The sequence below is a fragment of the Roseibium sp. Sym1 genome, from assembly GCF_027359675.1.
In the GTDB taxonomy this organism is placed as follows: Bacteria; Pseudomonadota; Alphaproteobacteria; order Rhizobiales; family Stappiaceae; genus Roseibium.
This window is the reverse complement of sequence record NZ_CP114786.1, coordinates 4,050,169-4,165,511: the sequence shown is the minus strand read 5'-3', so window position 1 is coordinate 4,165,511 and position 115,343 is coordinate 4,050,169. Positions and strand designations below refer to the sequence as shown.

Below are 115,343 nucleotides of genomic sequence, written 5' to 3'. Positions count from 1 at the left end.
ACGGGAACCGTCCGGATCGTGGCGGTGGAATACGCGATCGAATCGCTGCTCTGGCCGAAGCTCTCGCCTGTGCTCAAGGAACACCCGTCGGTCAATGTCGAGTTCGTCATGGACTATGGCTATACGGATCTTGCCGAGGCCCAGTGCGACGCCGGTGTCCGCTACGGCGACCAGGTAAGCGAGGGCATGATCACCATGCGGATCGGCCCGGAAGAACGGATGATCTGCGTCGGCGCGCCGGAATATTTCGAAGCCGCAGGCGCTCCGGAGACGCCGCAGGACCTGTCCGAACATCGCTGTATCAATTTGCGGCTGTCAACGCATGGCGCGCTCTATGCCTGGGAGTTCGAGGACAGCGACGGCAACGAGATCCGCGTCAAGGTTCAGGGGCAGGCCTGTTTCAACACGATCAACCCGGTTCTTCGCGCCGCCAGGGACGGCCACGGACTGGCACTGGTCCCGGAGCGACTGGCGCAGGACGATCTCGATGCGGGCACATTGCGGACCTGCCTCGATGAATACTGCCCCTCCTTTCCGGGCTTTCATCTCTACTACACCAGCCGCCAGCGCCCCTCGTCCGCGTTCCAGGTGGTTCTGGACGCCTTGCGCGAGCGTGGCTGAGCATTCATGAGAACTGATCATGAATGGGTTGAGCAACGCGGCTATTAAGCTTTGGGCGCAAGCCTCCAATTGTGTCGGTAGTATTTGCCTTCAGACCAGGAGACCGGAAATGAAGACGCTTGTTGCCGCCACCACCCTCGCCCTCCTCTCGACGGCCGCCGCCGCTCAAGATCTCTCCGCAACGCTTCCGGAGGCGGTCGGGCGTGTCGCGCCGGCACTTAAAGCCTATTCCAGGGACGACCTGTTCGGATCCGTCTGGGCCGGAAGCGAATTGTCCGGGCGGGACCGGGCTCTTGTGACATTCGCGGCCCTGATGACCCGTCATGAAACCGGGGCACTCGGAGCCCATGCCGAGCTTGCGCTTCAGGCAGGCCTCACGCCTGCGGAGATATCCGAAACCATCACCCATCTTGCCTTCTACACCGGCTGGGGCAACGCCACCGCGGCAGCGGAAGCAACCGCCCCCGTCTTCGAAGCGCACGGTGTATCCCCTGAGGACCTGCCTTCGGCCGACCCGGAGCTTCTTCCCCTGAACGAGGAAGCAGAGGCGGCCCGCGAAGCCTTCGTGAGCGGCACCTATGGAGACGTGAGCCGGGGTGTCGTCGACACCACCCGCGAACTGCTCTTTCTTGACCTGTGGCTGCGCCCCGGCCTGGCGCCCCGGGACCGCAGTCTCATCACGGTGGCGGCCCTGATCGCGGCGGGCCAGCCCGAGCAGATGACGTTTCACCTGAACAAGGCCATGGACAATGGCCTCAGCCGGGAGGAAGCCGGCGCGATGCTGTCCCTCCTGGCCTTTTACGCCGGATGGCCGCGCGTGTTCTCTGCTTTGCCGGTCGCCAAGGACGTGTTCGAGAAACGCGGCCAGTAACCATCCATCCGGCGGACGTTTGGCCCGCCGACCAGCTATCGGGATCAAGGCATGAAAATCGGTATTTTGGGATCCGGTCTCATGGGAAGCAGGCTCGGACGGCTCTGGGCCCACTGCGGACACGAGGTGACCTTTTCCTATTCCCGCAACCCCGCCAAGCTCGAAAAGCTCGCCAGGGATGCCGGCGCGAAGCATGGTTCGGTTGCCGACGCCGTCCGAAACGCGGACGCGTTGCTGCTGGCCGTCCACTGGTCGCGCATCGACGATGTGCTGGACCAGGCCGGCGATCTCGCCGGGGTGGTCATTCTCAATTGCTGCGTCCCGCTGGACCTCAGCAACACCAATCTCGTTGTCGGCACGACCACGTCCGGGGCCGAGCAACTGGCGGCAAGGCGCCCCGAGGCCCGGTGGGTTGCCTGCTTCAACACGATCCCGTCGGAAGCCTTCTTCCCGGTCCATGCCAGAATGGGCGACGCGCCTGCACCGCAAGTGCTGACCTATGGCAATGACGAAGGCGCGAAATCAGCCGCCAGGGAGCTCATCACCGCGATCGGGTTCGAGCCGCTGGAAGCCGGGCCGCTGCGCACGGCGCGGTTCGTCGAGCCCTTCGCCATGGTGACCGCCGAACTGGCCTACAACCAGCCGGGCGGGGCTGCGCTGACCTACCGATTTGAAAAACTGCACGAGTGACTGCCGGTCGCTCGTCAAGAAAGGGAGATTGTCATGAAGATCATTCGTTCCGGAACGGCGCCGTCCGGCAAGGGGCCGGAGGACTGGTTCACCGGCACGGTGCGCATCGACCCGCTGTTTCAGGCGGAAGACCCCGGCCGTACGAGCGGCGCTCATGTGACTTTCGAACCCGGTGCAAGGACGGCATGGCACACCCATCCGGCCGGTCAGACGCTGATCGTCACGTTCGGCCGCGGACGCGTCCAGCGTGAAGGCGGACCCGTCGAGGAGATCTCGCAAGGCGATATCGTCTGGTTCCCGGCGGGTGAAAAACACTGGCATGGCGCCTCGCCGGACACGGTCATGAGCCATATAGCCATTCAGGAAAGCATCGACGGCTCACCGGTCACCTGGTTGGAGAAGGTGTCGGACGAGGATTACGAAGGCTGACATTTTGATCGCGGATCAGGACACGCTCACCTCGCCGTCCCGACCTCAAAAAGAAAGGGCCCGCCGAGTGGCGGGCCCTTCCCTTCAAACCGTATTCGTCGCGGATTAGCGCGAATAGAATTCGATGACCAGGTTCGGTTCCATCTGCACCGGGTAGGGTACATCGGAGAAACCCGGGATGCGGCTGTAGGTGGCCGTCATCTTGTTGTGGTCGGCATCGACATAGTCCGGCACGTCGCGTTCTGCGGACTGGACAGCTTCCAGAACCAGGGCGAGCTGCTTGGACTTCTCGCGAACTTCGATCACGTCACCCGGACGCAACTGGTAGCTCGGGATGTTGACGCGCTTGCCGTTGACCTTGATGTGGCCGTGGTTGATGAACTGGCGGGCCGCAAACACGGTCGGAACGAACTTGGCGCGGTAGACAACCGCGTCCAGGCGACGCTCCAGCAGGCCGATCAGGTTTTCCGAGGTATCACCCTTCTGGCGGGACGCTTCGGCATAGACCTTGCGGAACTGCTTTTCGGAAATGTTGCCGTAGTAGCCTTTCAGCTTCTGCTTTGCGCGGAGCTGAACACCGAAGTCGGACAGCTTGCCCTTGCGGCGCTGGCCGTGCTGACCCGGGCCGTATTCACGCTTGTTGGCCGGGCTCTTCGGACGACCCCAGATGTTTTCACCCATCCGGCGATCGAGTTTGTACTTAACGCTATGGCGCTTCGACATATCGCGGTTTCCTTTGAATTCGCGTTGTTTTTTAAAAGGAAACGCGCCCTCCTTTATCGTCACAACCCGTTTTCACGGAAAGATCGGATCGACAGGGATCCAGCTAGACGGCGCCGGCCGGATGCCCACGGGTGCGTAGATCCGGGAGGCCTTTGCCCACCGGACCGCGCGGATGTACAGGCAGGGCCGGAGATTGTCAATGCCGGCACCGGATTGTTCGCCGGAAACCGCACAATTTTGCCGATTTTGTCGGACAACCCGGCGTTCTTAACGGATAAATCGGAATTTGACGTCATAATTGATGACGTAACGTACACAAAATGCGGAAAACAATGCATACATTTAGGAAATGTTAATTGCAGCTTTTCACTATGCAATCGCCGATACAACCTAGAGAAAAGTATCAGTACGGCAGCACCGTTGGGACCCATCACACATTTGGAAGTCAAGTCGCCGGACCCTGGCAATAGGATCGAGCATGTCAGCGAATAGTCAATCAGCCCTGCAGACCGACCCGGACAGCTCCGGTTTGCTCTGTCGTGCGCCGAAAGACGTCCTTGCAGCCCTCGACTATGCGCTCCAGCCGGTGGTCGACATCGGCACCGGTGTCGTCTACGGCTACGAGGCGCAGATCCGCAATTGCGACCTGGCCGGCGCCCCGACCGTGGATGACCTGATCGATGACGCCCATGCGGGCGGATACCTGCCGCAGCTGGAGGCACGCCTTGTCGCCAAGGCGCTGAAACGGTTCGCGAGCCTGAAGATCGCCCAGGGCACCAAACTCTATTTCAAGCTGGACGGCCGCGACCTCGGGCTGGAGGACGATCCGCGCATGCGTCTTGCGGACCTGGTGAGCGAAGCGGGCCTGCAGATCAATCAGGTATGCCTCGAATTCTCGGAACGGCACCAGCAGACCTTCACCGATGTCACGCACCATGCCGTCAACGACCTGCGCCAGATCGGCTTCCTGATCGCCCTTGACGATTTCGGTCGAGGCTCGTCGGAATTGCGGCTTCTGCACGACATGTCGCCCGACTACGTCAAGATCGACCGGTTCTTCCTGAACGGCATCGACACCGACGCCAGGCGCAAGCTGTTTGTGACCACCGTCGCCAACCTCGCCCACGTCCTGGGTGCGAGGGTCATTGCCGAGGGGGTCGAAACGGAACAGGAATTCAAGGCTTGCCGCGAGGCCGGCTGCGACCTGATCCAGGGTTATTTCGTCGCCAAACCCTTCCAGGAGGCCTCCGGGGCCAAGCTGTTCTACGATCACGTGCGCGCACCGGGTCTGGGCAGGAAACGCCGCGAGGAACAGGACAGGATCCGCAACGAACTGATCAAGCTGCCGACGATCAAGTTCGACGCCTCCATGAACCAGCTGCTCGACATGGTGGTCCACAACCAGGACGCCAGCGTTGTCCCGGTTCTGGACGACAATAACGAACCGCGCGGCCTGATCCACGAGCGCGACCTGAAAGCCTATCTCTATGCCGGCGGACCGGATGACGAGGACGCCAAGGCGGCGCTCGACTTCCCGCTGCGCTCCTTCGTGCGCGCCTGCCCGATCGCCGACATCGATTCGAACGCCGACATGCTGCTGGTGACCTTTGCCTCCTCGATCAATTCGGACGGCATCATCATCACGGAGAATTTCCGCTATGCGGGGTTCCTCTCGGCAACGTCGCTGCTGAAGATCATCCACGAGAAGCGCCTGCAGGAAGCCCAGGACCAGAATCCTCTGACACGGCTGCCCGGCAACGGCGCCATCGCGCGTTTCATCGCCGAATCGGCACGCAAAGGTGCCCATGACCGGCACCTGTGTTACCTCGATTTCGACAATTTCAAGCCGTTCAACGATACCTATGGCTACCGCCAGGGCGACCGGGCGATCATCCTGTTCGGCGAATTGCTGCAGCGTCACATTTCGGGATCAGGCACGTTTCACGGCCATATCGGCGGAGACGACTTCTTCGTCGGCTTCCAGAACACCGACCAGACCGATGTCGCCGCGCGCATGCTTGCCTTGAAACGTGCCTTCCGGCTCGATGTGGAGAGCTTCTACGAACCCGATCACCGGGAGCGCGGCTACATCGAGGCCCAGGACCGGTTCGGCACCACGCGGCAGTTCCCGCTGCTGCAATGTTCGATTTCGATTCTCAGCCTGCCCAAGGGAACGACGCTGCATCCCGACGCGCTGAACCACGAGATCATGGAACTGAAACGCGCCGCCAAACGCTCCGACGACGGCCTCGCGGTGAAGTGCCTGGCGGCCTGAGCACTTTCGAGCATTTCCAACGCCTTCAGGGATGCTCCTGCCCCCAACGATACCGGTCGTTAATTTGTCACTACAGCCTGGAACAGCCTAACATTCAGCGTCATCCTGAGGAGGACCGTCAGGTCCGTCTCGAAGGACGGGTCACTTGGTCCTGAACTCGCAGCAGACCCTTCGAAACGGGCCTTTGCCCCCTCCTCAGTGTCTGGCCCGAAAGTGATGGCCGGGGCGACTGTTTCACTCACATTTGTCATTCCCGCGAAAGCGGGAAATCAGGACTCCGTGAGGTTGGATCCGAATTTATAGCGGATTCATGAGGTTACTGGGTCCCCGCTTTCGCGGGGATGAGAACCGGGAAGCGACGGGTTCGTGCCAGGAACGATGAAAACTGCGTCCTAGGGTCAGGACTCATTAATTTGAACGAAATGGCGTAACAAACGGCGACGAGCTGCAAGGAAAAGCGCGAAAAGCGGGCTTCCTGCCCGGTTGAGCGGTTTGACGCAGCAGATCAATGCCGTTTTTGCGTCCCTCCGGGATAGGGTGAATTTGCCCGGCAACGTCGTTGCAAATCATTGGAAACCGGACGGTTTCCTTCAGCTTTGCGCCTCGTATCCGAACAAATTCATCCCTACCATTTCACTCAATTTAATGGGTCCTGACCCTAGATCACTTTCGAGCCAGTCTCTCAATATGACGCCGTGGGTGGGCGTTTCCGAAGAATTCCCAACCTTCAATCCAGCACCAGTCCGAACCCGGCCAGCAGCCGCACCAGTGCCGGATCTTGCGGGTTGGACGTGAACTCGGCCCGGTCCGGCGGGTGGTCCGACGGAACAGTGACAGCCTTGTCGCCAAGGACCCGCACCAATTGCCGGGCGATCGCCTCCGCCGGGTCGAGCCAGTCGACCGGCCAGGGCGCGATCTTGCGGAACCGGTTGGCCAGGAATGGATAATGGGTGCAGGCCAGGACGACAATGTCGGTCCGCCGGCCCTCCCGCTCCAGGAAGCAGTCGGAGATTTCAGCCAGCAGATCCGCGTCCGCGACGGCTTCGCCGCGCAGGTGACGCTCGGCGAGGTCCGCCAGTTTGTCGGAGCCGACAAGGCGCACGTGGCACTGGCCGGCGAAACTGTCGATCAGGCTCTTGGTATAGGCCCGCCGCACCGTGCCCGGCGTCGCCAGCACGGAGATCAGCCCGGAAGAAGTCCGTTCCGCCGCCGGCTTGATCGCCGGCACCGTGCCGACAAAGGACACCTGCGGATGGGCCTTGCGCAGGGCATCGCCCGCCAGGGTGAAGGCCGTGTTGCAGGCAATGACAACAGCCTTCGGCCTGTGCTCCCTGATCAGCTCTTCAAAAAGAACGAGGATCCGGTCGGTCAGCTCGGCTTCCGGCCAGCGGCCGATCGGAAAGGCGGCATCGTCGGCAACATAAAGGAAATGTTCGTAAGGCAGCAGGTAGCGCGCCTCGCGCAGGACCGTCAGCCCGCCGAGACCGGAATCGAAGAAAAGAACCGGTCCGCTATCCGCCATGCCTGCCATTCGCTTCTCCCACCAGGACTGACCAGGTCCAGCAACAATTTCAAGTCCGGCCACGGACAGTCCCGTCTCCGATCGGGAGAGGGTTAGGGTGAGGGATCAAACACTTCCGTATCCTTGAGAGGTTTGTCCCCTCACCCGGACCTGCGGTCCGACCTCTCCCCCAAGGGAGAGGTGACTTGAAACAGGCCTGAAATCCCCGGGCAATCCCGAAGATCAGTCTTCGCCGCCCTCGCCCTTGTCCTTGCGCGGACGGGTTTCGCGTTTTTCCAGCGACGCGACGACGCCGCGCAGGGCGCGCACTTCCTGGTCGGTCAGTTCCGCCTTCTGGAAGATGTTGCGCAGGGTGCGCACCATGTGAGGGCGCCGCTCCGGCGGGCGGAAGAAGGTCGCCTTGTCGAGCGCGCCTTCCAGATGCTCGAAGAAACGCAGCATGTCGTCCTTCTTGGCCGGCGGATGCGTTTCTTCCGACAGGATGAAGGGCAGCGCCCCTGACGTTGCCGTCTTGCGCCATTCATAGGCGCAGACCAGAACCGCCTGGGCGATGTTGAGCGATGCGAAGTCCGGATCCACCGGCAGGGTGACGATCTCGTCGGCCAGCGCCACTTCCTCGTTGTTGAGGCCCCAGCGCTCGCGGCCGAACAGGTACCCTGTTGCCGCGCCCTTTTCGCCGAGTTCGACGGACTTCTTCGCTGCCTCGTCCGGCCCGCGGACCGGCTTGGGCACCTCGCGCGAGCGCGCCGTGGTGGCGAACACGAATTGCAGGTCGGCGATCGCGGCCTCGACGCTGTCGAAGACCTGCACCTTGTCGATGACATGGTCGGCGCGGCTGGCGGCTGCGCGCGCCTTCTCGCTCGGCCAGCCGTCGCGCGGATTGACGATCCTGAGATCAACCAGACCGAAATTCGCCATCGCCCGCGCCGCAGTGCCGATGTTCTCGCCCAGCTGCGGCTCGCACAGGATCACCGCCGGCGGCCGGGCACTCACCGCCCGGGCTTCATCTCTGATATGTGCGTTCTTGCTCATGAGCCGGGGATGTAGCCGGTCTTTGCAGAAATGGGAAGCTGGTTCGACGGGAAATCCTGCGTGCGGACAGTGTATGACGCACCTTTCCAGGACCCGGGTGACAAGGTCGGCAAACCACCCCACACTGCACGCGTTTCTCGATCCTTCAGGGGTCCGCCATGCCGATGCCACAGACCTATTTTCATGCCTCGAAGGATTTTGACGCCTTCATTCAGGACGTGCGCGACACCTGCATGCTGCAGACCCGCCACCAGGCCTATCACACCCTGCGCGCCGTCCTGCACACCTTCCGCGCGCACCTGACCACCCGGCAGGCGCTGGAGTTCGCCAATATCCTGCCGGCGGTGACCCGCGCGATCTTCGTCGAGGACTGGACGGTGTCGGACAGCCCGCCGCCCTTTCCGGACCGGGCGGCACTGGTCAGGGAAGTGAAATCCATCCGCCGCGACCACAACATGGCCCCGGACAGCGCCATCGCGGATGTCGCGGCGGCACTGAGGCGGTCGTCGATCGATGAACGGGAACTGGACCGGGTGCTGGCCGGGTTGCCGGAGGGAGCAGTGGATTTTTGGGAGACCCTGACATGAGGCTGAACGGATATCGCGGGCAAGCCATCAGGTCACAGATCCGATGCGTTGACTGATCAGGTCTTGGGGTGAAAATGACTCTGAGGCAGCAGATCAGCCTGCACGAACCCACCTTCACCCGCGATGACTTTGCCTTTTGGAACCGTCAGGTTGCGCGCAAGGCCACGACCTTTCAGCAGGCCGCCTCTTAAATCCGGATCCGGCTCCTCATAGGATCCGCCCCCCTCCAGAGTGCAGCTGTCGACGGTGATGCCGCCGAGCAGCTGGCAGCCGTCGCCAAGGGTTGTTTCGCCAAAGACACCGGGATTGTTCAGATACCGCCCGGAATTTCCGATCCGGATCCGCGCTCCGGCGCGATTTGCCTTCGCGGTAAACCCGCCTTCGCCGAAGCAATTGCCGCTTCCGACCAGGATATCGCCAAGTGACGCCTCGAACAGACAGCCCGCATGGAGCGTGTTGTTGTCTGCAAACGTCAAATTGGCGGAACCGGACGTCTTGAGGGTCACGCCCGGATAAAGAATGTTGCCCTTGCCGAACGCCACTCCGGCCGACACAAGCGTCGAAAACGGGTCCAGCACATGGTTGCCGTCCAGCACCTCCATCATGGCTTCGACTGTCAGGAAGCCGCATGCCAGTCGCGCGGCGTCAATTTTTTGAAGGAGACTGTTCATGCTATGGGTGTGTCCAGGGTGAGAAAGCTGACCGAGCCGGTATCGTTCATATTCGTCAATCCGCTGGCAATGAAAACCTTTCTTGAATGAAATTTCCACCGAGAGCTAGGTGTGGACTCCAAAGAGGTTGTTCACTCTCATTGAAGATCTGAGACTGGTTGGTGACCAAACCTAATCAGCTTCAGGATCGATGGAATGAACAACCCACATCAGAATGCCCGGACGTGTTTTTTACAGTCGAGAACAAATCGTTTAGCGCTATCAGAACGGCGAGAAGGCGCCTTCGATTGCAGCTGCGTTGGGGATTTCCGTACGCACGGTCTACAAATGGCTGAAGCGGTTTCGCGAGCACGGTCCTTCCGGGCTGATCGCCCGCTCCAGCGCACCCAGGACCTGCTCCAATGCATATATATGGCTGGTTGGCGGAACCTGATCGTCCGACTGCGCCAATTGCGGCTGACGGCAGATGAGATCGGTGAAGTGCCATCGAGGACATCGCGCCGGCGCTGAGGCGGTCGTCGATCGACGAACGGGAACTGGACCGGGTGCTAAAGTGGCTGCCGGAGGGAGCGGTGGATTTCTGGAAGGTGAGTGGCTAAAAGATACTTTCATATCCTGTTCAACCAAATTTAGGTCCAAGTTGTTTTTCACATCACCGCCAGACGTCGTAGAAACATCCAGGACGACCGAAATACACTACTCCACAGGCAAGACACTTTATTATTTGGTGTTTGGGGCTCTTGCGACATGCTTCGCTGTTTTCTTGATAGTCGATTCATGGAAGGAGCACGGTGCCCATGTCGATCTTCTTTTCCCGGTGTTTTTTCTCTGCGTTTTCGGCAGCATGTTCATATTCCATCTGTTCAGGTTCACACGTCTGAACCGCCCACCTGTTGAAATCGGGCCGGATGGCATTTTCGACAAACGCTGTATGACAAAACCGGTGCCGTGGCAGCAAATGCGCCGGATCGTGAAACGAACGCGCTCGGTCAACAGAGGTCAATTGCATTACATCGTATTGTTTGTCGAAGAGGAAACTCTGCCCAAGCTGCGCGGCTCCCATCGGTGGTTTCGCCGCTACAGAAAGTTCCGGGGTCTCGGAGACGTCGCAATACTCGCGTCTAATCTGACCGGCTCCCATCGTAAGCTGATGCAGGTCACAAAAGCCTATGCGCGGGCATATGGCGCACCTGCAGCCGAAGAGTGGAGTTAGCCTCTGCAATGAGGCGCTGTGGCCAGGCCACCAACAGCAAATCGACGACCAGATTTGGTGCAAGATACTATGGATTTTGAGACAACACTTCAGATCAGACCGAAGCTTGGCCGCGCGTATTTCGGCGCTGCATTTTTCGCGTTCTGGCTCATCATGACACTGGTCGTGATGTATCCGTTGGTGACCCAAGAGAATCTCGGCTTGTTATTTCTGGTGTATGCAATCTTTGCCGTGACGGCTGGATGGGAACTCAGAAAGTGCATCAACAAGATCCTGTCGCCAGAAAAATATTCCCTCCGGATTGGTCCGGGAGGGCTTTTCCATTTCAGGTCTTCAAAGGAACCTCTTCCCTGGAACGAGGTGGGGGATATTTCCTCGTACAAGCTTTGGGGCAAAACAATGATCCGCATCCAGCGAACAAAAGCAGACACGCTCTCCGATCAAAATCAGAACAACCCGAAGGCCGAAAAATCAGCTCGCCTGGGACAGCCGAATGACTATCTTCTTGATCCGTCACTCCTCAAGTCCACGCCCGAAGATTTAATGCAAACCATCAGGACCCATGCGAAGGCCTGGAGAAACCAGATAGCTTCAATCTGACAGGCGTAATTGCCTTTTCCAGCCCGTTTGCTAGAACTCCCCCGAACACTCCGGCCTTCGCCTTCCGGAGGGCTTTCAATTGATTGCGTACAATTGTATACGCATGTCGGAATTTGTCCGGACCGGCGGAAATGCAGGGTCCGATCGACCACAGTTCAACCTCAGGAAATGGGACAGTCATGGCCGATATCATCTACACCAAGGTCGACGAGGCGCCGGAGCTGGCAAGCGCGTCGTTCCTGCCGATCATCCGCTCCTTCTCCAAGGCGGCGGGCCTTACCATCGGCACCAAGGACATCTCCCTGGCCGGACGTATCCTGGCGAATTTCCCGGAATACCTGACCGACGCCCAGAAGCAGTCCGACGACCTTGCCGTGCTCGGCGAGATGGTCAAGCAGCCCGACGCCAATGTGATCAAGCTGCCGAACATTTCCGCCTCGCAGCCGCAGCTGAACGCCGCCATCAAGGAACTGCAGGCCCAGGGCTATCAATTGCCCGACTATCCGTCCGATCCCGCCACCGACGAGGAAAAGACCGTCAAGGCGAAATACGACGCCATCAAGGGCTCGGCCGTGAACCCGGTGCTGCGCGAGGGCAATTCCGACCGCCGCGCGCCCAAGGCCGTCAAGGAATATGCCAGGAAGAACCCGCACCGCATGGGTGAATGGCTGCCCTCCTCCAAGACCCATGTCGCCACCATGGGCGAGAGCGACTTCTTCGCCAACGAAAAATCCGTGACCGTTGCCGCCGCTTCCGCCGGCACCGCGAAGATCGAGTTCGTCGGCAAGGACGGTGCGACCACCGTGCTGAAAGGCGACTGGCAGCTGGAAGACGGTGACGTCATCGACGGCACCTACATGAGCGTGCGCGCATTGGCGGATTTCCTGGAACAGGAAATCCAGGACGCCAAGAACCAGGGCGTCCTGTTCTCCCTGCACATGAAGGCCACCATGATGAAGGTCTCCGACCCGATCATCTTCGGTCATTGCGTCAAGGCGTTCCTGAAGGATGTCTTCGCCAAGCACGGCGCGACCTTCAAGGAGCTCGGCGTCAACCCGGATCTCGGCATCGGCGACCTGGAAGCCAAGGTCGCGACGCTGCCGGCCGACAAGGCCGCCGAAATCCAGGCCGACATCAAGGCCGCGCTCGACAACGGCCCGGCCATGTACATGGTGAACTCCGACAAGGGCATCACCAACCTGCATGTCTCCTCCGACGTCATCATCGACGCCTCCATGCCCGCCCTGATCCGCGCGGGCGGCAAGGGCTGGGGCCCGGACGGCAAGGAAGCCGACACCAAATGCGTGATCCCGGACAGCTCCTATGCCGGCGTCTATTCCGCGGTGATCGACCATTGCCGCGAGAACGGCGCACTTGACCCCGCCAAGATGGGCACAGTGCCGAATGTCGGCCTGATGGCCCAGAAGGCCGAGGAATACGGTTCCCACCCGCAGACCTTCAAGGCGCCTGCCGACGGCACCATCCGCGTCGTCGATGCCGCCGGCACCACCTTGATCGAGCACGAGGTCGAGGAGGGCGACATCTGGCGCGCCTGCCGCACCAAGGACGCGCCGATCCGCGACTGGGTCAAGCTCGGCGTCACCCGCTGCCGCCTGTCCGGCATGCCCGGCGTTTTCTGGCTGGACGAGACCCGCGCCCATGACGCGGAGCTGATCAGGAAGGTCAATGCCTACCTGCCGGACCACGACACGTCGGGCCTCGATCTGAAGATCATGGCACCGACCGAGGCCGCCCGGTACACCACCGAGCGTATCGCCCGCGGCGAGGACACCATCTCGATCACCGGCAACGTGCTGCGCGACTACCTGACCGATCTCTACCCGATCCTGGAAGTCGGCACCTCGGCCAAGATGCTGTCCATCGTGCCGCTGATGAATGGCGGCGGCCTGTTCGAGACCGGCGCCGGCGGCTCCGCCCCGAAGCACGTGCAGCAGCTGCAGGAGGAAAACTACCTGCGCTGGGATTCGCTCGGTGAATTCTGCGCCCTGGGTGCGTCGCTGGAGCACCTGGCCAACGTCAAGGGCAACGCCAAGGCGCAGGTGCTGGCCGACGCCCTCGACATCGCCATCGGCAAGCTGCTCGACAACGACAAGTCCCCGGCGCGTAAAGTCGGCGGCCTCGACAACCGCGGCAGCCATTTCTACATCGCGCTCTACTGGGCCGAGGCTCTCGCCGCCCAGGACCGGGACGCGGACCTGAAGGCGCATTTCACGCCGGTCGCCGAGGCACTCGCGGCAAACGAAGCGGCCATCGTCTCCGAACTGAACGGCGTTCAGGGCAGCCCGGCCGACACCGGCGGCTACTACCACGCCCCGCAGGACAAGGTCGACGCCGTCATGCGCCCGAGCGCCACGCTCAACGGCATCATCGGCTGATCGGTCGACCTATTCTGAAGACACAAAGGGCGGCTTTCGGGCCGCCCTTTTCTGTTGGTCCGTCTCCCGCGACCTCCGTCCCGGCCGGAAGGTGCGCAAGCCGGGGTGCCGTTATCCAAATCCGTCCTCAAAGGCGATCTTCCGCAGCCAGTCGGGGCGGTCGATCAGCGGATTGCGGTTGCCTTGCACCTTGGCGATCTCCGCATTTCGGTGCTTTTCGTAGCGCGACGGCGGTTCCGCCTCAGCCCAATCCAGCAGAAAGCCGACATTCGACTTCACCAGTTCTCTTTTCGAACCGGTTTTGATGTCGCCGACGATGCCCGGATAACGAAGCAGGAAATAGAGCGTGGCCCGTGCCACGGCCCCCTTGCCGGCTGTCGGTTCGAAGCGGCGACCGTCGCGCAAGCCACATTGCGGTCTTGCCGCCTCCTTGGTCGGATCCAGCAGCGCTTCGACCGGCGTCACTTCAGCCGCCCGAATGGCCGCCTCCTCTTCCGGTGTGAAGTCCGCGTACGGAATGTTGGACCTGAAGGAATTGCAGCCGCCCTCGCAGGTGAAAAGGTGATGAAGATCAGACTTTTGCGCCTTGGTTTCCGCCGCGCCGGCGAACCAGGATTGAGGCACCACATGTTCGCAGTTGAACGGCCCGCTCGCCTCGAGCGCATCCTCTTCGCGCGCGATCAATTCCTCCAGACTGCTGGAGCTGATGCTTTCGAGGATCGTTGCCCGCTCGACCGCCGCCTGGAACTCTCTGATTTCCGCGACGAACAGTTCTTCCGCCATGGTGTCGCCGGAATAAACCGATTTCAGCGACTGGTCCTCATGCCGGTCAATCCAGGGATAGAGCTGTTTGTGGCGCGCCTCCGAATAGCCGAACACCCTTGCATGCGTTCGTTGCAACAGGTCCCTCAGCGCGGCGTAGCGCTTGGATTTGGTAAGCCCATCATCCAGCCCTGCATAATAGGCGGCAGCCGCCGCCTGGTCTTTGGAGGCGTCGTAATAGTCGCCCCGCGGCTCGAACACGCTTTCCACTGCGGTGGATGCGCCCGAACCGGCATCCGCCGCATCGTCCGGCCGCTCGACCACCATCGCCGGCTGTGCCGGCACGGCCGCTGGAGCTTGTGAGGGAGCATGGCCCGGGACCGGACCAAAGCTGAGCTGGAAGGTCCACCGGGCGACGCCGTCCGCATCAACATTCGCATTGCCGGGAACCGGTGGAGCACCGCCTGCCGCGCCGCTCTCACGGGCACCCAGTTCGACATCGCGCCTGAACAGGTCCATCACGGGCGCAGGTTCGAAGGCCTCTTCGAAAAAGTCCCGGCGCGGACCGGGAAGCGCCAGACCATTGAGGTAGGAAACGATCCGGCTGATCCGCACGCCTTCATTGGCAATCCAGTTCACCGTGTCTGGATCGTCCAAGCCGCGCCTGTAGATTTTGCCGTCCTTGCGCAGCCAGTTGCCCATCCCATCCTTGTCCGGAACACCGGCGTGGTGAAGCGCGGCAAGCTGCCACTGGTCGTTGAGGGCCGGCGATCCGGACGAGCCTTGCATTGTGTCGGTTGCATAGATCAGAAAGTCGCCGTCCGTGCGTTCAACGGTGTTGCCGCGAAAGGCAATTTGCTGGCGCTCGCCCCGCGGGTGCTGAATGATGTTGATCGGTTCGCCGACCACCGCCTTGCCGCTGTCGGCGATCAGATGGATCCAGCCCCGGTCCTTGACCTGATCACCTTCCTGATTGACCGGCTGCACGGCGGTGATAGTGAAATCCAGCGGTTCGCTGGTGACGAAAAACAGGCCCGGGTCGAGCCGGAAACGAACCGGCGGCATCGGCTTGCCGTCGAGACCAAGCGCATAGTCGAACTCGATCAGGCTCGAGGCCGCGGTGGTTTCGGAGCCAAGAACATGGTTGTTGGTCATCATCAGCCGGGGCGAGATCATGAACCCGGTTCCATAGCCGCGCGTTGCACCGAGACTGTCCTTGATGACGATCCTGCCGACGGCACGGGCGGCGACCAGCCCCCGGCTGAAAAAGGCCACGGCCAGCAGTTCGCTTTGGCCGATGACGCGTTCCAGCGCAAACGTTTCGGCTTGTCGCCCTTCCCCTGATTTTTGGACAAGTTCGGCCGCCAGATCCGGCCGGCCGAGCTGGACCAGCCTGTTGACGTATCTGAGCAGCTCGTCGCCCTTGTCGCACGCTGAATCATGCGCAAAATAACGTGCCGAAGCTGCCTCCACGATGTCCGGGTTCAAAATATCTGCCATTGTCTGACCTCCCCGTTAAATGGTCATCTTGAAATTTGCTGTTTGATTTCAGCCGATAAGGCACCAAGGTCCGTAGCGGCGCGGCCGCCGCCGTCCGCGTCCTGCCCGCGGCCGGTCATCTGATCTTTGGACTGCTGGACATTGCGGAATGCGCCGATCCCGATTTTTAACGATCGGTGAGCGTCCTGGCTGGTCTGGAGAATGTCCGGAACCCCGCCATGGGGGACGATTGGGCAAACCAGGGTGAAGCCGTTGAAACGATCCACCCGAACAAGAGCAGCGCCTATCATTTGCGTCTCAATTCAACCGAACAAATTATCAAAAGTTGCAAAACAATCCAGGAAGGATACCAGATTGCACCCTTTTAAGAAAGCAGGGTTTCCCTGAAGACCGATGGGCTTCGTTGGCGTCCGGTCCCGTCGATCGACGGCATCTTGTAGCAGAACAAACATTCTGTTAAAAAATCAGAATGCCCCGTCCCAGAACCCACACGCCTGACACCCTTGCCCGAAAAGCCCTGCCGCTATTCTGGCAGGCCGGCTACCACGCCACCTCGATGGACGACCTGGTCAAGGCGACCGGGGTCAGCCGGCATGGGATCTATTCGGATTTCGGCGGCAAACACGCGCTGTTCCTGGCCTGTTTCGAGCGTTATCAGTCAGAAGTGGTCAGCCCGGCATTCACGCGGGTCGAACAGCCCGGCGCCCGCTTGAAAGAAGTTGCCGCCTATTTCGAGCAACAGATCGCACGCGCCGAAACAACCGGCCTGCCGGGTCCCGGTTGCCTTGTCGCCAATTCGGCCACCGAGGTCGCGCCTCACGACAGCGCGGTTCTGGACAAGGTCGAACAACACAACAACCGGCTGCGGTCCGGATTCCTCAATGCGCTTGAAAACAGCCGTGCCGGGACCTCGACTCTCGGTCCCGGCGACATCGCCCATCTCGCCGAGACCTTGCTGGTGTTTGCCACCGGGCTCTGGTCCCTCTCCCGCGTGACGTCCTCGGCGGACACGCTCCGCGCGGCCGTTGAAACCTTCCTCGCCACCCTGGAAAGACAGCTCAAATGACGCTCGACCACACCTGCGCAATGCCTGGTCTGTCCCTTCAGGCCCTGGGCCCCGCGCTCGGCTACAATTTCCTCTGGATCAATGCCTCGGAAGTGTTTCGGTACTTCGCCTTCGTCATGCCGATGATGCGCGAAGCCCTGCCCACCCTGCCCGATGTCGCGCCGATGACACTGCCGGTGTTTCTGATCTGGGGGCTCTGGGACACAGTGCTGATCCTGGCAGCGACCTTCCTCTCCTGGCTGATGCTGGAGCGGTTCGGCAATACGATTGGAGTGGCAATCGCCGCCGGAACCCTGATCTGGGCGACTGTCTTCGTGATCCTGTGGCTCGGGCTCTACAACATGAACCTGGCAACCGTGCCGGTGGTTCTGACCGCCCTACCACTCGCCTGGATCGAGATGGTGATTGCCGCCCTGATCGTGCGCTGGACGCACCTGAGGACCTCCTGACACAGGCACTGGTGCGGCGGGTTTGGAAGAACCCTTCCCTTCTGCCGCCGCGCTGCGCTCTACCCGGCCGGGGCGTAGCCGCCGCCGCGCCGCATCTGGCCCGGCGTCAGGTTGAACTGCCGCTTGAAGGCCCGGTTGAACGCGGCTTCCGAGCTGTAGCCGATGGTCTCGGCGATATCGATCAGCGGCAGATCTGTCTCGCGAAGATCGCGCCGCGCCTTCTCCATGCGCCAGTGGGTGACATAGGCCAGCGGCGTCATGCCGACGAGGTCGGTAAACCTCTCCGCGAAGACCGTACGTGACATGCCCGCCTCCCTGGCAAGCGCCTCCACGGTCCAGGGCTTTTCCGGGGCAAGATGGATCCGGGACATGCTGCGCCCGAGCTTCGGGTTGAGCACGGCCGCGAGGCAGCCTGCCCTGTCACCCTCCTGGTCGACAAAGGTCCGCACGACCTGGATGAAGATGATTTCGGTCAGCCGGTGGACGATCGCGTCGGACCCCGGCAGGGTCGCACGCACTTCGCTTGCCACGAAACGCATGACCGCTTCGAGCCAGTGGGCGTTCAGCGTCTGGGTGTTCGGCACATGGATAACATCCGGCAATGCCTCGAGGATCGGATGCACCGAGCCTTCCTCGAACTCGAAATGGCCACAGAACAGCTTGCAGCTCTGGTCCTGCTCCGGGCCGCCGAAATAGAGCGCCCCCTCGCCGCTATAGCCGCTCAATTCCAGCACGCGGTCGACCGAGGTCGCCTCCCGCCCGAGTTCGTCGCACAGGACATGCGCGGCGCCATGGGGAATGACCGCCAGATCGCCCGTCGAAAGAAAGACGGGTTTCTCGCGCCCTTCAACCATCAGCCAGCAGGAGCCGCGCATGGCCATGTGGAACCGGGCGACACGGCCGAAGGCCGGCACCTCGACCGCCCAGGGCGGGGAAAAGCTGGTGTGAAAATAGATCGAGCCACGCAGTTTCAGGGCGTCCAGGATCTGGCTCAGGGCATCGTGTTTCATGCTTTTCCGTCATTCAGGCTCTGAAAGGCCGATTGTCCGTCATTTCGCATACATGACAAGCCTCCCGGACGATCGGTCAATTTTCGGGGACTTTCGTGCATGGATCAAACGAAGTAGCCGAAACATCTTTCTGCTCGAGAGGCAATTGCCTCGCATCCCTGCCTTCAAGGAGTAGAAACATGACCCTGCGCTTCGTTACCAAGACCATGCATTCCTACCTGGACTATCCCGTCGCCCTCGGGCTGATCGTTCTGCCGGTGCTGCTCGGCCTCGGCCAGACCAATCCGATTGCCCTGTGGCTGTCCGTATGCACCGGCTTCGCCGCGTTGGTGCTGACGGTCCTGACCGATCATGACACCGGCCTTGTCCGCGTGCTGCCCTATTCCTTTCACCTTGGCGTGGATTTCCTGGTCGGCCTCACCTTCCTGGCCGCCCCGTTCGTGCTCGGCCTGTCCGGACTGGATTTCGCCTATTACCTCGCCAACGCGCTGGCCGTCCTGACCGTTGTCTCCCTTCAAAAGCCGACGGTGCGGGAAGCACAGGCGGCTTGAACGCGACCGGGGCGCCTCGTGCGTCTCCCCCAGCAGCGGACCTTTGAAACACCGGCCTTGGCCGGTGTTTCTTTTTGCGCGCCGGTCCGGACGATCGGCAAATTCAGGCGGGCTATCGCACATGGAGGCAGCGCCGGATCGGACGCAGAGTGATCTCGGCCGTTGGACAAACCATCGGCTTTCATTCCAGAAACACTGAGGAGCAATCCATATGAACCTGACCCGCACCCTCGTTGCCGCCGCTCTCCTGGCAACCACCGCCATGAGCGCCCCCGCCTTCGCGGCCGACGAATACAACACGTCCAGCGGCCTGACCGCAGCCGGGGCACCGCTCGGCCTGCACGGCATCGATCCGGTTGCTTTCGTGGACCTTGGCAACCGCGTCGACGGCTCCGCCCGGCACACCGCCGTCCATGACGGGGTCGCCTATTATTTTGCCTCGCAGGAGGCCATGGAAGCGTTCAGCGCAGACCCGGCGGCCTACCTACCCCAAAATGGCGGTTTCTGCACCTTCGGCGTCTCCGTCGGCAAGAAGTTCGACGGCGATCCGCAATATGCGGCCGTGATCGACGACAAGCTGTACCTGTTCCTGAACGAGGACATTTTCCGGGAGTTCCAGAAGGACGAAGCGGGCACCATCGCCAAGGCGGCGGCCAACTGGGACAAGATCCGCACAACGGCTGCGGAAAAACTCTGACCGGTCCGTCCAGCGACACCGGCACCCGGAGCCCGGCGGCCCGGTCAGGATATTCCGGGCTGAGCATCCCCCGGGACAAGATGAAAGTGGGCGGCCCGCCAGGCCGCCCATCTGCACTCAGTGCACTTGACAGCACACTGTTCTCCGGTCAGGAAGGCGCTTTACCGGACCGCTCTCCAAGACCGCAGGGACATTCATGGCGCGTATAATCAAGGCTGTTCTCTTCGACAAGGACGGCACCCTGCTCGACTTCGACGCCACCTGGACACCAGCCTACCGTTCGATGGCCCTGTTTGCCGCCGCTGGCGATCAGGAAAAGGCGAACGCGTTCCTGGCCCGAACCGGCATGGACCTGGCCACCGGCACATCGGCTGCCGGCTCACTGCTTGCCGCCGGAAATTCCGCCGAGATCGCCGAAGCGTGGATCGTCCTTGGCGCCGCCTTTGATCCGGTGACCCTGACGGCGGAACTTGACCGGACATTTGTCGGCCGGATGCACGACGCCGCCACCCTGCCCGGCATCCCCAATGCCATCGAGAGCCTTCATTCAAGCGGCTTCACCCTGGGTGTTGCCAGCAGCGACAGCGAAGCCGCCATCCGGGCGTTCCTGGCCGGTGCCGGCCTCGCCGACCGCATGGCCTTCGTCACCGGCTATGATACCGGCTATGGTCCCAAGCCGGAACCGGGCATGGTCCGCGCCTTTTGCGAGGCAACCGGCTTGCCGCCTTCAGAAATTTGCGTCATCGGCGACAACACCCATGATCTGGAAATGGCGCGGGCCGCCGGTGCCGGGCTCCGTGTTGGTGTCCTGACCGGCACCAGCGGACGGGCCGACCTGGAACCGCTTGCCGATGTCGTCCTGGACAGCGCTGCAGACCTGCCGGATTACCTCTCCTAGCACGGCCACGGCACTTGCCGGAGCAACCGGGACCGGGTGGTATCGCGGGCCGGTCCGGCACGATGTCCGGATCATCAAACAGTTCCGATGTTGTTGATCTCACTAAGACTTTCAAAAACCGGCACAAAGATCTGAAAATACATTCGTTTTTACCCAAGGCGCCCAAGTTCGTCATTCAAAAATCCAGAAACGAATTCGATTAAAATTTTCTATATTTAGGGTATTTGGGATTTATACTTGCGATAACAATAACCAAAGATAACCTGAATACTCGACAGGTGATATCGAGAGACTTCGCAATGCCCTTTACAAAATTGGGAACCCTTATCGCTGGTGTGGTGTTTTTCCTTGGCTGCATTCAGGTTGCCCTCGCGATAGGCGTCGCCGTCGGCGCCATCGTCGAACCTCGCCCCGGCCTGTTTCTGGGAAACATGACCAGGGAACAGGCGATCGACAGCGGCCTTCTCAAGATCATGGCTGCCGTGGCCTTTGGCATCATCACGGAAATCAGCCGTTCAGTCGAAAAGAAATAGCTGACCGCGGCCTCTAGAGCATGTCGCGATTATTTGGGTTCATTTGATGGCGCAAAACGGTTCACTCGGCAAGGCGCGTCGCGCAGCGCGATGCAATGCATCGGGCAAGTGGCGCAACGCTGACGATGGGCCGTTTCGCGCCACCCGGATAGGTGCGAAACTCTTGACGTTGGCCCTAGAATGGGCCGGACAATTTTGGCCACCTGCGTCGTTGGCTTGCCCTTGTGGTGGGCGGCACCACGGCGCGCAAACCGACTCGCCGGTGACCAAAATTGTCTCGGTCAAATGAACTCAAATAAACGCGACATGCTCTAGGCTGTGGTCGTTCCGGATATCGCCCGCAACGGGCATCAGGAGGCGGCTCTGCCGCTCTTTTCCGAAACGCGCTCGGCTTCTTCGAACACCATTTCTGAAAACGCGGCATAAGGCACGGCGGGGCTCCACAGGAACCCCTGCCCCAGGGTGCCGCCCCACATGTGAATGTACTCCATCTGCAACCTGGTCTCGACACCTTCCGAAACGGTGTTCATGTTGAGTTGCCGGGCCATCATCAGGATCAGCTCGACGATGGTGCGCCGGTCCTCGCTGTTGCCGATTTCCGTGATGAAGGAGCGGTCGATCTTGAGCGTGTCGAACGGCATGCTGGCCAGGCTGTGCAACGATGAATAGCCCGTACCGAAATCGTCGATCGCGAATTTCACGCCTTTGTTCTTGATCGGCATGATCTGGTCGAGCAGGTTCTGGGAGTAGTTGACAAGGCTGGATTCCGTCACTTCCAGCTCAAGCTTGTCCAGCGGAAATCCGCTGTCCTTCAGGATGCCCAGGGTACGGTCGCAAAAGTCGGACGACTGCAGCTGAGCCGGCGCGACATTGACCGCGACGGAAACGTCCGCCCCCCTGCCGGCGATGGCCTTCATGTCATTCAGCGCGGTCTCGAGAACAAATTCACCGATCGGCCCGATCATGCCGCTTTCTTCCGCGACCGGGATGAATTTGGACGGCGGCACCTGACCGAGTTCGTCATCGCTCCAGCGCAGCAACGCTTCGGAACCCGCGATCCTGCCCGAGGCAAGATCCACCTTGGGCTGGTAGTGCACCGAGAGGGAACGGCTGGCAAGCGCATCTTCAAGTCTGTGGCGTATCCGTTCGCGCTCGGTCATGCGTGCCCGAATCCGGTCGTTGTAGGTAACCGACCGGGCCCGTCCGCCGGCCTTGGCTTCATACATGGCCATATTGGCATTGCGCAGCACTTCCTCGGCGGTCTTGCCGTGGTCCGGCCATCTGGCGACACCGACACTGACCGTCACTGAAAGGGACAGGCTGCCGACGCGCAGCGCGCCACCAAGATGCTCGACGACGGCCTCGGAAAGGCGCTCAAGCGCATCCGGATCGGCCAGGCCGGGCAGCAGGACCACGAATTCGTCGCCGGAAAACCTGGCGGCACAGGGGGATCTCGAAGTCATCGGACCGGCCATTTGATCGACGAATTGGGCCAGCCGTCTGGAAATGCGCTTGAGCAATGCGTCCCCGGCGGCGTGGCCGTGCATGTCATTGATCAACTTGAAGCGGTCCAGGCCGATGTAAAGAACACCACCGCTACTGTCGGGACGCAGATCGATCATCGACAGGGCCACATTGTCCAGTTTTGCCCGGTTCGGCAGTCCCGTGATGCGGTCCGTATAGGCCAGATGCTCGATTTTCTGGATGTTTTGGCGCAGGTTGTTCACCATCTCCCGAAACGCGGTCTGCAGCTCTCCGACTTCGCCCGGGGCGTCGGACTTCATGTTGCAGTCCAGGTATCCGGCGGCAGCCTCGTTCGCCGCCTCCGTCACCCGGCTGACACCGGCGGTTGCCCGGTACATCAGCAGCGCGAGCACCGGAACGAAGGCGAGCAGCAACAGCCCGAACACGATGGTCACCTGGAAGATTTTTTCGCGCAGGATGCCGGCCATCTCATGCTTGGAGATGCGCACAAGCACGCTGCCGACGGCTTCACCGCCCCGAAAGGCGGGCAGCACGTATTCGATCGTCTCGGAGGTTTCCTTGCGTATCGAGCGGCCCTCCTGCGCCGCCACCAGTGCGTCCTCGTTGAAATCGACTTCGCTCGACGGCACTGCGGACGTGAAGTCGCTGGCAAATTCCCGGCCGAAGCGGCTGTAGACCTTGGCGGCGACGATGTACCGGTCTCCGGCGACGGCATTCAGGATGCGTTCGAGCTCTCCGTAGTTCTTGTTTTCAATGTCACGCGCCGCGGTATTTGTGATCAGGAGTGCATTGTCATGCGCAGTGCGCGCGAGCCGGTCACCGATCTTGCTCGTCTGTGCGTAATAATCGATTCCGATCAGGACCAGCGAGAATGCCAGCAGCCCGCAAACGCCAAAAAGCGTGGCACGCACGAAAACACGTCTCAAGATCTGGCGGGTCCAAAACCGAATGAATTGCAACACGAAGAACGCTCCAGCGGTTTCTTGTATACCGTCACCTAAGGCGCGGCGCTCGGTGCAAGTTTTGCCGCTCGCCCTCAACAAATACTAAACACAATAGTAGAACCATCCGCCTTTTCATGAAAACTACGAAAAAAGAAAGACACAAATCTGGAAATTGACAGTTTAAACGAGGACATAATTACGCAATATAGTTTAATTCGGCAAAAACGCCTCTCCCAACGCTTTACCGGACTGCTTTTTCATGCCCCACCCGTTGTCCGCCTGTCGAATCCGCCGGGGTCCGAACAGAAAGTGTCAGGAGCAGCGTGCCGAAATCTTCCAGCGGTCGCACCACGTATTTTTAACAGTGTTAGCCGGTTGGTAATGAATTTTGTATGTTGTTGGAGCATGACAACTTTAGATTGATTCAAGTATCTTGTAGCCAGATACTGCGCGCTGGTGCGATGGGGCAAACTCCGGGGTGTCGATGAACTCAACTCCTGCCAATTTGGTTGTTGGCGACAACGAACCGACCGGGGCCGGGAACGGCCAGGGGCCGGTACCGTTGTCGGGGAACGTGGAAGACATCAATCACGCGTCCGCCTCCAGCTTCCATGCGGCACTGACGGTTGCGGTTATCGGGTTTGACGATCCGGACGCCCTGGCGGCGCAGTTGTCGGAAGAGGAACTCGCCTTTCTCAACGGCAGGCTCGGTACGGCGTGCGCCATTGCCGCTTCGGAATTCGGCGGCAAACTTGTGATCCGCTCCAGCGGGCCGAAGGTTCTGGTATTCGGCGTACCGACGCTCCACGAGATGGACGCGGAACGCGCTGTGCTGGCGGCACAAAAGATCCTGCGAACCTTCGGGCGCGACGGGTACGACCAGCCGGTTCGGCTGCGCTGCGGCATCGCCAGCGGAGAAGGCAACGTTGTCGTGGAAGACGGCCCAAACATGGCACCGGTCTCGGTGACGGGCGCAGCGGTTGAGAACGCGATCCGGCTGGAACAGGAAGCGCCGCAAGGTGTGCTGCTGATCTCCCCGGAAGCCCATGCCCTGTTTCGAAGCGACTTCATGGCCAGGAAAGTGCAGCTGCGCGACGGAACGGAAACCGTCTTCGAGGTTTCGCCCGCGGTGCCGCCCACGGCCCGCAATGAAAGCGCTGACCGGGGCAAGGAGCCTGTTCCGCTCACCGGCCGGAGCAATGAACTGGGCACGCTGCAGATCTGCTGGGAAGGCGCCAAGTCCGGGATTTCACAATCCGTCATGCTTGTCGGCGAACCGGGTATCGGAAAATCCAGCCTGATACGCGCCTTTCAACAGACAGCGCGGACCGATCACCCCCTGATACTGAATTTCTTCGGATCCGTGCACCATCGGCGGACGCCCTTTTATCCGGTCGCACAGGGTCTCTACAAGTTTCTCGGTCTGAAAGGCTTCCAGAGCCCCATGCTGCTCAACACCGTGGTTGAGCAGTTGCTCGCGGACCTTGGACTGGACAGCCGCCGCGACAAGGCCAACCTGAGCGCGCTCCTGAAGGCGGGCGGCCTCGAAAGTCACCCGTCCCAGCCGGACGCGGATGTTGACGCCCCGAACGATACCCTCGTTGCCTGCATCCGGAAGCTCGCGGAAATTCATCCGGTCATCCTTGTCTACGAGGATGCCCACTGGATGGACATCAGCACTCTTGAATCGATTGCCCTACTCCACAAGTCGCTTGGCAGAAACAGGGTCATGACGCTCGTCAGCATGCGGCCAGGCAAGTGCGCAATTGACCTGACCGGCGCCGTCAAGCTGACCTGCCGGATCGGTCAGCTCCAGGAAAACCAGACCCGCAAGCTGGCGGCCCTGCTTCGGCCCGATGACATGAGCGACGCGTATTTCGAGCAGATCGTCAAACGGTCGGACGGCATTCCGCTGTTCCTGGAACAGCTGATGTTCAATGCCGCCGACTGCGGCCCGGGCGATACCGCCTCGGCCCGCGTGCCCGTTTCCCTGCGCGAGACCCTTGCGGCAAGGCTGTCGCACCTTGGCGAGGCGAAGGATCTGCTGCTGCAGGCAGCGGTCATCGGTCGCGAGTTCGATGCGGCACTTTTGAGGGACCTGTCAGGTCTCTCCGCGGACCGGCTGAAAAAACAGCTGACGGCCCTGCAGCGCGCCAATCTGATCTATCGCAAGGGCCCCTTTGAAGATGGCCTGTTCGAATTCAAGCACAGCCTCGTGCTGGAGCTGGCCTATCAGTCCATCGCCCCTCACAGGCGCAGCCGCTATCACCGGGAAATCGCTGTTGCCCTCACGGAAAACCCGGAGAGTTACCCACCCGTCGCCGCGGAAGTGATCGCACGCCATTTCGAGCGCGGCGGCAACACCGCGGCAGCCCTGAAATTCCTGGAAATTGCCGGTATGGACGCCGTCCGCGTCGCCGCCCACAGGGACGCCGGACGCTACTTCGGCAAGGCGCTTGAACTGGCACAGGAAATCAACGACACCAGGGACCGTGAGCTGGCCGTCAACCGCTTCCTGCTGCTGCTCGGACCGCAGCTGATCGCCAAGCACGGCTTTGCCTCGAAGGAAGTCCGCGAGGTCTATTCAAAGGCCCGCTCGCTGACCTCCATGGAAACAGGCTCGGCAGAAGTCCTGCAGATGCTCTGGGGCGTGTGGGGCGCCCACATGGTCAAGGCCGAGGTCGGCTTTGCCAAACAGCTCAGCGACGAGTTCCTACGCCACGCCATGGTGCGTCAGGACCCGATCGAGGTAACGGCAGGGCACTATATGGCTGGTGTCGGCGCCTTCTATATCGGCGCTCTGGAGGAAGCGGAACGCTCGATGCTGGCCGCCGTCGAGGCTTCACAGCTGGCCGATTTCGACGAGATGGTCACCCGGTACAGCCTGGACCTCGGCATTCTCGCCAGGTCCTACTTGAGCTGGTGTTACGCGCTAATGGACCGGCCCGACAGCCTTCGGGACAATTGCCTGTCCCTCGAAACCGCTTCCCTGCTCTCGGATCACGCGTTTTGCCGGGCCTTTTCCAGCTGTTTCATGGCGACCGCCTACAATTTCCTCGGTGACGGTCCGGAAGCGGAACGCCATGCCCTGACTGCCGCGGATCTCAGCCGGCGGGAAGGCTTCGCGCAACAGATGGCCCAGGCGGAAATCAACCTGGGACGCGCCCGAGCGGTCGCCGGTGACAAGTCCGGAATGCGCCTGATGGCCGCCGGCCTGAAGTCCTACCTGTCCACGGGCGCCGTTCTTGCGCGCCCCTATGCCGAGGCCTGGATTGCCGAGGCACGCCTTCACCGGAACACCCCGCAGGAAGCCCTGCGCGAGCTGATGTCGGTCCGCCGCTTCACGCTGCGCTCCGGTGAACGCTACTTCGATGCGGAACTGTTGCGCCTGTCCGCCCTGGCAACCAGGGCTGTGCACCCGCAAGCGCGGCACCGGGCCCGCACGCTTCTGGACAAATCGGAACGCATGGCCCTGCGGACCGGCAACTGGTTGCATCTGGCCAGAACCCGAAAAACCGCGATTGAAGGCGGCGGCAACTTCCCGCAATAGTCACGCTTTTTAAATCAATAGCTGTATAAATTGACAATACATCTACGGAATGACCCCTGTCCGCTGACGGCAGTCACCGGGCGGGTCTCTTTTCAGCACATTGGGTGGGGCAACATGACGAATGAAGCGCTTTCCGGGCGCGGTCTCCTGATCGCAGGCACGCCGGTCCGTGACACTGAAACCCTCAAGAAGAATCTGGTCGAGCTGGCCGGAAAAGACCGGGAAGACGTTGTTCACGGCCGGCTGGCCGATGAAATCATCGTCGCCTCGGCAGCTGCAAGCCTGCCGATTTCCTTCCCGTCGCTGCAGCATTTCTGGGAAAACCTGCTGTTCCGCCTCGGTGCCATCGCTTCCATGACGGCGCTGACTTCCGGTGTCTACGACTGCGACTATTACGACCCGGTCGCGGGTCCCGAGCCGCGGCTCGGCACGACCGGCGACAGCCGCGTCTCCAAATACTGGGAATTCATCACGCCCGGCGGCACGGACGCCGCCTGGCAGCAGGTCGCCGATACGGACAGTCTCGCGGCCATCACACCGGCGGAGGGTCACACGCTGCCTTTCCGCGGCGAATGCGCGGGAGCCTTTCAGCTGACGGTCTTCTGGGGGCTGTTGAACGGTCTTGGTGCGGACGGCTTCAGCAAGCTGGCGGCCGAATTCGGCACCATGCTGGTCGGTCCCTGGACCGACAACCCGGCCACGGACTTCATGGCGCAGAAAGCCTCGCTGCAGGATCCGCCGATTCCCGGCGACTACATGTATTTCAAGAACAAGGACGACTATCTCGAATGGGCGCCGGACGGCTTCTGGCAGGGTCTCAATGCCATGTACATGGGCAAGGACATGCTCGGCACACGGCATTATTCCGGCATGGGCGCCAGTTGGCTGAGCGAACAGAACCTGCGTGCCTCTCTGGTGAATGCCTATTACCACGACTGCTATCCGCACACGGTCAATTGCCCGCTGGCGGAAGTGCGGTTTACCATTCGAAGGCTCCTGCAGGTTCCCGACACCATCACGAAGGCTGCCATGCCGCTGCGCTCCGATCACCCGTCCAAGGGGACCGTCCCGACCACCACCAGCCTCAGGGCCCAGGGCTATCAGGCCCTCAGCCGGGACACCTACGAGAACCCGCGCACGACCGTCGAGGAATGCGCCGTCCTTTTCGGCATCACCGCGCTCGACCTGCATCAGCAGCAGAGCGCCGCCCTGGAAAACCCGGAAACGCGCTTCGACGCCCCCGGCGCCAGCATCGTGCTGAGCTATCACAATCCGGAAGACGATCGCCGCAATCCGCAAGCGGTTGTCCGGGTCATCGTCAAGCTGAAGCAGGGTTTCGCCGCGCAATAGGCACCCCGGTTCCAGGCAACGGGCTTTCCCGTGCGTGACGCAGCCCCTCTCCCGGCGGGAGAAATCCCCGGCGGCTTGTCGACCGGAGACGGCCGCCATTTCACCCACATCCCGAGGCGCGTTCACACGTGCCTCGAGGGACCTCCGGCTTGGCCCAAACCGGTGGCGATCCTTCGAAAGGACCTTCGGCTCAACTCCGGACGAATATCTTGGCTTTGGTCTCAATCGTGCCAAAAGCGGAACCGGCTCCACCTGGCGACAGTCAGGCAGAACAGTGCGGCCAGGACACCGATTGGATAGACCAGCGTCGCCTGTGCCGCCTGCCGGAACGAAGCTTCGCTCATGTCCGCCCCCAGCATTTGAAAGAAGATCTGCCCCTGGATGGCGATCCCAAAGGCCATGCCCACCTGCTGGAAGGCCTGCAGCACCCCTGACCCGGCACCGGCGTCAACGCCGCCAACCCGTGACAGAACCATCTGGAACAGCGCGGGAATGCCGGTGCCGACACCGAGTCCCAGGAGCAGGAAAGGCAGCAGCAAGGTCTCGGGCGCACGGTCCGACAGGACGACAAACCGGATCGCCACCAGGGCGCAAAGCACCATCAGCGTGCTCGCTACGATCCGTCCGGAAAACCAGCGGCTACCGAACCGTCCCGAATATGCCGACGCCACGATGACGCCGACAGGATGCGGCGCCAGGATCAGGCCGGCAAAGAGCGGCGTCAGTCCGAGCCCGGCCTGAAGGAAAACCGCCATCATGAAGAACACTCCGGCCATGGCGGAAAAAAAGGCTGCGACGAACAGCACGCCAGCCAGGAAGGCTTTGTCCCCCGTCAACGCGACAGGCAGCAATTGCGGCAGGCCCTGATTAGCGTTCCGGCGCTGGACCAGGTGAAACAGGACCGTCAGACCGGCGCTGAGGCCGATCAGTGCGAAGCACCAGACCGGCCAGCCGAACTGCCGCCCCTCGACCAGCGGGAACACCAGAGCCACTACCGCCAGCGCGAACAGGAAGGTTCCCGCCCAGTCCGGTTTCAGGCTGGTCTCGTTCCGAAGATCCGGCAGGAACCGCAGCGCACCGTATAACGAGACAAGACCGATCGGGAGATTGATCAGGAAGATCGGCCGCCAGCCGAGGCCGAAAAGATCCGCCCAGACCAGCACCCCGCCAACCAGGGGCCCGGCCACGGCCCCGAGCGCGCTGACGGACCCGAACAGGCCGATCGCCCTGCCTTTTTCCTCCTCCGCGAACACCACATGCACGATGGCAAGCACCTGGGGCACCATCATTGCCGCGCTCAGCCCCTGGGTCCCGCGGCTGGCGATCAGGGTTGTTGTGTCCGGCGCAAGACCACAGGCGAGAGAACTCACGGTGAAGCCGGCAACGCCCAGGCAGAACAGCCGGCCGCGGCCAAGAACATCGCCAAAGCGGCCGAAGGGGAGAAGGCCGGCGGCGAAGGTCAGCACATAGATGACCAGCACCCATTCCAGCTCGGTATCGCTGGCCCCGAGATCGGCCCTGATGACCGGCAGGGCCAGATTGACGACGGAAATGTCGAGAATGTTCATGAACATGGCGAGATAGAGCGCGGCAAGCGCCGTCCAACGGTTGCCGCCTTCCCGGGCAGCGCCGGCACGTGCGAGCGTCATTTCAAAATCTCCTGAGATCGCGAAACCTAATTTGTTACTTCTTAAGTTACGAATCTCGGCCGGTCAATCTCATGTGCCTTTATTTGTCACATAACAGTCAGGCCGCTATGATCGGGAAAAAGGGAATCAACCATGCGCACCGACAGCCGCCTGCCCCGCGTGCTTCACGTTCTTCTGCACCTGGAGCAGATCCGGGAGCCGGTCACCTCCGAGCAGATCGGCAGGATGCTGAACACCAACCCGTCCCTTGTCCGCCGCACCATGGCGGGCCTGAGGGAAGCCGGGTTCGTCGGCGCCACCAAGGGGCACGGCGGCGGCTGGGTGCTGGAAAGGCCGCTCAAGGAGATCACCCTGGCCGCCGTCTATGCGGCGCTCGGCGCACCGCAGCTCTTCGCCGTCGGCCCATCGGGCGACGCGCCGGACTGCCTGCTGGAACGGGCGGCAAACGCGGCAACATCAATGGCGCTGGAAGCCGCGCGAACCACGTTTCAAGCGGAATTGCAGAAAGTGACCGTAGCGGATCTGGTGGCACCGCACGCTCAGGAAATCCGGGAATACCAGGCGCATCAGCGCTCCGGCACTGGAACTGCCTCCTGACGGCAAAACGCTGTTGCCCGTCTGTCCCTGCCCGAAAGTTAAGACTGGATTTCCGTCAATCGTTTCCGTAACTTGTGCAAGTGTTTGAAATCGATCAATGTTTGCAGAATTCAATTTTCACGAGAGATGCCTCCTGCCATGAACCGGATCCTTTTTCCTGTCTCCCTCCTGCTTGTCTCCCTGTTGCTTGCCGCCGGTCTGCCCGCAAAGGCGGCCAGTTGGACAGCTGCTGAATTGCCCGCCTATTCGGATGACACCGAGTTTGTCGCGATCGGAAGCGACGGCCTGCTTTATGCCGTCACGTCCAATCCCAACGGCTACGTGTTCACTTCGCTTCTCGAAACCTACAAGTTCGAACCTTCGGGCGACGGCTTCACCGGCCGGATCCTGTCGGGAAAGCAGGTTTACTACCTGGGCAGCAGCTGCGACGCCGCCGGTGAGCGGGTCAAGGGATCATGGTCGGTGAACAACACCGGGCTTGCCTTTGCGATAGCCGATGCCGGGCGGCCGGTGTTGACCTTCAACCTTCTTTCAACCGGCCTGTCTCCAAGCCACAGCTGCTGAGAGCGGCTCCTCGCAACCGTCAAGCTCGAACGCCCCCGGGGAAATCCGATGAACGCAAAAACCGCCGTTGTCCTGCTGGCATCGATGATGATGGGTGGAGAAGCCGTCGCCGCTCCGCTTGAAGACTATTTTTCCAGCCTGAACACCTGCTACGGCCGCAGCTACTCCAGCGACCACCTCCAACAGCACCATGGTCAACAGGTGATCGACATGGCCGTCAGTCATTTTCCGCAAAAACAGGAACTGCTGGGAATGGACAGCCCGTTCCAGCCCTATCCCGACACTCCGCGCATGGTGCTGCGCCTTGATGTCTGGCTGCGGGGACAGGACAGGTCCTGGCAGGAGCACGCAATCTGCGAGCCTCACGGAGACAGTCTGTCCTGCGCCATCGAATGCGACGGCGGAACATTCGAGATCGAGGCACGCGATCAGGACCGGCTGCTGGTCAAGCTGCGCAGCGATCTTTATTTTACCCAGTGCGATGCCGGTGATGCCATGCTCAGCCGGACCGCGGAAGACCGGTCCTTTCTGTTGTCTCCCCTGCCGCGGTCCCATTGCTCACCGGAGTGACCCCGTAGCCTAAGGTCGAACGGCGACAGGCAACGCATGCTCGGTCACCCCTTGCCTCACCGCGACTGATTGTATACAAGCGCACACAATAGAAATCCGGTACAACTCGGTGCCGAGAGATTTCCTCCGCCTGATTCCGTTTCCTAAAGACCGCGAGGCCGCGTTTCCATGGCAAAGATCAAAGTCGACAATCCCGTTGTTGAACTCGACGGCGACGAGATGACCCGCATCATCTGGGCCTTTATCAAGGACAAGCTGATCCATCCCTATCTCGATATCGATCTGCTCTACTACGATCTGTCGATCCAGAAGCGCGACGAGACCGATGACCAGATCACGGTGGATGCGGCGAACGCCATCAAGGAACACGGTGTCGGCATCAAGTGCGCCACCATCACGCCGGACGAGGCCCGCGTCGAGGAATTCGGCCTCAAGCGCATGTACCGTTCGCCCAACGGCACCATCCGCAACATCCTCGGCGGCGTGATCTTCCGCGAGCCGATCATCATGCAGAACGTGCCGCGCCTCGTGCCCGGCTGGACCCAGCCGATCATCGTCGGCCGCCATGCCTTCGGCGACCAGTACCGCGCCACCGATTTCCGTTTTCCGGGCAAGGGCAAGCTGACCATCACCTTCACCGGCGAAGACGGCGATGTCATCGAGAAGGAAGTCTATGACGCGCCGTCGGCGGGCGTTGCCATGGCCATGTACAATCTCGACGACTCGATCCGCGACTTCGCCCGGGCCTCGATGAACTATGCCCTTCAGCGCAAGGTGCCCTGTTATCTGTCCACCAAGAACACGATCCTGAAAGCCTATGACGGCCGTTTCAAGGACCTCTTCCAGGAAATCTACGAGGCGGAATTCAAGGAAAAATTCGCTGATGCCGGCATCTGGTACGAGCACCGGCTGATCGACGACATGGTCGCCAGCGCACTGAAATGGTCCGGCGGCTATGTCTGGGCCTGCAAGAACTACGACGGCGACGTCCAGTCCGACACGGTGGCCCAGGGCTTCGGCTCGCTCGGCCTGATGACCTCCGTCCTGATGACGCCGGACGGCAAGACCGTCGAGGCCGAAGCCGCGCATGGCACGGTTACCCGCCACTACCGCCAGCACCAGGCCGGCGAGAGCACCTCGACCAACTCCATCGCCTCGATCTTCGCCTGGACCCGCGGCCTGGCCCACAGGGCCAAGCTCGACGGCAACGACAAGCTGGCAAGATTCGCCAAGACACTGGAGAATGTCTGCGTCCGGACCGTCGAATCCGGCTACATGACCAAGGATCTAGCCCTCCTCGTCGGCCCCGACCAGGCCTGGCTGACCACGACCGGCTTTCTCGACAAGATCGACGAGAACCTCCAGAAAGCCATGGCGGATCTGTAAAGACAGCGCCCCGGGGACACCCCGGGGCGTCTTTTCCCGAAGGGCCATGTCGCAGGAGGCGTGTCCCCGCGGACGTGCCCGATTGTCACCCTCCGTTCACCGCGTTACGCTCATGTCCGCCGGACCTGGAGGAGTGCGCGCGTGCTGACGATCCGCGACTTGAAAACACCCCTGATCGGTCCGGTCGACCTCGACATCGCACCAGGCACCTGCTGCACCATTTCCGGCCCGTCCGGTGCGGGAAAGTCCCTGTTCCTGCGCGCGATTGCCGACCTCGACGAGAGCACCGGTCAGGTGACGCTGGACGGCCTGTCCCGTGACAGCCTGTCCGCTCCCGACTGGCGCCGGAAAGTGGCCTACGTGCCCGCGGAAAGCGGCTGGTGGGCCGATCGGGTCGAGGATCATTTCGACAAGAGGGACGGCCTTGCCGAACGCCTGGCCGCGGTCGGCCTGGGCGACGCGCTTCCCTGGGAAATTTCCCGCCTGTCGACCGGTGAGCGCCAGCGCCTTGCCCTTGTCCGCGCCCTGGAGAACGAGCCCGAGGTGCTGCTTCTCGATGAACCGACCTCGGCACTCGACCCGCCTTCCGTCGCCCAGGTGGAAGATCTCCTGAGGGAAAGGCTCCAGACCGGATGCGCCGTCCTGCTGGTCACCCATGACCCGGACCAGCCGAAGCGTCTCGGCGCACGTGAATTCGAAATGACGTCCGGCAAGCTGTCGGCCCGCGCCCCTTGGGAGGCCGCACCGTGACCGGTTATCTTGCCTTGTCCTACTGGGACCTGGTGGCCGCCTCGGTGTTCCTGGTCCTGAACGCGGTGTTTTCGATCGTTCTCGATCTGGGCCTGACCCGCACCCTGATCGTCTCCGCCCTGCGCATGACGGTGCAACTGATCCTCGTAGGCCTTTTCCTGAAGGCGATATTCATTGCCGGATCCGTTTTCTGGACCCTTCTGGCCGCGGCGGTGATGCTCGGCTTTGCCGGACGCGAGATCTGGGCCCGGCAGGACCGCCGGCTCTCCGGGCTCTGGGGGCCGGGCCTCGGCGCCGCCGCCATGCTGGTGGCCGGCACGCTGGTCACGGTCTATGCGCTCGGCGGGCTGATCCGGCCGGACCCGGTCTGGCTGCCGCAATATGCGCTGCCGCTGTTCGGCATGGTGCTCGGCAACACCATGACCGGGGTCAGCCTGGGGCTCGACACCCTGCACACGGCCCTGGTCCGTGGACGGGTCGCCGTCGAGGCGCAACTGCTGCTCGGCAAGACCCGCTGGGAGGCGACACGTCCATTCGTTCGTCAGGCGCTCCGTTCCGGCTTCACGCCGATCATCAACGCCATGGCGGCAACCGGCGTGGTCTCGTTGCCCGGCATGATGACCGGGCAGATCCTCAGCGGTGTCGACCCGAGGGAAGCGGTCAAGTACCAGCTCCTGATCATGTTCCTGCTTGGAGGCGCCACAGGCCTGGGTGTCCTGGGCGCAACCTTTGGCAGCGTCTGGCGGCTGACCGACACCCGTCACCGCCTTCGACTGGACCGATTGACCGGAGGATCTTCATGATCGAACTTTTTGGTGCCGACTATTCCGTCTATGTCCGCTCCGCGCGCCTTGCGCTGGCGGAAAAGGGGATCGATTACACGCTCGTTCCCATCGATGTCTTTGCCCCCGGCGGTCCACCGGCCGATTACCTGCAGCTTCAGCCTTTCGGCAAGATCCCGGCCATGAAGCGTGGTGATGTCACGCTTTACGAGACCGTGGCGATCCTGCGTTACGTCGACGAGGCCTTCGAGGGGCCGCCGCTGCAGCCGGACGATCCGCTTGGCCGCGCCCGCATGACACAGTTCCTCTCGATCCTCGACACACATGCCTACCGGACACTGGTCTGGGAGATCTATGTGGAACGAGTCGTGAAGACCCGTGACGGCGGCGCCGCCGACGAGGTCGCCATCGCCTCGGCCATGGGTCCGGCGCGCACGGTTCTGGCGGCGCTGGAGGCGCTGGTGGCGGACGGCCCTTTCCTCCTCGGCGACCGTCCGTCCCTTGCCGACTGCCATGCAGCACCGATGCTGGCGCTGCTCGGAAAGGCCGAGGAAGGCAGGCTGCTGCTGAAGGGCGCGCCGAACCTGTCGGCTTGGCTGGAAGCCTTCGGGCGACGGACGGCCTTCAAGGCGACGGAACCGGCGGCCTGATGACACCGGTCATGCGTGAATTCGCTGCGAACGGGCGCGGTACTGCGAAGGGGCCATTCCGGTCCAGCGCCGGAACGCCCGGGAAAAATGCGCGCCGTCGCTGTAGCCCAGCTGAAGCGCAATATCGGTCAGGCTGCGATTGCCTGACCGGAGCAGAACCATCGCCCGGTCCTTGATCAGGCCGTCGAGAACGGTCGAGAAACTGCAGCTTTCCGCGTCCAGCGCCCTTTGCAGGGAACGGCGGCTCATAGACAGTTTGCGGGCGACCCAGTCGATTTTCGGATGCCCTTCCAGAAGCGCGATGGACGACAGCATCGCCACCTCTTCCCGCAAGCCGAAGTCGGGCGCGATCGGCGGCTCCGACCCGAAATCGGGACGCTCCTTCATCCGTCCGGTCGCCGCAAGCAGCCCCACATCGAATTCGACCGCAGATGCCCGCGCGCCGTGCCGGACCGGTGCGCGGAAGATCTTCTCCAGCTCCGCGGCCTGCGCCGCGCCGACGCAGGTCGAGCGGATCAGCGACGGCGACCAGCCGCTGCCTGCGAAATGGCGCACGCCGTCGATCAGGTAGCTGACACCCAGGAGTTCATTTTGAAACCTGCCGTCGCGCCCGGGATCCAGGAACTCGATGGACCAGCGCGCCTTCGTTCCCGATATCCGGAAGCGCAACACTGTCTCGGTCTGAAGGAAACGATTGAGACCGCGGGCGGAACGGTCGATCGCGCCCGCCAGCGTCGGTGCACTGCTCACCCAGGCACCGAAGGCGCTCAACTTGTTCATGCTCACGAGCTGCCCGAGCGCTGCGCCGAAGTACGGGTCGCCGATGTCGCGCCCCGCTTCGCTCAGCACCTTGAACTGCTCGCTCAAGGGAAGCGGAAGGTCGGGATTGTCCAGAAGAGCAAGAGGCAGGTCGACACGGCGGAATATCCGCCCGATCGAGCCGCCGCGCGCCTCGACGAAATCCGTGATCGGTCCAAGAGCGCTCGCACGCGTGTAACCGGCCATTGTTCAACCTCCCCGATGCCGAGCATGGCACCAAATGGCAAGAATTCAAAGGCGGGATGTGCCAACACGGACCGGCGAAACATATCGGTTGTCTTCGCGATGGGAGGTAATCATGACAGACAGGAAAATCACGCGCCGCGAAGGTCTCGCCGGCGTCGGCACCGCGGCTGCGGCGGTGGCAGTCGGCGGCAGCGCGGCGTCGGCGGCAGTCCCTGCGGCGGGCTCGTTCGACCAGTCGAATATCACCTGGAACAGTCTGGAGGGCATCGACCACGTCTGGTACCACGTGCTCCGGGTCGATCCGGACGCAAAAGTGGTCGACCTTCTTCTGAAGTTCGCGGCCAACCAGCGCATCGTGCTACACCGGCACCACGCGGACTACAGCACCTTCATTATTCAGGGTGAACTGCGGCTCTACGACGAGGAAGGCGCCCTGACCGAAATCCGCCCGACGGCGAGTTTCGTGGAAAAGCCGGCCGGCGGAGCCCCCCACACGGAGGGCGGCGGCGACGTCGACTGCATCGCCTGGTTCAGCAATCGCGGCACTGACGGGATGATCTACGAAATCCTGGGCCCGAACCACGAGACGCTCGCCACCCTCGGCCTGCCGGAATTCAAGGCGCTGTGGGAAGCACAGGTGACACCGGTCCAGCCGATCGTGCCGGGCTGATCGGGATTTCGTCCATCTGAGGCCGATCCCGGCCCGAAGCCGGGACGGCTAGAGCAACGGCCGGCGGCAAGTTCCCTATTTCGCCAGGGCGAAGTCGAGTGCGGCTCGCGCATGCAGCACCGTGGTGTCGAAGACGGGCATATCGAAATCGTCCGCCGCCACCAGGAGGCCGATTTCCGTGCAGCCGAAGATGACGCCGTCGGCGCCTTTTTCTGCCTCGGTCTGCACCACGTCCAGAAAGGTCTGCTTGCTGTCGGCCCAGGTCTCTCCGCGGCAGAGCTCCTCGTAGATGATGCGATGCACCTCGTCCCGGTCGTCGGATCCGGGTATGCGCACCTCGATACCGTGCCGGTCGCGCAGGTGCCCCTTGTAGAAATCCTGCTCCATGGTGTACGCGGTGGCGAGCAGCAGCGGCGCATTGCAGCCCGCTTCCCGGATCGCCGGCCCGGTTGCATCGCCAATGTGAAGAAGCGGGATTCCGACGGCGGCCTCAACCTCGCCTGCCATCTTGTGCATGGTGTTGGTGCAGATGACCAGACATTCCGCCCCGCCCCGTTCAAGGTTTCGCGCCGCCACGACCATCATCTCCGTCGCCCCGTCCCAGTCGCCGGTCGCCTGCGCGGCCTCGATCTCGGCAAAATCGAATGACCAGATCAGGCATCTGGCCGAGTGCAGTCCGCCTAGGCGTTCACGCGCCATGCGGTTGAGATGCCGATAATAGACGGCGGTGCTTTCCCAGCTCATTCCGCCAAGCAGCCCGATCGCTTTCATGCTAGCCTTCCTCCCGCCTGAGGTCCGCCCGATGCGGGCGGTAGATGAGGACTTTCCATGCTTGAATCACTTTCTCAAAAACGGCCTTTTTCATCGATAATCCAGACCGTTAAGACGCTTTTCTTAAGCGCAGTCCTGCTTACCGCCGCGAGTATCGGTGCCTTTGCCCAAAGCGTCCACGAGCCGGCCCGCGGCACGGCGGAGCGCTCCGATATCCTCAACACGGTCCGTCCCATGGTGGAAGCACGTCTCGGACCGCCGGTCGAATTCGTCGTGAACTGGATGCGCTCCGGCAGCGGCTGGGCCTTCGTCCAGCTGAGCCCGCAGCGCCCTGGCGGCGGCGCCATCGATCTCTACCGGACCACCTACGCCAACCAGGCCGAATACATGGACGGGATCATCACCTTCGCGCTGCTGCGATATCAATATGACCGCTGGAACCTGATCGACTTCGCCGTCGGGCCGACGGACGTGTTCTGGCAGGGCGACCCGCTCTATGCGCAGTTGCCACCCGGCCTGACCCCCTACTGAGCGGGAGGCAATCGCATTTGACCAAGTTCTGTCCGCAGTCGCCAAGTTTACCTCTCCGACAGGGAGAGGGAGCCATGCCCTGCCAAATGCGATTGCCCTGCTACTGAGCGGGAGACGTCTGCTTGTCTGAAGACCCGACAGATCAGCCTTTGCCCGGCGTGTCGTCGTCCGGCGCGCCTTCGTCAGATTTGGCTTCATCCGGCTTCTCGTCCTTCGCGGCGACCGGATCGTCGTCCTCGAACAGTTTCGGCTCCTGCTCCATCTCGTCTATGGAAGCAAACACGCCGGCCTGCTCGAGTTCTTCCTCGGCAAGCTCGCCAAGGACTTTCTTGCCGGCGAGTGCGCGCTCCCTGGCCTCGGCCATGATTTTCTTGGCCAAGCTCTCGTCCCGGCGCATCAGCTGCTGCAGCGCTTCGACCTCCAGGACGAGCAGCTGGCAATCGCTGTAGGCTGTCACTTTCGCTGTCCGCCGGGTCTGGTTGATCAGGGCGAGTTCGCCGAAAAAACTGCCTTCGCCCAGATAGACGGTGTCATGGGGGAGCTTGATTTCCACTTCTCCGGTGGAGATGAAATACATTCGGTCGGCGACATCGCCCTGGTCGGCAATGATCCCGCCCTTCTTGACACTTTGCGCCTGGAGCAACTTGGAAACTTCGGCGATTTCCGTCGCCGTCAGGTCCTCAAACAGGGGCACACGTGCCACCATGGACCAGGTCACCACGAAATCCCTGCTGTGAATCTCGCGGGCAAATGCCGACGCGATGATGCCGACCGGCAGCGCGATCAGGCCATAGCCCATCAGCATCACGAAGCTGCCGACCATCTTGCCCAGATTGCTGACCGGCACGACATCGCCGTAGCCGACCGTGGTGACAGTTGTGATCGCCCAGTAGATGCCGTGCAGGATGCTGCGGAACTTTTCCGGCTGGTCATCGTTTTCAATCAGGTACATGAGTGTCGCCGATAGCAGGATTACCCCGGCAATGATCATGGTCGAACCAAGCAACGCCTTGCGTTCACCGGCCACGGCCGAGATCAATGAACGTAGCGCCGGCGAATAGCGCGCCAGCTTCAGGAACCGCATCAACCGCAGGATGACGACGATCGTGACAGCCTGGTTGGGAAGAAACAGGACGAACAGCAGCGGCAGCGCGCCGATGAGATCGATGATCGCGTCCGGATGAAACGCGTAGCGCAGGCGCGCACCGATGGGGCCATATCTGCGCAGGGGCGGGTGCAGGTCGGCCACATAGAGCCGAAGCACATATTCGATCAGGAAGACAAACCCGCTGCCGAGCTGGACCAGGCGCAGGTGGGTGCCCAGGAAATCACGCACCTCCGGCACGGTTTCCAGAACGGCCAGCACAATGTTTATCAGGATCAGCACCACCAGAGCCTGCCGCACCGCGCGTGCGACCAGTTTGCGCTTGCCCGTATCCTCCAGCACCTCGTAAAGCGCCCGTTTCAAGGTCTCTTCGTGCACGGCGCTCCCCGTTTCGCGTCAAACTCCTGATTTCAATGAATAACCGAAGAACGCCGGGTGACAAAGCCCGCAGACGTCTCGTGCGCGCATCGGCGCATTCCTGCGGCTGTCGGGTCGCGGCATCGTGATTTGGCCCCAGCGCAATACGCCCCATTTAAATGGAGTAGCCACCGAAAGCATGGAGGAAACCATGACGATCGACACCAACAAGGTCCGGGCCGCAGAAACCACCCCGCATCATGTCGTGCTCAAGATGCTGGTCGTTTCGACCGTTCTGGCCGCCGCCGTCCTGGCAATCTCGGCCGCGCTGATCTGAGCGGGGCCGTCCGTTTGAAGCTCGGCCGGGCGGGTCATGCCGGCGCCACACTTCCGGCAGATACAGTCAGGATTGTTCCAGTCTGATTCTGCCGATGGATTTTCATGGCCCGTAAACTAGCCCTTGTGCTGGTGTTGGCCGGCCTCGCCCTTTATGCCGCCAATGCCTCCTGGCTTGCTGCTTCCCCGGAAACCGGCCGGCCGACGCTCATTGCGCATCGCGGCGTGCACCAGACCTATGACCGCAAGGACATCGGGCGCGACACCTGCACCGCGACACGCATAGCCACACCTTCCCACGCCTACCTTGAAAACACGGAGGCATCGATGGAGGCGGCCTTTGCCGCCGGCGCAGCCATTGTCGAACTCGACATTCACCCGACCACCGACGGACACTTTGCGGTCTTTCACGACTGGACGCTGGATTGCCGGACCAATGGCACCGGTGTGACCCGGGACCATGACCTGACCGAGCTGCAGACGCTCGACATCGGCTATGGCTACACCGCCGATGGCGGCAGGACCCATCCGTTCCGGGGCAAGGACGGGGTCCGTATGCCGGCGCTTTCCGAGGTCCTGGACCGGTTCCCGGACGGACTTTTCCTCGTCAATTTCAAGAGCCGGGATGCAAGCGAAGCCGACCGGCTTCACACCCTCCTGCTGCAGCATCCAGAATGGAAAGAGCGTATCTGGGGGGTTTATGGCGGCGCCTCCCCGACGCAGCGTTTTGTCGAACTGACACCGGGCGTGCGGGGCTTCACAAAGGAAGACACCAAGTCCTGTCTGCTCGGCTATATCGTGCTCGGCTGGTCCGGCCATGTACCGGCGTCCTGCCGCAACAGGCAGATCCTGGTCCCGGTCAACTACGCGGTGTGGCTGTGGGGCTGGCCCAACCGCTTTCTTCAGCGCATGGAGGAAAACGGCGCGGAAATCGTCCTGAGCGGCCCGCCGAAGGGAACCGCCGGCATCGACACGCTCGAGCAACTGGCCAAAGTCCCGGAAGGTTTTGGCGGTTACATCTGGACCAACCGGATCGAGGTCATCGGTCCGGCTCTCGGAAAGAGAAAATGACAAGGGGCGGTCCCATGGAACCGCCCTCTTCACATTTCCTCAGCCGCTTCGATGGTGGTCAGAGTGCCGCCAGATGACCTTCAATGGCCGCAATGGCGCCGTCGGCCCGGGAACCGTCCGGACCGCCGGCCTGCGCCATGTCCGGCCGGCCGCCACCGCCGCGCCCGCCAAGCGCCTCGGAGCCGATCCGTACCAGGTCGACCGCGCTGACCTTTTCGGTGAGGTCCTTGGTCACGGCGGTGACGATGGCGGCCTTGCCGTCCTCCGCCACGCTGATCAGCACCACCACGCCGGAACCGAGCTGCGTCTTGGCCTCGTCGGCCATGCCCTTCAGATCCTTCGGGTTGATTCCCTCGACTGTGCGCGCCATCACCTTGAAGCTGCCGGCTTCCCTGACCGGTGCGCCTTCGCCGGCGCCACCGCCCATGGCGAGCTTCTTCTTAGCGTCGGCAAGTTCCTTTTCCAGCTTGCGGCGTTCCTCCACCAGCTGGGCAACCCGGGCAGGCACGTCGTCCGCACCGGTCTTCAGGATGCCTGCAACCTCGCGCATGCGCTTGTCCTGCGCATCCAGGTAGGTGCGTGCCTCCGCCCCGGTCAGCGCCTCGATCCGGCGCACGCCTGCAGCGACCGCCCCTTCGTTGACCAGGGTCACCAGGCCGATATCGCCGGTGCGCCGGACATGGGTGCCGCCGCAAAGCTCGAGCGAATAGGGTTTGCCTTCCTTGGATCCGTGAAGGGCGGTGCCCATGGAGACCACGCGAACCTCCTCGCCGTATTTCTCGCCGAACAGCGCCATCGCGCCGGCCTCGATGGCATCATCCACCGCCATCAGGCGGGTATCGACCGGCGCGTTCTGCAGCACGATCTCGTTGGCAAAGGTCTCGACCGTCGCCAGTTCCTCGTCGCTGACAGGTTTCGGGTGCGAGAAGTCGAAGCGCAGGCGCTCGGGCGTCACCAGCGAGCCCTTCTGCGCCACGTGGGTGCCGAGCACCTCGCGCAGCGCCTCGTGCACCAGGTGGGTCGCTGAGTGGTTCGCGCGGATCGATGTCCGCCGGCCGTGATCGACCTTCAGTTCCAGCGCGAGGCCCGGCGCAAGCGTGCCCTCTTCCACGGTGACGGAATGCACGAACAGGCCGTCGGCCTTTTTCTGTGTGTTGGTGACAAGCGCCTTCACGCCATTGGCCAGCATCAGCCCGGTGTCGCCGACCTGGCCGCCGCTTTCGCCGTAGAAAGGCGTCTGGTTGAGCACCACGAAGCCGCTCTGGCCCGCGGTCAGCTCGGTCACTTCCTTGTCGTCCGAGGCAAGGCCCGCGACCACGCCTTCCGCCGTTTCGGTTTCGTAGCCGAGGAAATCGGTGGCGCCGTGTTTTTCCTTTAAGGCGAACCAGACGGTCTCGGTGGCCGCACCGCCGGACCCGGACCAGGCGGCACGGGCCTCGGCCTTCTGCCGCTCCATGGCGGCATCGAAACCGTCCGTATCGACGGAAATGTCGCGGGCGCGCAGGGCGTCCTGGGTCAGGTCCAGCGGAAAGCCGTAGGTGTCGTAGAGCTTGAAGGCGGTCTCGCCGTCCAGCTGGCCGCCGGCGGCAAGGTCTTCCGTGGCGCTGTCGAGCAGGCCAAGGCCGCGTTCCAGCGTCTTGCGGAAACGGGTTTCCTCAAGTTTCAGCGTTTCGGTGATCAGGTCTTCGGCGCGGCCAAGCTCCGGATAGGCGCGGCCCATCTCGCGCACCAGCGCCGGCACCAGCTTGTGCATCAGCGGTTCGGCGGCGCCGAGCAGGTGGGCGTGGCGCATGCCGCGGCGCATGATCCGGCGCAGCACGTATCCCCTGCCCTCGTTGGACGGCAGCACGCCGTCGGCGATCAGGAAGCTGGTGGAGCGCAGGTGATCGGCGATCACGCGGTGGCTGCCAAGCGCATCGCCTTCCGCGTCGACGCCCGTGGCGTTTTCGGAGGCGGCGATCAGCGCCTTGAAGAGATCGATGTCGTAGTTGTTGTGCACGCCCTGCATGACGGCGGCGATGCGCTCGATGCCCATGCCCGTGTCGATCGACGGCCGCGGCAGGTCGAGCCGCGCTTCCGGCGTCTGCTCGTATTGCATGAAAACCAGGTTCCAGATCTCGATGAACCGGTCACCGTCCTCTTCCGGCGTTCCCGGAGGTCCGCCCCAGATGTGCTCGCCGTGATCGTAGAAGATCTCCGAACACGGCCCGCAGGGGCCGGTGTCGCCCATCGACCAGAAATTGTCCGAGGTCGGGATGCGGATGATCCTGTCCTCGCTGAGCCCGGCGATCTTCTTCCACAGATCGAAGGCCTGGTCGTCCTCGGCATAGACCGTCACCAGCAGCTTGTCCTTCGGCAGGCCGAACTCGCCGGTGACGAGGTTCCAGGCAAGCTCGATCGCCCGGTCCTTGAAATAGTCGCCGAAGGAAAAGTTGCCGAGCATCTCGAAGAACGTGTGGTGGCGGGCGGTGTAGCCGACATTGTCGAGGTCGTTGTGCTTGCCGCCTGCGCGCACGCATTTCTGCGAAGTCACCGCGCGCGAATAATCGCGCTTTTCCAGCCCGGTGAAGACGTTCTTGAACTGGTTCATGCCCGCATTCGCGAACATCAGCGTCGGATCGTTGCGTGGCACCAGCGGTCCGGATTCGACCACTTCGTGTCCGTTCTTATTGAAATAGTCCAGGAAGGCGGAGCGGATTTCATTTACGCCGGTCATTCGGGTCTCGCATCGGTCCGTAGCCCGTCTCGGCGGGCCGGTTGAAAGTCTTTAAAAGGCCGCGCACGACATCGTCGGTCCCGGCCGGAACAGCCTTTTAACTTTGACCTCCAACCCTGTCCAGCGGTTGCACGCTGTCACCCGTGCCGAATTCCGCGGAATTGCCGGTCGGGGCGGGCCAACGTGTCCCCATACGCAGAAGCCTTCTCCCGCGAACGGAAGAAGGCTTCAGGGAAGGCCGGACAAGTGTCCGGAGCCGCAAGGGTCTGGAATGACCCGGTCTTATTCGTCCGCGTCCTGGGAATCGCCCTCCGGATCGATGATTGCCTCCGCGATCAGGCCGGCGTTCTGGCGGATCGCCAGTTCGATCTCGTCGGCGATTTCCGGATTGTCTTTCAGGAACTGCTTGGAATTCTCGCGCCCCTGGCCGAGGCGCTGGCTGTTATAGGAGAACCAGGCGCCGGATTTCTCGACAATGTTGCCCTTGACCCCGAGGTCGATCAGCTCGCCGGTCTTGGACACCCCTTCGCCGTAGATGATGTCGAACTCGACCTGACGGAACGGCGGTGCAAGCTTGTTCTTGACCACCTTGACGCGGGTCTGGTTGCCGACGACCTCGTCCCGGTCCTTGATCGCACCGATGCGGCGGATGTCGAGGCGGACGGAGGCATAGAACTTGAGGGCGTTGCCGCCGGTCGTGGTTTCCGGCGAGCCGAACATCACACCGATCTTCATGCGGATCTGGTTGATGAAGATCACCATGCATTTCGACTTGGAAATCGACGCGGTCAGCTTGCGCAGTGCCTGGCTCATCAGGCGGGCCTGCATGCCCGGCAGGCTGTCGCCCATCTCGCCTTCCAGCTCGGCCTTCGGCGTCAGGGCGGCAACGGAATCGATCACCAGCACGTCGATGGCGCCGGACCGCACCAGCGTGTCGGCGATTTCCAGAGCCTGTTCCCCGGCGTCGGGCTGGGAGATCAGGAGGTCGTCGATATTGACCCCGAGCTTGCGGGCGTAAATCGGGTCGAGCGCGTGTTCGGCATCGACAAAGGCACAGATACCGCCCTCTTTCTGGGCCTCGGCAACCGTGTGCAGCGCAAGCGTCGTCTTGCCAGACGATTCCGGCCCGTAGATCTCGACGATGCGGCCGCGCGGCAACCCGCCGATGCCCAGGGCGATATCCAGACCGAGCGATCCGGTCGAGACGGATTGAACCTCGACGGCCTGGCCCTGGCCCATCTTCATGATGGAGCCCTTGCCGAAGGCGCGTTCGATTTGGCTGAGCGCTGCATCAAGCGCTTTTGTCTTGTCCATCTGGCTGCTTTCTACGAGACGAAGGGTACTTTGCGACATGCTCACGCTCCTTATTCCACGATGGACGCGCTGTTTCAATGCAGGCTTTTGTACACTTTTTGTTCTCATTTTTCAAGTCGCCAAAACCGATTGGTATTCAAATGGAAATGCGCGTTTGTTTCCAATATGTTCTCATGAACGCGCCTTAAAACTGACCTAGCGTCAACACGAAACGGAACATGTCGTGATTCTGTGGCGCGCAACTTCGTTTGGCGAATCGTGCGACTTCAGTTGGCACCCACGTTCTTCATCAAATTATGCTTGTTCATTCTCGCCTCGTACTCAAGCGACTTCATCGCGTCTCCCACCAAGTGGGCTGGATTTGCAAACGCCTTTCTCATGCTGGAGATATGGGTGTCCCTCAATTTTGCTTCGGTTAACTCTTGGTCTTTTGTCACCGCAACCAAGACCTCGCCCATAGAAAATTGGTGAGCTTCTGCTTGCGCCGCTGAAAAAGCTGAAAACGCCTTTTTTCTTGTCTCTTCGGTCGATGTAACGACCACAGCGCATGCCTCATAGTTCTCAGGAATATTCGGATCTCCACTGCTGTCCCAACCACGATCTCGTGCGACTTCAATGGAAAACAGTTCCGATCCCATCGCAGAATCAACTGCACTTGGCGAGCAGTCATGGCCAAGTAGGAGTGTTTCGTCCTTTAGATAAAGGTTGAGTAAGTATGTTGCTGCTAGTGCAGAAAACATATTTCGCAGGCAGCCCGATGAGAGATATTTTTGACGATCGTGTTTTAGGTTTTGATAAGCGTTGTTCCAGGCGAACGTCTGCCCAGATTTGCCTGTGCGGGGCGTATCCTTAAGAAAGGGGTACAATACTTTTTGTGACTGAAAGCAACTGTAGTGGCTGATGTACACGACCTTTTTGTCCAGGTGCCAATTGCTTCGAAGCGCCTTTAATAGATCGTCGAAGCGCAAATGATCCACGTCACTCTTTTCAACCTCTTGCGACACCACCCCAGAAGTTTTCGAGACGTACAATTCTTTGACAATCGCCTCTAATTCCACACCGCATCGAATTACGATATCGGCTATCGTGGATGAATAAACTTCGAGTTGATCGTCGCAGACATGGATGTCCTCAGTGAGCCTTACTGCGCGGCTTTCGAGTTGCTTATACACCGGCCAAAATACATTTAATTCAATCATGACGGCGCCTTCCGACCAATTCCTGTATGGTCCATCTCATCTGGGTTGCAGGGTGATTTGCCCGGCCGGACGGCCACATACCTTGCATCTCAAACACCGAATTATCCGCGCCTCTAAACGGGGTTTAAACAGCCCCTCAAGCCGCCTTGTAAAGGCTCTCAATTTCAGCCGAACGCATCAAGTTATTGATGAGTGCAATACTTCTGGATCGTTTTCCCAAACATGGTGTTTCTCAAGATATGCAAATTCGCTTCTAATGGCCTTGTAGACACCATCCAAATCTCGAGCATGCACCGGAGCCCTGAGTGTGTCGGTGATCTCTAACAAAGATTGCAACACCCCAGGACCACCCATGGTGGATAGATATATCGAACAACCACCCTCAATCCAGGCACCCAAAAACGAAGCTAAGTCCTCGCGCTCCAAATCCCGAGCTTCCCTAAATGCTTTGATGTGAACAGTGATTTTTGTTCCTGCTTCGATGTCAAGGAGGAAACCGCACTGATTTGGCCGCCATATGTCTGGCAAATGCTCCCAAACCTTCCATCCACATTCATAGCCGCGGCAAGGCGCTGGTCTTGCATCATAGACCGTGCATCCACTATCTCGGTCACAATGAGGACAAATCACTCCCGTGGGTTTGACCAACTCCGGCGTCCGAATGCGCGTTATCTCGCAGCAAACCGTGCAATCACCGCACTCTCTCCCCGGAACTGTTCTGGCCATCAGTTTGTTTTCCGCTAGGAATATTGATCGGCTTACATTCGAGATTATCTGCGTTGGGGTTGTCAACTTAAGTGGTCCCGGAAAACTGGACAGTCGGCTAAGGTGTATCCCAAACCTTTGAAGGGATACGAGAATGGCGAAGCGCCGGAAATTTACGGACCAGTTTAAGGCGAAGGTGGCGCTGGAAGCGCTGCGTGGCGACAAGACGATCCAGGAGATCGCGGCGAAGCACCAGGTGCATCCGAACCAGGTCAGCACGTGGAAACGCCAAGCCGTCGAGGGGATGGCTGATGTGTTTGCCCGTGGCGGCAAGCCAGAGGGGCCGACCGAAGCCGAGATCAAGGAACTACACGCCAAGATCGGAAGGCTGGCGGTCGAGAACGATTTTTTGTCCGAAGGGCTGAAGCGGTGAGCCCCGAGAAGAAACGCGCGATGATCAAACGGGACCACCCGCAGCTCAGTATCAGCCAGCAATGCAAGCTGGTGCGGCTCAGCCGATCCGCGTTGTACTACGCGCCGGTCGGGATCGACGCGGACACGTTGGCGATGATGAAAGAGATCGACCGGGTGTTCACCAAGTATCCGTTCTTCGGCAGCCGCCAGATCGTAGCCTATCTGCGCCGGGAGGGCGTTGTCATAGGCCGTCATCGCGTCAGGCGATTGATGGCGCGGATGGGGCTGGAGGCAATCTACAAACGTCCCAGAACCAGTCAGCCGCACCCGCGGCATCCGGTCTTCCCGTATTTGCTTCGCGGCATGCAGATCGACCGTCCGAACCAGGTCTGGTGCGCCGACATCACCTTCGCGCCGGTCAGGAATGGCTTCCTGTATCTCGTGGCTATCATGGATTGGGCGTCGCGCAAGGTCCTGAGCTGGCGGCTATCGAATACGATGCACGCCGACTTCTGCGTCGATGCCCTGAACGAAGCCATCGCCAAATATGGCCCGCCGGAGATCATGAACACAGATCAAGGATCTCAGTTTACGGGATCGGCCTGGATCACGACGCTGACCGAGGCAGGCGTGCGCATCTCAATGGATGGGCGTGGCCGCTATCTGGACAACATTTTTATCGAACGGCTGTGGCGGAGCCTGAAGCAGGAGGCGATCTATCTCGAAGAGATCACTGACGGCTTCCAAGCCCGAAGGGTCGTCAAAAACTGGATGGCATTCTACAACACCAAGCGGCCCCATTCCTCCCTTGAACGCAGAACGCCAAGGGAGGCATACTGGCTCGGTCTGGATCAGAAATTGGCGGCATGAAAACCAACCAGGATACACCTTAGATCAGCCGCTTAGCTATCCGAAAAGGTGGGACCACTTCACAGTTTGAATGATGGGGAGCATCCGTGTATCACGAAAGTACGAAGGCATAGTAATGCCAAATGGAGCGAACGTTCATAAATGATGCGCGTTGCTTTTCCTATTTGACGGCAAACAATTGAGCACACAACCTTAAGTCTTTCCCTAGTATTCTAATGCGTGTGATCAGAACTTTTTACTGAGATTTATTCTTTTCTTTCTCCGACAATTTCCTTTTTGATCATACCAATCACGTTTGGCGGTTGGTCGTCGTCGGAATTGACTCCCGGCATCGGCCTAAACAGCGCAGTCAATATGGTTGCCCGGTCCTCGTCGTCGCTAGCGGCTCCCTCTGAGACGAGATGGACAAATGTACGAGCCATCACCTTTCGCTGATTGGCATCGTGTGCCAACATCAAATTTTGGTTCAGATACCGGCTGACAAGACGCAAAATCCACGCATATCCCAACACGGGGGTTGTAATGACAACCAAGCGACCAAAAGGAATTGTCTCGCTGGTGGGCAGAAAGTCTTCAATCGTCATTTTCAACTGTTCGAAATGCGTGAAGCCATAGTAGAGGGGCCCAAAGATCAGCGCTGCAAAGACGATTGCAGAAAACCAAAACGACAAAGTATGCACGAGGGCTTTGTTACTCCACATCGAGAACGTTTCACCCAGCACACGTTCGGTTCGTAGCGCGTCTACTTTGTTTATTATCCGCGCCTCGAAGTCCGCTTCAATGTGGTCCAAAAATTCACTCTCTTTTTGCTCCAAATGTTTGACAATCTCTGTCCTCTTCTCGTCAGCCGATTTCGCGATACTGGCTGCATGCTCGTTTGCCCTTTTCGCGAGTTCATTTTCACTGTCTACACGGTTCTTGCTTGTCACCCTGTCGATCTGAGTAATTGCATCGGTGACAGTCCGTTGTAAGGTAGTCGAAATGGTATTGTCTTCGCTGTGCATCAGCGCTGCATTCTGCAGGCTCAGAGAGGCGTATAGATTTGCAATTGAAGCAACAGCGCTAGGGTGAATACCCAGACGAATTTGAGACGTTTCGTTTATAACCTCGCCAGTGGTTTCGAAAATAATTGCAGCTATTGCAAGTATCGATGCTGCCTGTTCGTTGCCAAAACGATTTTGAAATTCTTGGACGGTCGATGCACCGAACCCGACCGGATAGTAGAAATCATTTCTGCTCCGCTTAATTCCAGAGCCCGAATTGATTTGGCGCAGCATTTGAATCGTGAGTCGATCAGCTCCTTGAGGCAACAACGTGTTCACCATGTCAACGGCCATACTCAAGGCTTGATCTTGTTTGTCGCCATCCTTGGTATCAAGTTCAGCTCTGGCTTGTTCGAAGCGTTTTATCCAGTATGTCGCTTGCCGGTAAAAGGGATCGTACGGCATTTCGGGCGGCGCCTTGATGTCGGCAATATCCATCATGTTACTGAATTTCCAACTTGGCTTTGCTGTTGCTAATGAAGCAGCTTGCCTTATTGGGGATCGGGGCGCAACGAGAGGAATTAAACAGTTCAATTACTTTCCCACGTCGCGGAGAACGCGCCTGCTTTATTCAATTGAGACCCTTTTGACCAACGTCGTCACCATCCGGGACAGCCTCGCATTACCTGCATTGTGGAAAGCTCTAATCGCACCAGTCAGCTTCATATTCGGGCGTCCAGCGCCTTGCCAATCCTTCGCTGATCAGCAACGCCCCAGTGCTCTGGCCATCTTGCAGAATGCCCCCACACACGCGGCCGGAGGCTTTCGGTGTTATCGGTTGACTTGGACCTGAAGACTTGCACGCCTGGTGTCGCCAGCGCCTCAGCCATTCGTGCCTTGGCCTTGCGAGCGAGTTCCAGCTCCTGCAGGCATTGGTTCGACCAGATCTCCGGAGTGTCGTAACCTGACACAAACGGCGCTCCATCCCCCATATCTCGCATACTCACGCCGTCACAGCCGTTGCTGTCGCCGTCGACTGCAATGAGGGAGCTGCAGCTTAGAAGTTCTCCAAGATTACCGAATATTTTAGCCAAAACGGTCTCTTCAGAAACATATTCTATTTCGTCGCTTTGTTCGATCTCGCTCTGATCTGTTCTCTAAGAGATAAGCCTCTGCGTGATTTTCTTCGAAAGACAACACCTAGACATATCCCCACAAAAACACAGCTGAAGAAAATAATAATTTGGATGAAATCTAACAACGTAAGAATTTGCGACTTATCTTCCAACGTAGTCAGATAAGAGAAAATGTTCGCTACAACTGATGGCGAAACAGCAACAGCTCCGCCGATTGCGATCAGTAGCATTTCAATGACAAGCTCCGATTTGGATTCACAAAGCATGTCTAGTTCTTCGTCGGAAATACTGTGGCGCAAAATTAAGTCAGGTTGCGTGGTTACTATGACCGGATCCGTGTGCCCTTTAGTGTTTATGTTGATCGAAGTCTGACTGGACATCTCACTTAGCCTTCTCCGGCTCCTGAGAAGCTTCGGCCGCTTGTTGAATCTCGTTCACTAGGCCAATGGGCTTTGCCATGAACTGTCGCGTATACGCACAGTTGGAGCATAAAATAAACACCATAGGATAAGACGGACCGCCAAGTATCATTTTGCCACCTGAGAACGCCATTCCGTTCAAGAGGTGGTCACCAACGACCCAGTTATTCTCTCCACATACTGGACAGATGTGGTTCTTTCCCTTCTGGTTCAGCCAAGTGATGACTCTTTCTTTATCTTGTGAACTAAGCTTTTTTGTCTTGCCATTCATCTCGCGCCACGCCTGTTTTGATCGGAAACACTGCCAACTTTGCTTCTCAACCCGCTGGAAGGGATAGGCTCCATTCCCAGCCCCCCATTTTCAGTTCACACCTTACCTATCGGAAGTTGAATGGGCAAACAGTCATAAATGGCAGAAATCTACCGCTTTCTTCGAGGAGGGAACTCATTGGGAATACCTTGAAGCAGTTCCCTCCTTGAAAGCCTCCGTTGATTGAAATCTAAAGGTTATTTCATACCGCACGCCATCCGCCGCACCGCGATCCGCCCCGTTTCCGCCAAATGAACTTGCGCACCAATTCCCGCCCTGCCCCACGGGTCACCGTACAAAACCAGCTGAATTCCGCCAAATTTCACCAGATCCCGCCTAATCTCGGTTTTCCCCGCCTCCGCCATCCGTACTTGCGCGTTACAATTCTGTGGCGCGCAACTTCGTTTGGCGAATCGTGCGACTTCAGTTGGCACCCAGATCGAGGGAGAACGAAAGCCCCTATCGGCCCGAACCGGCCATTCACGTGATGTGCGCTGAATGACTGGTTTGAGCCCATTCTTCCGGATGCCGCAAGCTGTTCAAATTGGCGCGATCCTCGATAAGCTTACATCGCCGCTTGAGCATATGCGTCCAAAATGATCTTCACCGGCATTAGCGCTGCTATGGTCACTAATTAAACGCTTGATCTCAGGACAAGCTGCGATGATTTGTTATCTCATTTTTTTGGATGGGTAGGCTGTTGTGGGCAACTCGATTTAAAAAGCTTGCTGTGCCGCACTCCGTTTGGCCATTGAACATCTTGGATAACAATGAGGGATAATTTAGGAATCGGATTTTCGTCCTCTTTGCCAGCACGTTATTTGGTACGCACTTTCTGAAATTCGCAGTGTCACGCAAGAGACTTGGGATCCGGAACAAGGGACCGGAGGCGACACCTCCGGTCTCATTGCTGGTTGTGACGAGATGTCTTACGCTTTCCACCAGCGTTCCATGAACCGATTCCCGTCGAGATCCCAGTTCGAGGCGAAATTGCCGGAGTGCCCGATGCTGTCGTTCATGGCGAACACATAGGCTGCAAAAAGCGGGATGATGACGCCCCCCTCGTCCTGCAGGATAGCCTGCATTTCGTAATACATCTCGCGACGCCTGTTTTCGTCAAGCTCGGCCCGGGCCTGCACGAGAAGCGTATCGAACCGCTCGTTTTTCCAGAAGGAGTCGTTCCAGGCGGCGGTCGACTCGTACATGGTTGAAAACGTCATGTCTTCGACAGGACGGCCGCCAAAGTAGGACACACACCAGGGTTTCTTCATCCAGACATCCGACCAGTAGCCGTCATTGGGTTCGCGCACGACATTGATGTCGATCCCGCACTTGCCGGCCGAGGCCTGGAACAGTACAGCCGTGTCGATTGCGCCGGCGAAGGCCGTTTCCGAGGAAGACAGACTGACGCTGAGCGAATCGAGCCCTGCCTCTTTCAGATAGAACCGGGCCTTGTCGGGGTCGTATTCGGTCTGAGACAGGTCCGAATTATAGAACCGCTGATGGCTTCCGATTGGAATGTCGTTGCCGATCGCGCCATATCCGAACAGGATCTTGTCAAGCAACTCCTGCCTGTTGATGGCGTGTTTCAAGGCACGCCGTACATTGACGTCATTAAAGGGGGCCGTATCGCAACGCATCGGCATCGTGTAGTGCTGGGTTCCGGTGACCGAGTGAATGTTGACGCCAGCCTTGCGCCCCAGCAACGCTGCGGTCTTGAGATCGATCCGATCGATGACATCGACATTCCCGGCCACAAGGGCCGTGGTGCGGGCATTCGGGTCGATGAGCGAAATCTGCTGAACCGTGTCAAAAAAACCGACATCGTCCGACCAGTGGTTCCGGTGCCGTGACAGCTCGGAAGACCGGCCCGGTTCGTAGTGATCGACCTTGTATGCCCCGCAGCCGATCAACGATTTCCAGTCCAAATTGCCGTCGTCGTCCTGCATGACCGGCATGTGGTAATCGGTCACGATGAACGGGAAGTCGGCATTGCCGGAGTTCAGCGTCACCACTACGGTCCTGTCCCCGTCCGCCCGGATGTCTGTCACGGCCGTCATCAAGGGTTTTGCTGCCGATGTCGAATCCTCTCTGCGATGGTGGTTGAGCGAGGTCACAACGTCATGGGCGGTCACTGTTCGCCCATTGTGGAATTCCGCCTCTCGGATCTTGAAGGTCCATTGTGCGGCATCGGGCGTGCTTTCCCAGGACTCCGCCAGATCCGGTTGAACCGTTCCGTTGGCATCGACCTTCGTCAGATAACCGTTGTAGCCGTAGGTCATCGCAGTCTGGAAGCCGTTCTCGAAATGGCCGGGGTCGGTGGAATCCGAGGTGGAGCCATGCCCGTGCCCGACATTGAGATGGCCGCCATGCTTCGGTGTCGCGGCTTGCGCCCGCTCGGCCAGAGAGGTTGCCATCGTTACGGTCAATCCGGCGGACAGGGCTCCACTCATGAAAGTGCGTCGGTCGATCCGGCCGGTGCTCAGCATGGTCGTCAGTCTGGAAATGGGTTTGTCTGGCATTGTCGCCTCCCTTGCTTGATCCTAATAGGTACGCCGTCGTCCCCTACGTTCGGCGTTTTGCTGTCATGCGTGTCACAACCTGCCTGATCGGGCTGTGTCCCTGAAAAAATCGTGGCACGGTCCGGACAGTACGTAAATTTCGCACACTTTCGCGAGATGACGCGAAAAGAGCATAAAGTCGCTCACACATGATCCCGCTCAATCCTCTCCGTCCAGTGGTTATCGACGATCAGCGCGTCCCCCTCCCAGGCGCGCAGCCTGGCCTCGATGACAAAAGCCCCGGCATCGGCATGCAGGGAGGTTTCGGTTTTTGAACAGACCGACCAGTCGCCGCGGCTCAGGCCGTAATGCCACTCGGTTCGTCCCCAAGAGGCGCTCAGGTCCTGCAGAGATACGCCATAGGTCTCGTATCCCTGGGTGTGGATGGTGAGATCGTTCGCCAAGAGGCGGGAGATACCCGCGTCCATGGCAATTTGCATCTGAACCTCTCCCAAAGCCGCGTCCTCAACGATGCGGACATATGTTTCGGGCGCCTCGATCTGTTCTGTGGCCAGGGGTGATCCGGCAACCGGTTCATCGAAGGGCGCGAGCTGGGTATCCAGCTTCGAGGATTGGCGCAGCGGCAGCTCCAGCGCGCTGCCCTCAGTATGAATGGAGATCGTCACCGGCTCGGGCGCCGGCCAAATCATCGGAAAATAGCTGCTGGACAATGCCAGCCGCAATCGATGGCCGGCTGGAAGGGATTGGGCGACGTGTTTCATCGGGATCACCACCTGATAGATCCGCCCAGGCTCAACCGTCTTTGGCGTTTCGTGCCCCTCTTGATGGGTGAGGTTCAGCACTCCGAAAGACAGACGCGTGGCGCTGCCGTCAGGATGAACGTCAACAATCCTGGCAGCGATCTGGGCCACCGGCTTGTTCACACTCAGCCGCAGGTGCACATTCGCGTCCCCGGCAAACTCCAGTCCTTCTTCGGGCACCGCCATTTCAAAGCACAAGCTGCCCGCATCGTCGCGGCGCTGATCCACCGGCGCGTCGCCCGGCCTGCCGTAGCCACACCACTTGCCTGACGCCATGCCCACATCCGCCGGGCTTCGATGCGTCAAAACCGCATCTTCGGCACGCGGGGTCATGCTCAACCCGCCTTCCGGTGTCAGGTAAACCCGGGTGCGGGTGATGTGCGGCGACGGCCAGGACGGTTCCGCAATCCACCGCCCTGGGCGCATCGCATAATGGCCTTGCGGCGGGACGCTGTCCTGCATGAAAAGCCGCAGCATCGGCTCGTCCATGATCCCGGTGTCATGCCCCTTCAGCCAGTGATCCCACCAGCGTAGCTCCTCCTGCAAGAAACCGATGGCCGGGCCCGGCTCTCCCAGATGCGGATAGCGATGCGCCCAAGGGCCAACCAGCCCCTTTTTCGGCCCTTGCAAGTGCTCTATCAGCCGGAAGACCGACCGGCAGTATCCGTCCGCCCAGCCGGAAACCGCGTAAACCGGCACCTGGACCTTCGCCCAGTCTTCGCATATCGAGCCATGTTTCCAGAAGCTGTCGCGGCGCTGATGCTCAAGCCAGTTCTTCAACCACAATCCGCTGCCATCGAGCCGTTCGAGCCACATTTCGCGCCATTTATTGCCGACATTGGCCGGATCCGGCGGCAGCGTGTTGCGGCCGAACATGATCGAGGCCCAGCTGAGTTGTTCACCCAACAGGCAGCCTCCCATGTAGTGAACGTCGTCGGCGTAGCGGTCGTCGGTCGAACACAGCGTGATTACCGCCTTCAGCGCGGGCGGTTGCAGGGCTGCGATCTGCAGTCCGTTGAACCCACCCCAAGAAATGCCGATTACGCCAACATTGCCGTCGCACCAGGGCTGTTCGGCAATCCATGCGATGGCATCGCAGCCGTCCTGCAACTCCTGCGGCAGATACTCATCCACCAACAGCCCCTCGGAATCTCCTGCACCGCGCAGATCAAGCCGGATCACCGCATATCCGTGCTCTGCCAGGTAGGGCTGCATCGATGCATCGCGCGCCGCAGTGAAATCGTTCTTGCGGTAGGGCAGGTATTCCAGGATGGCGGGCACCGGTGCCTGTTCCGCGCCTTCGGGCATCCAGATGCGCGCAGCAAGGCGGCAGCCATCGGGCATGGCGATCTCGATATGGTGGATTTCCCTGACCCGGTGAGGGAATGCCCGCATGTGTTTCATGCTGTCTCCATTGCACAGATATGATCCCGCACGCGTCGCGCGGGCAGGGTCTGAGCCTAACGTTCGTTCATCACGACACAACTTCGCTCGATTTCGCGACTTGACGCGAAAATGACTTCAACTTACGTTTCATCATGTCCGACGAGTTGCGAACAAACCTAGCCCTTTTGTGCGGCTATCATTCGTCGATTGCGGAGGTCTGCCGCAGGCTCCAGATCAACCGACAGCAATTCAACAAATACCTGGCTGGCGCTTCCCACCCCTCACGCCACAACATGCGCCGGATCTGCGATTTCTTCGGTGTGTCCGAGTCTGAATTGCTCATGGAGCCGCAGCAATTCGAAAACATAGTATCGCTCAAACGAAAACCGATGGAGCAGGAAGAACTCAAGAAACCCCTGCGCCATCTCGATAGGCTCTATCAGCGTAGCCAGGGGCTCGACAAATACGTCGGTTATTATTTCCGCTACTTCTATTCCTTCAGCAATCCGGGGCAGGTGATCCGGTCGCTGGTGTCCATTTACAAGGAAGACGAGCGCTTTTACTGGAAAAACATCGAACTGCTGCGCGACCAGGAAACCGGCCGGTCGCGTGGCATGCATAAATACGATGGCGCGATATTCTACCTTGCCGACCGGATCTACATTCTGGAATACGAGTCGCTCGAAGTGAACTCTATCACGCAGGCAACGCTCTATCCCAGCCACCGCAACCGGCTCGACATTCTGGTCGGTATTCAGACCGGCGGCCCGACCCGGCGCGGCCGAAAGCCCGGCGCCTCCAAGGTGGCGCTGGAATTCCTGGGCCGGGACATCAATGTCCGTCAGGCGATGAAGCGCATTGGGCTGTACAGTGCCCGGAGCGGTCACATTCGCAGTGAACTACTCTCGTTGATCGAGAACACAATCAGCGACGGTGCATCGGTTTTGGACGTCGAAGAACCCTGACATGGAATTGCCCATCGAATGCAGGGAGATAGTTCGCATACATGATGGGCTCCGCGCCAAAACGGAGGAACCTCGGGTCTCAGGTCAGGCGCGCTTCAAGTCACCGGGCGTGCTTCGAGGCTGGCTTCAAAGCCTTCAAACCACGCATTCTCACCACCGATTGTTTGAGCGCCGCAGACCGTTGCCAAAGGCACCAACAGGGCACCAACGAAACAACCAAGACGCGAAAAATCGATTGTGCCCCCGGCCGCATTTCGTCTAGAGATAGCAGCTCTTGAGGAAACCGGCTGGGGAGCCAACACCATGAAAATTCGCAATTTGCTGTGCGCCGCACTGGCGTTCGGCCTGGCCGGCTGCGCCACTGCCACGCGTGGCACCAATGAAACCGTGATGGTCTATGCCTCGCCCGAGGGGGCGCAGATCGCCACGTCGATCGGCCTGACCTGCAACACGTCGCCATGCTCGCTCCAGGTCTCCCGCAAGCAGGAGTTTTCGGTCACCGTCTCCAAGGACGGCTACAAGACCCAGACCATACACGTGGGCACCAAGGTCGCTCCGGGCGGTGTCGCCGGCATGGCGGGCAATGTCCTGATCGGCGGCGTCATTGGCGTCGGTGTCGACAGCGTCTCCGGCGCCACCCTTGACCACTACCCGAACCCGGTCCTGGTCGAGCTGATCCCGGACAACCCGTCCAACCCAAAAACACCCAAGGGCGATCTTTCCGAAATCAAGGAACAGCTTGCCGCCAAACAGCGCGCCCAGGAAGAGGCAGCGATGCGGAAAACGGGCGGCGTGTGATCCGCCATCCGTCCTAGCACGTTCCGCTTTGACAGTGTCATCCGCCCGCCCGAACCGGTTGCCGCCCTCCCGCTTATCTGCTAGCCCGCCTGTCAGACATGTCAGCGTCCGCAAGATCCCGCCTCCGGGAGCCCACGGACCGCCAGAGAGAGCCCTGTTCCGGACGTGACCACTTCACCCGCCTGCCCGGTCGTCGCTGTCGGCGCGATCCATCATGACACCATCGCCCATGCGCGCGAGCCGATCCGGCCGGAAACCTCGACCCCGGCCCGGCTCAGTGCCAGGCCCGGCGGGGTTGCAACCAACCTGGCGCGTGCCCTGGTGCGCCTCGGCGTGCCGACACGGCTGGTCGGCGCCCTCGGTGATGACGGCGCGGCACAGGCACTGACGGGTCAGTTGGAGGGCGAAGGCATTCGCCTCGCGGTCAGGACCCGGCCGGGCTTCGTCACCGGGCAGTATCTCGCCCTGCACGGGCCGAGCGGCGCCCTGACGGCGGCCTGTGTCGACGACCGTGTCCTCGCCGAAGCGCCGCCGGATCTCTTCGACGGCATTATCGACGAGCTCCTGGGCACCCTGCCGAAGGAAACGATCTGGTTCGTCGATGCCAATCTGCCGGAGGCGATGCTGGTCCGGCTGGGCGCGCGTCTGGGATCGCACCGCCTGATCGCCAATGCGGTGTCCGATGCCAAGGCACCGCGCCTGAAGCCGTTGCTGGGTGACCTTGAATGCCTGATGCTGAACCGCGGCGAAGCCGCCGCGCTGACCGCACTTGACCGTGAGACCGCCCCGGAAGCTCTCGCCTCGGCACTGGCGCAGACCGGTTTGCGCCGCTTCGTGCTGACCAGCGGCGCGGCCGATATTCTGGTTCTGGACGACGGGACAATCAGCCGCTTCACGCCGCAGGTCACCCGGATCGTCGATGTGACCGGTGCCGGCGACGCGCTCATGGCGGCGACAATCGCAGCCCTTGCGCGCGGCACCACTCTGGGCGACGCGGTGCCCTATGGTCTTGCCGCCGCCGCCCTGACTCTCGCCAGCACGGGCGCCCTGGCAGAGGATCTCAGTTGGGACGCCCTGCAATCTTTTTGACCATCCGGACAAATTCCGGCCTTGGCGCCCGAAAGCCCGGCGCCTATAAGACCGGCAGGACAGACCCGGCCGGAAACGCCGGAATTTGAGAATAAGAAAGGCCCGCGCCGTGACCGCCACTGCCTCCTCCGCAGCTCTTGAGGACCTGATCGTCTACAGCGACGAGGTCCGGGACGCCCTTCAAACCGGCAAGCCGCTGGTCGCGCTGGAATCGACCATCATCACCCACGGCATGCCGTTTCCGAAAAATGTCGAGACCGCCCGCCAGGTGGAAGACGACATCCGCGCCGAGGGTGCCGTTCCCGCGACCATCGCCCTGATGGACGGCAAGATCATGATCGGGCTGTCCGATGCCGATCTCGACCGTCTTGCCCGGGCGAAAGACGTGATGAAATGCTCGCGCGCCGACCTCACCTTCGCGCTCGCCACCGGCCGCTATGGCGCGACCACCGTCGCGGCCACCATGATGGCCGCCCACGCGGCGGGCCTGAAGGTGTTCGCCACCGGCGGCATCGGCGGCGTGCACAAGGGTGCGGAGCGGAGCTTCGACATCTCCGCCGATCTCGATGAACTCGGCCGCACGCCGGTCTGCGTCGTCTCCGCCGGCGCCAAGGCCTTGCTCGACATCCCGAAGACCCTGGAAGTGCTGGAAACCAGGGGCGTGCCGGTGATTGCCTTCGGCACGGACGAACTGCCGGCCTTCTGGTCGCGTGAGAGCGGTCTCGCAGCGCCCTATTCCCTGAACACGGCGGCAGAGATCGGTGCGCTTCTGAAGATGCGCGAGAACTTCGCTGATCATGGCGGCGTGCTGATCGCCAATCCGGTGCCGGAAGCCGACGAAATTCCGCGCGGCGAAATGACCGGCTTCATCGATGCGGCCATCGCGCAGGCCGAAAAGGACGGCATCCGCGGCAAGGAAGTCACGCCTTACGTGCTCGGCGCCATCCTGGACCTGACCGGCGGCCGCAGCCTCGACACCAACATTGCCCTGGTGCGCAACAACGCGCGGCTGGCGGCGAGGATTTCCGCCGCGCTTGGCTGACGGGCTTCACGAGGCCGGCGCGAATTCGGCCCCCTTCCCTGCTCCCAGGGCCGTGACCAGCTTGTCCACGTCCTTGATGTGCAGGTCGCGCTGAGGGAACGGAATCTCCACGCCTGCCTTGCCGAGTTCGTTGTAGACGGTGAACATGAGATCCGACTGGGTCGTCAGGATGTTGTTGACGTCCTTCAGGTAACAGCGCAGCTCGAAATTGAGCGCGCTGTCGCCCAGTCCCGTGAACAGGACAAAGGGCGCGGGGTAGCGGGCGATGGTGTAATGCCCGCGGGCCGCGTCCAGAAGGATCGCCTTGACCTTGTCCAGGTCGCTGCCATAGGCGACCCGCACCGGCAGCATCAGCCGCCCCTGCTTGTTGCTCAGGGTCATGTTGCGAACGGTGCCGGCAATCAGGTCCGAATTCGGAATGATGACGTCATGACGGTCGAAGGTTTCGATCCGGGTCGACCGGACCGAGATCTTGCGCACATAGCCCGACTGGCCGGACACCTCGATCCAGTCCCCTTCCTTGATCGGCCGTTCGATCAGCAGGATGATCCCGGACACGAAATTCGACACGATGGTCTGCAGGCCGAAGCCGATGCCGACCGACAGCGCCCCGGCGACCACCGCCAGGCTGGAAAGGTTGAGACCGGCCGTGGACACCGCGACCAGCGACGCCAGGGTCAGGCCGACATAGCCCGTTCCGGTGGCGATCGCATTCTGGGCCCCCTTGTCCATGCGCGTCTGCGGCAGCACGGTGTTTTTCAGGAGGTTCTGCAGCCACCTGGTGAGCACGACGCCGATCCCGAACACCGCCACCAGGACAATGAAGCTGTCGAGGGACAGCTGGATATCGCCGAGTTGCACGCCCTCCGTGAAGAGACGCCAGACCTCGACGATGTCCGTTCCGCGCGCACCCCAGGTCAGTGCAATCAGCGGCGCAAAGATCAGCGTCAGGACGACGATCAGACCCATCGAGAGAAAGACCGGCGGCGCGTCATCCTCACGCCGCATCGCCGTTTTCACGATGACCAGGACAAAGTGATAGAGCATGAAGCCGATGCCAAGCTGTGCCGCCGTCATGATCACCGGAATGATGGCGGCGCGGGCCAGTTGCACATAGCCGACCAGAGTCACGCAGACCGCCAGTATCGCCGAGGCCTTCATCAACAGCGACAGGAACAGAAGGAACCCCGATTCCTGAGGTTTGACATAGGCTTCTTCTATCTCCTCGTCATCTTCCTGGGCCGGTTCCGCCACCTGGTGCACCGCGTCTTCCTCGCTGGAGCGTATGACGCCGGCCAGCAGCCACAAAAGCACCGCGGCCAGCAGCAGGGGTGGCGCGGACAGCGCCGAGACGGTGGCCTCGCTTAAGGTGTTGTCCCGTTGCAGCGCCTCCAGGGCGATCTCGAGCGTCAGGAAGATGCCAAGTCCCTGGCACAGGCGCAATCCGCGCCGGGCGTCGCGCTCGTCCAGGTCAAGCAGGCGCCAGCGGCTCTGACCGGGCGCGAAAAGCGTATGACCGATCCAGTTGGCGATGATCAGGAAGAGCGCCATCGCGGGTATCGCCAGGGTCGCTGTGCGCGCGGAATTCGGATAGATGCCCAGGACGGGAAAGGCGGAGATCAGGATCACCGCCCCAATGGTCGGCAGGACGATGAAGCTGGCATTGTAGGTCAGTCCCAGGAGCAGCGCCTTGATACCGGTGGCCGGCCGGTTGCAGTAGAGTTTCAGCGCCCTGGAGACCGGATGCTGCAGGACCGTCAGGAACAACAACCCGAAGACCGCAAGACCAATGGCGAGCGGCACTGTCTCGTTCAGCTTCTTGGAGATACTCGGACGGGCCAGCTCGCTGGCGACATCACGTTCGAATCTCTTCACATAATCGGAGATCTCCCGGATGCCGGCGGACCATGTCGACGGAAACAGCGGTGAGGGATAGCGCAACAGCAGCGTGTCGAATTTCCGGGACCGCAGCTGCCTGTCCACCTGCCGGATGAAGAACTCGGCCTGGCCGAGCTGCTCGTTGGCCTGGCGCACGGGAGCGTTTGCCTCGGCCAGCGCGTTTGTCAGCTCCTTGCGTCTTGCCGCGATCTCCTCCGCCTCGACCTGTCCTTCGGGCGGCGGCGGCCCGAGGCTTTCCAGCTGCGCCTCCAGGGCGCTTGCGCGAATGTCTCCCCGGTTGACGATCGCCGCGTTGCGGTCACGCACCGCCACCAGCTGGGTGCGAAGCTGCTCCAGTGTGTTGGCAGACACGACCCGGTCCTGGAGGGCCGTGGTGGTCCGCTCGAACAGATCGGTCGACCCGGCGGGTGCCGCCGGTGGCCCCGCATCTTCACCCTGCGCCTGCAAGGGGCCGCATGTCAGCAGGAGCAGCATGATGGCACCCCTGAGCACCTGCCAGAACACCGTTGTGAAAGGAAACATGAATGCCAGCCAGTTCGTGATCAGTCGCAACGTTGTCCGGTGTCCCCGACAGGCCGAAATTTGGGAGACACTCAAGCAACGGACTCGCCATCAGGCTAGCCGTCTTTTCCGGGAAGAGCAAAACCGGCAGGATGCCGCCTGTTCACCGGCCGGCAGGGGCTGTCGCGCGGCCTGACGGATATTGCAGGCGATCGAAATGACACTGTCGCAAAAGCATCCTATTGATTTTCCGCAACAGGCTCGGATGTCTGTCCGGCCCCGGGCCGAAATCGGCGCCAAGCCGTTGACAGAGCGGCGTAAGCCTGCCCTAACATGCCCCTATAAGAGATTTACAGGACGATGCGGCACACTTGCTGATTGAACGCCGCCGTCTTTCGAGGAGGTCAGGACATGACAGACGCGCCAGCTTCACAAACACCCGAAAATGCAACGGCGCCGGCCGGCGGTTTCTCCCCGCTCCAGTATCTCGATCGGGCCCTGTCGACGCTGCGCGACATCGGCATCACGCCGGAGAGCGAGGCGGACGCCCCGATCAACGCACTTCTGGAACAGATCTCCGATCTCTCCCCCGACAAGGTCCTGATCATTTCGCGCACGCTCGCCCAGGCATCCAATTTCAACGAGGTTGTCCGCACCCAGGTTCGGCAGATGGACATCGGCGAGCGCTACGAGGAAATCACCGAGGCCTTCAACACCATCCGCGACGACGCCAAGGCCCTGGTCGACCAGCTGGCCGACGGCAGGATCTCCTTCACCGAGAACCTTTCCAACAAATGGCGCGACATGCGCCGCGGCACCATTTCGGACCGTTTCGACGACATCCGCGGCACCTACAAGGATGTTGCCAGGGCCACCAAGGACCAGATCGAGCGCGAACAGACCATCCTCGAAGCCTATCGCGACTTCCGCGGCGCGCTGAAGCAGGCCGAGGTGACCGCGCTCGAGATCCTGAACATGGCCACCGAGAAACTCGGCGCGTCCAAGGCGGCCCTTGAAGCGGCCTCCGGCGAGGTCGAAGCCTATGCCGGCGACGACCCGGCACAGAAAGCCCGGCTCGAGCTGGCCCGCGATGAAAAGCTGCGCGAGATGCAGGATGAGGACAAGCGCTACCAGATCGCCAAGGACCTCTCCGACAACCTGACGGTCGGCTACAACACGTCGGAAGTGATCATGGCGCGCCTTGTACAGACCACCAATGCCAAGGAACGGGTCTACGCCCAGTCGGTCAGCTTCTTCTCGACCAACGAATCCGTTCTGACGGCGCTCAACGCGTCCTTCACCGGTCTGCAGGGCCTGCATGAATCCACCGAAACGCTGAACGCCATGAAGGACGGCATCAACAAGAGCCTGGAGACGCTGGCGGAGATCGGCGACACGGTCCAGCAGGAGGCCCTGAAGGCCGGGTACGGCCCGACGGTCGCGGCCGCTTCGGTCAAGAAGCTGGTCGACAGCGTCGTGAACTTTCAGGTCCATTCCCGCGAGATCATCAACGAGATGCGCGAGATGTCGACCAAGAATTCCGAGGAAATCCGCAACGCGGTCGAGGACGGCAAGCGCCGGCTCGCCAAGCTGACCGCACAGGGGCAGGCCCTCTAAGCCGCCCCGCTGGAGAAGACACCCGTAGATGGCAAGCAAATCCGACGCCAGTCTCGATGACCTGATGATGGCCATGGACGTGGTCGACACGTTGCGTCACGAAGAGGGGCAGGTCGCCCGGGAGCTGAAATCCGACGCCCGCGACGCCGCCATGATCGAGCGGTTGCGCCAGGTCTATGCCTCTCAGGGGATCGACGTGCCGGATCACATCCTCAAGGCCGGCGTCGAGGATCTGAAACGGGACCGCTTCGTTTATGCGCCGCCATCTTCGGGCTTCCAGCGCACCTTGGCGATGATCTACATCTCCCGGGGCACCTGGTCGAAATGGCTTGCCGCGGTGGCCGCCGTGCTGATCGTCTGCGCTGCCGCGTGGTTCTTCCTCATCAAGTTGCCGGCCGATCGGGCAGAGGCCGAGCTTCTGGCCCGCCTGCAGGCCCTGCCGGACACTTACTCGGAGCTGGTCGGGCGGATCGGGTCGCTGTCGGATGATGCCGATATCGGGGCCAAGGCGCAAAGCCTGGCAGAGGACGGCCGCCTGGCACTCGCGGACGGCCGCAACGACGCCGCGTTCAAGGCCGAAACGGACCTGCGCAGGCTGACCGGTCAACTTCAGGAAGTCTTCGAGGTTCGGATCATCTCGCGAGAAGGCGTCCCGACCGGCGTCGAACGCATTCCCGAGGCCAACACCAGCACCCAGAATTACTACATTTTGGTCGAAGCCATCGACCCGGACGGAAATGTTCTGGAACGGGAAATCCTCTCGGAGGAAAGCAGTCAGGCGGAACGGGTCGACAAGTGGGGACAGCGGGTCTCCGAGACCATCTACAACGCGGTCCGGCAGGACAAGATGGAAGACGGCATCGTCCAGAAGGGCGTGCTCGGCCAGAAGCGGCGCGGCGAGCTCGACATCAAGTGGCGCAGCGGTGTCCAGGACGGAGCGATCACGAAATGGTAGGCAGCGGTAACCGTTCATTCGCGCTGGAGGAACCCGCATGCTGACCGGGCGCCAGACCTTGGGCACCATCGAGCAGTCGCTTGCCGACCTGCGCCGCGAGGAAGCCGAGCTGAGCAAACGCATCGAGCGCTCGACCCGTGCGCTGACCGACCTTCAGGAGCGGCAAAGCGAAGCCTACCGGGACCTTGCCCGTTTCCGGCTGGACACCGACAGCGCGGGCACGCTCAACACGCGCCTCGACAGCGCCGCCCGGGAAGCGCGCCGGCTGTTGGACAAGCGCAACGCGGATTTCAAGGTTCTGACCGATCAGCTGCGCCAGTGCGAAAGCGAGCGCGCCCAGCTGCAGAAAAAGCGCGCCGGGCTCGACGACACCCGCGACGCCGCGGAAAACCAGATGGACGAGCTGATGGAGGCCGTCGACAGCCGTCTGGAAGACGACGAGGCCTACCAGGCCCAGCGTCACCGGACCGAGGCGGCCCTGGCCACCGCGGAAGCCGCCGCCACCAAGGCCGCCACCTCCGAGCAGGACCGCCTCGAGAAGGGCAAGGCCTACGACGCCGACCCGCTGTTTGTCTATCTCTGGCAATGCGGTTACGGCACGCCCGATTACAAGCGCCGCGGCCTGGTGCGTTCGCTCGACCGCTGGGTCGCTGGGCTGATCCGTTTTGACGACGCCCGTGCGAACTACGCCATGCTGACCAGCATCCCCGAACGCATGGCCAGGCACGCGCAGCATTGCGCGGAGGTCGCCCAGGAAGAACAGGCCAAGCTGGCCGAGTTCAGCCGGAACGCGATGACCGATGCCGCCGGATCCGACCTGGTCGGCACGATCGAGGACCTGAGCGGCGACATCGACCAGATCGACAGTGACCTCGACAAGCTCGACCGGCGGATCGAGACCCTGTCCGGCGCGCTCACGGAGTTTGCCAGCGGCGAGGACACGGACTTTCAGAAAGCCGAAGAGCACCTGTCGGTCTCCCTGCAGGCGGACGACCTCAACGACCTGTGGCGGGCCGCCCTCGATACCCCCTCGCCCGACGACGAAAAGATCGTGCAGAGGATCGAGGACCTGAGCGAACGGGTCGAACAGATCACCCGTGAAATCCGTCAGGACAGGGAATTGCAGCGCGATATCAGCCGCCGCCGCGCGGAACTGGCCGATGTCATCAAGCGGTTCCGCTCCAGGGGCTACGGCAGCTGGGAATCCACGTTTTCCGACGACAGGCTGACCACGGTCCTGCTTGGCGAACTGGTCAAGGGCGCGATCACCGGCGCCGAATACTGGTCCCGTGCCGAGCGGGCGCACAAGCGCCGCAAGCCGCGCGGGCGCCAGGTCGCCTTTCCGGGCGGATCCGGGTTGCCGAAATCCATGGGCGGGTTCGGCGGTTCGCGCGGCAACAAGACCTTCGGCGGCGGCGGGTTCAAGAGCGGCGGCAGCTTCGGCGGCGGCGGGTTCAAGACCGGCGACAGTTTTTAAAACCTGTGGCGGAAGTTGTTGAGCATCCAAGTTCCGACACAAGGCTTCGTTAGGGGTGTTGTGTCAGTCTTTTGCCGGAAAAATGCCGCGGCACCGAGACCGCCTGTTGTTATTTGACTGCAAGCCAGATTAGAACGTGCCCTTTAAGTGACCATTGAGAACCCGGAACAGCCGATGCGACGTCTTCTTTTCATCAGCCTGAGCGCCCTTGCCCTCGCCGCCTGCCAGTCCGGCTCGTCGCAACGCTCTTCCGTCAGCGACCAGCCGCAGCTCAGCGTTCCGGCCGGTGCCCAGTCGGTCAAAATCGCCGCGGATCCAACGGCCGTGCGCGCGGCGCTGACATCCAGCGCCCAGGAACGCGGCACCGTGGTGCTGCAGGACCAGCCCAACATGGTGGTTCTGGAGCGGCCGATGCTCGGCGAGAACCCGGCACTCGATTCCGAGTTCGGCCCCTCCGACAACGGCCAGCGCGTGATCCGCATCCGCGTGCGCTTCACCGGCACACCCTGCGAGACCCTCGCTGTCCAGGACCTTGCGGTCATCAACAATGTCCGCACGGCGCTCGAGCAGAGCTTCGTTCTGCCGGGCAACCCGAACACCATGCAGAGCCTGCAGGGTCTCAAATCCCGCGCCGAACAGAACAGCTCCTGCCCGCCGATAACATCCTGACCGCGTTTTGCCTGCCACCGGCACGATCTTTCTGGCGTCGTCAACGCAGTTGTTGACTATGGTCTGAGGCATGACCGGGAACCGGTCATGCCTTTGCCATGCCGGGTCCCGGGATGGTTTACGGCGGTGGAAGACCTCCCTCGCCCCTGAGCGCGGCACGATCGCGGATTGTCAGGCCGGCAGGGCTTCCGGGGCGAACTGTTTCAGGAAGTCCGCGCTCGGTGGGATCGGCTTGATGACATCGATCAGGACGCCGTCCGGATCCCGCGTGATGAAGTGACGCTGACCGAAGGCCTCGTCGCGCAGCTCCTGCAGGATCGGCAGGCCGTTGGCCCTGGCCGCTTCGAAGACCGCGTCGACATCCTCGACCTCGAAATTGAGCAGCAGCCCGCCGGCTCCCCTGCCACGGCCCGCTTCCGGAATGGTCTCGTGGTTCCGGTCGAGCACTGCCAGGTTGACCTTGTCATCCTCCCCGGACTGCAAGTGCATGTACCAGTCGGCTTCGAACACCACCTTGAAGCGGAAATTGTCCTGGTAGAACCGGGCCGTCCCGGCGACATCTGAAGTCATCAGGACCGGGTAATATTGTGTGCATTTCATCGCTCATCTCCTGCTTAAGGGTCTTCCAGCGCGTGCCAAGGCTTTCCAACCCCGGGATAAAGACATACAGTCTGCATGTAAGTTCCAATTAACATACAGGCTGCATGTATGCAAGATACAGAACCCGCTTCCCCTGCCCCGGCCCCGCGCAGGACCCAGGCAGAACGGCGCGCGGAAACCCGCAAGGCGCTCCTCAACGCCGCGCGAGACCTGATCGTCGACAAGGGGTATGCGGAAACTGCGACGCCGGAAATCGTCAAGGCAGCCGATGTCACGCGCGGTGCGCTCTATCACCACTTCGCCGACAAGGCGGACCTGATGCGGGCGCTGGTGCGCCGGGAATCCGAAGCTGTTGCGGCGGATATCGACGCCGGGACAAACACCGGTCAGACGCCATTGGACGCATTCATGGCCGGCGCCAGCGCCTATTTCACGGCGATGTCCGTGCCAGGCCGCGCGAAGATCATGCTGCTGGAGGGCCCGACCGTTCTGGGCCTTGCCGAAATGGCGGAGATCGACCGGGACACCGGCGGCGCCACGCTTCTGGAAGGCCTGCGCCACGCCGCCAGCCACGGCGCCTTGAAGGACATTCCCCTTGAACCGCTCGCCGACTTGCTTTCCTCAGCCTTCGACCGGGCGGCGCTGGCCATCGCCAACGGCGAAGACCGTACGGCCTATGAGACGGCGACCCGGAAGCTGCTCGCCGGCATCCTGAAGGACTAATACCAACCGCAATTAATAGGAACCGATCTGATGTCGTTGTTCCGGTTTGCCGGCAAGGCGCGTTGCGCAGGACGGCCTGGTTGGCCGTTCAAGCGGCGCAACGCCGTCCGGCGGGCCGGAACAGGCCACCGAAGGCCGCGTTTGGAGGCTGTTCTGCCGCGTCGCAGATTTTGGACGATACCCCGATCGCCCTGCAATCTGCTCCTTACCGAACAGTCTCCAAACGCGGTCAGATGGGTTCCTATTAATTGCGGTTGGTATAAAGCTGTCGCGATCCTTCAAGACAGGCGGTGGGCCGGCGTTTACAAGACCTGCGGATCAACACCCAGGAGCCAACCGTGATATTCAGATATACGATTCTCTACGTCGACGACGTCGCCGCCGCACTTGCCTTCTACGAGCGCGCCCTCGGACTGGAACGCCTGTTCCTGCATGAGAGCGGCGACTATGGCGAACTGGCAACCGGCGAGACCAAGCTGGCTTTTTCCTCCAAGACGCTGATGAAACAGCTCGGCAAGACGCCCGGTACGGCGGACCCGGCAAAACCGGTCTTCGAACTCGCTTTCGAGACGGACGACGTGCCCGCGGCCTTGAAGAAGGCTGTCGAGGCCGGCGCAACACTGGTCCAGGACGTGCGCGAGGAACCCTGGGGCCAGACGACCTCCTATGTCCGCGATCCGTTCGGTTATCTGGTCGAGATCTGTTCGCCGGTCCAGTTGCCCAGCGCGGGCTGACACAACAGCACCAACAGATCCGGGAGAACCTTCAGCTCGGCGGGCGTCCGCCCGAACCAGCGCCGGAACTCCCGGGTCATGTGCGCCTGATCGCTGAAACCACAGAGAAACGCGATCTCGCCCAGCGGCAGTCCCGACGTCAGAAGCCCGGCCGCCCGCCGGACCCGCGCCAGAAGCCGCCAATAGTCCGGGGCCGGCAGTCCCAGCGCCTTGACCTGCCGCTGCAGCGTGCGCCGCGACACCCCGAGCTCCGCCGCGACGCTCTCGACGCTTGCCCCGGGAGCGACCAGCGCCAGGATGATCTCGTCCGCCGCCTTCCCTGCCGCCTTCCCTGCCGCCTTTCCCGACGCCAGTTCGTTGCCAAGCACTTCCTCCGCACGGCCGCAGTCCCGCCGAAGCTCTGCCAGCACGCCTTGTCCAACCACTGCCCCGGGACGGAGCCGGAACCCGGTGATCTCCGTCCCCGCAGCCAGCTCCGCCACCCGCGGCCGCAAATCCAGTTCCGTCAGAATGATCTTTTCCGCCCCTCCCTTTTCACGGACGATCAACACGTCCCGGCAGCCGTCCGGAAACACAGGCGCACGTTCGGCGGTGTCGGTGCGGTGGTGCCAGGTCTGGAAGGCAGTGGCATGAAACATGGGGACAGGGTTTGGAGACAAGGACCCGGAGAGCTGAAAAGGACGGCGGAACGGCTCGCTTCGACTGGAATATCGACGACGGATCGCGCGCAAGCAGTGTCCCACGCACGTGCTTATCGCGCAATCAGGATGGCAATGCCGCTACACCATGTCGTCCGGGAAGCTGAGCTTCAGCACCATGTCATTGTAGTCGAAGTCGGAGTCTTCCGCCGCTGACAGGTCTTCGAACCCGAATGTGTTCGCGCCGTATGTCCGGATGTATTCGTATCCGCCCTCGTGCGCGTCCCCGATGAAAAACACGTTGCCCGACTGGGTGAACAGGACCGGCGCATAGTAGCCGTCTTCCCCGTCAACCACCCATGTGTCCGAGAAGTCAAACGTTCCGCCGCCACCCTCGAGCAGATAGCCGCCGTCGACTTCGTCCCTCAGAGCCTGACGGAATTCTTCCGTATTGCCGTATTCCACGCCGCCGACGCTCGACGGGTCGCCGGTTTCCGGATCCAGCAGGACCCGCACAAAACCGATTTGGTTTATGTTCCCCGCGCTGCCTGCCAGATTGAGCGAAACTTCGGTCCCGTGCTCCAGGAAGACGAACTCCTCATTGTAGCTGCGCTGCGCGGAAGCAAGCTTTTGCTCGAAAGTCAGATCGTTATCGACCACGGCCTGTATCTGTATGTCGCCAACTTGCAGAATTGTGTTTCCGTCAGACGAAAGATCTTGAACGGTCGGGGTCATATCGATCCTGCCATTTCCGGACAAAACCGCGAAGCACAAGACTTGATCGGCCTCCAGATACACTGTCTGATTTCCGAGCAGGATGAGACTCAGGTCATCTGCATGAACGGAGGACAGCGCCCCACGAATGGATTGTTCAAACGTGATTTCGGGGCCGTCAAAGCCCTCCCGAGACACGTAGTAGCCCTCAAGGTCCCTGACGAAGAGCAGAATGGTATCACCGTCTCTTGTGCCCGCCGCCTGTTGAACGTCGAAAGAGATCCAGCTGCCAAGGTTCTCAGGGTCGGATCCGCCGACCAAACCGGACAACCCCAGGCACGAACCGCCTTCCACAAATTCAAGCATGCCTTCCTGGAGTTGGACATCGACCGTCAGGGTTCCACTGGCCTTGCCTGCCTTCTCCAGGTCGCCGGTGGACGCATCCTTTATGTATTCGGTCATGGTGACCGTATACGTTCCGTCGCTCAGGTCCAATACGGGCGTTTCCCATTGTCCGTCGATGTCAGCCTGGGTATTGGTGAACCTGTGAATGGTGGAACCGTTCCACTTGACCTCGACAACGGCATAATTGAGGCCCTGGATCTTGTTGGTCTCTTCCTTCAGCCAGGTACTGTAATCCGTCGCGTCAACGTTCAAGCCGGTCCAGCCAAACACAACGCTTCCAAACGAGGTCGTGACCGTGTTGGTGTTCAATTGTGTCTGCCCGTCGAGCGCCTCAAAGACCGCCCCATCGCCCAATCGGCCAGCAACGGGTGCAGACGGTGATGTCTGGAACGTATTGTCGGGATTGTAAGTCAACAGGGAAGGATCGATCGCCGAAGTTGTTCCATGCAGGAGATTTACCGAGAAAGTTGGAACGGTTTCCCCGGAGAGGTCAGCCGCGGCGATCTGTGCCAAGCCGTCGATCTGGACGTTCATGGCATCGGTTTTCGGATTTTCGAACTGCAGCCCGGATCCCCTGTCGTCCATCCTGGCGTAGAGGTTGAAGGTCTTTTGAACGTCCCCTTTGCCAACCACAATCTGGTACCAATAGTCGCCGGCGTTTGAATAAGGCAGACCGGTGATTGTCATGCTGCCCGGGACCGGACCGGCGGCAGCCGGTGCGTTCGCAACAAACCCGTCCGCCCCCTTGACGATCGTCCAGTTGCCCCAGAAATTGTCTCCGGTCGTCTTGAACTCTATCAGCGTGTCGGGCGCATCAAAGTCCTTGGTGGACTTGACCTTCAGCGCCACATAAGGACTTGTTTCTCCCGGTTCGTTCGCCAGCATCATGCTGGTGTTGAAGAAGTTGAGCGTGATATTGTTTGCGCCCGTTGTGTCGGCTTTCTCGTAACCTGTCCCCCCAATGGGCGTCAGATAATTGTTCACCTCCGGCTGAACATAGCCGGTGGGCGTCTCGCTATCGTCGAAAATGGTCAGGTCAATTTCAGAGACATTCCAGGTACCGCCGGATTGCGCGCTGTTGCTTACGGAAATCAACGGATCCCCGTTGTCGAAGTGCTGCATCACATTGTCGGAATAGCCGAAGCCGTAGGAATTGGAGTTCTTGAAGAGAATCTCCGCATACGGATCTCCGGAATGCGCAGCCGCGGTTTTCAGATGCTCACCGAAGGCATAGGTCGGATCCCAATTATACGTCTTGTTCAGATCTATCCCCTCCGTGACGGAAGGGTTCAACGACGCACCCGAGTTGCCGAAATAACCTGCGGAGAATCCCGTCACCAGTTGGGTCAGCACCGCACCCCACTGATTGTTTTCACCCGAGTTCATGGTCCAGTCTGAATGAACGTCGTGGTCCAGAATCTGGTAGGGCGTGGCGTCCGTTTTCGACGTATAGACGCCGACATTGCCCAGGGTGGAATAGATACTGTTCTGCAGATCTTCAGACGTGATCTTTATATAGCCTTTGATCTGGCTGGAACTGGTCGGCGACAGCCAGAAATAGTCGCCATCGTCTGACGCCACGCCCTCCAGCGTGTAGGCGAAGTACCCCGCCTGGTGATAAACGCCGTTGGCATCCGCAGCTCCGTTGAAGAAGCCGTCGAGTATGATCTCGTTTGGCGCGACGTCCAAAAGGCTCTCGACATAGGCCTCCCAGTCGGACGCATTGAAGGGCTGAGGGGATGCGGGCGCATCAGGATCCTGGTAGATCGCCAGCGTCTCGGCCGGAGACAAGGCCGACATGTTCTCACCTGCCAGGGCGCCTTCGGCATATGTGTAAACGGTCTGGCTGCCCGCGTCGCCGATACCGTCGAACTGTGTGAACAGGTCCGAGCCGGAGAGACTGTAGCCACGGGAGTTTTCTCCGTCGGAATACTTCACCGTGAGACCCATGGGCAAACCGAACCCGTTCACGGAAGTGAGATTGCCCGCATCCGCCGGGTTGTTGCTGAGGGTGACCTCGAAACTGTCGAGCCGAAACCCGTATTTTTGCCCGTTGAACCAGTTCAGCTGGGATTGTTCGGTAATGACGTCGGGTATGTAATTGGCGCCCCCCATGCCAGAGTCGTCGGCACTTTGAATGAGAAAATACACTTTGCCGCCGACAAGATCATTCGGCAGGCTTATCGCTTCTGGTGCCGCTTCGGTCGCATCCAGAATGGAAACAAATGTGGGCGTGGCGATCCCCTCGCCATATGCAATGGCCCAGGCCTGAACCGTGGTTTCACCGGAAAGCTTCGTATGCAGAGTGTCGGAGAGTGAGACATTCAGCGTGGTCGTAGTCATGCCTGCCTTCCCTGAAGGAGGTCCTTGTAGAGCTTTCCCGGGCGGTTGGGTTGCTGAGCTTTCCCGACGGTAGCGATGAAGTTGCGGTCGTCTGGAAGACGCGTTTTGCCTCGGTCGTGACCTCACACGGACTGTGGTTTCGAGACCATATTCAAGATGAATCGCCTGGTCGCGGCAATGGGCTGCGCGAACAAACTCACCAGAATTTTCAGTATTTTATTCTTGATGGTAAAAGATTTTCATCCCGATCCGATAGGTTTCGAACCATAAATCAAGATAAACCTCGACAATAATTACAAGCAGAAATTTATCAGGAGGTGACCCGCCTCGGGCATCTGTTGTTCCAGGCCGGTGGCCGCCAGCCCCACGCGACGGCAGGTACGGGCGAAAGCGCGGGGCGCAAAGCCGGGCGCGCCGCCTCCGCCCTTTTCATCACATCAAGAGCGATTTTTGAAGCCTGAACGTGTTGACTTGACGTTACTTACATCGTTTGATTGCAGAGACCATATTGCCAAGACATTGAATCAATTTGGCTTTATGGCGCACCCAGTGCACAGGGGAAGGATTCACCCATGACACTTTCTTTAAGGAATTTGGCCACGGCCGTGGCCATATGCGCCGCTGGAACGCTTGCCATGGCGGCGCCCCAGGTCCAGGCACAATCGGCAGACAAACCCAACATTCTGGTCATTTGGGGCGATGATATCGGCCAGTCCAACGTCTCCGCCTACACGATGGGCCTGATGGGCTACCGGACCCCGAATATCGACCGTGTCGCCAATGAAGGCATGATCTTTACCGACTATTACGGCGAGCAGTCCTGCACCGCCGGCCGCTCGTCCTACATCATGGGCCAGAGCGTGTTCCGCACCGGCCTGTCCAAGGTGGGGCTTCCGGGCGCCGACCTCGGCATGCAGGAGGAGGACCCGACCATTGCCGGCCTGCTGAAGGCGGAAGGTTATGTCACGGGCCAGTTCGGCAAGAACCACCTTGGCGACAAGGACGAGCACCTGCCGACCAACCACGGCTTCGACGAATTCTTCGGCAATCTCTATCACCTGAACGCCGAGGAAGAGCCGGAAAACGAGGACTATCCGGGCGATATGGAACTCGCTGACGGACGGACTTTCCGCGAGACCTTCGGACCGCGCGGTGTCCTGAAGTCGTCCGCGGACGGCAATATCGAGGACACCGGTCCGCTGACCAGGAAGCGCATGGAAACGGTGGACGACGAAACCGTCGCCGCTGCCATCGACTTCATCAAGCGTGCCGACGAGCAGGGCCAGCCCTTCTACGTGTGGTGGAACGGCACCCGCATGCATTTCCGCACCCATGTCAGCGACGACATGCGTCAGCGGGCCGACGACATTGCGGGGCATCATCTCGACGAATACCAGGCCGGCATGATTCAGCACGACCTGCATGTCGGCCAGTTGCTGGACCTGCTGGACGAGCTCGGGATCGCCGACAACACCATCGTGCACTATTCCACCGACAACGGCCCGCATATGAACACCTGGCCGGACGCCGGGATGACCCCGTTCTGGAGCGAAAAGAACACCAACTGGGAAGGCGCCTGGCGGGTTCCCTCGATGGTGCGCTGGCCCGGCGTGATCGAACCCGGATCCGTTTCCAACGAGGTCATGCACCACATGGACTGGCTGCCAACCTATCTGGCGGCGGCGGGCAAGCCCAACATCAAGGAAGATCTCAAGCAGGGCGGTGTCCAGGCCATCGGCCGCGAATACAAGGTCCATCTGGACGGCTACAACTTCCTGCCCTTCTTCAAGGGAGAAGAGGAGCACGGTCCGCGTCACGAAATCTTCTATTTCTCCGATGACGGCGACCTGACGGCGCTGCGTTACGACGAATGGAAACTGGTGTTCCTGGAGCAAGAGAAATGGGCAACCTTCCGGACCTGGATGCAGCCCTTCACGGAGCTGCGCGTTCCGCTGATCTTCAACCTGCGCCGGGACCCGTACGAGCGTTCCTACAGGACCTCCAACACATATTATGACTGGATGCTGGACAGGGCCTACATGCTCGTTCCGGCGCAGCAATATGTGGGCAACTTCCTGGCAACCTTCCAGGAATTCCCGCCGCGCCAGAAAGCCGCCAGTTTCTCGCTGGAACAGGTCATGGACAAGCTGACTGTGCCGGGCGGAGCCCAGTAGTAAAACCTTGAAAACAGGGGCGGCTTGTGCCGCCCCTCTCCCTTTACCGGCCGGCCACCATGCGCCAAGCTCCGGTCTTCACCAATCCGGGTTCCGCCGGGAGGCTTTCATGCCAAACCTCAACGTTGTTCGTTCGATCGCACTGGCCACTGCCGCCATGTCTTCCTTCGGAACTGCGGCCCAGGAAAATCCCGACAAACCGAGGCTCGTGCTGCAGATTACCGTTGACCAGTTGCGCGGCGACCTGATCCTCAGAAACGCCGGCCACTTCGGCGATGGCGGGTTCCGGTATCTGCTGGACAACGGCCTCTATTTCACCGACGCCCACCACCGACACGCCAACACCGAGACCATCGTCGGCCACACCACGCTCGCGACCGGCACGGACCCGGCCGTGCACGGCATGGTCGCCAATGTCTGGTTCGACCGGAAGACCGGACATCCGAACTACAATGTCCAGGACGGCAATTTCCCTCTTCTGGCGCGCTCGGGGATCGACCAGTCGACCGAAATTGATCCGACGCAGCGTGCCGCCACGACCGACGGCCGCTCCCCGAATGCGATCCTGTCGTCGACCCTGTCCGACGAAATGGCAATCGGCATTCCCGGCAAGCCGAAGATCTTCGGTGTCTCGGTCAAGGACCGTGGCGCCATTTCCATGGCGGGGCACGCCGGCACGGCCTACTGGTTCTCCAAGAGCGAGGGCCGGTTCGTCACCTCGGCCTATTACATGGAACGCTATCCGGACTGGGTGGACGCCTGGAACGATAACGGCAATGTGCAAGCCTACGCGGACACGGACTGGACGCTGGCGGATGCCAGGGAGAGCTATCGGTTCGGCGATGCGGACGACATGGAATGGGAAACCGATTTTCCCGGCTTCGGCAGGGCGTTTCCGCATCCCTTTGGCCCCGGTGACGGGAAATACTACACCACGCTTCTCACGCTCAGCCCGGCGGGCGACGAACTGACGGCCGGCTTTGCCAAAAGCCTGATCGACAATGAGGACATCGGTACCGACGAAGCGACCGATTACCTTGCGGTCAGCTTCTCGTCGACGGACTATGTCGGCCACATATTCGGCCCCTCCAGCCTGGAGGCCGAAGACAATCTGCGCCGGCTTGACCGCACGCTTGCGGATCTGCTTGCGCATGTCGACAGGGAAATCGGTCTCGACACGACACTTGTCGTTCTGTCCGCCGACCATGGCGCCGCGGAAGTCCCCGGATATCTTCAATCTCTCGGCATACCCGCCGGCTATTTCGATTTCGACGACATCGACAAGAAGGCAGCCGCCGAAGTTCTCAGGAGCAAATTTGGCGCCGCGCAGGAACTGATCGAGAATTTCTCCCAGCCTTATGTCTATCTGAACGAGACCTACCTGGAACAGAACGATCTCGGCAAGGACGAGGTTGCCCGGACCCTTGCGGTGGAACTCCAGAAGATGCCGGGCATTGCCCAGGCGGTCTCCAGTGAAGACCTGAGAGCCGGAGCAGTTGCGGAAACCGACATCAGCGGCGCCATCCTGGCCAACTTTCATCCCGAAAGGTCAGGCGACGTCTATGTCGTTTTCGAACCGCATCACTTCGTTGGAGACATGGACGGGTTGCAGGTCGCCTCTCACCACGGCTCGCCCTGGAGCTACGACACCTATGTGCCGATGATCTTTGCCGGTCCCGGCATCAAGCCCGCAAGGGTCGGGCGGCGGGTGGAAACGGTCGACCTTGCCCCGACCCTGGCCGCCTATCTGGGGATCAAGCCCCCCAGCGGAGCACGCGGCTTGGTGCTGCCTGAAATTCTACCCTGACAGCCTGCCTCCTCGAAGGAATGGACCGCAATGCCGGAAGCGCGAACGCAGATACAAGACCTGAAAGCCAGGATGCAGCAGGCCATTATCGGGCAGGAAGACGTGATCGACCGGCTGATCATCGGACTGCTCGCCAATGGCAACCTGCTGGTGGAAGGCCTGCCGGGGCTTGCAAAGACGCGGGCGATCAAGGCGCTGGCGAGAAACCTGGAAGCCGATTTCAGCCGCATCCAGTTCACGCCGGACCTGCTGCCCTCCGACGTCACCGGTACGGATGTCTATTACCAGGCGGGCGACCGGTCCGAGTTCCGCTTCGAGGCCGGACCGATCTTCGCCAATATCGTGCTGGCCGACGAGATCAACCGCGCCCCGGCCAAGGTTCAGGCCGCGCTGCTGGAAGCCATGGAAGAACGCCAGGTCACGGTCGGCGGCAAGACCCACAGGATGGAACCGCTGTTCATGGTCATGGCGACCCAGAACCCGGTGGAGCAGGAAGGCACCTATCCGCTGCCGGAAGCCCAGATGGACCGGTTCCTGATGCATGTGCTGATCACCTATCCGCCGGTCGAAGACGAGGTCGAGGTCATTCGTCTTGTGCGCGGTGAGGAAATCGCCGCGATGACCGAAACCGGAGCGGCCGCGGGGTCTTCATCCGAAAGCGGAGGACCGATCCCGCAAGAGGCGGTCTTTGCCGCACGGCGGGAGATCGGCGCCATCCATGTTTCCGAGGCAATGGAACGTTACATGGCGGACCTGGTCAACGCGACCCGGTTCCCCGAGAGCTACGGCGACGACCTGAAGCGCTGGATCGAGATCGGTGCCTCGCCCCGCGCCTCGCTGGCGCTGGACAAGTGCGGGCGCACCCATGCCTGGCTCGCTGGACGCGACTATGTCGACCCCGAGGACATCCGCGCCATCGTCGCCGACGTTCTGCGCCACCGGCTCGCCCTGACCTTCGAGGCCCAGGGCGAAGGCATCGGGCCTGACAGGGTTGTCACGGAACTGACCGCCCAGGTGGCACTGCCCTAGGGAGACAGATCCATGCGCGACAGGGCCGCACGCACCCGTACCGGACTGACCGCCCCGGCACCGCCCGGAGCCGGCACCGATCCGCGCGTCCATGTCGACCTTGCCCATCTCCTGTCGCTGGAAGGCCGCGCCCGCGCCCTGACCTTCCTGCCGCGCCAGCCGGCCCGCAGCGTCCTGAACGGCCGGCATGCCTCCCGTCTCCGGGGGCGCGGGCTGAATTTCGAGGAATTGCGCGATTACCTGCCGTCGGACGACATCCGCACGATCGACTGGAAGGTGACGGCCCGCACCGGCACGCCCCATGTCCGTGTGTTCACGGAAGAACGCGACCGGCCGGCCCTCATCGTCGTCGACCAGCGCATGTCGATGTTTTTCGGCTCGCGCCACAACATGAAATCGGTGACCGCCGCGGAAAGCGCCGCGCTGGCCGCCTTCCGCATCTTCGACCAGGGTGACCGGGTCGGCGGCATCGTCTTCGGCGACCGGACCATTGCCGAGATCCGTCCCAGGCGCAGCCGCACCGCGCTCAATTCCTTCCTGACCGCCCTCGCCGACGCCAACGGCCTGCTGCACGCCGACGCGCCTCCGGTTGAGCCGATGCCGCTCAACCAGGTTCTGCAGGCGGTCTCCCGGATCGCCCGGCGCGACCATCTGATCCTCGTCTTCAGCGATTTCGACGAGATCGACGCCACCACACACCGGCACATCGCCGGCCTGTCACGCCATAACGACCTGGTGCTCGCCCTGGTGTCCGATCCCTATACGGATGCCCTGCCCAGGGGCATGCGCATTGTCGTCTCCGACGGCAGCCTGCAGGCCGAGATCGACACGGGCGACAGCGCGGTCCACCGCCGCCTGCACGAAATGGCGACAGGCCGTCTGGCAGAAATCCTCGACTGGCAGCGCCAATACGGTTTTCCGGTCCTGCCCCTGTCGGCGGGCGACGACAGTGTCGGCCAGATGACCCGCCTTCTGGGCGGGCCGGGACGGCGCCGATGAGTGAAAAGCCACCGGAACACGCCACCCTGGTCGAACTCCTGAACCGGTTGACCGAGCCCATCGACCCACCGCCGATATCGATGATGCCGCAGACCTGGGGCTGGGCTGCCTTGGGCGGACTGCTCCTGCTGGCGCTGCTCTCCCTCGCGATCCGGGCCTACAGGCATCACCGGGCCAACGCCTACCGCAGGGAAGCCCTGGCCAAGCTCAAGGCCGCCTCGAACGATCCCGCCCGGATCGCGCTGATCCTGCGCCGGGCGGCGCTTGCCGCCTACCCGCGCCGCGATGTTGCCGGCCTGACCGGCCAGTCCTGGCTGGCCTTCCTGAACCGCACCGGACGCGGTGTCCTGTTCGAGGGCGCACCCGGCCGCCTGCTGCTGAAGGCCCCCTACCGGGCCGCCCAGCGGGTGCCGGAGCTGGAGAAGCTCGCCGAACGCTGGATCCGCTCGCACCGGCGGGAGGACCGGACATGATCGGCCTGGCCTTCCCCTGGGCTCTGCTGGCCTTGCCGCTGCCGCTTTTGGTCTTCTGGGTGTTGCCGCCGCACCGCCAGCAGGTGCCCGCCTTGCGGTTCCCGTTTTTCCGCCGCATCGCCGCCACCGCAGGCAGCACGCCCGGTCCCGGATCGGTCGTGCTGTCGCGCACGCGCCTGCAACTGATCGTGGCAGCACTGGCCTGGTGCCTGCTTTGCCTGGCCATGGCCCGTCCGGAACGCATCGGCGCCGCGGTCGAGGTCAGCCGCTCCGCCCGCGACGTCGTGCTGGCGATCGACATCTCCGGCTCCATGGACACGCGGGATTTCAGGACGCCCGACGGCGCTCCCAAGCAACGCCTTGCCGCTGTCCGCGACGTTGTCGACGGCTTCGTTGCCGGGCGCGACGGTGACCGCATGGCCCTGATCGTGTTCGGCACCAGGGCCTATGTGCAGTCGCCCCTGACCGAGGATCTCGACACCATCCTGACCCTGCTCGGCCAGACGGAAGTCGGCATGGCCGGGCCGCATACGGCGCTCGGTGATGCCATCGGCCTCGCCATTCGCACCTTCGAAGTCAGCGACATCGACCAGCGGCTGCTCATCCTCCTGTCCGACGGCGCCGATACCGGCAGCCGCATGAGCCCGGTCAACGCGGCCGAAATCGCCGCCGGCAAGGGCATAGAGATCTATACGGTCGGCGTCGGCGACCCCGAGGGCAGCGGAGAGAACCGGGTCGATATCGACACGCTGAAGGCCGTGGCAGGGCGCACGAACGGTGAATATTTCTTCGCCGCAGACGAGGCGGGTCTGGCCGATGTCTATGACCGGATCGACGCGCTGGCCCCGCGCGAGACCCAGACGCTGTCCTTCCGGCCGAAGACGAGCCTGGCCCATGTCCCGCTCGGCGCCGCCGCCCTCGTCGGCCTGTTCGGTCTTGCGGGCGTTGCCCTGTCGGCGCGGCGGCGCAGGAGGGTGGCGGCGTGAACGACATCGGTTTCATCCTTTCCGAATTGCACTTCTTGCGCCCGTCCTGGCTGTTGCTGCTACCGCTGGTCTTCCTGGTGTGGTTCGTGGTCCGGCGGCGCGCCACCCGGCCCGGGCCGGAGGTCGCCGGCATTGCCCCGCATCTGCGCGACGCCCTGACGGTCGGCACCGGCAAGCGCCGGCGCCTGCTGCCGATCGACGGCGTCGCGCTCGGCCTTGTCTGCGCGGTGCTGGGAACCGCCGGCCCGACATGGTCCCGCCAGCCGGACCCCTTTGTCGCCCAGACGGTTCCACTGGTGGCCGTTCTCAAGGTGACCCCGTCGATGACGGCCAATGATGTCGCGCCGACGCGGCTGGAGCGTGCCAAGCAGAAGATCACCGATCTTCTGGCATTGCGCGCCGGAGCAAGGACGGCACTGGTCGCCTATGCCGGCAGCGCCCACGCGGTGGTGCCGATGACAAGCGACCCGAGCGTGATGCAGCCTTACCTGGAGGGCCTCGCCCCGGATGTCATGCCCATCGAGGGCGACAACGCGACCGCAGCCTTCGACAGGGCGGCCGGCATCCTGTCAGCCGCGGCGACGCCCGGAGCCATCCTGTTCGTTGCCGACGGCATCGACACCGCCGATGTGACCGGTCTCGACCAGGCATCGCGGACAGGGACGGCGCTCGGCATTCTGGCAATGCTTCCGGAAGGCGCAAGCGACCGGGGAATTGACGCGGTCGAGGCGGTGAAGGTCCGGGTGACGGCAGACGACAGCGACCTGCGCACCCTGGACCGGTCCCTGAACGCGGATTACCGGCGCGCGCTCAACGAAACCGGTACCCAGCCGTGGGACGACCGCAGCTGGATGTTCGCCTGGCCCGCCGCACTGCTGACCCTGATCTGGTTCCGCCGCGGCTGGACCATGCGCTGGTCGTGGCTGCTGGTGGCCGGGGGGCTGTTCGCGGGCGCCCCGGCGCCTGCCCAGGCCGGCATCGCGGACTGGTTCCTGACACCGGACCAGCAGGGCCGGATCGCCTACGACAACAAGAACTTCGCAAGGGCCGCGGAGCTGTTCACCGACCCGATGTGGAAAGGCCGTGCGCAGTACCGGGCAGGCCAGTACGAGGCCGCGGCGCAGACCTATGACCGCCTCGACACGCCGGAGGCCGCCTTTGCAAAGGGCATGGCCCTGATGCGCAGCCGTGCCTACCGCGACAGCATCGCCACGTTCGAGGAGACCCTCGCTCTTGATCCGGATTTTCCGGGCGCAGCCGGCAACCTGGCAACCGCACGGCAGATCCTCGATTATATCGAGACCGAGCGGGAGCAGTCCGACACCGGCGAAGACAGGGGCATCGGCGCCGATGACGTGGTCTATGACAACGAGGCCGAACGTGGCGAGGAAACCCGGATCAGCGAGGACGCGGATGGCGGCCTTCTGACCGCCGACCAGTGGATGCAGTTCGTCGACACGCGCACGGGCGATTTCCTGCGCCAGCGCTTCGCGATCGAGGCGGCCCAACAATGACCCGCTGCCTGAAATTGGCGTTCCTGGCTCTGGCGGTGCTGCTGACCTCGGCAGCCGCGATGGCGCAAACCGCTCCGGTGGTCGATGTCGAGTTCAACGAAACAAGCACCGTCCCCGGGCAGTTCCTGACCCTGCGGATCACCGTTCTGGTGCCGACCTGGATGCCCCAGCCGGTCGTCTTTCCCCCGCTCGATGCCCCCAATGTGCGCGTGCGGCTTCCGGACCGGTCGACCTCGCCGACAAGCCGGCGGATCGACGGCGCCGAATGGTCCGGCGTCACCCGGCGTTACCTGGTCTCGCCGATGGCGCCCGGACGTTTCGCCCTGCCGGAAGACCGCGTTACCGTGACCTATGCCGATCCAGACAAGCCGTCGGAACCCGTCAGGACCACCGTCGCGCTGCCCGCGCTTCAGGTCGAGGGCATCGTTCCGCCGGGCGCGGAAGGGCTCTCGCCTTTTATTGCCGCGACCGGCCTGTCCCTGGAGCAGGAGCTTTCCGGTACAACGACCGGGCTGACCCCGGGAGACAGCCTGAAACGCACGGTGACGGCGACGGTCAGCGGCACATCGCCGATGATGCTGCCACAGCTGATGGCATCGCCGAAGATCGAGGGTTTTGCCGTCTACGCCGATGAACCGGTCCTGGAAGAAAAGGACGACCGGGGCCTTCTCACCGGAACCCGGCGCGAGGTCCTCACGCTGATGGCGGAAGGCAATGGCGGCGGTGAACTGCCCGCCATCGAAATCAGCTGGTACAATCTCAAGACCAAAGCCGTTGAAACCGCGTCCCTCGAGCCGGTGGCTGTTTCCGCCACCGGCGCCCCCGCATCGGCAGCAGACCTGCTGACGGGCCGGAACGCACGCGTGTTGCTGATGGCCGGGGTCTTCATCGCGGTGCTGGCGTTTCTTCTCTGGTGGAGCGTTCCCGCCCTTCGGCGTATCCTGCGCACCCGGAAGGAGCACCGCCGGGCCGGCAAGGCCTTTGCCCACAAGACCGCGCTGAAGGCGATTGCCGCCCATGACTATTCAGCCACTGTTGCCGCGCTGCAGGTCTGGGCGGAACGACCGCCTGAAACCGCTCAAGCCGACCGGCAGGCCATCCGGGCCGCCCTCGTCCCGATCAGCGCCAGGCGCTATGGCGGCGCAACCGACGAAGGCGAGGCACGGGACTGGCAGACACTGGCAGAGACCCTGCGCCGGGCAGACCGTCACCGAGCGGCCTCTTCGCCTTCAAGGTCCGCACACCTGCCGGCGCTCAATCCGTAACCGGTTCGCGTGCCAGTTCCGGATGCCCGTAGGCTTGCGGATAGGGCATCGGCCGGAACGGTCCGAGCGGCACCACCCTGTTCCAAGAACGGCCGAAATAGCCCTGGCGGCAATGCACCAGCGAATTGCTGGAGGCGACGCCCGGCAGGGCATGCACCCGGCAGAGCCAGCGCCACAGATGCGGATAGTCGAGGATCTTCGCCCCGTTCAGCTTCATGCGCAGGTAATAGACCGGATCGTGCCGGTAGAGCGTCGGAAACAGCCTGAGATCCGCTTCCGTGAAACGCTCCCCGGTCAGGTACGGTCGGCCGTCGGCAAGCCTTGTTTCCAGCGTCTCGAGCATGTCGAAATAGGCCTCGAAGGCCGCCGCATGGACCGCCTGGTCGGAGGAAAATCCGGCCTTGTAGGCGCCGTTGTTGATCGCCTGGTAGATCGCCTCGTTGAGGCTGTCGATCTCATCGCGCAAGATCTTGTCGGGCGGATAGAGATCGATCCACTCGCCCGGGTCAATGGTGCTGCCGAGCGCCTGTGCATGGGCGTTCAGCATGCGGAGGATCTCCGCGCTCTCGTTGCTGACGATCCTGTTCTGGGTCTTGTCATAGAGCACCGGCACGGATTTTTCGTCCGAACCTTCAGCCGCGTAGATGTCGCGCACCAGCCGGTGGCCCCTGCCGGTCCCGGTTTCGGCCGTGCATTCCGGCAACGGCGCCCCGGTCAGGCTGGCAATCTTGTCCGGTGCGAACTGCCAGAAATTCGGGCCTTCCGGATCGTCCTCGTCCGTGCGCCCCGGAAAGGCGATGTCCAGCGTGACCGTATCCTGGAGCCCCAGAATGTTGCGCGCCAGCGTCACCCGGTGGCACCAGGGGCAGTTCAGCGCGACGAAGAGATGATAGCGCCCGGGCTCGGGCGGAAATTCCGGGTCGCCGAGGACGGCGCGGAAACCGCTGACGCCGCGCACGAATTCACCTCGTGCGCGGCGCCCCTCGGCATCGCCCTGGTTTTCCTCGGTGGATGTGTCCGGCGTCCTGTCGGCCATGTCGGCTCCTATCCGCGCAGGCGGTGGTGGAGGATGATCGGCACGGCGAGGTCTTCCTCGTCGCCGAGATGCCGGTCCAGCAGCTTCTCGATCGTCTCGGCGACCGGCTGCAGCCGGCCGGCTTCCTCACGCGCCTGCGCCTCGTCCAGCTGAACCAGCTTGATCGCACGGTTGGCGGTCCCGGAAAAGCCGTGCAGCACGCCATCGAGCACCGCATGGTCCTGTTCCAGGATCCCCAGCCCGGCGTCGAAACGCGGATCGGCGGCGGAGAGTTCCGGAAAATAGCTCCGGTCTTCCCAGTGGTGATGGCCATGCAGGTTGCCCACCAGCACGTTGCCAAGCCAGGACAGGCGTTCGGCGAAGTCGTCCGGGTCCAGTTTCCGGTCCAGGTAGTCTTCGGTGTCGCCCCGGACCAAATCGGCCAGCCGGCGGAACGAGCGGTGCGCCCCCAGCCAGTTGCGGGTCTTTTCATGAAAGCCCGGATGGTCTTCCCAGCTGTCCCGCGGATAGTCGTCCAAGAGGAGACGCATCTCCGCGGGCATGGCTTCGGTTCGAATGTCCAGATCTGCAAGCATGTCGTCTCCTTGTGTCTTCAGGGGTTTGCGGAAGCCCGGATCGGGCCTGCCCTGAAGATGGGGTGTTCAAGGAGACGGAATAAGGCGGCGACAAGCGACCGCACTGTTCAATATTTTCGAACGCTCAGCAGCCGGAACCGGCATCCTTTCGTCACTTCAACGTCACGGCATGCGCAGTCGCAACTGGGCAGGATCGTTTTCTACCCGCGCCCGACAAACGGCATTTTCGTCGCCATCACCGTGAGCGTCAGCACGTTGGCATCGAGCGGCAGGGAGGCCATGTAGACGACCGCGTCGGCGACATGGGCCGGATCGATGGTCGGTTCCACCGCCGTCTCGCCATTGGCCTGCGGCACCCCCTTGCCCATCTTGGCGGTCATGTCGCTGGCGGCATTGCCGATGTCGATCTGGCCGCAGGCAATGTCATGGGGCCGCCCGTCCAGCGCGGTCGACTTGGTCAGGCCCGTGATGGCGTGCTTGGTGGCGGTATAGGGCGCGGAAAAAGGCCGCGGCGTTGTCGCCGAGATCGAGCCGTTGTTGACGATCCGCCCGCCTTTCGGTTCCTGTGCCTTCATCAGCCGGAAAGCTTCCTGCGTACACAGGAACGCCCCGGTGAGGTTCGCGGCCACGACCGCGCTCCACTCGTCATAGGTGATCTCCTCCAGTGGCACCGGCGAATTGGAGATCCCGGCATTGTTGACCAGAAGATCCAGCCTCCCGAACCTTTCGGAGATCTCGGCAAACAGCGCCTTCACCGACGCCGGATCGCCGACATCGGCGGAAATGCCTGTGACCTCACCGCCGGTCTCGGCGGATATCGCCGCCGCGGCCTCGTCCAGCACCGCCTGCCGCCGCCCGCTGACGACCACCCGCCAGCCCGCGCGGCTCAAACCTGTTGCCACCGCCTTGCCGACCCCGGTGCCGCCGCCGGTCACCAGCGCGATCCTGCCCGTCACGTCAAACGCTTCACTCATCAATCTCTCCCACTTCGAAAACCGCCGATCGGAGTTTTTTTTGCCCAAGCCCTGGCCCAGGTTCCCGTGTCACCCCGGGCAAGCGAGGCGCAGACCCGGGGCCTACTCGCAAGGCCGCCTGCCAAAGCCGGCATAGCAACCGCTAGGGCCGCAGACCATTCCATGTCTCCGAACACCTGTAAGCTATGTCTCCGGTCTGAACACTCGCCCGGGGTGACGCCTGTATTTGTAGCGTACCTGCACCGAAGACGGCTAAGCTTCCCTCCGGGGTGTCTTATCGCCGTAACCCGGTGCCCCTCACCCCTCGTCTTCCAGGTGAATGCGGATCCCTCACCCCTCGTCTTCCAGGTGAATGCGGATGATGTCGTCGAAGCTGGTTTCCGCTTCAAAGCCCAGCTCGACCGCCCGCCTCGCGTCGAAATTCCGCGGCCAGCCCTCGACGATCTTCTGGATCACCGGGTCCGGCTCGCGCCGGATCAGCTTGACGGCCGCCTCTCCGCCGACGCGCCTGAGCGCCTCGATTTCCTCGCCCACCGTGGCCGACAGGCCCGGCATGGTCAGGCTCCGGCGCGGGCCGATCCGGGCCGTCTCCATCCGGGCGGCCCGCACGAAAAAGCCGACGGCGGCGCGCGGGCTGGCGAACCAGTGGCGCACGCTCTCGGCCACGAGCAGCACGGCCTCCTCGCCCTTCAGGGGCTCGCGCAGGATGTTGGAAAAGAACCCGGACGCCGCCTTGTTCGGCGCGCCCGGGCGGATGCAGATCGTCGGCAGGCGCAGGCCGATGCCGTCGAAGATCCCCTTGCGGGTGTAATCGGCCAGAAGCAGCTCGGTGATCGCCTTCTGCGTGCCGTAGCTCGTCAGCGGCGCGGTCAGGAAATCATCGTCGATCCGGTCCGGAAACGGCTCGCCGAACACCGCCAGCGACGAGGCGAACACCACGCGCGGACAATAGGGCTCGCGCATCGCCTCCCGCCGGATCGCCTCGAAGAGGTTGCGCGATCCGTCCAGATTGACCGCATAGCCCTTTTCGAAATCCGCCTCGGCCTCGCCGGAGACCACCGCTGCAAGGTGAAAGATCAGGTCCGGACGCCCCTTGACCAGCTCCTCCGCCGTGCCGTCCGCTGCCAGATCCACGGTCATCCGCCGCGCCACCAGCCCCTCCGGCACGGCGGGCGCCACCGCATCGGCCAGTGTCAGCTCGCTGACCTCGAAGCCGAACACCTCCGGCTCATTGGCCAGCCGCTGCAGCAGCTTGCGCCCGACCATGCCGGCGGCACCGATGACAAGGATATGCATGAGAGGCCTCCCGGGGCGAAATGAACTGGCGGGTATCTGTTATCGGGAGAGACTTGCGGAGAATGACGAAGAGGGCAAGGGCGGAAGATCGGCAAGGTGCCAGGTTGGTGGAAACGGAGACTCTGTGACCTGGTCGAAGGTTCGTTTGCGATCTCGTTCGATTGTTGCAAGGAGACTGGAAAAACGGCTGCTTTGTGCCGCCAAGTCGTCCGTTCCCTGAAATTCGGCCCGATCTTCTAAGCCGCCGTTCGTTGCGCGGCGTGCAAAGGTCTACAGAGGGCGAGAGCGGACTTTCGTTTCATTTTGAACGAATGGCCAGAATGGGCCGACTGCTGACAGTCTCTTCATGTATGGCGATAATTGCATACCAGACAGGCAACGATTGGTGGATATCAAAATCATGACCAAGGCATAACTGCCGTTCCTTACACGAAAGGCGGATCAATTCTCGTTGAAAGTCAATAAGTTCTGGCACGCGTCGATGGCACAACCTTGTCCGGCGACCGGCGCGCCAATCTCGCGTAGAAGCTTGAGCCGCATTGCCCTTGCAAAATCCGTGAAGTCTTGAGCAGTTATCACGAATGCACCGGGCCCGCCAATGAGATGTCGCCGGAAATGCCCCGTAACGTTGGGTGGATCTTCCTCAATGGCCAGCCCATTTATGACGATGCCATTGGCGACCATTCTGTCGCGCGCTTTCTCAAGCAGTGGCACGTCATCGGCGAGACCGTTGCCCGAGACGTCGATTACCTGCCGTACTGCCGGTATCGGGGCTAATTTGAGCATCTCCCCTGCAAATTCAACACCTGCATGTATCATCGTGTTGCCGCCCCCGAGCCGGCGCGGCATTGTCGTGACGTTTTCAGCCAGTGCATCGATGTCATCTTTTTCTCGAAGGTGCGTCCACTCAAGAGCTACCGCCTGATGCCGGATGCTTGCCCACTGCACGATAGCGAGGTTGACCCCACCGGGCGCTCGGATGATGGCCGACTGCACGTCCGGGTCACGAAGAGCAACAACAATTCCGGTTCGCTGCAGGCCGAATTCCTGATCATTGACACTGGCTGAAGCATCGACAGCCAGCACCAGGTTCAAATGAGCGTTTTGCTGGGCCAAGGCTCGAGGTCCCATCGCGAAGAGGATAAGCCCCACAACAAGCAACACACTTGCCGAAATACGGAACAAGACAACTTCCGACACACCTGATCGGCCAAGCCAAGCCAACCGAAGACGACACATGATGTACTCCGACAAACACTGTTGCGCGGAAATCCGTTCAGTTGATCAAGGGAGCAGATCCCGCATCTGGTCCTAATTCCAAGGCATCCATGTGATGAAGCAGAGCCTGACATTTCAACCCACAATACGGTGAAGGGCGCAAGACGTACGGCACATGTCAAAGGAGTTTGCATCTCGGTCGCTTGTTCGCTTCGCTACGAAAGACCGGTTTGGAAAGCTGATTGGGAGACACGGAACGGCCAGCTTGGGGACGCGTAGCTGTCGTTGAATCAATAGGTGTTGAACGGCAGCTTAGGGTCGGAAACGGCTTTAGCCGCGCCAACCCCGAATGTCTGCTTCGATCGCCTGGTGCCTCCAAGGGGGCGATCTTCTGCTGCCCGGGGCCTGCCGGTCCACTCGTCGCAAAAGATCATTTCTGGCGGAACTTCGATCTTCAGCTGATCCGCTGCAAAAACGTCTTCTCACCCGCTGTGCGCCAACGTCCCCGCTCGCACCCTGACATCCTCACTCAACCGCCCCTCCCCATCCGTCAGCACCAGAGGCTCGAACTCGCCTGCGAAGCGTGCGTCCATCCGCATCACCGGCCGGTAGGCCGCGCTGAGGCCGTCCGTCATCGCGCAGAAGGTCCGCCGGGGTTCCGCCCAGGTCTGGCGCATCTGGCGGTAGGAGCCGAGGCGGAGGCCGCCGCCGTATCGGACCAGCGGACCGATCAGGCTGATCAGGGACTGGGAGACATCGAAGGCGGCCCGGCGGGACCAGGCGTGGCGGACGGCATGGCGGGTCAGCTCCAGCTTGCGGCCGCGGAACTGCAGCAGCTTCTTCAGATACGGCACGACGGTCTCGACAGGCTCCTTCGGCCATTCGACCAGTTTCTGGCCGTCGAGATCGGCGAGTTTCAGGTTTGGCATCAGCCGGCCGGCCTTCGCCGCCGCATCGAAATGCGGCGTGCCGAGGATCGGGATGGTCAGCGACAGGAGCGCCGGCAACGGCGTCTCGGGGCTCGCCAGCAGCGCCTCGATCTGGTCATCGACTTCGGCGACTGTCTGCTGGCCGAAATCGACCATCATGCCGTAGTCGAACAGGATGCCGTGCTCGGCGCAGAACCGGGCCAGCGTCCTCGGGTCGGACGCAAGACTGTGGCGCTTGTTGTAGCTGCGCAGAACCTCCGGATCGAGGGATTCCACGCCCGAGAACAGCGCCTTGCAGCCATTGGCGGCGGCCTTTGCCAGGTTGTCCGGGCTCTTGAAAAAGTCGCCGGTGACCAGCGCGCCCCAGCCCATGAAATCCCCCCGGCGCCAGCGCTCCCCCAGAAGCTCGGTGCGGCGCTCGAAATCGGCGCGGCTGTTGCCGTAGAAATTGTTGTCCAGCACCATCAGCATCTGGAAGCGCTTCTGTGCGTCGAGCTGGCGGGCGATCTCTTCGGAACTGTAGGCCTGGTAAGCCCGGCCTTCGCCGGTCAGCGAACAGAAGGCGCAGGCGAAATTGCAGTTTCTTGTCGTCTCGACAAAGCCGAGCCCGAAGGACCAGCCCGCCAGATCGAAGCGTGGCGCCGGGTCGGCGGAGACAAGGTCCTGGCCGAGGGTTTCCTCGATCAGATCGTCCAGACTTTCGACATCGCCGGAGAGCACGTGATCGAAGATCTCCGTGCAGAGCTCCGGCAGCGCCCGGGCAATCGGCCCGCCGATCGCCACCGCGACGTTCCCGTTGGCGTTGCGGAAATAGGCGGCGAGCTGACGGGCCCTGTCGAAGGCTGCCGTCAGGCCGGTCAGGATCACCAGGTCCGGCCAGGCGAAGGTTTTCGGCGTCAGCAGCGCGCCGTGAAAACACTCGTCATGGATCTTCAGATCGACCCGTTCGCCGTCGAGCCGCCCGGCAAGATAATAGGGAGCCATCGCCCGCGGAATGAACAGCTTCATCGGCGCCGCCGACCGCCACGGATCGACATAGGCATTGACGATCATCACGCGCGGGCGGCGGGAGGCGGTCACGGAGCGGATCTCCTCAAAATCGCCTTTTCTCCATTGCGTGTAAAAGTCCCATTCGCGGCACAGCTAAGCTCCCTCTCCCCCTGGGAGAGGGTTGGGGTGAGGGAACAAACGTCGACGAGATATGCGATGGTCAGCCCCCTCACCCGGCGCGGTCGCGCCGACCTCTCCCAAGGGGAGAGGTAACCGGATGGCCAAGGCCCAAGAAATCGAACGAAGGACGTCCGCCAAACTCCCTTAAGAGATGCTATATTTTCCAGCGCCGCCACGCGCACGTATTTCACACGCTTTTTCCGTCTGCCCCCCTGCTCCCATCTCTCCCCGCTCATACCTGGTCCAGCCCCGCAAAGATCCCGAGAACGAAGATCGCGTAGACGCCGATGATGGCGTGGGAGAGGATCGGGGTCACGACGCTGCCGGAGCGCATGAACAGCCAGCCCCACAGCAGAGACGGCGCGATCACCGCAAGCGACACGACCGGGTTGAGGTGGGCGTGGAGAACCGCAAACAGCAGGGTCGACACGATGTTGGCGGTCCAACCGGCCGGGCCGATCACCCCGGTCAGGAAACTCTGCAAGGGCGCCTGGATGGCGCAGCGGATGGCGAATTGCTGGAACAGGACCGAGACGAGATAGATCGACAGCGCGATCAGGAAGAGCCCGGGCTCCGTGACCTTTGAGCCGTCGTCGAGCACCAGGAAACTGTACAGCGGTGGCTGTACCTCGCCGGTGGCAATCAACAGAGCCTTGCCGGCGGTCATGAGCACGCAGACACCGAGGGACCAGACAACCGCCTCGATCACGTCGCGCCACCTGGGGCGCAGGTTCAGCTTGAACATCCGCGTCGCCGGTGCCGCCCAGCGGTCGAGGAAGAACGCGATCACCACCAGGGTCAAGAGCGCGATCACAGGGCCGAGATCGTAGAAATGGGCGCGGGCCAGCTTCTGGATCGGCTCCAGCAGCAGGGTGAAGACACTGAAGATGGTCAGGATGCCGACGATGAAACGGCCGGTGGCGGCACGCTCGCTCTCGCGTTCGGCGGTGCGTTTCAGAAGCTCGACCCGCTCGCTTTCATCGGCGAGCATCACCAGGACGCCGATCCGCTCATTCGAATCCTTCCGGTGCAGCAGAACGGCACGCACGCTCAGGTGAAGCGTCTTCGGCCCATGGGTCAGGCTGATGGCAGCGACATGTTCGGCGTCCGGGTTGCGAACCGCCTCCAGCACGCAATCGACGAAATCGTCGGTTCCCTCCAGCGGCAGGAACACTTCGGCCACCGTCCTGCCGACAACATCCGGGGCCTTGAGGCCGAAAATCGTCTCGGCGCCCGGATTGAAGGACGTGATGCCACCCTGCGGATCGATGGTCAGAATGCCGTCCCGCGACGAGGCGACAATATCCTCGGTCATCGCTGCCGGCAGGGATGGGGTCGGTACGGGGTCAGTCACCTTCAGTCCGGAGCCTGGGCCGCGACGGCGGAGCCGTCCTATGATCTTCGAGGATTCGCATCGATCCCACGATAAGTCAGGGACCTGAAGGCGTCCAGAGACGCCCGCTCAGCCACCGGGGATCAGCGTCGCGGCGATGGATTTGGCCATCTGCCGCGCAACCAGCCCTTCAGCCACGGCAAGCGCCACCGCTCCCGGAATATGCGCTCGTGAATTTGTCCTGTTCGGCGTCGAACGGGCACAGGACAGCAAGGGGTCGCTTCACCTTCATGCCCTGGAGAAGGCCTCTGGCCAAACGGCCTGACCGAACAATTTACAGCGTCTGAACCATTGTGTTCTTTCAAGACCTGCCAGGTTCCATGCTCTCAAGGCGAACCAAAAGGAATAGATTTTGGATAGCGCCTGCATTTGCTGCACTCGACTACGTAACGCACCAGTCTAGTCGACTGGAACACCTCGGAAATGAAAGTTATCGCACTGCCGGCACCTCTCCTGATATGGTGAAACACGATTTGAGAAGAATCATTTTTGAAAGATCGAAGAGGCTTTTGATCGTGAGAATTTTTTATGCCTTTGCAACGGCAGCCGCCCTCATTGCAACCGCCACACCGGTCTCCGCGGCTGACAAGGCCCCCTGGACAAGGGCGCAAGTCCGCGAAGTGCCCTATCCCAAATATGGTTTGGAAGTCGGGTCGGGCTGGAATTCGTTCCTGGGCCAGCGCGTGCCCGCCACGTGTGTGGACATAATGGAAATCGCAGTCCCCAAAAGTGAGTTTTCCATAGATTACGACTTCATCCAGGACACCTATACCTATGCGAAGTCCTACAGTCATTCCGGCGGCGGAAAGTTCAAGGGCTTCGGCTTCAAAGCCAGTGTTTCGGCCTCCGGCACAAGCCAAACGCGGGTGAACAGGGACTTCCTGTCCGCTCTTTTCCGGGCCGAGTTCGATTTCGGAAGCACGCAGGCAGTCCCTGTGCAAAGGCTCGTGCCGACAGTGGCCTACAGCGCGGCGCCGAAACCAATTCACGACGCCACGAGGTTTGGCCGTGCCATCCGGCTCACGCCGGAGGCAAGGGAGATGATTGAAAACGGGGCGATCGGGAAATTTCTGCAAACCTGCGGCGACGCCTTTGTCTTGGCCGTGCACCGCGGTGTGCGGGTCAATGTCCTGGCCACGTTCAACGGCACGTCGCAATCCGAAAAACAGACTTTCGCCGCGAGCGTATCGGCCAGTGGTTTCGGCGGTGCGGCCAATTTTTCGACAAGCGGCGAAACCGATGCCGCGGCCTCCAACAAGACCGCCAAGTTTCAGGTAAACCAGGAGGGTGGCTTCGCTCCGCTCGTAACCGCCCGGGAGATCAAGCCCGGCTTCGATCTTGCCGGTGCGTTGCAGGTCGAAAAGCTGCTGGAGGGCCAGAGCTCCTTTTCCGCGTCAATCCTGCCCTATGCCAATCTGATCGATGTAGCGGGCCGTACGGAAGCAATCGAACAGCTTACCTTGTTCGACCGTCTGGACGAACAACGGGCCCTTTTCTATTACCTGAGTGACCTGGAGGCCATCCTCGCCGAAATCGACCGCGCCGAGACGCTCAATCTTGACGAGACTGACCGGATTTACGCGCCCTTGCACATCCAGTCCATGAAGCCTGAACGGACCGTGGCGCGGTCCCGGTTTCAGGTGTTTCGGCTCCTGCGGGTGCTGGGTGGGTCCATAGATGCATGCTACGCCGAAAGCGGCGAATGCAATCCACGCCTGATCAAGGTGCCCGAACTGGAGCAAACCATCATCAGGGAGCACCTGGACGGCTCGATTTTGTGGCTCACCCGGCAACGCGACATGATCCAGAAGCGCATCGAGGAGCGGGAGGCCTCCTTGCGGCAGTTCCAGACACTGACAAGCCGAAGTGGCGCCAACACGCTGATGGAGGATTTGTGGAACGGGGCCACGACGAGTGACATTCTCTCCAAACACGGTGGCGAATTTGCACTCTCCTTCGAAAATAACACCCTGTCGGCCCATCTAGAGGGTCTGAAAGCGAATGATCCCGCCAGGTCCCTGATCTCGGCCGGCGGCATTCCCGGGCGCTTGGCCGTAGAGCTGCCACGCGTCTGGAGCCCGGGCGCAAATGGCGTGGACACTTCAGGGTTGCCGCTTTTTCAAGACCGGCCCGATGTGGAAAACGAAATACGCGAATTGCTGGCAAAACAGCTCGAGGAGCTGCGTGCAGCCATTGATGCGGCGCGGGAAGATCTGGCCAGCCTGAAGGCGGAAGCACAGTTCGCGCTACGGGATATCGAGACCTATTTTGCGCCGCTCGTGGACCGCCGCCCGGTCGCCGATGGCAATTGCGCACTGCCCGGCCACGGCAGTTCCGGGGCGAGCACCCCCGGGTTCGCCAGGGAAATGCCTCTGACCAGCGATTTGGAGGAAATCAACCGAATCGTCGAGGTGTTCGAAGCGGCAGAACCGTGCTCGGAGATCTCGATCGGCCGATGGGTCGGTGTTCTCTACAACCTCGCTTCCACAACGCCGTTGACCCAGGAACAGCTCGACCTCGCCACGCTCAGCGGGTCTGAGGAATGGGGCACATCGGACGACAATGACAAGCCGGAGGCACTCGCAAGACGACGAGAGCTGCTGACGGACCACATCCGGTGGAAAACCTATGCTGAACGGCTTTACCCGTTCCGTGAGAGTCTGTGCCAAACCTCCATCGCCGAAAGTTATTGTGTGAACAATGACAAGTTGTGGGAGATCGCGGCCGGCGTGCCACTGACGTTGCAGGAGGCCTGGCTGAAGGCCCCCGCCGAGGTAAAGCCCGCCATTGTCAGGAAACCGGCACGGACCCCGGTCATGAGCAGCGGTTGTCCGGTCGAGATCGGCCCCGGCAAATACGTTCCGGCAGCCTGCCCATGAATCTATTCCGTTTTCTGGGCGCCGTGCTTGCGGCCGTCAGCCTGAGTGCCGGGCCCGCCGACGCCTGGGACCGGTTTTCGAAACCGAAAAAGCCCTGGTACATGGAGACGCGCCACACGTGCACCGAGCACATCAACATGTCAGGCGGGAATGATTCACTTTTTTGGGAGAGGCAGGACATCCTGCCTTCCAGGAAAGAAAAAGAGCTCGAGATCAAACGTGGCTTTGCCTGGACGACGACGCTTCTCGGGCAGGTTCCGGTAACATATTTCCAAATTCCCCCGGCAGGCTTGCAGGCGATAGCGGCCAGTGGCCAGGACACATTCGTGGCAGACGATGTTCCCATGACGCCGCTCTTGAAGAAGGAAGTGGAGACCCGCGCGAGGCTGCAGAAACAGGGCCTCATTGACACCAAAAACAATCTGGTTGCCCTCGGCTTCCTGAGCGGCACAGGGATCCTGAACCTTGCGGGTCTCCCCGCAGCCGCCTCCTATTTTGCATTTTCGGCCAAGACCTACAAATTCATCTCGATCGGCACAAACGCAATCAGGTTGAATCAGCAAGCGCTGAACAGACCACGTATGGCGTACGTTGATCTCGACAACCTCGATCCGCGCCGTTTGGCGGAGTTTTTCTATGGTGACGCCACGCTTCAGCGCACCTATTCGATCGTTGCAGACGCCGACAATCCGGCAAACCACTGGATCTTGGTACAGATCAACATTCGTGCAGCCAATGTGACGGGAACACCCGTACTGATCGCCTTCAGGACCTGCCTTTATCCGATCAAGCCAACGGGATCCTGAAGTCTCGCGTCAAATACCATGTGTGACCCGCAGCGCCTTCAATCCGAACCCCTTGTGCAGTGTCGATATCGGGACATTCAAGTTGCGAGACCGGATCGCTGAAGGCAGGGCAATCGCATTTGGCAGAGCATGGCTCCCTCTCCCTGTGGGAGAGGGGTGGGGTGAGGGAACAAACGCCTGCGACCTGCAGAAAAGTATGCCCCCTCACCCGGACCTTCGGTCCGACCTCTCCCAGTGGGAGAGGTAATTTCGGCGACTGCGGACAGGTCGCTAGTCAATTGCGATTGCCTCCCTGAAGGATTGACGAGCGGAATTTGCCACTGTTTTTGGCAATTTTCGACGACAGGCGGATAATGCCACAAGGCGTTGTCAGCCTGATCATTGACGGAAGTCGCCTGCAACTCCGCCGGCAGCCCGTCTTCTCCCGAACCGGTTTCAAAGAGACCTGCGGCCCTCAGCCGCCCGGGATCAGCGTCGCGGCGATGGATTTGGCCATCTGCGCGGCCTCCGGCATGCCCCTGACATGGGCCGTCGAAATGGCGCCTTCCTTCAGGAGCGCCAGCTTTTCCGCCAGGTCATGGGGATCATCCGCACCGGCCTCTGCGCACAGGCCCTCGAGATGCTCCACGATGCGCTGCTTGTGTGCGGCGGCTGTCTGGTGGGCCGGGTGCTGCTGTGCACCGAACTCGCTGGCGGCGTTGATGAAGGCGCAGCCGTTGAAACCGAGCGGCTTGAAGGCCTCTCCGTTGAACCAGCTTTCCAGCGCGTCGAACATGGCCAGCAGCTTTGCGCGCGCGCCCGGGCCGGCCTTGTCCATCTCGGCGACCAGCCAGGCACGGAACTGCTCGTCCCTGCGCTCCAGCACCGCCAGGATCAGGTCGTCCTTGGAGGGAAAGTGCTTGTAGAGGGTCATCTTGGCAACGCCCGCCTCGGCCAGGATCTTGTCGATGCCCGTGGCGTTGAAGCCCCCCTTGTAGAAAAGCCGGAGGGCCGTGTCGATGAGATCGTCCCGACGTGACTTCAAGTTTCTCACTCCATTGGTCAGACAGTTCTGTCTAGTTCGGCATCGATTTAGCAACAGTTTCAAGGGTTTTCAAGTTCACGAATTGCTGATCGGTGCCTCTGGTTGACAAATAGACAGACCTGTCTGTATATATCCCTCGACGACGCAATCACGTCCGGCCTCGTCAGCCACGATCCCAAAGGAGACACGACATGCCCCGCATTCACCTGCCCGGTTCCATCGAAGCCGCCCCCACCGCTTCCCGGCCGCTGCTGGAAGGTGTCAACAAGATGCTCGGTTCGGTTCCGAACCTGTTCCGCCTCACCGCAAACAGCCCCGTGGCGCTCGAAGGTTATCTCGGCCTGAACGGCGCTCTTTCGAAGGGCAGCCTCTCGCCGCAGACCCGCGAGCGCATTGCCCTGGCGGTCGCAGAAATCAATGGCTGCGACTACTGCCTGTCCGCCCATGCCTACCTGGCGAAGAACCTGGCCAAGCTCGACGACGCCGAGATCAACGCCAACCGGAGCGGTTCCTCTTCCGACCCGAAGGCGGATGCCGCCGTCCGCTTTGCCGTCAAGCTGGTCAACGAACGCGGCCGCGTTGCCGCCGCCGACGTCGCCGAGGTCAAGATGGCCGGCTACAGCGAGGCCGAGGTCGTCGAAATCGTCGCCCATGTCGCGCTCAACACGCTCACCAACTACCTCAACGAGGCGTTCGAGACGCCGATCGACTTCCCGGTCGTCAGCGCAAACGCCGCCTGAGCCGGCCAGGGCGCCGCGGAAGGGCAAGCCCCGCCCCTTCCGCGGCCCGACAGACACCCAACAAGGAATTGCCCCATGACCCGCCCGCCCCTTCCTCCCTTTGACGCCGACACGGCCGCCGAAAAGGTTCGCAAGGCCGAAGATGCCTGGAACACCCGGACGCCGGAGAAGGTCGCATTGGCCTACACGCCCGACAGCCGCTGGCGGAACCGTTCGGATTTCCTCACTGGACGCGAGGAGATCGTCGCCTTCCTGACCGCCAAGTGGAGCCGCGAACAGGACTACCGCCTGATCAAGGAACTCTGGGCCTTTCGCGACAACCGGATCGCCGTGCGCTTCGCCTATGAATGGCGCGACGCCGACGGTGCCTGGTTCCGCTCCTACGGCAACGAGAACTGGGAATTCTCAGAGGACGGACTGATGCGCCTGCGCATCGCCTCAATCAATGACCTGCCCATGAAGGCGGAAGACCGGCTGTTCCACTGGCCGTCCGGTCCCCGCCCCCTCAACCACCCCGGCCTCTCCGACCTCGGTCTGTAAGGCCCGCCGGCGTCACCGTGCGGCCCGCACGGTGACCTCCCGGCCCCTATCAAGAACAGGACCCTCGACATGCAAACCGATCAGATCATCCCTCAAGGCACCGGCCCGGCCGACATCGCGGCCCTGCTCGCGATCGAGACGTATATGGACAAGCCCGCGCACAGCCCGGCCGCTCCGGACGCCTTCGGCAATGCCCTCTCGATCGTGGCGCATGACCTGAAGGGTCCCCTTGCCAATCTGGCACTCCTTGTCGAGGATATCTCGCGCAGCGCCGGGGACACCGGTGAACGCCGCATCGCCCGCAAGGCCGAGAGCGCCGACCGGATCATCGACCAGATGTCCCGGATGCTCAGCGCGGTGCTGGAACGGGCCCGCAACGGTCGCGACCCGCTGTCGGGCACCATGGCACCGGTCAACCTGGTCGAGGTTCTCCAGCTCGCCTTTGCCGTCAACCAACCCGCCGCACGGCGAAAATCCATCGCCTTTCGCTGCCTCGCCATCGATCCGATGCTGGTACATGGCGACGCGGAGCTGCTGTTCGAGGCCTTCGACAACCTGATCGGCAATGCCGTCCGCCATTCACCGGAGGGCGGCACGATCACCTGCGAAACCGGTCCCGCACACGATGACTGCGTCGAGGTGCGGATCGGCGATGAGGGCCCCGGCTTCAAGGCGGCGGACCTGCTGAGGGCCTTTCGCCCCTTCGTTGGCCTGTCCGCAAGTTCCACCGCCGGCCAGGGCTCCAGCGGCCTGGGACTGTGGATCACCCGCCTGATTGCCGAACGGCACGGCGGGCACATCTCGGCCCAAAACCGGACAGACGGTGGCGGCGCCGAGATGACGCTGCGTCTTCCGGCCGCCCGGCCCGGCGCCGCGTAGCGCTGGCCACTTTGGCAGAACACGGCTCCCTCTCCCGGCGGGAGAGGTTAATTTGGCGACCGCGGACAGGATGTTGGTCAAATGCGACTGCCCTGCCCGCAAGGCGGAGAGGCGCGCAAGTGGTCCGGTCCGGAATCTCATTGGAGACCTTCCGTAGACCGGACTGCAGTGTGGCAACGCACTTCGGCAGTCCCCGCGCCGCCAAAATTCTCCAAACCGGTGAAGCGTGACCTGCGTCACTTCCCCAACGGAAGATCGCGCTAAAGTGCAAGAGCATTTTTTGCGCGACCTGTGGTTTTACCACAAGGCCCAACAGCAGGCTTTGCCATGACCAGCGAAAACTTCAGTCTCGACGACCATCCACGGCTTCAAAGCGCCGCCCTGAACGCTCCCCCCATGCGCTGGGGTGAACGCGGGCTGGCCGTCGCGATGGTTCAAAAAGCCTATGAGGCGGCGGGCTTCGCGATGCCCGGCTCCATCCGGACCGACGGCTCAGCGGACGGGATCTTCGGCAAGGAGACCTATTCGGTCACCCGCCACTTTCAGGTGGAGCAAAAGCTTTCCGTGGACGGCATTGCCGGCCGGGAAACGCTGACCGCCCTTGTGAACGCTGTCGGCGGCACCGCACCGGTGTCGCCCAAGCCGAACGGCCCCGACAACCCGGTCAAGCCCACGCCGCATACGCCCAGTGGACCTCCCGTCTTCCCCAAGGGCCCGAAACCCGGCCCCAAGCCCTCCCCGAAGCCTTCAAAGCATCCCCATTTCGCCGAGGAGCGGATCGCGAGCGGCTTCGACAACACCGTGGTGCCACCCTGGCAGATGGTGCCGACCGCCTTCCACCCGATGAGCTCGGGCGGCGGCGGCGCGATCGTCAAGCTGTTCCACGGCGAGGGGCTTACCGTGACCAGCGACAACAATCTCATAAAGGTCCATGAAATTCCGAAGAGCTTTCAGGACGGCAGCCGCCATTTCCGCCTCACCAGCGACGTCGACGGCGCGCGCGCCATCATCTCGGCGCGCAGCAGCACGCATACGCTCGCCCGCATGGAAGCGGAAGCGAGCAAGCCCTATGTGCTGACGGTCGATTTCTACATGGTCAGCGACACTGTTCGCAAAACCAAGCGCCCCATCAGCGGACTGCGCCAGCTCGTGAAGGACACCAGCCAGCTTCTCGCCCAGCAGTGCAACATCCACCTCGAAAAGCAGCACGTCTATACGGAAAAGGTGAACGCCGATCTCGGCGAGGTCATCCTCGTTCAGGACATGCAGAAACGGGTCGAGACGCAGGACGTCTACCTGATCTACCAGGGCTGCAAGCACACGGCCGATCTCAGTGTCTTCTGTGTCTGGGAATACGAAATGAACGCGGAGAACGCCAAGAAGGGTGACGTTCACGTCGGCCTTCATTCCGGCAATGGCCGCATCATCATGGAGGACGACGAAGCCACCAGCAAGGTCGGCAAGTGGACGCTCATGCACGAAGCCGGCCACGCACTGAATCTTTTTCACCAGGATGGAACGATCATGGCCGATATCGGCCAGACCATGACATCGTATCTGCGCAAGACCCAAATCCATGACATGTGGAAAAAGGCCAGGGAAATAGCCAAGGGCGGATGACTGACACAGCGAATTTTCAACCTCGTGAACGGGAAAGGCTATGTAATCCCATGCACTCGCCAGGCAAGATCCGGCTGAAAACCGCGGTGTGCAACGCGCCCCCGATCAAGCGGGGGGAACGGGGCCCCGGCGTCGTCCTGCTGCAGGAAGCCTATGTTTCGCTCGGCTACGCGATGCCGGTATCGACCGGGCCCGGCGGCACCCTGGACGGCATTTTCGGCAAGGAGACCGACGCGGTCACGCGGCACTATCAGTCACGGAACGATCTTGCGGTCGATGGCGATGCCGGCGAGAAGACGATCACATGCCTCGATACCGAACTCGGCGGCACGCTGCTCGGCGATCCCTCCCCCAGGCCGGTCAATCCGCCCAATCCGCACAGTCCGCCCAACCCGAACGGCCCGCACCCGAACGGCCCAACGCCAGTAACCCCGGGAACCGACCCCAAACGTGTGGTCCCGGTCCATCCCTTTCCGACGCCGCCCCAACCTGCGCCGCCCCAACCCGCGCCACCAAAGAAGGACCCGCGGCAGCCGCGCTTCTTGGCCGGCAAGGCGCTCAACGGCTTTGACGACAGGGGCGAATTGCCCTGGCAGATGGTGCCGGCCAACGGAAACCGCATCGTTCAGCTCATCGGCGGTGAGGACCTCACCGTGACCGCCCTCGATCCCAATGTCACCGTGACGGAGATCCGGCCGCGCGCGATCACCAGAAGCCGCCTGTTTCTGCTCTCCGGCCTGCACGGGTTCACCGGCCTCGAGGACCGGCGGATCGTCGCGCGCAACGGCAACGGCCAGATCCTCGCCCAGCTTGGCGTCGACATCCTCCGCAGTTTCTCCGTCAAGGTGACCTTCCACCTCGTGAAGGACGAGCATGGCGGCTCGGTCCGCTCGAAGACGGACGTCAAAACCAGCCTGGAAACGGCGAACCGCATTCTCTTCGGCCACGCCAACATCCATCTCCACGCCCATGACATCCGCCGCGTCGACCACATCTTCGGCAAGGCGGTCAACTATATCGAGGCGGACGAGAAGAAGGACGGCGAGGTCGACGAGTGGGATTACCTCAACACCTACCGGGACCTGACCGCGGATATCAACGTCTTCTTCGTCAACAACATCCTGACCAACGAGGAAGAGGCGCAGAACAAAAAGCTGGTGGCCTATGGCGTCACCAGCGGCACATCGCCGACCATCCTGATCCGGGACCCGACCAAATACCGCCGCGCCTTCGCCGCCGGCGAAGTCCTGGCCCACGAGATCGGCCACGCCCTAGGCCTGGACCATCCCAAGGCCATGACCCTGCCGATACCGGGCCACGGCAGCATTGTCCTGCCCGTCGAACCCCATCTCGGCCAGATCGTCGGCGGCAAGAACCTGATGATGCCGACGATCAGCCAGGTCGACGCCCACAACAACGTCATCAAGACCGATTTCACCCTCACCCGCGGCCAGATCCGCCAGATGCACCGGAAGGCGAACGGGCTCGGGATCAAGGGGGATCCAGGGCTATTCAATACGAATGTGGCCCTGCCGGGTTGAAGGGCGACATTCGGAGATTGAGCGAGAGGGTAGGCAGGTGAGGAAATGAAGGCCAGCGGATTCACGGTCGGCCCGGCGAACCATCCCTGGCAAGGCCAAAGGCTCGACTGACTGCGAGACAGCGGTGGAAGACCCGCCGCTGTTGGAACAAACCAAGCCTCGTTACAAGAACCTCGGCCAGACGATGGACCGGAATTATTCCACCGACTGGATTGCGCCCTTACCCAAGGCTGCTCCGCATAACAACACGGGGCTCCAGCATCTGGTGCTTTGAGACTTTGCGGCCCGAAATACGCTCCAGAAGTGTTGTTGCGGCCAGACGCCCCAGGGCACCGGGATGCTGCTCAATACTCGCAAGGCCAATTGCCGACAGCGCAGCCACAGGCGAGTTATCGTAACCGATGATCGCCAGCTCTTCCGGGATCTTGACGCCGCGGGAACGCGCCAGGTCCAGCAGCGGCACGGCATGGAGGTCACTCCAGCAAAAAACAGCCTCGGGCCGATCGGGCGTATCCAGAAAAGCGCTCAGATCCGCATCGACAAATTCCGCCCCTTCCCGGCAGCGAAAGATGCGGACCTGGTCCGCATGGCCAAGCTCAGCCATTGTTTCCTCGTAGCCCTCTTCCCGCTTTCTGAACACGTCAAATTCCGTTCCGAAGCGCGCGGGAGGACTGATCATTGCCAGATCTGAATAACCCGCATCGAAGACCGACTTCACCGCGAGCGCTGCGCCCAGCCTGTCGTCCGAATTGATCGTATCAAAACTGTCGGCGGTGGCTTCATGATGTCCGATAACCACCATAGGGATCTGCCGGGCAAAATCCTCCAGCAGCGATCCGGCGAGGCGCGGACCTACCAGAATAAGGCCATCCATCTTGTTGTCGATCATGGACTCTATCAACGCGCTCTCGATAGAAAGCTGGGCCCTCCCGACGCCAATCAACGTCTGATAGCCATCTTCGGACAGCACCGCACTGATCCCGTCAATCAAGTCCGGAAGAAACGGATTGCCGATACCAACGACGAGCAATCCGACGGAATATGTCCGTCCCCGCATGGCCCGTGCTGCCGTGCTCGGGCGATATCCGAGTTTTTCTATGGAAGCGGTCACTTTTTCCCGCAGCCCATCGCTGACGCCATAGGCGTTTCGAAGGACTTTGGAAACGGCTGCAACAGAAACGCCGGCATCCTTGGCAACTGTCCGGATCGTTACCTTTGCAGTTTTTGTCCCGCCTTCATCTGCCATGAGGCCCTCTCTCACCGTTTCACGCCAGTCTAATAGGGTCACTTGATTCTGAGAACAAGTTATGTAGAATGTTCTATGTAGAACGGTCTACAAACTGGGAGGTGAATGTGGATCAGACGGTGTTCCGTTCGGGTTCCGCGAAAAATCGTGATGTAGCTGATGCCTGGAGCGCGAAGATGATCTCGCCCTCCTGTGATGCTGGTCAAGGTGGCCGCGCCAGTTTCGTAGGCCGTACTTTTCACGTCGGACAATCCGGCTCCAGTCCGGTCCTCAGAGTGTCGGCGCAAGGTCTCTACGCAGTGTTCCTGAACGGCGAACGCGTCGGGGACGCCCTGCTGACCCCGGGCTGGACCTGCTACGACGACCGAATTGCCTACCAGTCCTACGATGTATCGAGATTTCTGCGGCCAGGCGAAAACAGGATCGAAATCTGGTTGGCCGACGGCTGGTTCAGGTCACCCATCATGTCCCGCGATGAGGCCATGCCGAATATCTGGGGTGATCGCGTTGCAGCCATTGCGGAAATCCGGTCCGACGACGGTTTGCTTCTCGAAACGGATTTGGACTGGCAAAGCGGGCTGCTGCCGGTAACACGGTCCGGCATCTATTACGGTGAGGACTACGACGCCCGACTTGAAAGTCTCACAGCTTCGTCCGGCGTCGATGAAATCGATTTTGACAATACCCGGCTGGTTCCCCAAGAGGCCGATCCGGTCACCGCGATGGAACCGCATGATCCTGTCGAAAGCTGGACCGATGCCGAAGGCCGGACTGTCTATGACTTCGGCCAGAACGTGGCGGGGTTCGTTCGTATCGTTGTGCAGGGCAAGGAAGGTGCATCCGTCCTCGTGGAGCATTCCGAGGTTGTCGGGCCCGACCGCGAATTCGACAACCGGAACTATCGCAAGGCCCGGGGCGCATTTCACTACACGCTCAGGGGCGGTGCACCCGAGACCACTTCACCGCATTTCACGTTCATGGGCTATCGCTACGCCCGTGTGACAATCGAAGGCGCCGCGGAAATCGAGAACATTGTCTCGGTTCCGATCTCGTCGGTGCCGGTCCAGTCTGGCGGATTTACGTGCGGCGACGAAACAGTGAACCGGCTCGTCCTGAACACGATCTGGTCGCAGCGCGGCAATTTCATCGAGGTTCCAACGGATTGCCCTCAGCGTGACGAACGGATGGGATGGACAGGGGATGCACAGGTCTTTGCCGGCACCGCCTGCTGGCTGGCTGACGTTCAGCTATTCTTCCGCAAGTATCTGCGCGACGTCATGCACGATCAGCGCGAGAATGGCGCGATTTCACATTTCTCACCCGATCCGACCCGCCTGACCGCCAAGCCGGGCCAAGGTGACTGGGCGGGATCGACCGGTTGGGGCGATGTCATCGTGATCATGCCCTGGCAGCTCTACCTGCATTATGGAGACGAAGACGCCCTGCGGGAGTGTTTTCCGGCCATGGTCAAATGGGTGGACTACCTCTGGGCCCTGTCAGGCGGACCGATCATTCACCCCAACCCCAAATGGCCGGAAGACGGGTTCACATTCGGCGACTGGCTGCAACCGGTCGGTGACAACCGCAAGCCACGGCCGACGATCGGTGAAGACTGTGCCGCAACGATCTACCATTTTATCACTGTCAGCCTGACGGCCCGTATCGCGGGGATATTGGGTGAAACCAGCGAAGGATCGCGTCTGGACAAGCGGGCCGACGAGATCAGGGAGGCCTTTGCCCACGAATATATCAGTCCCTCGGGCCGCCTCGCTCACAACGACCAGACGTCCTATGCCCTTGCATTTCTGAACGACCTTGTTCCTGAGCGGCACCGTGATGCAGCCAAACGGTATTTCAGGCGCGTGATCGAGGAAGCCGACTACCTGATCGGGACAGGTTTCATTGGAACGCCTGCTCTCCTGCCCGCATTGACCAAGATCGGCATGACGGATCTTGCCGAAAAAGTATTCCTCAACCGCAAGGTTCCCGGCTGGCTCTACCAGATTGAACAGGGCGCCACCACTATCTGGGAAAGGTGGGACGCCATCGGTCCGGACGGCACGATCTACGAGCCGTCCATGAACAGCTACAATCACTACGCCTACGGAGCGGTCTGCCAATGGCTGTTCGAGGCGGTCGGGGGCATCAGCCCTTGCGAAACCGCGCCCGGTTTCGACCGCGTGCGGGTCGCTCCCCACATTCTTCCAGCCCTCGGACACGTCTCCATCTGGCACGACTGCCGACATGGTCGCATCGAAGCCGAATGGCGCGTGGCCAATCGCCGCGTGACCTACGAGGTCAGCCTGCCGTCGGGCTGTGAAGGCCGGATTCCGGCCGGTCTCTATCAAGGACTGACCGTGGACGGCAGACACGTGGAAGTCCCTGAAGAAGGTTTCGTTCTCGGTTCGGGAGGACACGAAATCGAGTTCGATCTGATCGCATAGCATTCAAGCAAACCATGGGAGGTGGAAATGCGATACAAATACCTGACAACAGCAGCTGCTATCGGAGTAATCTCCTTAGCCGCGAACGCAGCATCGGCGGAGGAATTGACGATGCTGCTGGGAAGCAACCCCGATACCGTAGCGATCGGCGAGGCGCTTGCAGCCGCCTATACGGCAAAGAACCCGGACGTGACGTTCGATATCGAAGTGCGGCCCGGCGGCAGCGAAGGAGACAACATCGTCAAGACCCGGCTGGCGACCGGTGACATGGCCGATGTCTTCGAGCACAATTCAGGTGCGCTTCTGCAGGCTCTCCGGCCATCGCTGACGTTGGTGCCGGTCAACGACGTGCCGAATGTTGAAAACCTTCTGGAAAGCTACACCAGCACGGTGTCAGATGACGAAGGCAACATATACGGCGTGCCGTGGAACATGGCAGTGGCAGGCGGCATTCTCTATCACCGCCCAACCTACGAGCAACTGGGTCTCGAAATCCCGACGACCTGGGAAGACTTCATGGCCAACAACGCCGTGATCGATGAACAGACGGACAAGGCACCTGTCATCCAGACCTATCAGGACACCTGGACGTCGCAAATTCTGGTACTTGCGGACTATTTCAACGTGCAGGCGGAAGTTCCGGACTTCGCAGAAGACTACACCAACAACGAAGCCAAGTTCGCAACCAGCGCTGCCGCGCTCCGCAGCTTCGAGCGCCTGCAGCAGGTTTTTGAATCCGGATATCTGAACGAGGATTTCGGCGCTGCGACCTACAATGACGGCCTCGAAATGGTCGCGACCGGACGCGGTGTCCATTATCCGATGCTGACCGTCGGCTTCAACGCGATCAAGCAGAACCACCCTGAATTGCTTGATGATGTCGGTATCTTCGGACAGCCGAATGACGATCCGGAATCCAACGGCCTGACGGTCTGGATGCCTGACTCCTATTACATCCCCAAATCGAGCGAGAAGCAGGAGATCGCAAAAGACTTTCTGAACTTCGTTGCCTCACCCGAAGCCTGCGACGTGATCGTGGAGACTGTCGGTGCAAACGGACCCTTCGTCGTGAAAGGTTGCACCTTGCCGGAGGACGTGCGTCCCGGTGTTGCGGAAATGCTTCCCTATTTCCAGGAGGATGGACGTACCGCCCCCGCTCTGGAATTCCTCTCGCCGGTCAAGGGCCCGGCGCTTGAGCAGATCACCGTAGAGGTCGGCTCGGGCATCCGTGACGCAAAAAGCGGAGCGGAACTGTATGACCAGGACGTTGCCAAACAGGCCCGTCAACTTGGGCTGCCAAACTGGTAATCTCACGCCAGGTGACACTGGAGCCCGCCTGATCTGCGGGCTCCGACAAGTTTGAGGTGCCAATGCGACGCAGTTCGCCCTACCCCTACTGGTTCATGTTTCCTGCGGCGGCGGTGTTCCTTGTCCTGTTCATCGTGCCGACGGTCGCTTCCTTCTATTTTTCCCTGACCTACTGGGATCCTTTCGATGCGCGCTTTGCCGGCTTCGAAAACTACGTGCAGTTTTTCTCCGAGCCGTTTCTCGTGCGAGGCATGACAAACACCTTGATCTTCGCCTTCCTGACGTCCGGTCTGAAAACGGTGCTCGGCTTGCTGCTCGCGGTGTTGCTGACATCAGGCATGATGTTTCAGAGTTTCCTGCGCTCGGTCGTCTTCTTTCCGGTGCTCGTCTCGACAATCGGCGTCGGACTGCTGTTTCAGGAACTCATGCACCCGACACAGGGCGCGATCAATGTTGCGCTGTCATGGATCGGGATCGAGGGCCCGGGCTGGCTTACCAACCCGAAGCTGGCGCTGATTTCCGTGGCGCTGGTCGACGTCTGGCGTGGTGTCGGCCTCGCAACGCTGATCTATATCGCCGGTCTCGCCACGATCGGCCAGGAATACTATGAGGCCGCCCGGATCGACGGTGCGACCCGCTGGCAGCAGTTCTGGCGCATAACGGTTCCGCTGGTCAGGCCGGCAACAACGACGGTCATCATTCTTTCGCTGATTGGCGGTCTCAGGCTTTTCGATCTGATCTGGGCAATGACCCGCGGCGGGCCTGGATTCTCTTCCGACGTGCTGGCCAGCGTCATCTACAAACAATACCAGGCCGGATTCTGGGGATTGTCGACGGCGGGCAACGTCATCCTTTTCCTGATGATCGCCCTGATTGTCGCTCCGCTGGCATGGTGGCTGAACCGCAAGGAACTCGACGTATGACCAGGCGCGCCAAGGTTACAGGGTGGCTGTCGCTCGTGGGCGGTTTCGTCATCTTCATCATCCCGTTTATCTTCGTTGCCCTAAACGCCATGAAGACGGCCCAGGGCAGCGCCCGGCCGGACTTCACCCTGCCGGAGCGGTGGATGTTCTGGCAAAACCTCGTTGAAGTGGTGCGTACCCGTGACTACGCGCTTCTGCTTGCCTACTGGAACTCGAGTGTCATCACGGTCGCCGCGATCACGCTTCTGGTGATATTCGGCGCCATGGTCGGTTTCGTAATCCAGCGAAGGCCCAGCCTCGTCACCCGGCTCACCTATGGCTTCATTCTGGCGGGGCTGATGATCCCGCCGGCGGTCGTGCCGACGATCTGGGTGCTCCAGGGGATCAATCTTTTCAAGACACTGACGGGAATGATCCTGATCCAGGTGGCATACGGACTGGGGTTCACCGTTCTCTTGTACCGCAACTTCATCGCAACGATACCCAGAGAACTCGACGAGGCTGCCATCATCGACGGTGCCAAGTCCTGGCAAGTCTTTTTCCGCGTCGTCCTGCCACTTCTCAAGCCGGTTACGCTAACCATTATCGTCGTGCAATCGATCACGATTTTCAACGATTTCACGCACCCCCTCTACTACCTGCCCGGGCGTGAAAACATAACCGTCCAGCTGACGCTCTATAACTTCCAGAGCCAGTTCGTGAGCCAATTGAACCTGCTCTTCATGAACATCTTGCTGATCACGATCCCGCCACTACTCGTCTTCATTTTCTTCAATCGCCAGATCGTCGCCGGAATGACTTCGGGCGCTGTGAAAGGATAGCCATCGATGGCACGTGTACGTCTTGAAGGAATACGCAAGTCATTCGGCAGCCTCGAAGTCATCAAGGGCATTGACCTTGAGATCGAGGACGGCGAGTTCTGCGTGTTTGTCGGACCGTCCGGATGCGGAAAATCGACATTGCTGCGCATGATATCCGGACTGGAGGAAGCGACACAGGGCAGGATCGACATCGGTGACCGGGATGTGACGAACCTGGAGCCTTCGGAACGGGGCATTGCGATGGTGTTCCAGAACTATGCGCTCTATCCGCATCTGAGCGTCCGGCAGAATATCGGTTTCGGTCTGAGCCTTGCGAGGCGCCCGAAAGAGGAAATCGCCGAACGGGTAAACGCCGTGGCGCGTACGCTTCAACTGGAAGCGCTACTCGACAGAAAGCCGAAGGCGCTGTCCGGGGGCCAGCGCCAGCGTGTCGCCATTGGCCGTGCCATGGTACGCGATCCGGCCGTGTTTCTGCTCGATGAACCGCTTTCCAACCTGGATGCGGCGCTGCGCTCGCAGATGCGGGTCGAACTGACAGACCTTCACCAGAAACTGCGCAGCACCATGATCTACGTGACGCATGACCAGGTCGAAGCGATGACCATGGCCGACAAGATCGTGGTGCTCAACAACGGAGAAATCGAACAGGTGGGGTCTCCGATGGAACTCTACGAAAATCCCGCTTCGTCCTTCGTCGCGGGATTTATCGGCACGCCGAAAATGAACTTTCTGCGCGGAGATCACGCCCCCAAAGGAAACGGCTCGATCTACGGCATTCGTCCGGAACATCTCACCCTGTCGGCAGATGAAGGATGCTGGAAGGGTACAGTCCGCCATATCGAACGGTTGGGAGCGGATACGATCGTCCACCTTGAATTGGGCGAAGACCGTGATCTGGTTGCCAGGGCACCGGGTGACATGCATGTCCTGCCTGGCATGGATTTATATGCTTCGCCTCTACCGGGAAAAGAGTATTTCTTCACGGAATAAGGTGATCTTCGACAAGTACCTGGAACAGCAGGACGAGGTCATCTCAATCCCCGCCGATCAGCCCCGTTCCGGCGAAGAGCATGACCCAGACCTTCATCCGCATGATCAGTGCTTTTTCCAGCGCCCAGGCCTGGATAACGCCCCTGATGTGCCCCCGCTAAATTCCCTCGATTTGGGTTAGAGTTTTCCGCGACGATTTTCCTGGCTGAGGAAGGAGCGGAATTGATGAAGGCATCGAAGTTTTCTGATGCGCAGAAGGCGTTCATCGTCAAGCGTGGGGAAGAAGGTGTTCCGGTTGCGGAGATCTGCCGTGAAGCTGGCATCAGCCAGGCGACCTATTTCAACTGGCGGAAGAAATACGCGGGTTTGATGCCGTCGGAGATGAAGCGTCTTCGGGAGCTTGAGCAGGAGAATGCCCGGCTGAAGAAGATCGTCGCGGACCTGTCGCTCGACAAGGAGATGCTTCAGGACATTGTCAAACGAAAGCTCTGAGGCCTGCCCGGAAGAGAACGCTGGTCGACGAGATGCGGTCGGACTGGTCGGTGTCCATTCGCCGTGCGTGCGCGGTGATCCGGCTTGACCCGACGACCTACCGTTACAGATCCCGTCGGCCCGGCCAGGCCGCTTTGGAACAGCGTATCAGGGAGATTTGCCAGACGCGCGTCCGGTTCGGTTACCGGCGGGTGCATGTATTGCTGCTTCGGGAAGGCTGGGTGATCAACATGAAGAAAACACGGCGGATCTACAACGAGTTGGGCCTGCAACTGAGGAACAAGCATCCCAAGCGCCGAGTGAAGGCGAAGCTTCGGGAAGATCGCCAGGAAGCCGTGGGTCCGAATGATGTCTGGGCCATGGATTTCGTGCATGATCAGCTCGCAACCGGTCGGAAGATCCGCGTTCTGACGGTGATCGACACGTTCTCCCGCTATGTGCCGGCGCTTGATCCGCGCTTCAGTTACCGTGGCGAGGATGTGGTGAGAACGCTGGAAACTGTCTGCACCCGGATTGGCTATCCGAAGACGATCCGGGTCGATCAGGGCTCCGAGTTCATCTCTCGGGATCTCGATCTGTGGGCCTATAGAAGGGGCGTCACGCTTGACTTCTCCAGGCCTGGGAAACCGACGGACAACGCCTTCATTGAGGCCTTCAACGGCCGTTTCAGGGCGGAGTGCCTGAATGCACACTGGTTCCTGAGCCTTGCGGATGCGACCGAAAAGTTGGAGGATTGGCGCAAGGACTACAATGAACACAGACCTCACGGTGCCATCGGCAACAAAGTGCCGGTGGATCTCATGAAATCAGAACACGCAGCCAGCCCGTGTTCCTGATTTGGTCCGGAAAACTCTAGCCCTTCCTGGGGGCACGTTGGGTAGCACTCCAATCAACCAAAGGACTCTGCGCTAAACCGGAAGAAACTCGGGTCTCAGGTCACTCAAAAAACAATTTCGGCGTTTCAAACGATATTGGTTCAAATTCTGCGAACAGCCTTCAATTGCCAATTGCATGTTTAGTGCAATTGCACCTGCATTTAGTCGACTCCCAGAAAACCTAAAGAGGGATCATACCTAGTGACGGCACTATCATGTTTGTGGCCCCAACTTTGGTCACAGTTCCTTTAAGCTGTTATGAATGTCTAACTCCCCCTACTGCGCCGTCCAGCCCCCATCTACCGGGATCGTCACCCCGGTCAAGTTGTGCGCCACAGCGCCAGCGCACCGATTTCCGACGGGTCGCTTGTCCGCAGCGACGATTGTTTTTCCTTCAAGAGATCAGCAATGCCCTTGTCGCGGTCGCTGCCGAACTCAGCGGCGCGAGCTTCCACCTGAGGTTCGATGATGGTGGTTTCCGTCCAGCCGGGGGCGAAGCAGTTGACCGTGATGCCGCCGGAGGCCCTAGAGCCCTCCGCGGCGTACTCCAGCGCCCCGAACTTGCTCATGCCGACGACGCCGAATTTGGAGGCAACGTATGGCGCCTTGTTGACGGACGCCACCAGGCCGTGCACCGAGGCGATGTTGATCACCCGGCCGAAGCCCTTGTCCGCCATTTTCGGCAGGGCCAAGCGCATGGTGTGGAAGACGCCGGAGAGATTGACGCCGATGATCGCGTCCCAATTCGCGGCGTCTGAATTGCACAGCAAATAGGCGTCACACACTCAGCCCAGAAAACAGCGGCTTTGGCCAGTGGTGTAAATGTTATAATTTTTGCACGAATGACAAGATTAGCGCCCACCCCAAACTAAACAGTTTCACGGCACATCGTAGGCCCGGAACGGTTGGTTCTCCAAAGAAATAATTGCAGAACACCATAAGATGAAGGCTACTGGTGTGAATGTAGTGGGCTAGGACACCTCTCGGTCTTCATGATTTGTAATTCCAATCAACAAGCATCATATTAAACACACTAAGGGTCGTTCGAAAGACAACAGATGAAGTTTACATAGGTGCTGCTGTCAGAATCGCTGACAAATAGAAATTAGCTAATTCGCTGACGGGTAGAGTATGCAAAGCAACGACAAAGTCGAAATTGAAATTAGCACAAAGTCGGCCAAGTTGGCGGTAACCGGAGAGTCTGCCAAGGTTGTAACATCTGATTTCCGTGATATTGCCAAACCTTTTGTGCATGCGTTTGGTATGGCAGGTGATTGGATGGAGTATCAACGCACCAAGCTTTACAACCAACGTAGCGCGGAGAAAGCGCTCATACTGGCGAAGGAGTTAATTGAGGAACAAGGGAAGACTGTAGAGCCCACAAATCCCAAAATACTAGCACCATGGTTAGAAGGAGTATCTCTAGAAGACCCGGAAGATGAAACAGTAATAGAACTGTTCGCAAATATTCTTGCGAGGGGTGATAAATCGACCGTAACAGAGCAAATTGTAATGATAAATTTTTGCAAGAGCCTCGGTTCTTTTGAAGCGGATAGATTTCTCAAAATTATGGAGTTTTTTGACCTAGAAGTCGGAGGATATGATGAAAAAAGACTGGAAAGCGAAAATGGGGTAGGTTTTGGATTATCTTTTTTGGCGCTTTTAGATAGCAGTATCGATAGCGTTGAAGAATTGTCCTCAGCTATAGAAAGAACGAAATGGAAAAAACTAGGTCTTCTCAAATTTGCGTGGTCTACTAATAAGAAAATAAGTGTCACACGTCCTAAAGAAAATGACTATGCGGATGGATTTCCATACTTTGCAACTGAAGTTTCGAACGAACATACAGTAAGTGAATTAAACTCGACAAACGAAGACCTTGTCCATTTAGGTTTGCTGAGGCTAAAGAATTTGAATTTCGAGTTCGAAAAATTCCACTTCCACTATGCTATTTTGTTGCCCACCAATCTCGGCGCTAAATTTTATAAGGTGGTGTCGACGTAAACCCACGAAGCGATGTGGCCTCACCCCTGATTGTCCTAACGAATGTCGGCATAGGTAAGTGAATTTCCAAGAGCCGACCGTCCCTTCCCGCCTCCCCTAATCTCCACCTACTGCGCCGTCCAGCCCCCGTCCACCGGGATCGTCACCCCCGTCACGTTATGGGCCACAGGCGCGCACAGCCACAGGGCCAGTGCGCCGATTTCGGACGGGTCGCTGGTGCGAAGCGAGGGTTGTTTTTCCTTCAGGAGATCGGCGATGCCCTTGTCGCGGTCGCCGTCATGAAGCGCGGCGCGGGCCTGGACCTGGGGTTCGATGATGGCGGTTTCCGTCCAGCCGGGGGCGATGCAGTTGACCGTGATGCCGCCGGAGGCCTTGGAGCCCTCCGCGGCATATTCCAGTGCCGCCACCTTGCTCATGCCGACGACGCCGAATTTGGAAGCGACGTAAGGCGCCTTGTTGATCGAGGCCACAAGCCCGTGCACCGAGGCGATGTTGATGACCCGCCCGAAGCCCTTTTCGGCCATTTTCGGCAGGGCGAGCCGCATGGTGTGGAAGACACCGGAGAGATTGACGCCGATGATCGCGTCCCAGGTGGCGGCGTCTGCCTCCCTGAAGCTGACAGTCTTCTGGATGCCGGCATTGTTGACCAGGATATCCGCGCCGCCCCAGGCCTCGACATCCGCCATCATGCGTTCCACCGCTGCGACGTCGCGCATGTCGGCGTCGAAAAAGCGGACCTCCGGCGCGCCGGCTTCCCGGATCTCGGCGACGGCGGCAGCCGCGTCCTCGGGGCTCGCCAGACCGTGGACGGCGATGCGCGCACCGGCGCTGCCGAGCGCCTTGGCAACCGCAAGGCCGATGCCCTGGACCGAGCCGGTGACCAGCGCCGTTTTGCCGTTCAGATCGCTCATGCCGGTTCCTCTTCCTTGATGTCCTTGCGCAGCTCCGTCTTCAGGATCTTGCCGTAATTGTTCTTCGGCAGGTTCTCGACGAAACGGTAGATCTTGGGCCGCTTGAAGCGGGCGATGTTGTCCAGGCAGAGCGCGCTGAGCGCCGCCTCCGTGACGCTCTCCCCCTCATGGCAGGCGATGAAGGCGACCACCACCTCGCCCCATTCCGCATCCGGCTTGCCGATGACAGCTGCCTCGTGCACGGCCGGGTGGGTGAGCAGCACCTCTTCCACTTCGCGCGGATAGATGTTGGAACCGCCGGAAATGATCACGTCCTTGGAACGGTCCTGCAGGGTGACGTAGCCATCCTCATCCATCCGGCCCATGTCGCCGGTCCACAGCCAGCCGTTCTTCAGGGTGCTCGCGGTGGCGTCCTCGTTCCGCCAGTAGCCCTTCATCACGGTCGCGCCCTCGACCACGATCTCGCCGACCTCGCCGCGCGGCAGTTCCGCGCCGGCCTCGTCCACGATCGCGACCCGCACCACAGACTGGGCGGTGCCGACGGAAATCAGCCTCTCGCGCCAGCGCGGATGCACGCGGTCGCAAACCTCGTTGCGGGCGAGCGCGGTGATCCCCATCGGGCATTCGCCCTGGCCGTAGATCTGGATGAACCGCGCGCCCATCACCTCGACGGCCTCCAGGATGTCGGCCTCGTACATCGGTCCGCCGGCATAGACGATGGTCCGGAGCCCCTTGCCGGTCGAGCCCGCAGCCCGCGCGGCGTCGACCAGGCGGCGCACCATCGTCGGAGCGGCGAACATCGAGATCGAACCGATCAGCGGAGCGATTCTCAGGATCTCGGCTGCATCGAAGCCGCCGCTTTTCGGCACCACGTGGCGGGCGCCCTTGATCACATGCATGAAATTGTAGAGCCCGGCGCCGTGGCTCATCGGAGCCGCGTAAAGCGCGGCATCCTGTGGCTTGACGTCGTCGACATCGGCGAAATAGCTCAACGCCATCGACGTGAGATTGCCGCAGGTCAGCATCACGCCCTTGGGCTTGCCGGTTGTGCCGGATGTGTAGAACAGCCAGGCAAGATCGTCCGACCCGAGCGGTACGGGCTGTGCGCGCGGCCCGCCCTGGCGCATGGCGTCGAATGCGGCGCTTTCGAGCGAAACCAGGCTTGCGCTTTCAGGCAGGTGCGGCGCCAGCGTGGCAGCGGATTTGTCATCCGTGAAGACAAGGTCCGCGGCCGCATTTACCACCATCCAGGCGGCTTCTCGCGGATGCAGTTTTGCGTTGATCGGCACGGCCGCCGCCC

Annotated in this window: 97 protein-coding genes (2 of these 97 only partly in view); 62 read left to right on the top strand and 35 right to left on the bottom strand. The window is 61.1% G+C overall.

What is annotated here, in order from left to right; all coding sequences use genetic code 11:
* From O6760_RS18890 to O6760_RS18875, 4 genes are all read left to right on the top strand, one after another.
* Positions 1-621, top strand: partial view of a LysR family transcriptional regulator gene (locus O6760_RS18890; protein WP_332306198.1) — the 3' portion only. It extends 309 nt beyond the left edge of the window; only the last 621 of its 930 coding nucleotides appear in the window; the start codon falls outside the window, past its left edge; its stop codon occupies positions 619-621.
* A 109-nt stretch (positions 622-730) separates the two neighbouring features.
* Positions 731-1,492 (top strand): carboxymuconolactone decarboxylase family protein, encoded by a 762-nt coding sequence (locus O6760_RS18885; RefSeq protein ID WP_269581260.1) that lies wholly within the window; start codon positions 731-733, stop codon positions 1,490-1,492.
* Between the two features lie 51 nt (positions 1,493-1,543).
* A complete protein-coding gene (locus O6760_RS18880) occupies positions 1,544-2,182 on the top strand; it encodes an NADPH-dependent F420 reductase (RefSeq protein WP_269581259.1) in 639 nt (212 codons plus the stop codon).
* 33 nt (positions 2,183-2,215) lie between these two features.
* Positions 2,216-2,611, top strand: a complete 396-nt coding sequence (locus tag O6760_RS18875) for a (R)-mandelonitrile lyase (RefSeq protein ID WP_269581258.1) — start codon at positions 2,216-2,218, stop codon at positions 2,609-2,611.
* A 105-nt stretch (positions 2,612-2,716) separates the two neighbouring features.
* Here the strand turns inward: O6760_RS18875 and rpsD are convergent, their stop codons facing one another.
* Positions 2,717-3,334, bottom strand: a complete 618-nt coding sequence (rpsD, locus tag O6760_RS18870; protein ID WP_269581257.1) for a 30S ribosomal protein S4 — start codon at positions 3,332-3,334, stop codon at positions 2,717-2,719.
* A 478-nt stretch (positions 3,335-3,812) separates the two neighbouring features.
* Here rpsD and O6760_RS18865 point away from each other — a divergent pair, with 478 nt between their 5' ends.
* Positions 3,813-5,609, top strand: coding sequence for an EAL domain-containing protein (locus O6760_RS18865; protein WP_269581256.1), 1,797 nt, complete (start codon positions 3,813-3,815; stop codon positions 5,607-5,609).
* Positions 5,610-6,336: 727 nt separating this feature from the next.
* Here the strand turns inward: O6760_RS18865 and murI are convergent.
* Both murI and O6760_RS18855 read right to left on the bottom strand, forming a co-directional pair.
* A complete protein-coding gene (gene murI, locus O6760_RS18860; RefSeq protein ID WP_269586306.1) occupies positions 6,337-7,131 on the bottom strand; it encodes a glutamate racemase in 795 nt (264 codons plus the stop codon).
* Between the two features lie 222 nt (positions 7,132-7,353).
* Positions 7,354-8,163 carry an RNA methyltransferase gene (locus tag O6760_RS18855; RefSeq protein ID WP_269581255.1) on the bottom strand — a complete coding sequence of 270 codons (810 nt, stop codon included), beginning with the start codon at positions 8,161-8,163 and terminating at the stop codon, positions 7,354-7,356.
* 158 nt (positions 8,164-8,321) lie between these two features.
* Between O6760_RS18855 and O6760_RS18850 the strand changes: the two genes are divergently transcribed.
* On the top strand, positions 8,322-8,750 hold the full coding sequence (locus O6760_RS18850; protein ID WP_269581254.1) for a DUF2267 domain-containing protein: 429 nt from the start codon (positions 8,322-8,324) through the stop codon (positions 8,748-8,750).
* A gap of 56 nt (positions 8,751-8,806) precedes the next feature.
* Here O6760_RS18850 and O6760_RS18845 read toward each other — a convergent pair whose 3' ends face one another.
* On the bottom strand, positions 8,807-9,421 hold the full coding sequence (locus O6760_RS18845; protein WP_269581253.1) for an AraC family transcriptional regulator: 615 nt from the start codon (positions 9,419-9,421) through the stop codon (positions 8,807-8,809).
* Positions 9,422-9,719: 298 nt separating this feature from the next.
* Between O6760_RS18845 and O6760_RS18840 the strand changes: the two genes are divergently transcribed.
* From O6760_RS18840 to O6760_RS18825, 4 genes are all read left to right on the top strand, one after another.
* Positions 9,720-9,854 carry a helix-turn-helix domain-containing protein gene (locus tag O6760_RS18840; protein ID WP_442969807.1) on the top strand — a complete coding sequence of 45 codons (135 nt, stop codon included), beginning with the start codon at positions 9,720-9,722 and terminating at the stop codon, positions 9,852-9,854.
* A 330-nt stretch (positions 9,855-10,184) separates the two neighbouring features.
* The gene (locus O6760_RS18835; RefSeq protein ID WP_269581252.1) at positions 10,185-10,634 is read left to right on the top strand and encodes a hypothetical protein; all 450 of its coding nucleotides are present in this window, start codon (positions 10,185-10,187) and stop codon (positions 10,632-10,634) included.
* Positions 10,635-10,703: 69 nt separating this feature from the next.
* On the top strand, positions 10,704-11,234 hold the full coding sequence (locus tag O6760_RS18830; protein WP_269581251.1) for a hypothetical protein: 531 nt from the start codon (positions 10,704-10,706) through the stop codon (positions 11,232-11,234).
* Positions 11,235-11,413: 179 nt separating this feature from the next.
* Positions 11,414-13,630, top strand: coding sequence for an NADP-dependent isocitrate dehydrogenase (locus O6760_RS18825; protein ID WP_269581250.1), 2,217 nt, complete (start codon positions 11,414-11,416; stop codon positions 13,628-13,630).
* Positions 13,631-13,741: 111 nt separating this feature from the next.
* Here the strand turns inward: O6760_RS18825 and O6760_RS18820 are convergent, their stop codons facing one another.
* Positions 13,742-15,892, bottom strand: a complete 2,151-nt coding sequence (locus O6760_RS18820) for an endonuclease (protein WP_269581249.1) — start codon at positions 15,890-15,892, stop codon at positions 13,742-13,744.
* Between the two features lie 23 nt (positions 15,893-15,915).
* Positions 15,916-16,182, bottom strand: coding sequence for a hypothetical protein (locus O6760_RS18815; protein ID WP_269581248.1), 267 nt, complete (start codon positions 16,180-16,182; stop codon positions 15,916-15,918).
* Positions 16,183-16,361: 179 nt separating this feature from the next.
* On the opposite strand from O6760_RS18815, the gene O6760_RS18810 reads away from it, so the two are divergent.
* Entirely contained in the window at positions 16,362-16,958 is a 597-nt protein-coding gene (locus O6760_RS18810) for a TetR/AcrR family transcriptional regulator (RefSeq protein WP_269581247.1), read from the top strand.
* Entirely contained in the window at positions 16,955-17,407 is a 453-nt protein-coding gene (locus tag O6760_RS18805; RefSeq protein WP_269581246.1) for a hypothetical protein, read from the top strand. Before O6760_RS18810 ends, O6760_RS18805 begins: the two co-directional genes overlap by 4 nt.
* 59 nt (positions 17,408-17,466) lie before the next feature.
* Here the strand turns inward: O6760_RS18805 and O6760_RS18800 are convergent, their stop codons facing one another.
* The gene (locus O6760_RS18800; protein ID WP_269581245.1) at positions 17,467-18,417 is read right to left on the bottom strand and encodes an AraC family transcriptional regulator; all 951 of its coding nucleotides are present in this window, start codon (positions 18,415-18,417) and stop codon (positions 17,467-17,469) included.
* Positions 18,418-18,596: 179 nt separating this feature from the next.
* On the opposite strand from O6760_RS18800, the gene O6760_RS18795 reads away from it, so the two are divergent.
* The 4 genes from O6760_RS18795 to O6760_RS18780 all read left to right on the top strand — a co-directional run bounded on the left by O6760_RS18795 (position 18,597) and on the right by O6760_RS18780 (position 21,096).
* On the top strand, positions 18,597-18,968 hold the full coding sequence (locus O6760_RS18795; protein ID WP_269581244.1) for a hypothetical protein: 372 nt from the start codon (positions 18,597-18,599) through the stop codon (positions 18,966-18,968).
* 211 nt (positions 18,969-19,179) lie between these two features.
* Positions 19,180-19,665 (top strand): YHS domain-containing (seleno)protein, encoded by a 486-nt coding sequence (locus tag O6760_RS18790; protein WP_269581243.1) that lies wholly within the window; start codon positions 19,180-19,182, stop codon positions 19,663-19,665.
* A gap of 196 nt (positions 19,666-19,861) precedes the next feature.
* Positions 19,862-20,563, top strand: coding sequence for an HAD family hydrolase (locus O6760_RS18785; RefSeq protein ID WP_269581242.1), 702 nt, complete (start codon positions 19,862-19,864; stop codon positions 20,561-20,563).
* Positions 20,564-20,862: 299 nt separating this feature from the next.
* Positions 20,863-21,096, top strand: a complete 234-nt coding sequence (locus O6760_RS18780) for a hypothetical protein (RefSeq protein WP_269581241.1) — start codon at positions 20,863-20,865, stop codon at positions 21,094-21,096.
* 350 nt (positions 21,097-21,446) lie between these two features.
* Here the strand turns inward: O6760_RS18780 and O6760_RS18775 are convergent, their stop codons facing one another.
* A complete protein-coding gene (locus tag O6760_RS18775) occupies positions 21,447-23,507 on the bottom strand; it encodes a putative bifunctional diguanylate cyclase/phosphodiesterase (RefSeq protein ID WP_269581240.1) in 2,061 nt (686 codons plus the stop codon).
* 502 nt (positions 23,508-24,009) lie between these two features.
* Here O6760_RS18775 and O6760_RS18770 point away from each other — a divergent pair.
* Together O6760_RS18770 and O6760_RS18765 are read left to right on the top strand one after the other, a co-directional pair.
* Positions 24,010-27,075: an ATP-binding protein gene (locus O6760_RS18770; RefSeq protein WP_269581239.1), complete on the top strand. Its 3,066-nt coding sequence runs from the start codon at positions 24,010-24,012 to the stop codon at positions 27,073-27,075.
* Positions 27,076-27,189: 114 nt separating this feature from the next.
* A complete protein-coding gene (locus O6760_RS18765) occupies positions 27,190-28,425 on the top strand; it encodes a hypothetical protein (protein ID WP_269581238.1) in 1,236 nt (411 codons plus the stop codon).
* Between the two features lie 221 nt (positions 28,426-28,646).
* Here O6760_RS18765 and O6760_RS18760 read toward each other — a convergent pair whose 3' ends face one another.
* Positions 28,647-30,074 carry an MFS transporter gene (locus O6760_RS18760; RefSeq protein WP_269581237.1) on the bottom strand — a complete coding sequence of 476 codons (1,428 nt, stop codon included), beginning with the start codon at positions 30,072-30,074 and terminating at the stop codon, positions 28,647-28,649.
* Positions 30,075-30,206: 132 nt separating this feature from the next.
* Between O6760_RS18760 and O6760_RS18755 the strand changes: the two genes are divergently transcribed.
* The 7 genes from O6760_RS18755 to O6760_RS18725 all read left to right on the top strand — a co-directional run bounded on the left by O6760_RS18755 (position 30,207) and on the right by O6760_RS18725 (position 35,373).
* Positions 30,207-30,671, top strand: coding sequence for an Rrf2 family transcriptional regulator (locus O6760_RS18755; RefSeq protein ID WP_269581236.1), 465 nt, complete (start codon positions 30,207-30,209; stop codon positions 30,669-30,671).
* Positions 30,672-30,809: 138 nt separating this feature from the next.
* The gene (locus O6760_RS18750; protein ID WP_269581235.1) at positions 30,810-31,235 is read left to right on the top strand and encodes a hypothetical protein; all 426 of its coding nucleotides are present in this window, start codon (positions 30,810-30,812) and stop codon (positions 31,233-31,235) included.
* 48 nt (positions 31,236-31,283) lie between these two features.
* The gene (locus O6760_RS18745) at positions 31,284-31,805 is read left to right on the top strand and encodes a hypothetical protein (protein ID WP_269581234.1); all 522 of its coding nucleotides are present in this window, start codon (positions 31,284-31,286) and stop codon (positions 31,803-31,805) included.
* A 168-nt stretch (positions 31,806-31,973) separates the two neighbouring features.
* Positions 31,974-33,191 carry an NADP-dependent isocitrate dehydrogenase gene (locus O6760_RS18740; RefSeq protein WP_269581233.1) on the top strand — a complete coding sequence of 406 codons (1,218 nt, stop codon included), beginning with the start codon at positions 31,974-31,976 and terminating at the stop codon, positions 33,189-33,191.
* Positions 33,192-33,332: 141 nt separating this feature from the next.
* Positions 33,333-33,941, top strand: coding sequence for an ABC transporter ATP-binding protein (locus tag O6760_RS18735; protein WP_269581232.1), 609 nt, complete (start codon positions 33,333-33,335; stop codon positions 33,939-33,941).
* Entirely contained in the window at positions 33,938-34,744 is an 807-nt protein-coding gene (locus tag O6760_RS18730) for an ABC transporter permease (RefSeq protein WP_269581231.1), read from the top strand. The genes O6760_RS18735 and O6760_RS18730 overlap by 4 nt, the downstream gene beginning before the upstream one ends.
* Positions 34,741-35,373, top strand: a complete 633-nt coding sequence (locus O6760_RS18725; protein WP_269581230.1) for a glutathione S-transferase family protein — start codon at positions 34,741-34,743, stop codon at positions 35,371-35,373. The genes O6760_RS18730 and O6760_RS18725 overlap by 4 nt, the downstream gene beginning before the upstream one ends.
* Positions 35,374-35,382: 9 nt before the next feature.
* On the opposite strand, the gene O6760_RS18720 is transcribed toward O6760_RS18725, so the two are convergent.
* Positions 35,383-36,378 carry an AraC family transcriptional regulator gene (locus tag O6760_RS18720; protein WP_269581229.1) on the bottom strand — a complete coding sequence of 332 codons (996 nt, stop codon included), beginning with the start codon at positions 36,376-36,378 and terminating at the stop codon, positions 35,383-35,385.
* 112 nt (positions 36,379-36,490) lie between these two features.
* Here O6760_RS18720 and O6760_RS18715 point away from each other — a divergent pair, with 112 nt between their 5' ends.
* Positions 36,491-37,048, top strand: a complete 558-nt coding sequence (locus O6760_RS18715; RefSeq protein WP_269581228.1) for a cupin domain-containing protein — start codon at positions 36,491-36,493, stop codon at positions 37,046-37,048.
* Between the two features lie 75 nt (positions 37,049-37,123).
* Here the strand turns inward: O6760_RS18715 and O6760_RS18710 are convergent, their stop codons facing one another.
* A complete protein-coding gene (locus O6760_RS18710) occupies positions 37,124-37,819 on the bottom strand; it encodes an aspartate/glutamate racemase family protein (protein WP_269581227.1) in 696 nt (231 codons plus the stop codon).
* 57 nt (positions 37,820-37,876) lie between these two features.
* Between O6760_RS18710 and O6760_RS18705 the strand changes: the two genes are divergently transcribed.
* The gene (locus tag O6760_RS18705; RefSeq protein ID WP_269581226.1) at positions 37,877-38,350 is read left to right on the top strand and encodes a hypothetical protein; all 474 of its coding nucleotides are present in this window, start codon (positions 37,877-37,879) and stop codon (positions 38,348-38,350) included.
* A 142-nt stretch (positions 38,351-38,492) separates the two neighbouring features.
* Here the strand turns inward: O6760_RS18705 and O6760_RS18700 are convergent, their stop codons facing one another.
* Positions 38,493-39,833 (bottom strand): cyclic nucleotide-gated ion channel, encoded by a 1,341-nt coding sequence (locus O6760_RS18700; protein ID WP_269581225.1) that lies wholly within the window; start codon positions 39,831-39,833, stop codon positions 38,493-38,495.
* A gap of 190 nt (positions 39,834-40,023) precedes the next feature.
* Here O6760_RS18700 and O6760_RS18695 point away from each other — a divergent pair, with 190 nt between their 5' ends.
* Entirely contained in the window at positions 40,024-40,149 is a 126-nt protein-coding gene (locus O6760_RS18695) for a hypothetical protein (RefSeq protein WP_269581224.1), read from the top strand.
* 104 nt (positions 40,150-40,253) lie between these two features.
* Complete coding sequence (locus O6760_RS18690; protein ID WP_269581223.1) at positions 40,254-41,219, top strand: glycerophosphodiester phosphodiesterase family protein; 966 nt, start codon at positions 40,254-40,256, stop codon at positions 41,217-41,219.
* Positions 41,220-41,277: 58 nt separating this feature from the next.
* Here O6760_RS18690 and alaS read toward each other — a convergent pair whose 3' ends face one another.
* The 3 genes from alaS to O6760_RS18675 all read right to left on the bottom strand — a co-directional run bounded on the left by alaS (position 41,278) and on the right by O6760_RS18675 (position 46,448).
* The gene (alaS, locus tag O6760_RS18685; protein WP_269581222.1) at positions 41,278-43,935 is read right to left on the bottom strand and encodes an alanine--tRNA ligase; all 2,658 of its coding nucleotides are present in this window, start codon (positions 43,933-43,935) and stop codon (positions 41,278-41,280) included.
* A 282-nt stretch (positions 43,936-44,217) separates the two neighbouring features.
* Positions 44,218-45,288 (bottom strand): recombinase RecA, encoded by a 1,071-nt coding sequence (gene recA / locus O6760_RS18680; protein ID WP_269581221.1) that lies wholly within the window; start codon positions 45,286-45,288, stop codon positions 44,218-44,220.
* Between the two features lie 227 nt (positions 45,289-45,515).
* A complete protein-coding gene (locus tag O6760_RS18675; protein WP_269581220.1) occupies positions 45,516-46,448 on the bottom strand; it encodes a hypothetical protein in 933 nt (310 codons plus the stop codon).
* An 859-nt stretch (positions 46,449-47,307) separates the two neighbouring features.
* Between O6760_RS18675 and O6760_RS18670 the strand changes: the two genes are divergently transcribed.
* Positions 47,308-48,437 (top strand): IS3 family transposase gene (locus O6760_RS18670; RefSeq protein ID WP_269581219.1). Its coding sequence is split into 2 segments (ribosomal slippage): positions 47,308-47,581 and positions 47,581-48,437, totalling 1,131 coding nucleotides; the frame shifts between segments, so codons are not numbered across the junction.
* 245 nt (positions 48,438-48,682) lie between these two features.
* On the opposite strand, the gene O6760_RS18665 is transcribed toward O6760_RS18670, so the two are convergent.
* The 4 genes from O6760_RS18665 to O6760_RS18650 form a co-directional block, all read right to left on the bottom strand.
* Positions 48,683-49,921: a DUF6161 domain-containing protein gene (locus O6760_RS18665; protein WP_269581218.1), complete on the bottom strand. Its 1,239-nt coding sequence runs from the start codon at positions 49,919-49,921 to the stop codon at positions 48,683-48,685.
* A 1,016-nt stretch (positions 49,922-50,937) separates the two neighbouring features.
* On the bottom strand, positions 50,938-51,246 hold the full coding sequence (locus O6760_RS18660) for a hypothetical protein (RefSeq protein WP_269581217.1): 309 nt from the start codon (positions 51,244-51,246) through the stop codon (positions 50,938-50,940).
* Between the two features lie 968 nt (positions 51,247-52,214).
* Complete coding sequence (locus tag O6760_RS18655) at positions 52,215-53,807, bottom strand: ABC transporter substrate-binding protein (protein WP_269581216.1); 1,593 nt, start codon at positions 53,805-53,807, stop codon at positions 52,215-52,217.
* 182 nt (positions 53,808-53,989) lie between these two features.
* Complete coding sequence (locus O6760_RS18650; protein ID WP_269581215.1) at positions 53,990-56,011, bottom strand: CocE/NonD family hydrolase; 2,022 nt, start codon at positions 56,009-56,011, stop codon at positions 53,990-53,992.
* Positions 56,012-56,145: 134 nt separating this feature from the next.
* Here O6760_RS18650 and O6760_RS18645 point away from each other — a divergent pair, with 134 nt between their 5' ends.
* The 4 genes from O6760_RS18645 (at position 56,146) to O6760_RS18630 (ending at position 59,887) form a co-directional block, all read left to right on the top strand.
* Positions 56,146-56,958 carry a helix-turn-helix domain-containing protein gene (locus O6760_RS18645; RefSeq protein ID WP_269581214.1) on the top strand — a complete coding sequence of 271 codons (813 nt, stop codon included), beginning with the start codon at positions 56,146-56,148 and terminating at the stop codon, positions 56,956-56,958.
* A gap of 303 nt (positions 56,959-57,261) precedes the next feature.
* Complete coding sequence (locus O6760_RS18640) at positions 57,262-57,756, top strand: translation initiation factor 2 (protein ID WP_269581213.1); 495 nt, start codon at positions 57,262-57,264, stop codon at positions 57,754-57,756.
* A 165-nt stretch (positions 57,757-57,921) separates the two neighbouring features.
* Entirely contained in the window at positions 57,922-58,845 is a 924-nt protein-coding gene (locus O6760_RS18635) for a PfkB family carbohydrate kinase (protein WP_269581212.1), read from the top strand.
* A 109-nt stretch (positions 58,846-58,954) separates the two neighbouring features.
* On the top strand, positions 58,955-59,887 hold the full coding sequence (locus O6760_RS18630; protein WP_269581211.1) for a pseudouridine-5'-phosphate glycosidase: 933 nt from the start codon (positions 58,955-58,957) through the stop codon (positions 59,885-59,887).
* Between the two features lie 6 nt (positions 59,888-59,893).
* Here the strand turns inward: O6760_RS18630 and O6760_RS18625 are convergent, their stop codons facing one another.
* The gene (locus tag O6760_RS18625; protein ID WP_269581210.1) at positions 59,894-62,308 is read right to left on the bottom strand and encodes a DUF3772 domain-containing protein; all 2,415 of its coding nucleotides are present in this window, start codon (positions 62,306-62,308) and stop codon (positions 59,894-59,896) included.
* 390 nt (positions 62,309-62,698) lie between these two features.
* Between O6760_RS18625 and O6760_RS18620 the strand changes: the two genes are divergently transcribed.
* The 4 genes from O6760_RS18620 to O6760_RS18605 all read left to right on the top strand — a co-directional run bounded on the left by O6760_RS18620 (position 62,699) and on the right by O6760_RS18605 (position 67,005).
* Positions 62,699-63,904 (top strand): cell surface protein, encoded by a 1,206-nt coding sequence (locus O6760_RS18620; protein ID WP_269581209.1) that lies wholly within the window; start codon positions 62,699-62,701, stop codon positions 63,902-63,904.
* A gap of 28 nt (positions 63,905-63,932) precedes the next feature.
* A complete protein-coding gene (locus tag O6760_RS18615) occupies positions 63,933-64,859 on the top strand; it encodes a DUF6384 family protein (RefSeq protein ID WP_269581208.1) in 927 nt (308 codons plus the stop codon).
* A 37-nt stretch (positions 64,860-64,896) separates the two neighbouring features.
* Entirely contained in the window at positions 64,897-66,336 is a 1,440-nt protein-coding gene (locus O6760_RS18610; RefSeq protein ID WP_269581207.1) for a hypothetical protein, read from the top strand.
* Between the two features lie 174 nt (positions 66,337-66,510).
* Positions 66,511-67,005 (top strand): hypothetical protein, encoded by a 495-nt coding sequence (locus O6760_RS18605; RefSeq protein ID WP_269581206.1) that lies wholly within the window; start codon positions 66,511-66,513, stop codon positions 67,003-67,005.
* A gap of 171 nt (positions 67,006-67,176) precedes the next feature.
* Here the strand turns inward: O6760_RS18605 and O6760_RS18600 are convergent, their stop codons facing one another.
* A complete protein-coding gene (locus O6760_RS18600; protein WP_269581205.1) occupies positions 67,177-67,605 on the bottom strand; it encodes a VOC family protein in 429 nt (142 codons plus the stop codon).
* Between the two features lie 108 nt (positions 67,606-67,713).
* On the opposite strand from O6760_RS18600, the gene O6760_RS18595 reads away from it, so the two are divergent.
* Complete coding sequence (locus O6760_RS18595; RefSeq protein ID WP_269581204.1) at positions 67,714-68,328, top strand: TetR/AcrR family transcriptional regulator; 615 nt, start codon at positions 67,714-67,716, stop codon at positions 68,326-68,328.
* A 338-nt stretch (positions 68,329-68,666) separates the two neighbouring features.
* Positions 68,667-69,062, top strand: coding sequence for a VOC family protein (locus O6760_RS18590; RefSeq protein WP_269581203.1), 396 nt, complete (start codon positions 68,667-68,669; stop codon positions 69,060-69,062).
* On the opposite strand, the gene O6760_RS18585 is transcribed toward O6760_RS18590, so the two are convergent.
* Complete coding sequence (locus tag O6760_RS18585) at positions 69,014-69,700, bottom strand: helix-turn-helix transcriptional regulator (protein ID WP_269581202.1); 687 nt, start codon at positions 69,698-69,700, stop codon at positions 69,014-69,016. The two genes, O6760_RS18590 and O6760_RS18585, sit on opposite strands and share 49 nt — an antisense overlap.
* A gap of 141 nt (positions 69,701-69,841) precedes the next feature.
* Positions 69,842-73,162, bottom strand: a complete 3,321-nt coding sequence (locus O6760_RS18580; protein ID WP_269581201.1) for a hypothetical protein — start codon at positions 73,160-73,162, stop codon at positions 69,842-69,844.
* A 572-nt stretch (positions 73,163-73,734) separates the two neighbouring features.
* Between O6760_RS18580 and O6760_RS18575 the strand changes: the two genes are divergently transcribed.
* The 8 genes from O6760_RS18575 to O6760_RS18540 all read left to right on the top strand — a co-directional run bounded on the left by O6760_RS18575 (position 73,735) and on the right by O6760_RS18540 (position 83,409).
* A complete protein-coding gene (locus O6760_RS18575; protein WP_442969806.1) occupies positions 73,735-75,336 on the top strand; it encodes an arylsulfatase in 1,602 nt (533 codons plus the stop codon).
* Positions 75,337-75,445: 109 nt separating this feature from the next.
* On the top strand, positions 75,446-77,143 hold the full coding sequence (locus O6760_RS18570) for an alkaline phosphatase family protein (RefSeq protein WP_269581200.1): 1,698 nt from the start codon (positions 75,446-75,448) through the stop codon (positions 77,141-77,143).
* Positions 77,144-77,173: 30 nt separating this feature from the next.
* A complete protein-coding gene (locus O6760_RS18565) occupies positions 77,174-78,172 on the top strand; it encodes an AAA family ATPase (protein ID WP_269581199.1) in 999 nt (332 codons plus the stop codon).
* A 12-nt stretch (positions 78,173-78,184) separates the two neighbouring features.
* The gene (locus tag O6760_RS18560) at positions 78,185-79,171 is read left to right on the top strand and encodes a DUF58 domain-containing protein (RefSeq protein WP_269581198.1); all 987 of its coding nucleotides are present in this window, start codon (positions 78,185-78,187) and stop codon (positions 79,169-79,171) included.
* Positions 79,168-79,644 (top strand): DUF4381 domain-containing protein, encoded by a 477-nt coding sequence (locus O6760_RS18555; protein WP_269581197.1) that lies wholly within the window; start codon positions 79,168-79,170, stop codon positions 79,642-79,644. The genes O6760_RS18560 and O6760_RS18555 overlap by 4 nt, the downstream gene beginning before the upstream one ends.
* Complete coding sequence (locus O6760_RS18550; RefSeq protein ID WP_269581196.1) at positions 79,641-80,630, top strand: VWA domain-containing protein; 990 nt, start codon at positions 79,641-79,643, stop codon at positions 80,628-80,630. The genes O6760_RS18555 and O6760_RS18550 overlap by 4 nt, the downstream gene beginning before the upstream one ends.
* Positions 80,627-82,144, top strand: coding sequence for a VWA domain-containing protein (locus O6760_RS18545; RefSeq protein ID WP_269581195.1), 1,518 nt, complete (start codon positions 80,627-80,629; stop codon positions 82,142-82,144). Before O6760_RS18550 ends, O6760_RS18545 begins: the two co-directional genes overlap by 4 nt.
* Positions 82,141-83,409: a hypothetical protein gene (locus O6760_RS18540; protein ID WP_269581194.1), complete on the top strand. Its 1,269-nt coding sequence runs from the start codon at positions 82,141-82,143 to the stop codon at positions 83,407-83,409. The genes O6760_RS18545 and O6760_RS18540 overlap by 4 nt, the downstream gene beginning before the upstream one ends.
* Here the strand turns inward: O6760_RS18540 and O6760_RS18535 are convergent.
* The 7 genes from O6760_RS18535 to O6760_RS18505 form a co-directional block, all read right to left on the bottom strand.
* Entirely contained in the window at positions 83,399-84,445 is a 1,047-nt protein-coding gene (locus O6760_RS18535; RefSeq protein WP_269581193.1) for a glutathione S-transferase C-terminal domain-containing protein, read from the bottom strand. The genes O6760_RS18540 and O6760_RS18535 overlap by 11 nt on opposite strands.
* 8 nt (positions 84,446-84,453) lie before the next feature.
* Entirely contained in the window at positions 84,454-85,020 is a 567-nt protein-coding gene (locus tag O6760_RS18530; RefSeq protein ID WP_269581192.1) for a hemerythrin domain-containing protein, read from the bottom strand.
* A 200-nt stretch (positions 85,021-85,220) separates the two neighbouring features.
* Complete coding sequence (locus O6760_RS18525; protein WP_269581191.1) at positions 85,221-85,994, bottom strand: SDR family oxidoreductase; 774 nt, start codon at positions 85,992-85,994, stop codon at positions 85,221-85,223.
* Positions 85,995-86,324: 330 nt separating this feature from the next.
* A complete protein-coding gene (gene denD / locus O6760_RS18520) occupies positions 86,325-87,290 on the bottom strand; it encodes a D-erythronate dehydrogenase (RefSeq protein WP_269581190.1) in 966 nt (321 codons plus the stop codon).
* Between the two features lie 441 nt (positions 87,291-87,731).
* On the bottom strand, positions 87,732-88,475 hold the full coding sequence (locus O6760_RS18515; RefSeq protein WP_269581189.1) for a DUF1194 domain-containing protein: 744 nt from the start codon (positions 88,473-88,475) through the stop codon (positions 87,732-87,734).
* A gap of 515 nt (positions 88,476-88,990) precedes the next feature.
* Positions 88,991-90,517: a B12-binding domain-containing radical SAM protein gene (locus O6760_RS18510; protein ID WP_269581188.1), complete on the bottom strand. Its 1,527-nt coding sequence runs from the start codon at positions 90,515-90,517 to the stop codon at positions 88,991-88,993.
* 322 nt (positions 90,518-90,839) lie between these two features.
* Positions 90,840-91,961, bottom strand: a complete 1,122-nt coding sequence (locus O6760_RS18505; RefSeq protein ID WP_269581187.1) for a CPBP family glutamic-type intramembrane protease — start codon at positions 91,959-91,961, stop codon at positions 90,840-90,842.
* Between the two features lie 332 nt (positions 91,962-92,293).
* On the opposite strand from O6760_RS18505, the gene O6760_RS18500 reads away from it, so the two are divergent.
* Together O6760_RS18500 and O6760_RS18495 are read left to right on the top strand one after the other, a co-directional pair.
* Positions 92,294-94,879 carry a hypothetical protein gene (locus O6760_RS18500; RefSeq protein ID WP_269581186.1) on the top strand — a complete coding sequence of 862 codons (2,586 nt, stop codon included), beginning with the start codon at positions 92,294-92,296 and terminating at the stop codon, positions 94,877-94,879.
* Positions 94,876-95,685, top strand: coding sequence for a hypothetical protein (locus tag O6760_RS18495; protein WP_269581185.1), 810 nt, complete (start codon positions 94,876-94,878; stop codon positions 95,683-95,685). The genes O6760_RS18500 and O6760_RS18495 overlap by 4 nt, the downstream gene beginning before the upstream one ends.
* Positions 95,686-96,139: 454 nt before the next feature.
* Here O6760_RS18495 and O6760_RS18490 read toward each other — a convergent pair whose 3' ends face one another.
* A complete protein-coding gene (locus O6760_RS18490; protein ID WP_269581184.1) occupies positions 96,140-96,709 on the bottom strand; it encodes a TetR/AcrR family transcriptional regulator in 570 nt (189 codons plus the stop codon).
* A gap of 191 nt (positions 96,710-96,900) precedes the next feature.
* Between O6760_RS18490 and O6760_RS18485 the strand changes: the two genes are divergently transcribed.
* The 5 genes from O6760_RS18485 (at position 96,901) to O6760_RS18465 (ending at position 102,029) form a co-directional block, all read left to right on the top strand.
* Positions 96,901-97,449, top strand: coding sequence for a carboxymuconolactone decarboxylase family protein (locus O6760_RS18485; protein WP_269581183.1), 549 nt, complete (start codon positions 96,901-96,903; stop codon positions 97,447-97,449).
* Positions 97,450-97,524: 75 nt separating this feature from the next.
* Positions 97,525-97,989, top strand: a complete 465-nt coding sequence (locus O6760_RS18480) for a nuclear transport factor 2 family protein (protein ID WP_269581182.1) — start codon at positions 97,525-97,527, stop codon at positions 97,987-97,989.
* Between the two features lie 69 nt (positions 97,990-98,058).
* The gene (locus tag O6760_RS18475) at positions 98,059-98,868 is read left to right on the top strand and encodes a sensor histidine kinase (RefSeq protein ID WP_269581181.1); all 810 of its coding nucleotides are present in this window, start codon (positions 98,059-98,061) and stop codon (positions 98,866-98,868) included.
* A 327-nt stretch (positions 98,869-99,195) separates the two neighbouring features.
* On the top strand, positions 99,196-100,488 hold the full coding sequence (locus O6760_RS18470; protein ID WP_269581180.1) for a peptidoglycan-binding domain-containing protein: 1,293 nt from the start codon (positions 99,196-99,198) through the stop codon (positions 100,486-100,488).
* A gap of 50 nt (positions 100,489-100,538) precedes the next feature.
* A complete protein-coding gene (locus tag O6760_RS18465; protein WP_269581179.1) occupies positions 100,539-102,029 on the top strand; it encodes a peptidoglycan-binding protein in 1,491 nt (496 codons plus the stop codon).
* Positions 102,030-102,249: 220 nt separating this feature from the next.
* Here O6760_RS18465 and O6760_RS18460 read toward each other — a convergent pair whose 3' ends face one another.
* Positions 102,250-103,275 (bottom strand): LacI family DNA-binding transcriptional regulator, encoded by a 1,026-nt coding sequence (locus O6760_RS18460; RefSeq protein WP_269581178.1) that lies wholly within the window; start codon positions 103,273-103,275, stop codon positions 102,250-102,252.
* 68 nt (positions 103,276-103,343) lie between these two features.
* On the opposite strand from O6760_RS18460, the gene O6760_RS18455 reads away from it, so the two are divergent.
* The 6 genes from O6760_RS18455 (at position 103,344) to O6760_RS18430 (ending at position 111,089) form a co-directional block, all read left to right on the top strand.
* Positions 103,344-105,719 (top strand): family 78 glycoside hydrolase catalytic domain, encoded by a 2,376-nt coding sequence (locus tag O6760_RS18455; protein ID WP_442969805.1) that lies wholly within the window; start codon positions 103,344-103,346, stop codon positions 105,717-105,719.
* A gap of 27 nt (positions 105,720-105,746) precedes the next feature.
* Positions 105,747-107,027, top strand: coding sequence for an ABC transporter substrate-binding protein (locus tag O6760_RS18450; RefSeq protein ID WP_269581176.1), 1,281 nt, complete (start codon positions 105,747-105,749; stop codon positions 107,025-107,027).
* Positions 107,028-107,089: 62 nt separating this feature from the next.
* Positions 107,090-107,950, top strand: a complete 861-nt coding sequence (locus O6760_RS18445; RefSeq protein WP_269581175.1) for a carbohydrate ABC transporter permease — start codon at positions 107,090-107,092, stop codon at positions 107,948-107,950.
* On the top strand, positions 107,947-108,771 hold the full coding sequence (locus O6760_RS18440) for a carbohydrate ABC transporter permease (RefSeq protein WP_269581174.1): 825 nt from the start codon (positions 107,947-107,949) through the stop codon (positions 108,769-108,771). The genes O6760_RS18445 and O6760_RS18440 overlap by 4 nt, the downstream gene beginning before the upstream one ends.
* A gap of 6 nt (positions 108,772-108,777) precedes the next feature.
* Positions 108,778-109,761 carry an ABC transporter ATP-binding protein gene (locus O6760_RS18435; protein WP_269581173.1) on the top strand — a complete coding sequence of 328 codons (984 nt, stop codon included), beginning with the start codon at positions 108,778-108,780 and terminating at the stop codon, positions 109,759-109,761.
* A 225-nt stretch (positions 109,762-109,986) separates the two neighbouring features.
* A protein-coding gene (locus tag O6760_RS18430; protein ID WP_269581172.1) for an IS3 family transposase occupies positions 109,987-111,089 on the top strand; the annotation gives its coding sequence in 2 pieces (ribosomal slippage) (positions 109,987-110,248 and positions 110,248-111,089; 1,104 coding nt in all).
* Positions 111,090-111,448: 359 nt separating this feature from the next.
* Here O6760_RS18430 and O6760_RS18425 read toward each other — a convergent pair.
* On the bottom strand, positions 111,449-111,913 hold the full coding sequence (locus tag O6760_RS18425; protein WP_269581171.1) for an SDR family NAD(P)-dependent oxidoreductase: 465 nt from the start codon (positions 111,911-111,913) through the stop codon (positions 111,449-111,451).
* Between the two features lie 346 nt (positions 111,914-112,259).
* On the opposite strand from O6760_RS18425, the gene O6760_RS18420 reads away from it, so the two are divergent.
* Positions 112,260-113,132 carry a hypothetical protein gene (locus O6760_RS18420; RefSeq protein ID WP_269581170.1) on the top strand — a complete coding sequence of 291 codons (873 nt, stop codon included), beginning with the start codon at positions 112,260-112,262 and terminating at the stop codon, positions 113,130-113,132.
* 107 nt (positions 113,133-113,239) lie between these two features.
* Here the strand turns inward: O6760_RS18420 and O6760_RS18415 are convergent, their stop codons facing one another.
* Both O6760_RS18415 and O6760_RS18410 read right to left on the bottom strand, forming a co-directional pair.
* Positions 113,240-114,043: an SDR family NAD(P)-dependent oxidoreductase gene (locus tag O6760_RS18415; protein ID WP_269581169.1), complete on the bottom strand. Its 804-nt coding sequence runs from the start codon at positions 114,041-114,043 to the stop codon at positions 113,240-113,242.
* Positions 114,040-115,343 carry the 3' portion of an AMP-binding protein gene (locus O6760_RS18410; protein ID WP_269581168.1) on the bottom strand. The gene runs 226 nt beyond the window's last position, so only the last 1,304 of its 1,530 coding nucleotides appear in the window; the start codon falls outside the window, past its right edge; the stop codon is at positions 114,040-114,042. The genes O6760_RS18415 and O6760_RS18410 overlap by 4 nt, the downstream gene beginning before the upstream one ends.

What these genes read in the sequence shown, in the direction of transcription:
- O6760_RS18450 (WP_269581176.1), top strand. Translation starts at nt 105,747, where the DNA reads ATGCGATACAAATACCTGACAACAGCAGCTGCTATCGGAGTAATCTCC.
- O6760_RS18660 (WP_269581217.1), bottom strand. Translation starts at nt 51,246, where the DNA reads ATGAATGGCAAGACAAAAAAGCTTAGTTCACAAGATAAAGAAAGAGTC.
- O6760_RS18440 (WP_269581174.1), top strand. Translation starts at nt 107,947, where the DNA reads ATGACCAGGCGCGCCAAGGTTACAGGGTGGCTGTCGCTCGTGGGCGGT.
- O6760_RS18570 (WP_269581200.1), top strand. Translation starts at nt 75,446, where the DNA reads ATGCCAAACCTCAACGTTGTTCGTTCGATCGCACTGGCCACTGCCGCC.
- O6760_RS18770 (WP_269581239.1), top strand. Translation starts at nt 24,010, where the DNA reads ATGAACTCAACTCCTGCCAATTTGGTTGTTGGCGACAACGAACCGACC.
- O6760_RS18610 (WP_269581207.1), top strand. Translation starts at nt 64,897, where the DNA reads ATGCTGACCGGGCGCCAGACCTTGGGCACCATCGAGCAGTCGCTTGCC.
- O6760_RS18645 (WP_269581214.1), top strand. Translation starts at nt 56,146, where the DNA reads ATGTCCGACGAGTTGCGAACAAACCTAGCCCTTTTGTGCGGCTATCAT.
- recA (WP_269581221.1), bottom strand. Translation starts at nt 45,288, where the DNA reads ATGTCGCAAAGTACCCTTCGTCTCGTAGAAAGCAGCCAGATGGACAAG.
- O6760_RS18740 (WP_269581233.1), top strand. Translation starts at nt 31,974, where the DNA reads ATGGCAAAGATCAAAGTCGACAATCCCGTTGTTGAACTCGACGGCGAC.
- O6760_RS18725 (WP_269581230.1), top strand. Translation starts at nt 34,741, where the DNA reads ATGATCGAACTTTTTGGTGCCGACTATTCCGTCTATGTCCGCTCCGCG.
- O6760_RS18575 (WP_442969806.1), top strand. Translation starts at nt 73,735, where the DNA reads ATGACACTTTCTTTAAGGAATTTGGCCACGGCCGTGGCCATATGCGCC.
- rpsD (WP_269581257.1), bottom strand. Translation starts at nt 3,334, where the DNA reads ATGTCGAAGCGCCATAGCGTTAAGTACAAACTCGATCGCCGGATGGGT.
- O6760_RS18830 (WP_269581251.1), top strand. Translation starts at nt 10,704, where the DNA reads ATGGATTTTGAGACAACACTTCAGATCAGACCGAAGCTTGGCCGCGCG.
- O6760_RS18605 (WP_269581206.1), top strand. Translation starts at nt 66,511, where the DNA reads ATGCGACGTCTTCTTTTCATCAGCCTGAGCGCCCTTGCCCTCGCCGCC.
- O6760_RS18765 (WP_269581238.1), top strand. Translation starts at nt 27,190, where the DNA reads ATGACGAATGAAGCGCTTTCCGGGCGCGGTCTCCTGATCGCAGGCACG.
- O6760_RS18525 (WP_269581191.1), bottom strand. Translation starts at nt 85,994, where the DNA reads ATGAGTGAAGCGTTTGACGTGACGGGCAGGATCGCGCTGGTGACCGGC.
- O6760_RS18705 (WP_269581226.1), top strand. Translation starts at nt 37,877, where the DNA reads ATGCTTGAATCACTTTCTCAAAAACGGCCTTTTTCATCGATAATCCAG.
- O6760_RS18625 (WP_269581210.1), bottom strand. Translation starts at nt 62,308, where the DNA reads ATGTTTCCTTTCACAACGGTGTTCTGGCAGGTGCTCAGGGGTGCCATC.
- O6760_RS18880 (WP_269581259.1), top strand. Translation starts at nt 1,544, where the DNA reads ATGAAAATCGGTATTTTGGGATCCGGTCTCATGGGAAGCAGGCTCGGA.
- O6760_RS18620 (WP_269581209.1), top strand. Translation starts at nt 62,699, where the DNA reads ATGACAGACGCGCCAGCTTCACAAACACCCGAAAATGCAACGGCGCCG.
- O6760_RS18715 (WP_269581228.1), top strand. Translation starts at nt 36,491, where the DNA reads ATGACAGACAGGAAAATCACGCGCCGCGAAGGTCTCGCCGGCGTCGGC.
- O6760_RS18800 (WP_269581245.1), bottom strand. Translation starts at nt 18,417, where the DNA reads ATGAAACACGATGCCCTGAGCCAGATCCTGGACGCCCTGAAACTGCGT.
- O6760_RS18420 (WP_269581170.1), top strand. Translation starts at nt 112,260, where the DNA reads ATGCAAAGCAACGACAAAGTCGAAATTGAAATTAGCACAAAGTCGGCC.
- O6760_RS18820 (WP_269581249.1), bottom strand. Translation starts at nt 15,892, where the DNA reads ATGGCAGATATTTTGAACCCGGACATCGTGGAGGCAGCTTCGGCACGT.
- O6760_RS18690 (WP_269581223.1), top strand. Translation starts at nt 40,254, where the DNA reads ATGGCCCGTAAACTAGCCCTTGTGCTGGTGTTGGCCGGCCTCGCCCTT.
- O6760_RS18650 (WP_269581215.1), bottom strand. Translation starts at nt 56,011, where the DNA reads ATGAAACACATGCGGGCATTCCCTCACCGGGTCAGGGAAATCCACCAT.
- O6760_RS18595 (WP_269581204.1), top strand. Translation starts at nt 67,714, where the DNA reads ATGCAAGATACAGAACCCGCTTCCCCTGCCCCGGCCCCGCGCAGGACC.
- O6760_RS18845 (WP_269581253.1), bottom strand. Translation starts at nt 9,421, where the DNA reads ATGAACAGTCTCCTTCAAAAAATTGACGCCGCGCGACTGGCATGCGGC.
- O6760_RS18470 (WP_269581180.1), top strand. Translation starts at nt 99,196, where the DNA reads ATGACCAGCGAAAACTTCAGTCTCGACGACCATCCACGGCTTCAAAGC.
- O6760_RS18720 (WP_269581229.1), bottom strand. Translation starts at nt 36,378, where the DNA reads ATGGCCGGTTACACGCGTGCGAGCGCTCTTGGACCGATCACGGATTTC.
- O6760_RS18695 (WP_269581224.1), top strand. Translation starts at nt 40,024, where the DNA reads ATGACGATCGACACCAACAAGGTCCGGGCCGCAGAAACCACCCCGCAT.
- O6760_RS18535 (WP_269581193.1), bottom strand. Translation starts at nt 84,445, where the DNA reads ATGGCCGACAGGACGCCGGACACATCCACCGAGGAAAACCAGGGCGAT.
- murI (WP_269586306.1), bottom strand. Translation starts at nt 7,131, where the DNA reads ATGGCGGATAGCGGACCGGTTCTTTTCTTCGATTCCGGTCTCGGCGGG.
- O6760_RS18805 (WP_269581246.1), top strand. Translation starts at nt 16,955, where the DNA reads ATGACGCTCGACCACACCTGCGCAATGCCTGGTCTGTCCCTTCAGGCC.
- O6760_RS18825 (WP_269581250.1), top strand. Translation starts at nt 11,414, where the DNA reads ATGGCCGATATCATCTACACCAAGGTCGACGAGGCGCCGGAGCTGGCA.
- O6760_RS18555 (WP_269581197.1), top strand. Translation starts at nt 79,168, where the DNA reads ATGAGTGAAAAGCCACCGGAACACGCCACCCTGGTCGAACTCCTGAAC.
- O6760_RS18615 (WP_269581208.1), top strand. Translation starts at nt 63,933, where the DNA reads ATGGCAAGCAAATCCGACGCCAGTCTCGATGACCTGATGATGGCCATG.
- O6760_RS18785 (WP_269581242.1), top strand. Translation starts at nt 19,862, where the DNA reads ATGGCGCGTATAATCAAGGCTGTTCTCTTCGACAAGGACGGCACCCTG.
- O6760_RS18655 (WP_269581216.1), bottom strand. Translation starts at nt 53,807, where the DNA reads ATGCCAGACAAACCCATTTCCAGACTGACGACCATGCTGAGCACCGGC.
- O6760_RS18585 (WP_269581202.1), bottom strand. Translation starts at nt 69,700, where the DNA reads ATGTTTCATGCCACTGCCTTCCAGACCTGGCACCACCGCACCGACACC.
- O6760_RS18580 (WP_269581201.1), bottom strand. Translation starts at nt 73,162, where the DNA reads ATGACTACGACCACGCTGAATGTCTCACTCTCCGACACTCTGCATACG.
- O6760_RS18560 (WP_269581198.1), top strand. Translation starts at nt 78,185, where the DNA reads ATGCGCGACAGGGCCGCACGCACCCGTACCGGACTGACCGCCCCGGCA.
- O6760_RS18540 (WP_269581194.1), top strand. Translation starts at nt 82,141, where the DNA reads ATGACCCGCTGCCTGAAATTGGCGTTCCTGGCTCTGGCGGTGCTGCTG.
- O6760_RS18460 (WP_269581178.1), bottom strand. Translation starts at nt 103,275, where the DNA reads ATGGCAGATGAAGGCGGGACAAAAACTGCAAAGGTAACGATCCGGACA.
- O6760_RS18495 (WP_269581185.1), top strand. Translation starts at nt 94,876, where the DNA reads ATGAATCTATTCCGTTTTCTGGGCGCCGTGCTTGCGGCCGTCAGCCTG.
- O6760_RS18795 (WP_269581244.1), top strand. Translation starts at nt 18,597, where the DNA reads ATGACCCTGCGCTTCGTTACCAAGACCATGCATTCCTACCTGGACTAT.
- O6760_RS18745 (WP_269581234.1), top strand. Translation starts at nt 31,284, where the DNA reads ATGAACGCAAAAACCGCCGTTGTCCTGCTGGCATCGATGATGATGGGT.
- O6760_RS18790 (WP_269581243.1), top strand. Translation starts at nt 19,180, where the DNA reads ATGAACCTGACCCGCACCCTCGTTGCCGCCGCTCTCCTGGCAACCACC.
- O6760_RS18750 (WP_269581235.1), top strand. Translation starts at nt 30,810, where the DNA reads ATGAACCGGATCCTTTTTCCTGTCTCCCTCCTGCTTGTCTCCCTGTTG.
- O6760_RS18760 (WP_269581237.1), bottom strand. Translation starts at nt 30,074, where the DNA reads ATGACGCTCGCACGTGCCGGCGCTGCCCGGGAAGGCGGCAACCGTTGG.
- O6760_RS18780 (WP_269581241.1), top strand. Translation starts at nt 20,863, where the DNA reads ATGCCCTTTACAAAATTGGGAACCCTTATCGCTGGTGTGGTGTTTTTC.
- O6760_RS18855 (WP_269581255.1), bottom strand. Translation starts at nt 8,163, where the DNA reads ATGAGCAAGAACGCACATATCAGAGATGAAGCCCGGGCGGTGAGTGCC.
- O6760_RS18565 (WP_269581199.1), top strand. Translation starts at nt 77,174, where the DNA reads ATGCCGGAAGCGCGAACGCAGATACAAGACCTGAAAGCCAGGATGCAG.
- O6760_RS18755 (WP_269581236.1), top strand. Translation starts at nt 30,207, where the DNA reads ATGCGCACCGACAGCCGCCTGCCCCGCGTGCTTCACGTTCTTCTGCAC.
- O6760_RS18485 (WP_269581183.1), top strand. Translation starts at nt 96,901, where the DNA reads ATGCCCCGCATTCACCTGCCCGGTTCCATCGAAGCCGCCCCCACCGCT.
- O6760_RS18415 (WP_269581169.1), bottom strand. Translation starts at nt 114,043, where the DNA reads ATGAGCGATCTGAACGGCAAAACGGCGCTGGTCACCGGCTCGGTCCAG.
- O6760_RS18475 (WP_269581181.1), top strand. Translation starts at nt 98,059, where the DNA reads ATGCAAACCGATCAGATCATCCCTCAAGGCACCGGCCCGGCCGACATC.
- O6760_RS18815 (WP_269581248.1), bottom strand. Translation starts at nt 16,182, where the DNA reads ATGATAGGCGCTGCTCTTGTTCGGGTGGATCGTTTCAACGGCTTCACC.
- O6760_RS18600 (WP_269581205.1), bottom strand. Translation starts at nt 67,605, where the DNA reads ATGAAATGCACACAATATTACCCGGTCCTGATGACTTCAGATGTCGCC.
- O6760_RS18435 (WP_269581173.1), top strand. Translation starts at nt 108,778, where the DNA reads ATGGCACGTGTACGTCTTGAAGGAATACGCAAGTCATTCGGCAGCCTC.
- O6760_RS18480 (WP_269581182.1), top strand. Translation starts at nt 97,525, where the DNA reads ATGACCCGCCCGCCCCTTCCTCCCTTTGACGCCGACACGGCCGCCGAA.
- denD (WP_269581190.1), bottom strand. Translation starts at nt 87,290, where the DNA reads ATGCATATCCTTGTCATCGGTGCCGCCGGCATGGTCGGGCGCAAGCTG.
- O6760_RS18810 (WP_269581247.1), top strand. Translation starts at nt 16,362, where the DNA reads ATGCCCCGTCCCAGAACCCACACGCCTGACACCCTTGCCCGAAAAGCC.
- O6760_RS18550 (WP_269581196.1), top strand. Translation starts at nt 79,641, where the DNA reads ATGATCGGCCTGGCCTTCCCCTGGGCTCTGCTGGCCTTGCCGCTGCCG.
- O6760_RS18675 (WP_269581220.1), bottom strand. Translation starts at nt 46,448, where the DNA reads ATGATTGAATTAAATGTATTTTGGCCGGTGTATAAGCAACTCGAAAGC.
- O6760_RS18865 (WP_269581256.1), top strand. Translation starts at nt 3,813, where the DNA reads ATGTCAGCGAATAGTCAATCAGCCCTGCAGACCGACCCGGACAGCTCC.
- O6760_RS18640 (WP_269581213.1), top strand. Translation starts at nt 57,262, where the DNA reads ATGAAAATTCGCAATTTGCTGTGCGCCGCACTGGCGTTCGGCCTGGCC.
- alaS (WP_269581222.1), bottom strand. Translation starts at nt 43,935, where the DNA reads ATGACCGGCGTAAATGAAATCCGCTCCGCCTTCCTGGACTATTTCAAT.
- O6760_RS18875 (WP_269581258.1), top strand. Translation starts at nt 2,216, where the DNA reads ATGAAGATCATTCGTTCCGGAACGGCGCCGTCCGGCAAGGGGCCGGAG.
- O6760_RS18530 (WP_269581192.1), bottom strand. Translation starts at nt 85,020, where the DNA reads ATGCTTGCAGATCTGGACATTCGAACCGAAGCCATGCCCGCGGAGATG.
- O6760_RS18850 (WP_269581254.1), top strand. Translation starts at nt 8,322, where the DNA reads ATGCCGATGCCACAGACCTATTTTCATGCCTCGAAGGATTTTGACGCC.
- O6760_RS18445 (WP_269581175.1), top strand. Translation starts at nt 107,090, where the DNA reads ATGCGACGCAGTTCGCCCTACCCCTACTGGTTCATGTTTCCTGCGGCG.
- O6760_RS18665 (WP_269581218.1), bottom strand. Translation starts at nt 49,921, where the DNA reads ATGATGGATATTGCCGACATCAAGGCGCCGCCCGAAATGCCGTACGAT.
- O6760_RS18455 (WP_442969805.1), top strand. Translation starts at nt 103,344, where the DNA reads ATGTTCTATGTAGAACGGTCTACAAACTGGGAGGTGAATGTGGATCAG.
- O6760_RS18465 (WP_269581179.1), top strand. Translation starts at nt 100,539, where the DNA reads ATGCACTCGCCAGGCAAGATCCGGCTGAAAACCGCGGTGTGCAACGCG.
- O6760_RS18710 (WP_269581227.1), bottom strand. Translation starts at nt 37,819, where the DNA reads ATGAAAGCGATCGGGCTGCTTGGCGGAATGAGCTGGGAAAGCACCGCC.
- O6760_RS18885 (WP_269581260.1), top strand. Translation starts at nt 731, where the DNA reads ATGAAGACGCTTGTTGCCGCCACCACCCTCGCCCTCCTCTCGACGGCC.